This window comes from Tenacibaculum agarivorans (genome assembly GCF_001936575.1).
In the GTDB taxonomy this organism is placed as follows: domain Bacteria; phylum Bacteroidota; class Bacteroidia; order Flavobacteriales; family Flavobacteriaceae; genus Polaribacter; species Polaribacter agarivorans.
This window is the reverse complement of sequence record NZ_MSMP01000012.1, coordinates 1-115343: the sequence shown is the minus strand read 5'-3', so window position 1 is coordinate 115343 and position 115343 is coordinate 1. Positions and strand designations below refer to the sequence as shown.

General features: G+C 30.5%; 119 protein-coding genes and 1 tRNA gene (1 of these 120 running past the window's edge). 62 read left to right on the top strand and 58 right to left on the bottom strand.

Annotation, left to right across the window (positions count from 1 at the left end):
* Positions 1-1885 carry the 3' portion of a MobF family relaxase gene (mobF, locus tag BVC87_RS11330; protein WP_075342493.1) on the top strand. Its footprint begins 848 nt before the window's first position, so the window shows 1885 of its 2733 coding nt (coding positions 849-2733); its start codon lies beyond the left edge, outside the window; the stop codon is at positions 1883-1885.
* Between the two features lie 65 nt (positions 1886-1950).
* Here mobF and BVC87_RS11325 read toward each other — a convergent pair whose 3' ends face one another.
* Complete coding sequence (locus tag BVC87_RS11325; protein WP_075342492.1) at positions 1951-3042, bottom strand: hypothetical protein; 1092 nt, start codon at positions 3040-3042, stop codon at positions 1951-1953.
* A 344-nt stretch (positions 3043-3386) separates the two neighbouring features.
* On the opposite strand from BVC87_RS11325, the gene BVC87_RS11320 reads away from it, so the two are divergent.
* The 12 genes from BVC87_RS11320 (at position 3387) to BVC87_RS11265 (ending at position 11236) form a co-directional block, all read left to right on the top strand.
* Complete coding sequence (locus BVC87_RS11320) at positions 3387-4115, top strand: hypothetical protein (RefSeq protein ID WP_075342491.1); 729 nt, start codon at positions 3387-3389, stop codon at positions 4113-4115.
* Between the two features lie 73 nt (positions 4116-4188).
* Positions 4189-4614 (top strand): hypothetical protein, encoded by a 426-nt coding sequence (locus BVC87_RS11315; RefSeq protein WP_075342490.1) that lies wholly within the window; start codon positions 4189-4191, stop codon positions 4612-4614.
* Positions 4615-4626: 12 nt separating this feature from the next.
* Positions 4627-5190: a hypothetical protein gene (locus BVC87_RS11310; RefSeq protein WP_075342489.1), complete on the top strand. Its 564-nt coding sequence runs from the start codon at positions 4627-4629 to the stop codon at positions 5188-5190.
* A gap of 168 nt (positions 5191-5358) precedes the next feature.
* Positions 5359-5922, top strand: a complete 564-nt coding sequence (locus BVC87_RS11305) for a Crp/Fnr family transcriptional regulator (protein WP_075342488.1) — start codon at positions 5359-5361, stop codon at positions 5920-5922.
* A gap of 74 nt (positions 5923-5996) precedes the next feature.
* A complete protein-coding gene (locus BVC87_RS11300; protein WP_075342487.1) occupies positions 5997-6419 on the top strand; it encodes an ester cyclase in 423 nt (140 codons plus the stop codon).
* A 136-nt stretch (positions 6420-6555) separates the two neighbouring features.
* On the top strand, positions 6556-7044 hold the full coding sequence (locus tag BVC87_RS11295; protein WP_075342486.1) for a hypothetical protein: 489 nt from the start codon (positions 6556-6558) through the stop codon (positions 7042-7044).
* Between the two features lie 161 nt (positions 7045-7205).
* Entirely contained in the window at positions 7206-7790 is a 585-nt protein-coding gene (locus BVC87_RS11290; RefSeq protein ID WP_075342485.1) for a Crp/Fnr family transcriptional regulator, read from the top strand.
* Between the two features lie 75 nt (positions 7791-7865).
* Positions 7866-8303 (top strand): RDD family protein, encoded by a 438-nt coding sequence (locus BVC87_RS11285; protein WP_075342484.1) that lies wholly within the window; start codon positions 7866-7868, stop codon positions 8301-8303.
* 196 nt (positions 8304-8499) lie between these two features.
* Entirely contained in the window at positions 8500-10017 is a 1518-nt protein-coding gene (locus tag BVC87_RS11280; protein ID WP_075342483.1) for a tetratricopeptide repeat protein, read from the top strand.
* 107 nt (positions 10018-10124) lie between these two features.
* Entirely contained in the window at positions 10125-10532 is a 408-nt protein-coding gene (locus BVC87_RS11275) for a hypothetical protein (protein WP_075342482.1), read from the top strand.
* A gap of 137 nt (positions 10533-10669) precedes the next feature.
* Positions 10670-10924, top strand: coding sequence for a hypothetical protein (locus tag BVC87_RS11270; protein ID WP_075342520.1), 255 nt, complete (start codon positions 10670-10672; stop codon positions 10922-10924).
* A 3-nt stretch (positions 10925-10927) separates the two neighbouring features.
* Complete coding sequence (locus BVC87_RS11265) at positions 10928-11236, top strand: type II toxin-antitoxin system RelE/ParE family toxin (protein ID WP_075342481.1); 309 nt, start codon at positions 10928-10930, stop codon at positions 11234-11236.
* A gap of 510 nt (positions 11237-11746) precedes the next feature.
* Here the strand turns inward: BVC87_RS11265 and BVC87_RS23405 are convergent.
* Together BVC87_RS23405 and BVC87_RS11250 are read right to left on the bottom strand one after the other, a co-directional pair.
* Entirely contained in the window at positions 11747-11902 is a 156-nt protein-coding gene (locus BVC87_RS23405) for a hypothetical protein (protein ID WP_159439349.1), read from the bottom strand.
* A gap of 65 nt (positions 11903-11967) precedes the next feature.
* Positions 11968-12546 carry a site-specific integrase gene (locus BVC87_RS11250; RefSeq protein ID WP_159439348.1) on the bottom strand — a complete coding sequence of 193 codons (579 nt, stop codon included), beginning with the start codon at positions 12544-12546 and terminating at the stop codon, positions 11968-11970.
* 279 nt (positions 12547-12825) lie between these two features.
* Here BVC87_RS11250 and BVC87_RS11245 point away from each other — a divergent pair, with 279 nt between their 5' ends.
* Both BVC87_RS11245 and BVC87_RS11240 read left to right on the top strand, forming a co-directional pair.
* Complete coding sequence (locus BVC87_RS11245; protein WP_075342477.1) at positions 12826-13098, top strand: hypothetical protein; 273 nt, start codon at positions 12826-12828, stop codon at positions 13096-13098.
* A 30-nt stretch (positions 13099-13128) separates the two neighbouring features.
* Entirely contained in the window at positions 13129-13587 is a 459-nt protein-coding gene (locus BVC87_RS11240) for a hypothetical protein (protein WP_075342476.1), read from the top strand.
* Here BVC87_RS11240 and BVC87_RS11235 read toward each other — a convergent pair.
* A complete protein-coding gene (locus BVC87_RS11235; protein WP_075342475.1) occupies positions 13584-14318 on the bottom strand; it encodes a hypothetical protein in 735 nt (244 codons plus the stop codon). The genes BVC87_RS11240 and BVC87_RS11235 overlap by 4 nt on opposite strands.
* Positions 14319-14542: 224 nt before the next feature.
* Between BVC87_RS11235 and BVC87_RS11230 the strand changes: the two genes are divergently transcribed.
* From BVC87_RS11230 to BVC87_RS11210, 5 genes are all read left to right on the top strand, one after another.
* Positions 14543-14848, top strand: coding sequence for a hypothetical protein (locus BVC87_RS11230; protein ID WP_143569766.1), 306 nt, complete (start codon positions 14543-14545; stop codon positions 14846-14848).
* Positions 14849-14870: 22 nt separating this feature from the next.
* The gene (locus BVC87_RS11225; RefSeq protein WP_075342519.1) at positions 14871-15335 is read left to right on the top strand and encodes a JAB domain-containing protein; all 465 of its coding nucleotides are present in this window, start codon (positions 14871-14873) and stop codon (positions 15333-15335) included.
* 2 nt (positions 15336-15337) lie between these two features.
* On the top strand, positions 15338-16237 hold the full coding sequence (locus BVC87_RS11220; protein ID WP_075342473.1) for a DUF3991 and TOPRIM domain-containing protein: 900 nt from the start codon (positions 15338-15340) through the stop codon (positions 16235-16237).
* A 291-nt stretch (positions 16238-16528) separates the two neighbouring features.
* Positions 16529-16801: a hypothetical protein gene (locus tag BVC87_RS11215; RefSeq protein ID WP_075342472.1), complete on the top strand. Its 273-nt coding sequence runs from the start codon at positions 16529-16531 to the stop codon at positions 16799-16801.
* A 60-nt stretch (positions 16802-16861) separates the two neighbouring features.
* Positions 16862-17581, top strand: a complete 720-nt coding sequence (locus BVC87_RS11210; protein ID WP_075342471.1) for an N-6 DNA methylase — start codon at positions 16862-16864, stop codon at positions 17579-17581.
* 5 nt (positions 17582-17586) lie between these two features.
* Here the strand turns inward: BVC87_RS11210 and BVC87_RS11205 are convergent, their stop codons facing one another.
* Positions 17587-17811, bottom strand: a complete 225-nt coding sequence (locus tag BVC87_RS11205; RefSeq protein ID WP_075342470.1) for a hypothetical protein — start codon at positions 17809-17811, stop codon at positions 17587-17589.
* Between the two features lie 21 nt (positions 17812-17832).
* Positions 17833-18663, bottom strand: coding sequence for a hypothetical protein (locus BVC87_RS11200; protein WP_075342469.1), 831 nt, complete (start codon positions 18661-18663; stop codon positions 17833-17835).
* A gap of 608 nt (positions 18664-19271) precedes the next feature.
* Between BVC87_RS11200 and BVC87_RS11195 the strand changes: the two genes are divergently transcribed.
* Positions 19272-20903: a recombinase family protein gene (locus BVC87_RS11195; RefSeq protein ID WP_075342468.1), complete on the top strand. Its 1632-nt coding sequence runs from the start codon at positions 19272-19274 to the stop codon at positions 20901-20903.
* 311 nt (positions 20904-21214) lie between these two features.
* On the opposite strand, the gene BVC87_RS11190 is transcribed toward BVC87_RS11195, so the two are convergent.
* The 13 genes from BVC87_RS11190 to BVC87_RS11135 all read right to left on the bottom strand — a co-directional run bounded on the left by BVC87_RS11190 (position 21215) and on the right by BVC87_RS11135 (position 32025).
* Complete coding sequence (locus tag BVC87_RS11190; RefSeq protein WP_075342467.1) at positions 21215-21637, bottom strand: hypothetical protein; 423 nt, start codon at positions 21635-21637, stop codon at positions 21215-21217.
* Entirely contained in the window at positions 21624-21983 is a 360-nt protein-coding gene (locus BVC87_RS11185; protein WP_075342466.1) for a hypothetical protein, read from the bottom strand. The genes BVC87_RS11190 and BVC87_RS11185 overlap by 14 nt, the downstream gene beginning before the upstream one ends.
* Positions 21952-22932, bottom strand: a complete 981-nt coding sequence (locus BVC87_RS11180) for a hypothetical protein (protein WP_075342465.1) — start codon at positions 22930-22932, stop codon at positions 21952-21954. Before BVC87_RS11180 ends, BVC87_RS11185 begins: the two co-directional genes overlap by 32 nt.
* A gap of 521 nt (positions 22933-23453) precedes the next feature.
* Positions 23454-24713, bottom strand: coding sequence for a cation:proton antiporter (locus BVC87_RS11175; protein WP_083629400.1), 1260 nt, complete (start codon positions 24711-24713; stop codon positions 23454-23456).
* Between the two features lie 115 nt (positions 24714-24828).
* Positions 24829-25209, bottom strand: coding sequence for a YHS domain-containing (seleno)protein (locus BVC87_RS11170; protein ID WP_075342463.1), 381 nt, complete (start codon positions 25207-25209; stop codon positions 24829-24831).
* 13 nt (positions 25210-25222) lie between these two features.
* Positions 25223-27172, bottom strand: coding sequence for a thiamine pyrophosphate-dependent enzyme (locus tag BVC87_RS11165; RefSeq protein WP_075342462.1), 1950 nt, complete (start codon positions 27170-27172; stop codon positions 25223-25225).
* Between the two features lie 5 nt (positions 27173-27177).
* A complete protein-coding gene (locus BVC87_RS11160; RefSeq protein ID WP_075342461.1) occupies positions 27178-27558 on the bottom strand; it encodes a DUF2721 domain-containing protein in 381 nt (126 codons plus the stop codon).
* Complete coding sequence (locus BVC87_RS23400; RefSeq protein ID WP_159439347.1) at positions 27551-27727, bottom strand: hypothetical protein; 177 nt, start codon at positions 27725-27727, stop codon at positions 27551-27553. Before BVC87_RS23400 ends, BVC87_RS11160 begins: the two co-directional genes overlap by 8 nt.
* 8 nt (positions 27728-27735) lie before the next feature.
* On the bottom strand, positions 27736-28518 hold the full coding sequence (locus tag BVC87_RS11155; RefSeq protein WP_075342460.1) for a mechanosensitive ion channel family protein: 783 nt from the start codon (positions 28516-28518) through the stop codon (positions 27736-27738).
* A 19-nt stretch (positions 28519-28537) separates the two neighbouring features.
* Entirely contained in the window at positions 28538-29044 is a 507-nt protein-coding gene (locus BVC87_RS11150) for an outer membrane beta-barrel protein (protein ID WP_075342459.1), read from the bottom strand.
* Positions 29031-30638 (bottom strand): glutamate synthase-related protein, encoded by a 1608-nt coding sequence (locus BVC87_RS11145; RefSeq protein WP_075342518.1) that lies wholly within the window; start codon positions 30636-30638, stop codon positions 29031-29033. The genes BVC87_RS11150 and BVC87_RS11145 overlap by 14 nt, the downstream gene beginning before the upstream one ends.
* Before the next feature lie 53 nt (positions 30639-30691).
* Complete coding sequence (locus BVC87_RS11140; protein WP_075342458.1) at positions 30692-31378, bottom strand: Crp/Fnr family transcriptional regulator; 687 nt, start codon at positions 31376-31378, stop codon at positions 30692-30694.
* Between the two features lie 574 nt (positions 31379-31952).
* A tRNA-Met gene (locus BVC87_RS11135) sits at positions 31953-32025 on the bottom strand.
* Positions 32026-32147: 122 nt separating this feature from the next.
* Between BVC87_RS11135 and era the strand changes: the two genes are divergently transcribed.
* The 3 genes from era to der all read left to right on the top strand — a co-directional run bounded on the left by era (position 32148) and on the right by der (position 36071).
* Entirely contained in the window at positions 32148-33029 is an 882-nt protein-coding gene (gene era, locus BVC87_RS11130; RefSeq protein WP_075342457.1) for a GTPase Era, read from the top strand.
* Between the two features lie 86 nt (positions 33030-33115).
* Positions 33116-34675, top strand: a complete 1560-nt coding sequence (locus BVC87_RS11125) for a choice-of-anchor I family protein (protein ID WP_075342456.1) — start codon at positions 33116-33118, stop codon at positions 34673-34675.
* Positions 34676-34760: 85 nt separating this feature from the next.
* Positions 34761-36071, top strand: a complete 1311-nt coding sequence (gene der, locus BVC87_RS11120) for a ribosome biogenesis GTPase Der (RefSeq protein ID WP_075342455.1) — start codon at positions 34761-34763, stop codon at positions 36069-36071.
* Between the two features lie 34 nt (positions 36072-36105).
* On the opposite strand, the gene BVC87_RS11115 is transcribed toward der, so the two are convergent.
* The 3 genes from BVC87_RS11115 to BVC87_RS11105 all read right to left on the bottom strand — a co-directional run bounded on the left by BVC87_RS11115 (position 36106) and on the right by BVC87_RS11105 (position 38545).
* A complete protein-coding gene (locus tag BVC87_RS11115) occupies positions 36106-37134 on the bottom strand; it encodes an energy transducer TonB (RefSeq protein WP_075342454.1) in 1029 nt (342 codons plus the stop codon).
* Between the two features lie 184 nt (positions 37135-37318).
* Positions 37319-38158, bottom strand: a complete 840-nt coding sequence (locus BVC87_RS11110; RefSeq protein WP_083629398.1) for a type IV pili methyl-accepting chemotaxis transducer N-terminal domain-containing protein — start codon at positions 38156-38158, stop codon at positions 37319-37321.
* A gap of 27 nt (positions 38159-38185) precedes the next feature.
* A complete protein-coding gene (locus tag BVC87_RS11105; RefSeq protein ID WP_075342452.1) occupies positions 38186-38545 on the bottom strand; it encodes a hypothetical protein in 360 nt (119 codons plus the stop codon).
* Between the two features lie 216 nt (positions 38546-38761).
* Between BVC87_RS11105 and BVC87_RS11100 the strand changes: the two genes are divergently transcribed.
* Positions 38762-41155 (top strand): GAF domain-containing protein, encoded by a 2394-nt coding sequence (locus tag BVC87_RS11100; protein ID WP_075342451.1) that lies wholly within the window; start codon positions 38762-38764, stop codon positions 41153-41155.
* A 68-nt stretch (positions 41156-41223) separates the two neighbouring features.
* Here BVC87_RS11100 and BVC87_RS11095 read toward each other — a convergent pair whose 3' ends face one another.
* On the bottom strand, positions 41224-41691 hold the full coding sequence (locus BVC87_RS11095) for a hypothetical protein (RefSeq protein ID WP_075342450.1): 468 nt from the start codon (positions 41689-41691) through the stop codon (positions 41224-41226).
* A gap of 105 nt (positions 41692-41796) precedes the next feature.
* Positions 41797-43002, bottom strand: a complete 1206-nt coding sequence (locus BVC87_RS11090; protein WP_075342449.1) for a Pycsar system effector family protein — start codon at positions 43000-43002, stop codon at positions 41797-41799.
* An 87-nt stretch (positions 43003-43089) separates the two neighbouring features.
* On the opposite strand from BVC87_RS11090, the gene msrB reads away from it, so the two are divergent.
* Both msrB and msrA read left to right on the top strand, forming a co-directional pair.
* On the top strand, positions 43090-43539 hold the full coding sequence (gene msrB / locus BVC87_RS11085) for a peptide-methionine (R)-S-oxide reductase MsrB (RefSeq protein WP_075342448.1): 450 nt from the start codon (positions 43090-43092) through the stop codon (positions 43537-43539).
* Entirely contained in the window at positions 43526-44059 is a 534-nt protein-coding gene (gene msrA / locus BVC87_RS11080; protein ID WP_075342447.1) for a peptide-methionine (S)-S-oxide reductase MsrA, read from the top strand. The genes msrB and msrA overlap by 14 nt, the downstream gene beginning before the upstream one ends.
* Here msrA and BVC87_RS11075 read toward each other — a convergent pair whose 3' ends face one another.
* Genes BVC87_RS11075 through BVC87_RS11050 form a run of 6 tightly spaced genes read right to left on the bottom strand, consistent with a single transcriptional unit; the run spans position 44060 to position 49074 of the window.
* On the bottom strand, positions 44060-44665 hold the full coding sequence (locus BVC87_RS11075) for a 4Fe-4S single cluster domain-containing protein (RefSeq protein ID WP_075342446.1): 606 nt from the start codon (positions 44663-44665) through the stop codon (positions 44060-44062). It abuts the gene before it with no gap.
* The gene (locus BVC87_RS11070) at positions 44666-45673 is read right to left on the bottom strand and encodes a ComEA family DNA-binding protein (RefSeq protein WP_075342445.1); all 1008 of its coding nucleotides are present in this window, start codon (positions 45671-45673) and stop codon (positions 44666-44668) included. It abuts the gene before it with no gap.
* A gap of 9 nt (positions 45674-45682) precedes the next feature.
* Complete coding sequence (locus BVC87_RS11065) at positions 45683-46657, bottom strand: helix-hairpin-helix domain-containing protein (protein ID WP_075342444.1); 975 nt, start codon at positions 46655-46657, stop codon at positions 45683-45685.
* A gap of 16 nt (positions 46658-46673) precedes the next feature.
* Positions 46674-46880 carry a DUF2997 domain-containing protein gene (locus BVC87_RS11060; protein WP_075342443.1) on the bottom strand — a complete coding sequence of 69 codons (207 nt, stop codon included), beginning with the start codon at positions 46878-46880 and terminating at the stop codon, positions 46674-46676.
* A 7-nt stretch (positions 46881-46887) separates the two neighbouring features.
* Positions 46888-47385 (bottom strand): hypothetical protein, encoded by a 498-nt coding sequence (locus BVC87_RS11055; protein ID WP_075342442.1) that lies wholly within the window; start codon positions 47383-47385, stop codon positions 46888-46890.
* A gap of 18 nt (positions 47386-47403) precedes the next feature.
* On the bottom strand, positions 47404-49074 hold the full coding sequence (locus BVC87_RS11050) for an AAA family ATPase (protein WP_075342441.1): 1671 nt from the start codon (positions 49072-49074) through the stop codon (positions 47404-47406).
* Positions 49075-49238: 164 nt separating this feature from the next.
* On the opposite strand from BVC87_RS11050, the gene BVC87_RS11045 reads away from it, so the two are divergent.
* From BVC87_RS11045 to BVC87_RS11005, 9 genes are all read left to right on the top strand, one after another.
* A complete protein-coding gene (locus BVC87_RS11045) occupies positions 49239-50456 on the top strand; it encodes a bifunctional alpha/beta hydrolase/OsmC family protein (RefSeq protein ID WP_075342440.1) in 1218 nt (405 codons plus the stop codon).
* An 8-nt stretch (positions 50457-50464) separates the two neighbouring features.
* Positions 50465-52027 carry a protein adenylyltransferase SelO gene (locus BVC87_RS11040; protein WP_075342439.1) on the top strand — a complete coding sequence of 521 codons (1563 nt, stop codon included), beginning with the start codon at positions 50465-50467 and terminating at the stop codon, positions 52025-52027.
* Between the two features lie 93 nt (positions 52028-52120).
* Positions 52121-52900 carry an SDR family NAD(P)-dependent oxidoreductase gene (locus tag BVC87_RS11035; RefSeq protein ID WP_075342438.1) on the top strand — a complete coding sequence of 260 codons (780 nt, stop codon included), beginning with the start codon at positions 52121-52123 and terminating at the stop codon, positions 52898-52900.
* A 7-nt stretch (positions 52901-52907) separates the two neighbouring features.
* Positions 52908-53810, top strand: coding sequence for a helix-turn-helix domain-containing protein (locus tag BVC87_RS11030; protein WP_075342437.1), 903 nt, complete (start codon positions 52908-52910; stop codon positions 53808-53810).
* A 34-nt stretch (positions 53811-53844) separates the two neighbouring features.
* Positions 53845-57492, top strand: a complete 3648-nt coding sequence (locus tag BVC87_RS11025) for a metallophosphoesterase (protein ID WP_075342436.1) — start codon at positions 53845-53847, stop codon at positions 57490-57492.
* A gap of 3 nt (positions 57493-57495) precedes the next feature.
* The gene (locus BVC87_RS11020) at positions 57496-57867 is read left to right on the top strand and encodes a DUF423 domain-containing protein (protein ID WP_075342435.1); all 372 of its coding nucleotides are present in this window, start codon (positions 57496-57498) and stop codon (positions 57865-57867) included.
* Between the two features lie 146 nt (positions 57868-58013).
* Positions 58014-59633, top strand: coding sequence for a histidine kinase (locus BVC87_RS11015; protein WP_075342434.1), 1620 nt, complete (start codon positions 58014-58016; stop codon positions 59631-59633).
* A 12-nt stretch (positions 59634-59645) separates the two neighbouring features.
* Positions 59646-61310: a tetratricopeptide repeat protein gene (locus BVC87_RS11010; protein ID WP_143569765.1), complete on the top strand. Its 1665-nt coding sequence runs from the start codon at positions 59646-59648 to the stop codon at positions 61308-61310.
* A gap of 2 nt (positions 61311-61312) precedes the next feature.
* Positions 61313-62041, top strand: a complete 729-nt coding sequence (locus BVC87_RS11005; RefSeq protein ID WP_075342432.1) for a LytR/AlgR family response regulator transcription factor — start codon at positions 61313-61315, stop codon at positions 62039-62041.
* Positions 62042-62141: 100 nt separating this feature from the next.
* Here BVC87_RS11005 and BVC87_RS11000 read toward each other — a convergent pair whose 3' ends face one another.
* The gene (locus tag BVC87_RS11000; RefSeq protein WP_075342431.1) at positions 62142-62588 is read right to left on the bottom strand and encodes a DUF6896 domain-containing protein; all 447 of its coding nucleotides are present in this window, start codon (positions 62586-62588) and stop codon (positions 62142-62144) included.
* Between the two features lie 164 nt (positions 62589-62752).
* Here BVC87_RS11000 and BVC87_RS10995 point away from each other — a divergent pair, with 164 nt between their 5' ends.
* The 6 genes from BVC87_RS10995 to BVC87_RS10970 all read left to right on the top strand — a co-directional run bounded on the left by BVC87_RS10995 (position 62753) and on the right by BVC87_RS10970 (position 69370).
* On the top strand, positions 62753-63430 hold the full coding sequence (locus BVC87_RS10995; protein WP_075342430.1) for a Lipl32 family lipoprotein: 678 nt from the start codon (positions 62753-62755) through the stop codon (positions 63428-63430).
* Between the two features lie 585 nt (positions 63431-64015).
* Entirely contained in the window at positions 64016-64816 is an 801-nt protein-coding gene (locus tag BVC87_RS10990; RefSeq protein ID WP_075342429.1) for a hypothetical protein, read from the top strand.
* Between the two features lie 147 nt (positions 64817-64963).
* Positions 64964-66046: a toxin-antitoxin system YwqK family antitoxin gene (locus tag BVC87_RS10985; RefSeq protein ID WP_159439346.1), complete on the top strand. Its 1083-nt coding sequence runs from the start codon at positions 64964-64966 to the stop codon at positions 66044-66046.
* 13 nt (positions 66047-66059) lie between these two features.
* Positions 66060-67079 (top strand): SH3 domain-containing protein, encoded by a 1020-nt coding sequence (locus BVC87_RS10980; protein WP_075342427.1) that lies wholly within the window; start codon positions 66060-66062, stop codon positions 67077-67079.
* Positions 67080-67083: 4 nt separating this feature from the next.
* On the top strand, positions 67084-68541 hold the full coding sequence (locus BVC87_RS10975) for an SH3 domain-containing protein (protein ID WP_075342426.1): 1458 nt from the start codon (positions 67084-67086) through the stop codon (positions 68539-68541).
* A 10-nt stretch (positions 68542-68551) separates the two neighbouring features.
* Positions 68552-69370, top strand: a complete 819-nt coding sequence (locus BVC87_RS10970) for a hypothetical protein (protein WP_075342425.1) — start codon at positions 68552-68554, stop codon at positions 69368-69370.
* Positions 69371-69428: 58 nt separating this feature from the next.
* Here the strand turns inward: BVC87_RS10970 and BVC87_RS10965 are convergent, their stop codons facing one another.
* From BVC87_RS10965 to BVC87_RS10925, 9 genes are all read right to left on the bottom strand, one after another.
* Complete coding sequence (locus BVC87_RS10965) at positions 69429-70160, bottom strand: hypothetical protein (RefSeq protein WP_075342424.1); 732 nt, start codon at positions 70158-70160, stop codon at positions 69429-69431.
* 359 nt (positions 70161-70519) lie between these two features.
* Positions 70520-72841, bottom strand: a complete 2322-nt coding sequence (locus BVC87_RS10960; RefSeq protein WP_075342423.1) for a hypothetical protein — start codon at positions 72839-72841, stop codon at positions 70520-70522.
* Positions 72838-73830, bottom strand: coding sequence for a hypothetical protein (locus BVC87_RS10955; RefSeq protein ID WP_075342422.1), 993 nt, complete (start codon positions 73828-73830; stop codon positions 72838-72840). Before BVC87_RS10955 ends, BVC87_RS10960 begins: the two co-directional genes overlap by 4 nt.
* 39 nt (positions 73831-73869) lie before the next feature.
* Positions 73870-74559: a hypothetical protein gene (locus tag BVC87_RS10950; protein ID WP_143569764.1), complete on the bottom strand. Its 690-nt coding sequence runs from the start codon at positions 74557-74559 to the stop codon at positions 73870-73872.
* A 133-nt stretch (positions 74560-74692) separates the two neighbouring features.
* Positions 74693-75769: a hypothetical protein gene (locus tag BVC87_RS10945; protein ID WP_143569763.1), complete on the bottom strand. Its 1077-nt coding sequence runs from the start codon at positions 75767-75769 to the stop codon at positions 74693-74695.
* A 28-nt stretch (positions 75770-75797) separates the two neighbouring features.
* The gene (locus tag BVC87_RS10940; RefSeq protein WP_075342419.1) at positions 75798-78632 is read right to left on the bottom strand and encodes a toxin-antitoxin system YwqK family antitoxin; all 2835 of its coding nucleotides are present in this window, start codon (positions 78630-78632) and stop codon (positions 75798-75800) included.
* Between the two features lie 17 nt (positions 78633-78649).
* Positions 78650-79063, bottom strand: a complete 414-nt coding sequence (locus BVC87_RS10935) for a hypothetical protein (RefSeq protein WP_075342418.1) — start codon at positions 79061-79063, stop codon at positions 78650-78652.
* A 239-nt stretch (positions 79064-79302) separates the two neighbouring features.
* Complete coding sequence (locus BVC87_RS10930; RefSeq protein ID WP_075342417.1) at positions 79303-80580, bottom strand: ankyrin repeat domain-containing protein; 1278 nt, start codon at positions 80578-80580, stop codon at positions 79303-79305.
* Between the two features lie 54 nt (positions 80581-80634).
* Positions 80635-81195, bottom strand: a complete 561-nt coding sequence (locus BVC87_RS10925; protein WP_075342416.1) for a hypothetical protein — start codon at positions 81193-81195, stop codon at positions 80635-80637.
* A 390-nt stretch (positions 81196-81585) separates the two neighbouring features.
* Between BVC87_RS10925 and BVC87_RS23225 the strand changes: the two genes are divergently transcribed.
* The 3 genes from BVC87_RS23225 to BVC87_RS10915 are packed head-to-tail and all read left to right on the top strand — an operon-like array spanning position 81586 to position 83417.
* Positions 81586-81753 (top strand): Lacal_2735 family protein, encoded by a 168-nt coding sequence (locus BVC87_RS23225; protein ID WP_143569762.1) that lies wholly within the window; start codon positions 81586-81588, stop codon positions 81751-81753.
* 7 nt (positions 81754-81760) lie between these two features.
* Entirely contained in the window at positions 81761-82162 is a 402-nt protein-coding gene (locus tag BVC87_RS10920) for a DUF2452 domain-containing protein (RefSeq protein WP_075342415.1), read from the top strand.
* Positions 82163-82166: 4 nt separating this feature from the next.
* A complete protein-coding gene (locus BVC87_RS10915) occupies positions 82167-83417 on the top strand; it encodes an FAD-dependent oxidoreductase (protein ID WP_075342517.1) in 1251 nt (416 codons plus the stop codon).
* A gap of 2 nt (positions 83418-83419) precedes the next feature.
* Here the strand turns inward: BVC87_RS10915 and BVC87_RS10910 are convergent, their stop codons facing one another.
* The 11 genes from BVC87_RS10910 to BVC87_RS10860 form a co-directional block, all read right to left on the bottom strand.
* Complete coding sequence (locus BVC87_RS10910) at positions 83420-83794, bottom strand: DUF2237 family protein (protein WP_075342414.1); 375 nt, start codon at positions 83792-83794, stop codon at positions 83420-83422.
* A 6-nt stretch (positions 83795-83800) separates the two neighbouring features.
* The gene (locus tag BVC87_RS10905) at positions 83801-83980 is read right to left on the bottom strand and encodes a Lacal_2735 family protein (RefSeq protein WP_075342413.1); all 180 of its coding nucleotides are present in this window, start codon (positions 83978-83980) and stop codon (positions 83801-83803) included.
* The gene (folE, locus tag BVC87_RS10900) at positions 83973-84683 is read right to left on the bottom strand and encodes a GTP cyclohydrolase I FolE (protein ID WP_075342412.1); all 711 of its coding nucleotides are present in this window, start codon (positions 84681-84683) and stop codon (positions 83973-83975) included. Before folE ends, BVC87_RS10905 begins: the two co-directional genes overlap by 8 nt.
* A gap of 171 nt (positions 84684-84854) precedes the next feature.
* Complete coding sequence (locus BVC87_RS10895; protein ID WP_075342411.1) at positions 84855-85706, bottom strand: hypothetical protein; 852 nt, start codon at positions 85704-85706, stop codon at positions 84855-84857.
* A 64-nt stretch (positions 85707-85770) separates the two neighbouring features.
* Positions 85771-87426 carry an alkaline phosphatase D family protein gene (locus BVC87_RS10890; protein ID WP_075342410.1) on the bottom strand — a complete coding sequence of 552 codons (1656 nt, stop codon included), beginning with the start codon at positions 87424-87426 and terminating at the stop codon, positions 85771-85773.
* 348 nt (positions 87427-87774) lie between these two features.
* Positions 87775-88620: a TPM domain-containing protein gene (locus tag BVC87_RS10885; RefSeq protein ID WP_075342409.1), complete on the bottom strand. Its 846-nt coding sequence runs from the start codon at positions 88618-88620 to the stop codon at positions 87775-87777.
* Between the two features lie 54 nt (positions 88621-88674).
* A complete protein-coding gene (locus tag BVC87_RS10880; RefSeq protein ID WP_075342408.1) occupies positions 88675-89112 on the bottom strand; it encodes a TPM domain-containing protein in 438 nt (145 codons plus the stop codon).
* Positions 89113-89721 carry a LemA family protein gene (locus BVC87_RS10875; protein WP_075342407.1) on the bottom strand — a complete coding sequence of 203 codons (609 nt, stop codon included), beginning with the start codon at positions 89719-89721 and terminating at the stop codon, positions 89113-89115. It lies immediately after the preceding gene.
* A gap of 15 nt (positions 89722-89736) precedes the next feature.
* Entirely contained in the window at positions 89737-90069 is a 333-nt protein-coding gene (locus BVC87_RS10870; RefSeq protein WP_075342406.1) for a MerR family transcriptional regulator, read from the bottom strand.
* Between the two features lies 1 nt (position 90070).
* Entirely contained in the window at positions 90071-91132 is a 1062-nt protein-coding gene (locus BVC87_RS10865) for a CapA family protein (RefSeq protein ID WP_075342405.1), read from the bottom strand.
* A gap of 29 nt (positions 91133-91161) precedes the next feature.
* Positions 91162-92130 (bottom strand): M23 family metallopeptidase, encoded by a 969-nt coding sequence (locus BVC87_RS10860; protein ID WP_075342516.1) that lies wholly within the window; start codon positions 92128-92130, stop codon positions 91162-91164.
* A gap of 132 nt (positions 92131-92262) precedes the next feature.
* Here BVC87_RS10860 and alaS point away from each other — a divergent pair, with 132 nt between their 5' ends.
* Genes alaS through BVC87_RS10845 form a run of 3 tightly spaced genes read left to right on the top strand, consistent with a single transcriptional unit; the run spans position 92263 to position 96589 of the window.
* Positions 92263-94878, top strand: coding sequence for an alanine--tRNA ligase (gene alaS, locus BVC87_RS10855; protein WP_075342404.1), 2616 nt, complete (start codon positions 92263-92265; stop codon positions 94876-94878).
* Positions 94879-94895: 17 nt separating this feature from the next.
* The gene (locus tag BVC87_RS10850; protein WP_075342403.1) at positions 94896-95630 is read left to right on the top strand and encodes a hypothetical protein; all 735 of its coding nucleotides are present in this window, start codon (positions 94896-94898) and stop codon (positions 95628-95630) included.
* Positions 95631-95638: 8 nt separating this feature from the next.
* Positions 95639-96589: a GSCFA domain-containing protein gene (locus tag BVC87_RS10845; protein ID WP_075342402.1), complete on the top strand. Its 951-nt coding sequence runs from the start codon at positions 95639-95641 to the stop codon at positions 96587-96589.
* Here BVC87_RS10845 and BVC87_RS10840 read toward each other — a convergent pair.
* The 3 genes from BVC87_RS10840 to BVC87_RS10830 form a co-directional block, all read right to left on the bottom strand.
* Positions 96586-97110, bottom strand: a complete 525-nt coding sequence (locus tag BVC87_RS10840; protein ID WP_075342401.1) for a hypothetical protein — start codon at positions 97108-97110, stop codon at positions 96586-96588. The genes BVC87_RS10845 and BVC87_RS10840 overlap by 4 nt on opposite strands.
* 73 nt (positions 97111-97183) lie before the next feature.
* Positions 97184-97495, bottom strand: coding sequence for a rhodanese-like domain-containing protein (locus tag BVC87_RS10835; protein WP_317041732.1), 312 nt, complete (start codon positions 97493-97495; stop codon positions 97184-97186).
* Positions 97495-99252 carry an aromatic amino acid hydroxylase gene (locus BVC87_RS10830; RefSeq protein WP_075342400.1) on the bottom strand — a complete coding sequence of 586 codons (1758 nt, stop codon included), beginning with the start codon at positions 99250-99252 and terminating at the stop codon, positions 97495-97497. Before BVC87_RS10830 ends, BVC87_RS10835 begins: the two co-directional genes overlap by 1 nt.
* Before the next feature lie 110 nt (positions 99253-99362).
* Here BVC87_RS10830 and BVC87_RS10825 point away from each other — a divergent pair, with 110 nt between their 5' ends.
* The gene (locus tag BVC87_RS10825) at positions 99363-100145 is read left to right on the top strand and encodes a M48 family metalloprotease (RefSeq protein WP_075342399.1); all 783 of its coding nucleotides are present in this window, start codon (positions 99363-99365) and stop codon (positions 100143-100145) included.
* A 127-nt stretch (positions 100146-100272) separates the two neighbouring features.
* Here the strand turns inward: BVC87_RS10825 and BVC87_RS10820 are convergent, their stop codons facing one another.
* The gene (locus BVC87_RS10820; RefSeq protein ID WP_075342398.1) at positions 100273-100977 is read right to left on the bottom strand and encodes a hypothetical protein; all 705 of its coding nucleotides are present in this window, start codon (positions 100975-100977) and stop codon (positions 100273-100275) included.
* 428 nt (positions 100978-101405) lie between these two features.
* Between BVC87_RS10820 and BVC87_RS10815 the strand changes: the two genes are divergently transcribed.
* Complete coding sequence (locus BVC87_RS10815; RefSeq protein ID WP_075342397.1) at positions 101406-102881, top strand: hypothetical protein; 1476 nt, start codon at positions 101406-101408, stop codon at positions 102879-102881.
* A gap of 333 nt (positions 102882-103214) precedes the next feature.
* Here BVC87_RS10815 and BVC87_RS10810 read toward each other — a convergent pair whose 3' ends face one another.
* The gene (locus BVC87_RS10810) at positions 103215-104063 is read right to left on the bottom strand and encodes a coiled-coil domain-containing protein (protein WP_143569761.1); all 849 of its coding nucleotides are present in this window, start codon (positions 104061-104063) and stop codon (positions 103215-103217) included.
* 193 nt (positions 104064-104256) lie between these two features.
* Here BVC87_RS10810 and BVC87_RS10805 point away from each other — a divergent pair, with 193 nt between their 5' ends.
* Together BVC87_RS10805 and gpmI are read left to right on the top strand one after the other, a co-directional pair.
* Positions 104257-104532 carry a hypothetical protein gene (locus BVC87_RS10805; RefSeq protein ID WP_075342395.1) on the top strand — a complete coding sequence of 92 codons (276 nt, stop codon included), beginning with the start codon at positions 104257-104259 and terminating at the stop codon, positions 104530-104532.
* 47 nt (positions 104533-104579) lie between these two features.
* On the top strand, positions 104580-106097 hold the full coding sequence (gene gpmI, locus BVC87_RS10800; RefSeq protein WP_075342394.1) for a 2,3-bisphosphoglycerate-independent phosphoglycerate mutase: 1518 nt from the start codon (positions 104580-104582) through the stop codon (positions 106095-106097).
* A gap of 97 nt (positions 106098-106194) precedes the next feature.
* Here gpmI and BVC87_RS10795 read toward each other — a convergent pair whose 3' ends face one another.
* Positions 106195-106554 carry a DUF6463 family protein gene (locus tag BVC87_RS10795; RefSeq protein WP_075342393.1) on the bottom strand — a complete coding sequence of 120 codons (360 nt, stop codon included), beginning with the start codon at positions 106552-106554 and terminating at the stop codon, positions 106195-106197.
* A gap of 60 nt (positions 106555-106614) precedes the next feature.
* On the opposite strand from BVC87_RS10795, the gene BVC87_RS10790 reads away from it, so the two are divergent.
* The 6 genes from BVC87_RS10790 to BVC87_RS10765 all read left to right on the top strand — a co-directional run bounded on the left by BVC87_RS10790 (position 106615) and on the right by BVC87_RS10765 (position 111026).
* Entirely contained in the window at positions 106615-107034 is a 420-nt protein-coding gene (locus BVC87_RS10790; RefSeq protein ID WP_075342392.1) for a winged helix-turn-helix transcriptional regulator, read from the top strand.
* A gap of 2 nt (positions 107035-107036) precedes the next feature.
* On the top strand, positions 107037-107564 hold the full coding sequence (locus tag BVC87_RS10785) for a DUF4442 domain-containing protein (protein WP_075342391.1): 528 nt from the start codon (positions 107037-107039) through the stop codon (positions 107562-107564).
* Between the two features lie 98 nt (positions 107565-107662).
* On the top strand, positions 107663-108466 hold the full coding sequence (map, locus tag BVC87_RS10780; protein ID WP_075342390.1) for a type I methionyl aminopeptidase: 804 nt from the start codon (positions 107663-107665) through the stop codon (positions 108464-108466).
* A 37-nt stretch (positions 108467-108503) separates the two neighbouring features.
* Positions 108504-109790 carry an AAA family ATPase gene (locus BVC87_RS10775; RefSeq protein WP_075342389.1) on the top strand — a complete coding sequence of 429 codons (1287 nt, stop codon included), beginning with the start codon at positions 108504-108506 and terminating at the stop codon, positions 109788-109790.
* Positions 109777-110259, top strand: coding sequence for a hypothetical protein (locus tag BVC87_RS10770; RefSeq protein ID WP_075342388.1), 483 nt, complete (start codon positions 109777-109779; stop codon positions 110257-110259). The genes BVC87_RS10775 and BVC87_RS10770 overlap by 14 nt, the downstream gene beginning before the upstream one ends.
* A complete protein-coding gene (locus BVC87_RS10765; RefSeq protein WP_075342387.1) occupies positions 110256-111026 on the top strand; it encodes a class I SAM-dependent methyltransferase in 771 nt (256 codons plus the stop codon). The genes BVC87_RS10770 and BVC87_RS10765 overlap by 4 nt, the downstream gene beginning before the upstream one ends.
* Here the strand turns inward: BVC87_RS10765 and BVC87_RS10760 are convergent.
* A complete protein-coding gene (locus BVC87_RS10760; protein ID WP_075342386.1) occupies positions 111023-112000 on the bottom strand; it encodes an FAD:protein FMN transferase in 978 nt (325 codons plus the stop codon). The genes BVC87_RS10765 and BVC87_RS10760 overlap by 4 nt on opposite strands.
* 114 nt (positions 112001-112114) lie before the next feature.
* Here BVC87_RS10760 and BVC87_RS10755 point away from each other — a divergent pair, with 114 nt between their 5' ends.
* The 4 genes from BVC87_RS10755 to BVC87_RS10740 all read left to right on the top strand — a co-directional run bounded on the left by BVC87_RS10755 (position 112115) and on the right by BVC87_RS10740 (position 115332).
* Entirely contained in the window at positions 112115-112960 is an 846-nt protein-coding gene (locus BVC87_RS10755) for an OmpA/MotB family protein (protein ID WP_075342385.1), read from the top strand.
* 125 nt (positions 112961-113085) lie between these two features.
* Positions 113086-113922 carry a helix-turn-helix domain-containing protein gene (locus BVC87_RS10750; protein ID WP_083629394.1) on the top strand — a complete coding sequence of 279 codons (837 nt, stop codon included), beginning with the start codon at positions 113086-113088 and terminating at the stop codon, positions 113920-113922.
* A gap of 80 nt (positions 113923-114002) precedes the next feature.
* Positions 114003-114407 (top strand): DUF4345 domain-containing protein, encoded by a 405-nt coding sequence (locus BVC87_RS10745; RefSeq protein WP_075342384.1) that lies wholly within the window; start codon positions 114003-114005, stop codon positions 114405-114407.
* Positions 114408-114411: 4 nt separating this feature from the next.
* Positions 114412-115332: an SDR family NAD(P)-dependent oxidoreductase gene (locus tag BVC87_RS10740; protein WP_075342513.1), complete on the top strand. Its 921-nt coding sequence runs from the start codon at positions 114412-114414 to the stop codon at positions 115330-115332.
* Positions 115333-115343: the final 11 nt, after the last annotated feature.

Below are 115343 nucleotides of genomic sequence, written 5' to 3'. Positions count from 1 at the left end.
CAAACTATTACACCATTGGAAAAACCGTTTATCAGACGGAGAATTAGAGACAATACAATCCCTAAAAACAAGACCACAACAACAAGAAAAGCCAATAACAGCCAAAGAGGCTATTGACCTGGCTATCTCTCATTTTGAAGAACGACAAAGTGCGTATCAAGAAAAGCGGGTATTGGCACACGCGCTCACATTGGGCTACGGGCATTTTTTACCCGATCATGTCACGAAAGAATTAAACAACAGAGACAATATTTTAAAGGCTGAAATCGATAGTGTGACCTATATGACCACACATGAAATGGTACGTGCAGAAGATCGCATGATACGTTTGGCAGTTCATAGAAAAGGACACACAAATGCAATACATCAAAACTATAAAATCAAACAAGATTTTCTAAATAACCAACAACGTGGCGCCATTCAAAAAATCTTACAATCTTATGATGGGGTTCAGATTTTAAAGGGTGCGGCTGGTGTTGGAAAAACCTCATTATTAACCGAGGTCAATACAGCGGTACAAGAAAAAGGACAAACCCTTATCGCACTAGCTCCTTCTTCCCAAGCCGCAAAACAACTTACCCAAAAAGGCTTTGAAGCTGATACCATCGCAGGATTTCTGATCAATTCAAAAAAACATGAACGTTTAAAAAACAATGTATTGCTTATTGATGAAGCAGGCATGGTCGGTGTTAAAACCATGTCGGAACTCCTATCATTAAGTGCAGATTATAATGCAAAAGTCATTCTTTCAGGCGATACAAAACAACACAATTCCATAGAGTTTGGGGATTCATTACGTATTTTACAAGATAAAGCACAGTTGCATACGGCGCAGGTCTCAAAAATTGTTCGCCAGCAAAATGATGAGTATAAAAAAGCCGTAGAAAAACTAGCCCATGGACAAGTGATTGAAGGGTATCAAGCCCTTGAAAAAATGGATGCTATTAAAGAAATTCCAGATCATGAAAAACGCATTGATGCCATTGCCAATGACTATATACAATCGATTAAAAATAAAAAATCAGCGCTTATTATTTCCCCAACACATCATGAAGGGGATTTAATCAATAACGCTGTACGTCAAAAATTAAAACAAGAAAAAATCATTCAGGGTAAAGAGCGGGAATTTACAACCCTTAAAAATTTGTCGTTTACCGAAAGCCAAAAAAAGGACACCAAACTATATCGTGATGGGCAGGTTGTACGTTTTATCAATAATCAAAAAGGTGGTTATAAAGCAGGACAACATTATGAGGTCATGCCTCCAAAGCCTCACAAACCTATTGAAATTAAAAATACGGGGACAGGTCAAATTCTTCCTCTACCACATCAGACTCCAGAGGCGTATCAGGTGTTTGACAAAACCAAAACCAAGCTTGCCAAGGGAGACTCTATACGATTAACACAAAATTCAAAGTCACAGGAAAACACCAAAATGAATAACGGTACGATATATAAAGTAGAGGGATTTACACGTACAGGGGATTTAAAATTGAGTAATAAGAAAACCCTTTCCAAAGATAACAGGCATTTCAAACATGCCTATTCTGAAACCTCTCAATCATCCCAAGGAAAAGATGCACAGCATGTCTATATTTCAATGTCTGATTTATCTTTTGCCGCCGCATCTAAACAACAATTTTATGTAAGCGTATCTCGTGGAACACAAAAAGCACACATTTATACATCTGATAAACAAGAACTGAAAAAAGCAATTCATCGTAGTCATGAACGCATCACCGCCAAAGAAATTGCAAAAACTCACGATCATAACAAACAACTCTTACAACGACAACAACGTGAATACCATCAATCACTTAACGAAAAACAGAAGCAAAAAATACAAAACCGTGAGCGAGATTTAGGGAAAAGGCTGGAAAAATAAAATTTTTACTTTGAACTCATGCCTATTCATTATCTTTCCTATATAGACATATGCTACGCCTAGTCTTAAATCCTGTCATAGAGAATTAAAAGCCTTAGTTGATTTAAATTTTTAACTTGATTTTGGTTTAAAGAAAAAGTGTATCTATAAAGATTATTATCTATATTGGGTTTGATATTGAACTCTTTATCTTCTCCTACATTTATTACTTTAAGTGTTTTTGAAGGAAAATCATTGAATGATATATTACAGATATAGGAATGAACTGGTTGATCAAAAGATAAAACTCCTACTAGATAATCTTTACCACTGATCTTAGCTATGTTTTTTAAAAAATAACCAACTTCAATATGAAAGTCTTCTTTTGGTTTTAGTTTTTCGGGAAATTTAATTGTATAATTTTTAGAATTACTCAACTCCCTATCCTTTGATGATACTTCATAATCTATTTCTTTTATTAAATCCTTTGCATAGATATTCATATCATTCCAATCAACAGGCAAATCACCTAAAGAATCAAAATTAAAACTCTCTTTTTCATTATCGGAAGAGTTAAAACCTTTATAAGTTTTTATTACGCTTAAAGATGTTCCTTCTATTTCTACATTTAGAGTTGCTTCTTTTATTTCTACATCTGTATTAACAACTCTTTTGGCTTCTGATGCTAAAGCTGCATCAAAACCATATTCCATACATAGACTTAAAAATTTTTTAGAAATTTCAACTGTATTTTTATCCCAAGTGTAATTATTTTCAGAAGACATAAGTGGGATTTCTCTATTTACATTCAAGGTATCCATATTCCACAATCCTTTTTTTGAGATAAAATCTTCAGCAGAATTATATCCTAAATAAATAGCAAATGCATGTCTAGTTGATTTATGACCTATACTCTGTTTGTAGTAAAAAATTCTTCTAAAAGAGGTATCAACAATAGGAGTCCATTGTTTAATTTTCCCTAAAACTTCTTTATTTACTCCGCACTTTATAGCTACACTTGGCTTTTGCTTCATCTTATTATTAAGTTTTCCTCCAAAATCCTCCAAAAAATTTTCAATTTCAACTTGTCCCCAAGTATTAGGGTGACCTTTTCCATACTCTTCTTCTATTGTATTCGCAATTTCTACCCAAAATAATTTCCAATTCTTAGAACTCATTGTGTTTGTAATAATTTTTCAAAAAATATAAAAACGCAAACAATATGCAAATTTTTACAGGATGAATCAGACGATTTTTGTGTAAAGAATTAACAAAAAATAAATTATGAAGCTAGTATATGAAAAATTCGATTGGAGAATGTATCGCTATCACGGTGTATTTTTCTTAGTCATTTCTCCTGATGGAAAATGCAAATCATTCAGACATCTAAAAAAAGCTATGTTGTTTTTTCTAGATAAAAGCAAAAGCCCCTAAATATCATGACTGATTAATCAGTCATGGCAGGCTTTAAAATGTATTTCCCCTTTTTTCAATTTAATTATTAAACAAAAACAAACACGTTATGATAGAAATCAGAGAAAAAATAGAAAGTAAGGAGACTAAATTTGGTGATTTTAGAATATTGTCAGCGGCAAGGAAATCACCTGTTTGGAAGGAGTTATTTAACGATAGAGATAGAGTGTGGGATAGAATTTACCAACAATGGTTTAGGTATTTAAGAGGCATGGTTGGATGGTCGTACTGTGCAGTATTTCGTACAAAAACACCTGGCGTAAATCATACAGGTATTATTATTAGTGCCACTTCATGCTTTTTCTTAGCTTCGATAAACAGTACAGATATTTGGTGGATATTTAAGGGACTAGGTGTTTTTTATATACCTATCTCGATGCTTTGGAAAGATAGTAGTGAAATATTTCAGATGTTGATTACGAATTCACAATCAAAAATTTTACTAATCTATAATGCAATTCTTGTTATAACTTCTCTATACAGAGTTATTGCCATGTATTTTCTAGGCAGACGATATATGAATAATGACTTAAATGCTAGAGGCACATCTTGGTTATATGTAGGTATTAAAGCTTTACTGGCTAAATGGAGAGTTAGAGTAAACGAAAGGTTAGTAGAAGGTATTGAACCTTTCTTAGTAGCGGGATTAGGTGTGCTATTCTTTTCATTTGATAGATTAGCAGGAACATATTTCGTATTAATGGCAGTGAATGAAATTGCTGTTCGAGCTCTAAATTACGCCGCTACTTTAGATAAAAGAACTTTAATTGAAGCTTAAATTCACACCCAGCCTACAATTTTAGGCTGGGCTTTCCAAACCTTTAAAAACCACCTCAAAAAAATAGATTTACATGCAGTTTAAAAAACCAACATCAATTGGAGATGCTTTTGCACATGGTCATTTTGGTCATGGGCATGAGCAATGGCTGGCTGATTTTTTAAAGAGTGATGAAACGTACGCCGTTGCAAGTGACCAATCTATTATAAGGCGTTTTAGGGTGGTGTTAAAAAATGGTGATTATTACTCGATCCCCTACGCCTTTATTCCTGCTGTGATTTATTCAGGCGGTCAACTCTATATTCGATCACAGGGGTTACTGATTTCCATTTCCGGAAAAGGTTTGTCGATTATCGAGCAATATTTAAATACTGAAAATCTATTATACATCAAGGAAAGCACCACAGGGATTAATATAAATAATGACGATGTTTTTATTTCTAACATTACTGTTGAAGGGAGGAGCATATCAACAACACTGCCTAAGGAAGAATTATAAAAATGATTATTTATGAATTCAAAAAACAATACAGAAAAGGGACAAAACCTATCTCATTTCGATGCTGATAAACGTATGGAGAATATGGCGAAGCTATCTAAAGACCCTAAAGATGCCTTTGATATTGAGCGCTTGCGTCAACAACATAAAGAGGAAATCAATAAAAATGAAAAAGACAGAATCACGGCTAGGATTAATCATGCGATGGGTGAACGCTCTGGATTAAAACAAGAAGATGTTAAAGAAACCGACCAAATTTATCAAAACAAAAACCAACAAGTCACCAACAAAGCGCATAGCCAAGCAAAGGACATTTATCAGGCAAAAGGAAATACGGCTTCTAAAGTTTTTGCAAAATCGAAACTGGCTGGTTTACTAAAACATGATTTTGAGATTAATAAAAATCCACAACCAGAAAAAGATGTGATAGGGATTAGTAGAGACTTTAACCTCTCAAAAATAAAAGGAACATTACAATACCGTTTTGAGAGAAATAATTACCACGATAATTATAAGGGACAAAACAAGATCAAAGAACAAGACAACAAGGAAATAGATATGGAGAAGGAATTATAAATGGTTCATCGCATTGATTAAAATATAACTAAAAATAATCGCAGATTAACCAATTTTAAAAACTGTATTTGTTAATTTCCTTGTCTGCTTCAAAACTTTTTGTACTTTTAGCAGTAGTCAACTTATTCTTGTCTATTCTCAATTGCGACTTATAACGAACCTGTAAGAATGGAAAATTTAAAAAAATATATTGCAAGTATAACTCCTTTTTCAGAACAAAGCTGGACAGTTTTATCTAACTGTTTGACAGAGATAAAATTGGATAAAAAAGAGTATTTATTAAAACAAGGTCAAATTTGCAACTCAATTTTTTTTATCATTTCAGGTCTTTGCAAATCCTTCTATGACTTGGATGGTAAAGAAATAAACACAGCTTTTTATTTTGAAAATGATTTTGCTACCAATATTAAAAGCCTTACCACATCAACAAAGTCTAAATACTCAATTAGGGCTTGTGAAAAAACTTGGGCAATTCAGATTAATAAAGTTCAGCTTATTGAAGCATACAAAAAATCACATCAAATTGAAACTTTTGGAAGAAAAATTTTAGAATTAACCACTATCAAACAAGAAGAATATTCTGACAATTTCAAATTATTAACTCCTAAACAACGATACGACAAACTAATTGCAAATCAGCCTGATTTTTTACAAAGAATTTCACTTACTCAAACTGCTTCTTATTTAGGGATCAGTAGGGAAACTTTAAGTAGAATTCGAGCAATAAAATGAATTTTGTGATTTTTGCCACAGGTATATTTTTGATATAATCCACAACTTTGTAACTTAATTAAAATAGTTACAAAATGAACAATTCAATTTTAGTTCAAGATTTTATCAAACAAATATGGAACAATAAAATGTTCGATAAACTTGACCATTATTTGCACACTGAATTTAAGGATCATTCTTTACCTTCAACATTACCTAAAAATAAAGAGGGTACTCAAAAGTGGATTATTAACACAGGATTATCATTTGAACACAATACAGTTATTAAGCATCAAGTCACTGAAAGTAAAAGCAGTATCATAAAAGTAAGAATGAACTTAAAACATATTGGTGTGTGGCGAGACATTCAACCGACAGGAATTGAACTTTATACAACTGGTTATAGACATTTTAAATTTAAGGACGGAAAAATTATAGAACATTGGGCACTCATTGACGGACAAGCAATAGAAAATCAACTAAGACATACCTCTCATGGCTGCAAAATTCATGAATAAAAAGATGAATAATTCTCTTTTTCCAACTGATCAAATAACTCTAGTCTATTCAATAGTACCACTATTTCAAAAATAAAGCACATATAATAATTATATTTGCTTAGGGTCATCTTATGACATAAAAAAAGAAAAACAAATGAGCTCAAAAATCCCGATTGTTCGACAAATCAAATGGGTATCACTAGCATTTCAACTATTTATAATATCGCTAATAATGCTGGCCTGGTACCAATTCAATAAAACATATTTTACTCTTTTTGCGGCATTAACCTACTTAATACTATCAAAATTATTAAGAAGATTAATAACGATAGAACATAGAAAAGGAATGATAAAGGTTAAATCAGAAGATTATAATAGTACAATTATTCATTTTAAAAACAGCTATGAATTCTTCAAAAATAATAATTGGATTGATAAATATAGATTCTTGACACTCTTGAGTTCTGGAAGAATGTCTTACCGTGAAATGGCATTAAATAACATAGCATTTTGTTATGGTCAGATAGGTAATGGAAATTTATCGAAAGAATACTACGAAAAAACACTTAAAGAATTTCCGCAAAACACAATGGCCAAAGCAGGGCTAAAGTTATTGAACTCAATGATAAAAAAGAGCACGTAAATTCATCTTAGACAGAGCATCTGAACATTTTAGATACCAACTTACCAATAATTAAAAAACACTACAGTAATCTTGAATAAGGTTTTCATTAAAAAAACTTTTCAATGAGAGACAATAATCCAAGCTTTTGTATTGTGAAAATAAAATGATATTTTCACAACATGAAACAAAATATCTATGATGTTTTGCATAGACTATTCTTAATATCACCACAACAATTTGAACCATTAAAGAATATTCTTAAAACGAAAAAATATTCTAAAGGGGATATAATCCTTAACCAAGGAGAAATAGATCGTCAATATTCTTTTGTAGCATCTGGAATTGTCCATCAGTATATTATGGTTGATGATTACGTATATACTATAGACATAAAAATTTCTGGTATGTTTTTTAATGCCTTAAAAAGTTATTTAGAAGAAATCCCTTCTAATGAGGTCCAAGAAGCTGTTACTGATGTAGAGCTAATCTATTTCTACAAAGAAGATTTTGAAAAACTATTTACTCTCCCTATATTTTCACTAATCTACATAAGATCAATAGAGACCTCCTTTTTAAGAAGAGAAAATAGAAGCTTTATTTTACAACATTTAAGCGCTTCCGATAGATTTAAGTTATTCATGGAAATGGATATAAATGCCCAACGTTTTTTATTAGAAATCCCTCAAAAATTATTAGCGTCCTATTTAGCTATGACTCCTCCTACTTTTAGTAAAATTAAAAAAGAATACTTTCAACGAAACTAATTGTTTTCTTAATTCAGATTAATTTAAAATTTGTATCGGTTTCATAATTTTATCAGTACAATAAAAATTAAAAGAATGGATAACAAATTTTTTCAATTTGCAGGTTTTTGGAAAAGGTTTTTAGCTTCAATCATCGATAACGTATTAATAATCTTTTTCTCGGGCTCAATGAAATGGTATATATTTGATACTTTAAGTTTTACTGAATATAATCAAGACGCCGATAAAACTGCACATATCATTTGGATATTTTATCTCTTTTTTGTTAGGTGGAGTTATTTTTCTGGTATGGAAAGCTCTCCTTTAAAAGCAACCATAGGCAAAATAGCTGTAGGAATTTATGTAACTGATAAAAATGGAAATAGAATTAATTTAAGTAAGGCTAACAAAAGATTTTTCCTTAAAATAGTATCTGGATTAACATTTTCTATAGGGTATATTATGGCTGGTTATCCAGAAAAAAAACAGGCTCTCCATGATATGCTCAGTGATTGTCTAGTTTTAGAAAAGTAAAAATATCATCTAAATAGATATTGAAAAAATATTCCTAATAATCTTAAGCTAGACCATAAGAAATTAATACACCTGTAAGTCCTTAATTTCATAAAGAAAATTTCAATAATCTAAAAATAAATCAAAACCAATAAAAATTGGATATAACTATTTACAATTTATGAAAAGTGAAATTTTTAATCTTATTTTTTAAAAAATGTTAAAGACTATTCTTGTTAATTCTAAAACTACAATTACTGTATTTATATTACTATCAACACATCTTTGCAAAGCTCAGAATTATAAGTTAAATCATGATAAGGTTCGTGAAGATTCCGAAAAACTTCTTCTTATTATTGAGAAAACTTTTAAAAATACTCAATTTGTAAATTTTCAACTCAACTCAGATTTAGCCTCTCATAATTTAGAGTTAAAGACTTCAGACAAAAAGCATTATAAAAAACTACTTAAGAAATATAAAGCTAATCCAGATAATGAAGATATTTTAATGGAACTTGCTAGATATTATAAGGTTATAAAAAACATTGAACTATCTAAAAAAATTCACAAAAAAAGCCTTGATCTACTAACTCAAAAGAAAACTATTAATGATAGTATTAAGCACTATATAAAACTGGCTCTAGTAAAAAAGGAATTAGGATTAAATTTTGATTTTGAAGGCTATACGTTAATCAATCTAGGATTAAATTCTAGTATTGAAAACTATAAAATTTATGAAGGTTTTTTATTGGCATTATACCTGGGGTATGGCAAATATGAAATGGTAAAAGAAAAAACAAGTCTAATTTTAAATACTGTAACAACCTCAAAACCAGAAATATTTTTACTAGGGCTCGTAAGTTCACTCATCCTTGAAAAAGGGTACATGCTTGATAAAAATGACTTATTACTTATTGATACTTATTCAAAAAGATATAAGACTAATAAAAACATTCAAAATATTGCCAAGCTAACTAAATTATTACCTTTTCTGATTAATAGATCTCGGCTGGGCAGTGGCCAAGAATATTTCAACTTCACCAATTCTCAAGAAAACAAAACGATCTTAAAATCTATAGAAGACCACCTATTTAGAGCAATAACCGAAAAAAGTATCAGTACTTTTTCTTATCACTATTATTTAGGTCAGATTTATTTTTTTAAAAATGATAATAATGAATCTATTAATCATTTTAAAAAGGCAATGAAAATAGCAATCGAGGATTCACTGAAAAAAGAAGATATATTAGACATTTTCGAAACACTCATAAGCCTTTATGGCATGGTTAAAAATTATCCTCAACAGAGAAAAATTCTTGAGATTCAACTACAATTTATTAAGGATAATAATAAAATGATAGCTAATAACTTTTATAAAAAAGCTCTAATTTTCCTTCAAGAGAAAAAATACAAAGAAGCATATATCTGGACGACTAAAGCTAGGCGTAAAACCATTCCAAATGCCAATACCTTAGCCCTTAGCGCATTCTTAGAGTTTAAAAAAAACAAGCATAACCTCGCCTCAAATTTCTATATGATACAGGCTATAAAAAATATTACTCAAAATGAAAATTTATTTAAGCAATATCTTAGATTAACTATCTATTCTATGATATTACAACAAACTGAAGATGCATTTGACTGGTTTAAAAAAGCATCTAAGTTGGCAAAGGATAAAAACGATGTGAGAACACTTTATGATATTAGACAAATGTACTTTATCGAAAAAAAGTAATTTAAATTATACAAACCTTTAAGAGAACAGCAAACAAATAATGAATTGAATACTGATAATAAAGATCTTTTAGATTAAAAAGTTAAAACTCATAATTAAATATTGTTATGCATAAAGAAGAAACACTTATAAAAGAAAAAAAGTACACCAATGATTTACTTACAGCAAAACAGTTAACAGAATTATATCATTCCTTTCTATCTAAAACTGCTCCTTTGGGATTAACTTCTGTACTCATAAGCCACATCTTGGCTTTTATATTAGTAGGCTTAGAAAATTTACATTTATTAAATAAAAATCAAGCAATTAACTCTTTAGCTTTAATGATGCTAGTAGTGATAATAGTAATTACAATTTTTCTTCTAAACAGCCTTATTTTATATTGCCGGTTAATCCGAAAGCTTAGGAATATGCAGGATATGTATGACTTTAACAAAAATCATTATTTAAAAAGGAATGATATTAAAAAAAATTGGCTATGGGATATTTTAACATGGAAATTAGATCATGAGTAATCTTTAAATATTAAATAAATACGTTACTCAATGGATATGGAGCGATAAACATATCATTTTATACAAACATTCAAATGTACATTTGTACAAATTAATTATCTTTGTTATACTTATAGTATGAATAAAAGTGAATGAATATGAGCCGTTTAGTTATTGATGTTACAGGTGCACAGCACAAACAAATAAAAGCCTTGGCGGCTTTACATGGTAAAACCATCAAAGATTTTATTTTGGAGAAGTTGTTTGAAGGAAAATCAAATGATGAGGATGCCGCGTGGTCGGAATTACAAACACTTCTTAATAATCGTATCCAATCTGCCGAAGCGGGAAATCTATCTGAAAAATCAATGTTAGACATTGCAAAGTCCAAAACTAAAAATCTAGACAATTAATTTATGTCGTCTTTCGTACTAAGTTTTGAGGCAGAGCTTGATCTTGAAAATATCGTTGAATACACCATACGTAAACACGGGGAAGATCAAATACTTAAATATGTTACTCAATTACAAGAAGATACCGAACAGCTTGCCTTGGGCATGGGACACTATAAACAGTTAACAGATATTCACCCAAAATTAAGAATGGTTAAGTCAGGCAAACATTATGTTTTTGGCATAACAAGAGAAAATGATCTTATGATTGTTATTGCCATTCTGCACGAACGCATGAACCTCGTTCAAAGGCTAAAAAATAGATTGCTCTAAAAAAAGTACATATTTTTCGAAAAAACACTTGACATATTGTAAAATAATGTGGTATAATACGTTTATTCAATGGTCTTAAACAATAAATTTGATCTCATAACAATTATAAAAAGGATTAAGAGCAGAATTTGTGTGTAAAATGAATTTAGATTTTTATTCTTTATAACATTGGTTTTTAGTATATTTAAAACACTGTAAACCAAATTAAAATGTTAGAAGATATCAAATACGATTTTACTAAATGGTTTTGTTATTCAGGATTAAAATCTATTTCCAATTTTACTAGGGAAACTAAAAAGATAACTCAATACAGGATTTTTAAACTTATAGTTTATCCTTTTGATTTCTGTTTTTTTAGTTCAAAGTTTTTTGAATGTTTGGATATTTTTATTTTGGCTTTTGTTCCCGTTATTATCCCTACTAATTGAATCAATCATTAAAAGTCGCGATTGGATTAAGAAGAAGATAAAAGAGAAAATTTCATCTAACAACAATCACAAAAATGATATTTCAAGGTTTTTTCAGTAAATCCTCTGATACCATTCTCCAAAACTCATAAAACTGTTTGTTAAAACGTTCTAGCCTTTCTTCCAATTCATTGGCAACGCAAGTGTGTGCGTTCTCATCAGGTGGAAGTTTTTGTAAAGCCAACATTAACCCGTTCATCTGGATAAGCTCTTTTTCTAATTCATGCAGTTTTTTATACATCAACGAAATATCCTTCTCTTTCATCACATCACCCAAACTGTTTTTGCGATTACGCGCTCTTCAGATCCAATAATATCAAGGTAAATTGCGGTCGTTTCTAAATTGCAATGCCCCAACCATTTTTTAACCAAAGTAATCGGTACTTTTTGTACGGCATTCACGGCGTAGCCATGGCGAAGGGATTTCGAACTGCCCCGTACACAATCAATTTGAGCTTCATCCATGATGGTTTTCACATAGCGTGATGCGGTGCGCAGAGAAAAATTCCACAGCCTCCCCGAAGGATCAGAGGTTTGTAAATTTTGGGTGTATGTCTCCAAATCTTCCAATAAAAAATCGGGTAATGGGATTTCTCTAAACACGCCGCGACGTCTCTTTTTCAAAGTTTCTAGCACAACAGTTTTATTGGCAAAATCCAAACGATCAACGCTCAAATTATGAATTTCAGAAATCCGCGCGCCCGTATAAAACAGCAACTGGCAAAACAACCTTATATGTACAGGTTTATTTTTTGTGCACGCCAAAAATCGGCGAAGCTCCGCCTCATTTAAATATTTTCGTTGTCCATTCGCATCATGCAAAGAAAGCTTTGTTTTATACATCATCATCGTTTTAGTTATCAAAGTTCATTGTCCGATTATTAGATATATTCGGACAATTTTTCAAATAAAAAGATGTTTTTTTTCCGATTTTGATGAAAAAAAGGCGTTTTAACGCAAGATTTCTTCCATCCCTAGGGCTGAACACCTTCAAAATCCACTCATAATGGCAGGGTATATCTAATTTTCGGACACGTTCAGCAGATTAAGGCAAAAAGTTTTCAAAAACTTGGGCGTATACGCCGCCTTAACCCTGAAACACAATCATTAAAATTTCAAAAAATGAATGAAAAACAAAACGAAGGTGGTTTTTTCGAAAACATCTTAATGCCTATTGGCGCGATATCGGGCGCAATATTTGGATACAATAACGGCGGGGTTTTCGGGCTCATCCTTGGCGCAATCGTCCTTGGTGGAATTGGACAATTCGTAGGACAGCTCGCCGATGCCATTTTTAAACTGATTTTTATTCTTGCGATCATCCTGATTAATAACGTGATCAGGCAAGCGGTTTGGAGCTTTATCAAATCAATCTTAGAAGCCATCTTTTCTTAAAAAAATTATTCATCAAAAACAGGAGAACATATGAGATTTAAAAAACGAACCTTAGCCCTAAGCCTGATTGCCGCAAGTGTTTTTACAAACACGTACGGGCAAAATAAAAACACGTACACCGCAGACAGTTTGACCTATAAAGAGAAAATGAAAAAAGTGAATGCGGAACCAAACTTTATATTTCAAGCGGCGCGATATACAAAACTGTTTCCTGAACTGGGCATAACAGTTATTCATGGTCGAAAAAACACTGAGGATTTCAACATCTTTAAAGATCGGCTTTCAGAAAAATTAACAGAGAAAGGCATTCCTCATAAGTTCTTTACCGACATCACGGATGAAAAGACGGGATATGCTTTTGCCTATTTTGTTAACGGTCGTCAACATGGAATTTTTAATGTCGAGGAATTTGTAGCGATGTTACCAGAAGCCGTACGTGATTTTAAAAAAGCACATCCGAAGGAAAAATTACAAACATTGGAACATTAAAAGTTCAGCTTCATGTCAGATATTTTATTTGCTGAGTTTTGAATATTATGGGTGTGATCTGTTTTTACAGTATCTGCCATCTCAATTTTTTGGTTTTGATTTTCAATCCCTAATGCGGCTTCAACAAAATTGGCTTTCCCCGCCTCTGCGTTAAGTCGTGCATAGGCAGCCAAGCGGTCTTGTTCATTCAAACGTTGATCATTATGGATCGTATTGGCTTGCTCTTGTATCTTGCGATAGAAATTCTCACCCTCTTCTAATTTTACGAAGCTTTCATCCAACGTTTCAATCCGTTCCAAATCATCGGTTTTTATTTCAATTAAAATCCGATAATAATCCGCCGATGTGGCATTGTCTGAAATGGTTTTACCTGCCCCTGTAATCAATGTATTGGCGCGTGCCAGATCCAACTCACCACCATCTTTGACCTCTTGTAATAGATCATCAATATCATTTAATCGGTTGGCACGTACATCCCATTCATCACGGTTTTTCTGCATCGCCTCGTGGATGGCGTCCAAACGCTGATCAATCAAATGCATCAAATCAAAATGCGCTTGTTCCGCTTGGCTTAATAATAACTCTCGATTTTTCTCTTTTTTCTGCTCAAGCGTACGCTTGTCACGCTTCGCCATTTCACCCGCAATCGTGCCAGAGGACATACCAGAACGACTGCCCGATAATTCACCTTGGAATTTATTGAAGTCGTTTTCGCTATTTTTCTCAGACATGTATACCCCCAGAAATACCAGTCACTATCATTCTACACCTTAAGACTTAACACTTTCTAAACATAAACGAATGAGCGATTTTTTTCTAAAATTAACCTTTCCTTAATTTTTACGGCGTAGAAGCCTCAGCAATCAAAGCGTGTGCGAATGCAAATCATTCAATCATAAACACACGTACATTTTCATTCCAAAATCAAATCAACGACTTAAACAAGGAGAAACGTATGAGTCATATTTTCTATGGAACAATTGTATCTAAAATCTCTGGGCATTTTTTCGAAAACCCAGATCATATCGCCATGATCACCAACAACATGGATGGTGATAGTCATGCCATTTGGACGACCTGCACCGAAGCCTCCAAGGTATTTCACGATCTGATAGGCATTATCGATGATATCGAAATCGATTGGGAATTGGCGGTTGAAGCTTATTCCGAAGCTATCCTTAATCAACTTATTATTGGTGATCGCCCTAATAATTTGAACTTTATCGCTATCGCATCAACCGTCTTTCAGGACTGCCAATAATATGAGTGAAGGAGTAAAAAAAATGGATACAACAAAACAAGAAACCATCCCTTTGGTTGAATTGGTTTACCGGCACAAAATCAAAACCGATCAATTGCCAAAAATTCAAAAATCAAGTGATGCGTATAAAATATTGCGCCAGCATTGGAATAACGACACCATTAATTTAAAAGAAGAATTTAAAATCATGGTCATCGACCGTAATGCCGATTTGCTTGGCGTTTCAACAATTGCATCAGGCGGAATTAATGGCGTGGTGGTTGATCTAAGATTGGTATTTGCAACAGCCATACTTGCCAAAGCAAGCGGAATTATTCTCGCGCATAATCACCCAAGCGGAAATCTAAAACCCAGTAAAAGCGATATTGATTTAACCCAAAAAATTAAAGATGCCAGTGCCTTTCTTGATATTGAAATTTTGGATCACATCATTGTGACCGACACCAATTATTGCTCTCTATCCGATGAATTTTTGATGGGTGGGTGAGCATGGATGACAGTTTAAACCTACAAAATATTAAATACACCATCAATCTGATTAATTATGCCGCCAGTTTTGGATATAAAATCAACAAACGAAAATCCACCCGTAATTCGGTCGTCATGTTTAATGATGGAAAAGATAAGATTGTGGTCTCCAGAAAAAATAGTATCTGGATGTATTTCTCGGTTTTTGACCATGAGGATAACGGCACAATTATCAACTTCATCCAAAACCGTACAGGAAAATCCATTCCTGAAATCTTAGATGAATTTCAATCAAGCGGAAATACTATCTTAAATCAGAAACCCCAATATTGCCTTCAGGAAAAAAATTATGAGCCTGACAGGATCAAAAAGCTATTTTCCCAATATACCGCGGCGAAGGATCATATTTATCTGAATTACCGTGGCATCCCCAATACGGTTATAAGTTCTGAACGCTTTAAAGGATGCATTTTTAAGGATAAATACGGCAACGCAATTTTTCCGCATTTTAAGAATGGTGAAGTTTGCGGCTTAGAAATTAAAGGCGGTAATATCTCCGTCTTTGCAAATGGGAGCGAAAAAACGCTTTGGTGTTCTAATCGGTTTGAAGATGATAAGACTTTGGCAATTTCAGAAGCGCCCATTGATGCCATGAGCTATCAAATTTTGTTCTCTCTCAAACATGTATTTTATGTCGCAACAGGGGGCAGTATTTCAGGCAAACAAATGAACCTTATTCATCAAATATTATATGAGTATTCCAACCTCAAACGTGTTTTGATCATCACAGGTAACAATGGAGGTGGTGATTTAATAGCCCGTAAAATCATCTCTGAAATTAACTCTCAAAATATAAACATCAAACGACATAGCCCAAAAGATATAGATACAGATTGGAATGATGTTTTGAGTAACTCATAAACAATCATACCTCTTCATAAGCTTTGTCCCAAAGCAAAAACCCCTTAACCAGCTTATTTTAAAATCAGTAACGCCTACGGCTGTTTTTCAATGTTTGCGAAACACAAGATCATCTACGCCAGCATAGCTGACGTGATTCCCTAGCATTTCGGTACATGAAAAATTTCTGATTTCAAACGAGGTCACTACCGCAACAAGTTGCGGTTATTTCGTGACGCTCGCCGCTTGGCAAGGGTTCATGCGATGGGGTGAATACCCTAACGGTCATTTTTTTAAAAGAAAGGAAATATCATGACTGATAAAAATCAAACGACAAACACAGAAAAAAACAACAATGAAAACATGCCGAACTGGCGTCTAATTCAAGAAAAAGCCTATTACAAAACCAATCGAAATGGTCAACAAACGCGTGAAACCAAAAATATTGAACTGGCTGTGGGTTGGCAAAAAGTAAGTGAAAAAGGCACGAATTATATTTCTTGGTCGGACAGTTTTAGCCCCATTACCCCTGATGTGGATGGGCGTATCGTTACACGTGCATTTGAAATTAATTATGAGAACTAAAAAAACAACTCAGGCGGGGGAATTGTCCCCTGCCTGTATTTTTGATGGAGGTAAAATATCTTGACCAATATTTTTAATGAGTTTGCAAAACCAATTGAACATATCGGGCGTAAGCACGGAATATCAAGAGTGTTCAACGATCTTCTAATTATGGGGATTTGCTCATTCCACAGCGTGAATATTCAGAGCCAATTAACGGAAAAAGATCAAGGCAACGAAGCTTTGTACATGGAAACAATCGAACCATATTCAAAAGAAGAATTAAACGAATTTGCTAAAGTTTTGGGTGTTCTACAACTCAATATTTTAGATAAACCATATTCTGATCTACTAGGGGAGTATTTCACAATGAACATTACCAAGGGACATAATGGGCAGTTTTTTACGCCCGAACCTGTTTGTGAAATGATGGCACGTATAATACTCCCAAGTTTAAAGACAGAAGAAGGAAAACGCATTTTAGATCCCGCTTGTGGATCGGGTCGTACGCTTTTATCTGCCGCTAAAATCAATCATAAGAATTACTTTTTTGGTGCTGATAACGACCGTACGTGTGCAAAAATGGCAACGCTCAATTTCTTCCTGAATGGCTTAAAAGGTGAAATCGCATGGATGAACAGCCTTACCATGGAATGGTACGGCGGTTGGCATATCAATATGAATGGGTTAGGTATTATTTTTATCGAGAAAGAACAGTCTTTTATTTGGAAACATCCGCCGAAAATAAAATTGAAATCTGAAAATCAAGCAAGAATTACTCAGCAATTAAGTTTATTTTGACCTCATCATCCTTCAAATGCAAGTATATCAAAATTTGGATCTTCCGCTTTAGCTACTCTTACTTTTCTTGCATACTCTCTTGCTTCTTCTAAATCTTCATCAGTCCATATATAGAGATTTAAGGTGTCTGTATTTCCATTAATTGTTCTTTTTACTGGATAAAAGTCAGACTTTGGAATATGACTAGGGAATTCCAAACTTAAATCGATTTTCTCTTTTTGATTACTCATAATCTTCCCTTTATTTTAATTTTATATTTTACTGTCAGCAGATTTAACTTTTTTATTTGAAGCTCGAAAAGTAACGTATATTGTTTCTGCTATTGATTGAAGTATACTAATGTCTGTTCCTTTATTAAAGACATTTTTTTCTTCACTATCCACACATATTGTTCCTATATATTGAAAATCTGGATCATTATGTTTTTTTTCCATTAACCCTATTGGGATTACAATAGTACTTTTATAAGGTAAATTCCAGAGTTTGTTACTTGCCTCTTCTATGCTATATCCATGATCATCAACTAATTTTTTTACATTATTATGATAATCCGTTTTTTCTAGGTGAGAATGTTTATAATTTTGCTCTAAAGGTAGATTATTAGAGAAAAACCTTACATACCTACCTTTTATATTTTCATGTTTTTGTTTACCAAATATACTAAATAAATCAGTGTTATTGTTTAAAAAATCCTCAAAATCAGAATGGTATCTTTGAAAATCTTCTCTATTATATCTTTTGTTTTTAGAGTCAGTTCTGCATAAAGTCTCTATTTTTTCACCTTGTTTTATAATTTTAACAGTAAAGCAACAATCAACTCCTTTTAATTCTCTAAAAATCGACGACATTTTATTTAGTAGCTCATCTAAATTAACTATAATCGTCTTAGGAGTTGTATAGCCATTTACAAATTTAGAGACAGCCAAAATAACATCATCAAATTTTTCTGCATATTTTAATTGAGTTTCTTTTTCTTTATCCTTTTTAAGCTTTTCTATTTGGTCTTGTAGTTTTCTTTTATCTTCTTGTAACGCTAGTTTCTCATCTTTAACTTCTTTTTTTCTTTGAAAGATAAAAAACAAGCATAAAACTAGAATTAATAATAAGGCTAAGCCAACAATAATTTTCTGACTACCTGATAATTCGTAAGAGCTTGAAGTAAAAGCTATTACAGTAATAACAGGTTATAGAATAAGCCCCACTATGGAGAGTCTTTCTTTATTAATTTTCAAAATTTTAACAGTTAGGTTAGTTAGTAAATATAATAATTTTAAGATAACAGCTTAAGTATATTGTACTTATTGAAAGTTAATCTCGTTCAAATTGATATTAAAATGATCTTTTGGGATATTTCATCTTACCTTCAAAAAAAAATTCAAACTGACAGACATCACGTCTAAGAGGGTTACCTCTTAGAAATCTCATTCCTTTTTGATACGAAAACGCCCGTAACGTTTCTTAATGCTATTATTAATGGCAGGACTTTTTCTTAGTCAATAAGCACATCATTACATCCTTAACCTTTACTTTTCTAATTATTTATGACTGATAAAAGAAAACCCAATAAAAATGTGAAACAACCAACGCTTTTAACCTCGAAAGAAGGGAAAAGGATTAATGAAAAACTAAGAAAAATTGCTTACTTATTAGGTGAAAACGCGGCTATAATGATGAGTAAGGAGATGAAAAAATGAAGCGTTTTGCTATTTATGCTCGTTATTCTAGCGACCATCAAAAAGAGACATCAATTGAAGATCAAATCAGAGAATGTACACAATGGGTGAAAAATCGCAATGGAATTATTGTCAAAATATACAAAGATCAAGCCATTTCAGGTGGTCATTTGGTAAATCGTTTGGACTTGCAGAATTTAATTAGGGATTCAGAAGACAACCTTTTTGATTGCGTTATAGCCGAAGATTTATCTCGTTTTTCAAGAGATCAAGAACATAGTGCAGGACTTTTTAAACGTTTTAAATACAATGGTGTCGATATGTACACCATATCAGATAATGAAGTAACGGCATTACACATAGGATTAAAAGGAACTGTTAATCAAATCTATTTAACGGATTTAGCTGATAAAACTCGTAGAGGGCAAAAAGGAGCCGTTGAAAGGGGAAAAATTCCAGGCGGGATTTCATATGGTTATAAAAAAGTTAAAAAGTATGATGAGCATGGCGAACTAATCTCAGGGTTTCGTGAAATTAATACGAAACAAGCCATTGTTATCAGAAGAATTTTTCAAGAATATTTACTAGGTAAATCTGCCAGAGTTATTGCATCTGACCTTAATAAAGAAGGAATAAAATCTCCAAGAGGTGGAGAATGGATGGCTAGTACCATCAACGGAAATCCAGCAAGGCAAAACGGTATCTTATGCAATATGCTATATACAGGTAAAATTGTTTATAATCGTCAAAAATTTATAAAAAATCCAGATACAGGAAAACGTAGAGCCATTCTCAATCCTCAAAATGAATGGGTTATTAATGAAGTTCCTGAACTACGTATAATAGATCAAGAAGTCTGGGAAAAAGTTCAAAAAATGAAACGATCTATCGCAGGAAAGCCTAAAAATCAGCAAAAAAGAAAACGTCACTTGCTCAGTGGACTAATGAAATGCTCTGAATGTGGTGGTTCATATACAGTTGTTGCTTCTGGTCGTTATGGTTGTTCGCATCGTAGAGAAAGAGGGACTTGTTCTAATTCTCAAACCGCCAAGTTTAAAGATATAGAGAAACGCATATTGTCTGCTCTTGAAAATAATATGATTACAGATCAGCTTCTAGATGATTTTTCAAATGGATACAAAAACGCTTTAAAGAAGCAAAGGGAAACGCATAATTATAGAATAAGAGACGCTAAAAAAGAGTTGAAAGCAGTAGAGAAAAAAATTAATGGCATACTTAAAGCTATTATGGATGGTATGTACTCACCATCAATGAAAGAAGCAATGCCACCTCTTGAACATAAGAAAGAAGATTTAATAGAGGAAATTAAGCTTTTAGAAAAAGAAAATGTTATTCAAATTAAGCCGAATATGGCAACGCTTTACAAACAGCAAATACGACAATTAACAACATCTCTCTCATCAAAAGATTATTCAAGGTTAAAGGCTTTTAATGTTGTACGATCATTGATTGATGAAATTGTAGTTTCTCCTAATTACAAGAAAGGAGAATGCAATCTTTTATTAAAAGGAGACTTAGCTACTATTTTAAGTTTTGTTTCTGGTGAAGATGTTTTGTCTCCGGTGGTTGCGGGGGCAGGATTTGGTCACAAACAAAAAGATCGACAATTAATTATTGTTGAACTTTAAGTGTTTGATTTATCATTAAGAATTAAAATTTGATCTGACTAACAGTTTTGAAGCTGGTCTATTACAATTGAAAGTCAATGATAAGATTTAGTAAATAATTTTTAAACCAGTTTTAATAACTATTGAGTATGTTAAATATGAAAAAACTTTATGGATATCTATCAAAGTAAACCTTATTCAGCCTTGTTAATTCTTGTAGTATTGGAAGCACAAGTCTAGTTTTACACTTATAAGTTCGAGAAATAATAAAAATACTATTATCAAAAACTTATAGTATCAATTTGAGAGATTAACTATTAACTGAGGTGGGTTTAATAAATAACAATAAATAATGCTAAAGCTCCTCCAGCTTTTAAATATCCTTTATTAATGGGTAAATCAATATCTATAAAACCTGGTATAATACCTCCAACTGCTGCTGCAGATAATCCCATAATAATCCTAAAAATAAATATTTGAAATTGTGTTGGGTTAGGTATAAATATAGCTATCACTAAGAGTATTAAAATAAAAATTACACCAAAGAAAACAACTGCTTTAATAGACCACTCTTTGTTTTTTCTTTCTTCTGATTGCATATCATCAAATTTTTTATTTTCTATATTATATTGTTTTTTGGCCTCTTCTATAAAATCTTCCCTATATTCTGGATCAATACTTTTTGCATCTTCATAAATTGCTCTCAGCAATTCAATTTTTTCAAGATATTGATTATGATACTTAAACTTTTTCAAGATTAAAAACTGGATGGTAAACTAAATCTATATAAAAATTATCCTCACTTATTTCTCTATTTGTATGAGGATTGTATATTACTTCAGGTATCTCGTTTTCCTTCTCAAACTCTCCTAAAGGCATATCAGTTCCATTTGCAAAAACTTGATACCCTTTTCTTAGAATATCTAATGACTCTGCATTTGCTAAAATTAGTAATGCTATTGGAAAAGTAGTATTTAATCTTTTGGCAATTACATCGGCATCTAAAACATCTCCTTGTTTTAATGTTGAAATATAATCTTCTAGCTTATCGATCTCTCTACTATATTTTCTAAATTTTTCCTTTAATTTGTCTAATTTCATCGATTGCATAATTTAACTCCTGTGACAAACAATCCCTATGAAAATTGATCGCTGAATCAACCTTTGACATTCGCATAAACAAATCTCGTACTAATTTACCTTGAGATTCTTCATTAATCCAATAACCTGTCAAATTGTCAACTACCCAATTACTACCATCATTTATCTCTGCACCTTGTCTTGCTTCTAAATCTCTTATATCACCACCTACTCTTGAATATCTTTGTTTACTTCCTTGAGAAATCTTTACATTTTCATTTTCAATTCGAAATTTTTTTCTTTCTTTTTTGAGTATATAATCCATCAAATCCCCTATATAATAATCTTCTAATTTAAAGGTAACTGGAAGCATTTTCTTTAGTTCCTTTAAATAGTGCTCCTCATATAGTGAATCTTTTTTTTTCTCTTTCTCATTAATGTAACTATGCATATCCTGTGGAGTATCGTAACGAATTTGTGTAAATCCTGTTTCTACATCGATAACTACAATAACAAAAATTATTTTCTTTTTAGCTTCTATACTTTTTTTCTGATAATCAATTTCAGCTGACTCTTGTGTCTCTGACCATTTAATTTTTAATATTTGTTTTTCTTCATCTAAATAAATATAATTTAATTTAGAAGGAACATTACTAGGTAAGCTAAGTTTATCAGTTTTTGAAAAACTAACTCCTTTAGAGTTTAAATGTTTTTTAAGTTTAGATAAATCAAAATTCTTGATTAGTTTTAATTTAATTTTTTTTCCTCCATTCTCTTCTACATCAATTACAGCATCCTCTATATCTTTTAAAGAAATATCACCTTTTTTAACCCATTTAACTAAATTTTTAATAAAATTTGACTTACTGCTATGACTATGTGGTTTATCATGAGTTTTTAACCAACTGCTAATAGAAGAAATTGGTACAAGATTGACTAGTTGTTCAATTTCACTTTGTATTTCATCCATAAAATGATAAAAGTTTCTCTTTCTTTGATCAAACAAAACACTTTCAGTATTTTAACTTGATTACAAATAAATTAAAAAAACAACTATTTTTTAATTTATTATTTCTACTATGTTAATGTTGGAGTTATTCTAATAGCAATACTAAGTTATAAATCCGTTCGTTAAATTTTTTAAAAGATTAGGTGATTATAGTTTCAAATCAGTATTTAAAACTCTCTTAAACATTAATCGAAATTCTGATTTAAATTGCATTCATCAATCAATGGAATTGATAATATCTGAACTAACCATTACAAATTTTGAATACGTAAACTGTTCTAGTCAATCTACGTTTTTATAATTCAATATGACCAAAATTAGATTATTCTACATATGAAACAAATCATATCGAACCATTTTGAACAGCAAAATGTTTAACCCGAATCATAAAAAAAGACTTTCAATTTCTTGAAAGCCCTGTTAAATTTAGCATCGAAAACTGAACTCGAACCTGAAATCTTCAGGTAATGTGAATTCATAGATTACATCTTATAATGCTTTTTAGGATACATTTTTTTTACCAATTTACCAATAGTTAACCCTTGAATTAAAATAGAAAACACTACTACAATATAAGTGATATGTAATAAAAGGTTACCCGACAAATTTTCATCTAAACTTAACGCTAAAGCTAAAGAAATACCACCTCGAAGGCCTCCCCATGTTAAAATAGATATTGCTTTCATTTGATTTTCATTCTCATGTTTAAGTAGAGCATACGGTAAAAAAACAGCACTAAACCTTGCGATTAAAACAATACCAATAGTTACAATTCCTAATAACATAAAAGATGAGTTAAACGACAATAAATGAGCTGCTAGTCCCATTAATACAAACAATACTCCATTAAAAACTTCATCTAAAATTCCCCAAAATTCGGTTAATGCTTGTTGAACTTCGGTTGTATTGATATTAACATGTATTTTATTTCCAATGATAAGTCCAGCAACCACCATAGCTAAAGGTCCAGATACTCCTAATTTAGAAGCTAAAGTATAGCCTCCTAAAACAATAGCTAAACTTATAATTACAGCCAAATGTGGATTGTTTTTCAAACTATGAATACACCTATATCCTAAATACCCAAGAAGTAAGCCATATAGAATACCTCCAACAGCTTCCTCAAGAAATAACGTACCTATTTCAAACACAACTTCATTCGTATGATGTCCACTAGTTACGGATGCAATTAACAGAATACCAGTAAAAACAACAACACCAATTCCATCATTAAATAATGATTCTCCCTCTATTTTAATACTTAATTTTTCTTGAATATTTGCTTTTTTTAAAATTGCCATAACAGCAATAGGATCCGTAGGGGAAATTAATGCTCCAAATAATAAAGCATGTATAAATGGAAGCGAAATATTTAGCAATTGCGTTGCAAAATACAGCAGTCCTCCTACCACAGAAGTGGAAATTAAAACTCCTAAAGTAGCAAATAGTATAATAGAAGTTTTCTCTTTAGCTAAAGAAGATAAATTGACATGTAATGCTCCAGCAAACAATAAAAAACTTAAAATTACATCTAATAGTAACGTTTTAAAATCTGCATTGAGTACCATATCACAGAAGAAATTATAGACTGATGGTAAAGTTGTTTTACTTACACTTATTAATAATACTAATAAGATGCTCAAAATCATAAGTCCTATGGTAGTGGGTAATTTTAACCATTTATAATTTATAAAACTAAAAAAGGCTGCAATGGTAAAAATGATACTAAACGATTCAAACATAGTGATGTGTTTTTTGAGTGAAAAAACTGCCTAAAAGTATTTTCAATAGCATAACATCTTTTAAATTAGAAGTACTTTAATTGAAATTATACTCTTTAGACGGTTTTATAAATGATTATTTTCTTTTTTCCCAAGCTTTATCAGCTAAGGCTCTTTTTGCAATTGGATCTTTAACCCATTGACGTTTGGCATCTATAATACCAAAAAGCATACGCGTGAAAAAGTATAATTTTCCATCTCTAAGTTCCCAACTTTTAGGATTAGGATCTGCTTCTTTATCTTCAGACATTGCTATGGCACAAAATCCTCCGTATTGTGGAATATATTTTTCAGGATTGGCTTCAAACTTTTGCTGGTTTTGCAAAGAAGAAAATAAAAATTTTCCCTCTCCATAATTAGCAGTATAATGCTCATTACCTTTTTTAGATTTCTTGTCAAAAAAAGAGACTACATCGTACTGTTGCGCAGCTATTTTATTTTTTAAATTTAATTTCATGGTTACAATAGTTTTAAATTAATTTGGAATCTGTTATTATTTCTAACAATGCAGGACCTTCATGAGCTTTTAATTGTTCTAAAGCAGGAATTAACTCTTCTTTTTTTGTTACTCGAATTCCTAAAGCACCGCAATTTTCAGCATACTTAGCAAAACTTATATTATGCAAACTTGTTTTCCAAACGTCTAATTCTGCCGCTTTTTGTTCTTTTGAAATTTTTCCTAGTTCAGAATTGTTTAAAAGCACGTGCTTTATATTCATGTTATATTTAACGAGTGTCATCATTTCACCTAGGTATTGTCCAAAACCTCCATCTCCAGATATAGACCATATAGGTCTTTCTTTCCCTTTTGCAGCCCAAGCTCCCATAGCAGCAGGTAATGAAAATCCTATAGAGCCCAAATAACCAGACATTAAAATAGATTGATGCTTTGGTTCAAAATAGCGACCAAAAGAGTAGGTATTGTTACCTACATCTACAGCTATTACGGCATTTTCAGGAACAACGTTATTCATTGCTTCAAATACTGCAATAGAACTTAAGCCGATTTCACTTTCATCTTTTAATCTGCTTGCTTTTTCTTCCTTCCAAATAGTCCATCTTTCTGCAATTTCTTTTCTACGGTCTATAGTGCTAGTTTTTCCTAAAGTTTTTTCTTCAATTAAGGATAGCGTTTCAGAAATTTCTCCCCACAAAGCAGCATCAATTTTATGAAATTTACTCAATGCTGTTGGATCGTAATCCACTTGAATAATTGGTTTTTTAGGTGTAATACCTGTGTGATTTGAAAATGAAGCTCCTAAAACAATGAGTAAATCGCTTTCATTCATAAACCAAGATGCAATAGGCGTTCCGCTTCTCCCCAATACACCACAACCTAATTCATGTGCGTCAGAGATTAGTCCTTTACCTTTAAAAGTTGTTATTACGGGGCATTTTAATTTTTCAGCAAAAGAAATAATTGCATCCATGTGAAAACGAGCTCCATGTCCAACAATAATCGCAGGTTTTTCAGCCTCTTTAATCATGTTTACCGCTTTCTCAACCATTTGTTTGGGTGGAGAAATATTCATGGGTGTAATTCGTCCTTCTGGTGTTTGTGCTTCTTCAGATTTCGGTTTTGGTAAAAAAGCTACTTCATCAGGAAAAGTAATGTGTGAAACATTCCTATGTAATAAAGCACTTTTTATAGCTAAACTCATTAATTCACTGTGTTTAGAATTGTGGTACACAGCATGATTAAAATCTGCAACAGTTTGAAATGCTTTTACTAAATCTACTTCTTGAAATGCTCCTGTTCCCATAACCTGTGTATTCACTTGACCAGAAAATGCTAATAACGGAGTACGGTCTACTTTGGCATCCCACATTCCCGTAAACATATTGGTAGAACCAGGTCCAGCAATTCCAAAGCATACCGCAGGTTTTCCTGTAAGTTTTCCATATGCAGAAGCTGCAAAAGCAGCTGCACCTTCATGTCTAATCCCAAAGAATTGAAGCTTTCCTTTTGCTTCTTCACGCATCATGGCGTCTGCAACACCAAGATTAGAGTGACCAACCATACCGAAAACAGTATCAACTCCCCAATTTACCATAGTTTGAATCATGACATCTGAAATTGTATCCTCGTGTTCTTCTTCCACGGGTACACCTACATAAATAGCCTCTTCCTCTTCTTTAATTTCAAATGTTTTCACACCATCATCATAGCCCCCAGGCGGTAATCCTGTGCAAGGGTTAAAATCCCAGCCATGCCAAGGACAACGTAACATGCCATTTTCAATAGAACCTTCTCCTAATGGTCCTCCTTGATGTGGACATTTGTTATCTAAAGCAGAAAATTTACCTTCATAATGTGTTAAACAAATACCTTGATGTCCGGCTGTAACTGTTTGTACTCTTCCTTCTGGTAGGCTTTTTTTATTATCGAGTACTTTATACCATTTTGTTTTGGTTTTCATGAAAACTATTTTTTATGGTTTGAGTGATTTTTAAACTGATCTTGTCTTATACTAACAGCTTTATAGGAGTATTTTACTAAAAAGATTAACCCGATAAGCATTAGTATTACTCCTAAAATGCTGATATATGACCCTATTTTATGGTTAAACTCTAATCCTCCAATTAATCCTGAAGTAGCTAAACAAGCAATAGCTAGATAGAAAAAAACCATGGTTCGGTTTAAAGTTTTTAATTGTGTTAATTTTCTTTTAATAATAGCTTCAGACAGATTTTTAGTAATTAAGTTATTTATTTCGTTACTTAATGTGATCATTAAATTAGAGGTAGATAGAATAAGTAATCCTATACCTGGGACTATAGTAATGGGTAAATACCAGTTATTCATAATTGTGTTTTAAATGTAGCTCTTGTATTGGATATGGAATGGTAAGCTCATTTGCTTTCGCCATTTCATAAATTTCAGTTATGATTTTATCTTTTACTAAAATTTGATCTTCAAAATCGTTGATAAAAAACTTTAATCCATAATTGATATAAAAGTTATTGTAGGACAATGTGATAGCTACAGGAGATGTTTTTTTAAAATCCCATTTATTTTTGTGCAGGTGTCAACTAACACTTTTTTAACCTTTTTAGGATTGTTTTTGTATGAAAAGCCGATTTCAATAGATTCTGCGTGAATTTTACTTGGACGGCTTAAATTTTTAATTCGTTCTTTCCTTACAGTATTGTTAGGAATAATGATCAATTCATTAAACCTGTTGAGTATTTTTACTGATCGCCAATTCATATCTACAATTTTACCTGTATCACCTCCGATTTCTACCCAATCTCCTTTCTCGAAAGTTTTGGCTATGAGTAATGCAATACCATTAAATAAATTTCCTAAAGGTTCTAGTAGCTCTAAGCTCAATACGAAAGAACCAACTCCTAAAGCTGTTAAGAGGTGTCTTAAATCGAATTCCCAAATTGCAGAAAACACAAAAGCACTAGAAACAAGAACTAATAGAAATTGAATCATGTCTCTTCTTAATTTAGGGATGGCTTCTTTTTTAGTAAATACATTATCTTCAGAAAAAAGTAAGTGATTCATCGTTTGAATTAAAAAAGATATTCCAAAAATGATTAAAATAGTCTCTGTAATTTTAACAGGAATGTGGCTCCTTGATAACTCAAAAACAAATAGACAAATACTGTAAATAAATCCTGTTGGCAACACTAAATACCTCATTATTTTAGGTGCTACCACAGGTTTATTTTTTGCTGTTCTCTTACGTACAACAACGCCTACCAGTAAAAACAGAATTATAAAAAATCCTAAAACGATTGATAAATTAATAAACATTAGTACTAAGTTTTGTTAACTAAATAGGAATATTTACAATAGTTCCTATCGTTATAAATTCATCGTTCAAGTGTCCTATTATTCCTTTAAATTCTGTAAAAAAGAACCAATTTTGTATACGATAATGTAAACCAGCTCCGTAATTTAACCCAAACGCTTTTTCTACTTCATCTTCATGTAAAAAACGTTTAGTATCCTTGGTATAATTTAAACCTGATAATCCATACACTCCTATTTTTTCACTGAGCTCGATAATATAATGTGCATTTATATTTAGATCTAAAATTGATTGTTCTACATCTTCTTTTACTCTTTGAAAGGGTAAATAAGAAACTTCAGGTCCAAAACAAATCTTTTCATTTATTCCATAATATACTCTTGCATTAACTCCGTAGAAATTATTAGCTAATTCCAATGTAGGACCAACCCCAACAAAAATACTTGCTTCTTGATTTTCGTGTTCCTGAGCAATAACAATTTGAATACTAAAAAGTAAGAGGAGTACAATTCTTTTATACTCCAGCATAATGAATTCCTGTTAGATGATGCATGCCTCTATTAAAAGTAGATAAATCATTAAAATTGAACTTATTGATATCATCATATCCACAAGAGCGAGCCACGACTTTAATTAAATCATTAGTAGCAGTGAAATAATTGTATAATTGTTTGGCTGATGATTCTATAATTAATCGACTTCTTAATGACTCTTTTTGTGTAGCAATTCCAACAGGACAATTGTTACTTCCACAGGCTCGCATTCCTAAACAACCAATGGCTTGTAATGCTGAATTAGATACAGCAATAGCATCAGCTCCTAACATCATTGCCTTTGCAAAGTCCTCAGCAATCCTTAGTCCTCCCGTAATAATTAAGGTAACATCTTTAGCCCCAACTTTATCTAAATATTTTCTTGCTCTTGCTAATGCAGGTATTGTTGGAACATTAATATTATCTCTTAAAATAGTTGGCGCAGAACCCGTTCCACCACCTCTTCCATCAAGTATAATATAATCTGCGCCTGCATCTAAAGCAAATTGAATATCTTGTTCTACATGGCTAGCTGCTAGTTTAAACCCAATAGGAATTCCCCCTGTACGCTCTCTTACTTTGTCGGCAAAATCTCTAAAGTCTTGTACCGAATGAAAATTAGGATTTGCAGCTGGAGAGATTGCTGTTTCTCCTTCATTTAACCCTCTTACTTCAGCTATTTCTTTACTTACTTTATTTCCTGGTAAATGTCCACCGGTACCTGTTTTAGCACCTTGACCAGCTTTAAAATGAAATGCTTGAACAGCATCTAATTTATCCCAAGAGAAACCAAATTGAGCAGAGGCTAATTCATAAAAATATTTTGAATTATTTGATTGTTCTTCAGGTAGCATTCCTCCTTCCCCAGAACAAATTCCGGTTCCTGCCATCTCAGCTCCCTTAGATAAAGCTATTTTAGCTTCTCTAGACAATGCTCCAAAACTCATATCACTTACAAATAAAGGGGTGTCAAGTACCAGTGGTTTTTTGGCTTTTGGTCCTATCACCACTTTGGTAGCAACTTTATCTTCATCTAACAAAGGCCTTGTGGCTAATTGTGCGGGTAAAAATTGAATATCACTCCATTTAGGTAAGGTATTTCTATCTACTCCCATGGATCCTGAAAATCCATGATGTCCCAAATTTTTAAGTCCATTTTTAGCCAACTCTTTTATATATAAGGTATAAGGCTCTGTATCTTCAGGATGTGTATCTGCATAAGCTCCTTGATACTCATCACGGTTAAATGGTTGTGGGTTATTTTGCAAGTAAGCATTTATTTCAAACTCATCAACAAATACGTTATCTCCTTCTATTTTAGTTGAAAATTTATGTAGTACTTCTTTATTATTATATTCAGAAATTCCTGAATCTACCCTATAGTCCCAACCATGTAACCCACAAATTAAATTGTTTCCTTCTACTCTTCCATCAGACATTAAAGCACCTCTATGCAGACATCTTCCATAAAGAACAGAAATACTATCATCGAATTTTACGACAACTAAATCTAGACCATTAACTATAGCATGTGTTGGTATTTTATTTTTTAAATCGCTAACTTTTACAAGCGCTATTGGTTTCTTCATATTTGGTGTGTTTAAATTTAATTTCATTGTGTGTTTTATAGTAGTAAATGTGTTTAAGACATTTTAAATTCTTTTAAGTCTTCTTTAGTTGTAGAAATAAACTTGGTGTCGTATGTTATGATTCCTTTTTTTCTTAAACTACTCATTACATTATTAACTGTTTGTCTAGAAGTATTTGTGAGATTGGCAATATCAGAATGTGTTAGTAAGTTTTTGGCTTTTATAATGTGTTCTTCTTCATGTTCACCAAACTCTTCAAGGTAATCAAAAATAAATTCTTTAATTCTAGTATTACTGTCTTTATATAATAAATCGTTTAACCTTCTTTCTAACTTTTTTATGCGTAATCCGTAAATTTTAAGCACTCCATTTTTAAGCGATTTATGTTTTTGCATTAATACATCCATCATTTCTGATTCAATATAGCAAATAACGCAGTCCTCTAACGCATATGCTATTTCATTGGTTTTATTTCCTTCTTCATATAAAGCCAATTCACCAAAGACATTTCCCCTTTTCACAATATATTTCACATGATTATTGGCTTGATCTACAATTTTAATTGTTCCTTTTTTTAAAAAGAACACATTTTTTTTACCCCCATTATTTAATTCTATAATCCCACCTTTATCAATCTGATCCATGTCAAGAATTTCACAGATTTTCATCATGTTTACTATTCCTAATTTTTTAAAAAGATTAAATCCTTCTAAAAACCAATATTTAGTTTGATTTTTCAATTATCTATAAAGTTTGATGTAAAACTAATTAATAATTACTTTTATCCAAAGCTCTTATTTTTAAAAAGTTACTTTACGCGACACTTTAGTTTTTTTATGGTAATAGTTGCGAATAATCTTTAGATTTTTTTTAAATCTAACTACTTGATGTTAAATTGTATTTGATAAGGACGAAATATAAGGTAGAGTAAGTATTAAATTTCTTATTTTTAAGAGCTAACATCAGTTACTTTTACTTCCGTAAAGCCTAGCATCCTATTAATTTTCATAATTCAATTGAGTTTGATAAATAAGGAAATTATACCATATCTGAATAAATCGAATACTACCTAATAAATAAAAAAAGTGAAATGGTACTTAAGAGAAGGTTATAAATCTATTTTAAAAAGGCGTAAACTTAATTTTTAAAGATATGTTAATCATTTTTTCAAGCGCTTGAAATCTTATAAAACCCAATAATTATAATTCACAACAAATCATATTGAACCATGTTGAACAGCAAAATGTTTAACCATTGTTTAACCCGAGTCATAAAAAAAGGCTTTCAATTTCTTGAAAGCCTTGTCAAATCTAGTAGCGGGAGCTGGACTCGAACCAGCGACCTTCGGGTTATGAGCCCGACGAGCTGCCTACTGCTCTATCCCGCGATATCGGACGGCAAAGATACATTCTTTTTTCTCTTATATCCAAATTTAATTTCACTTTTTTTCAAAAAAGTATTTTTAGCAGTTTCTAATCTTCACGCTAAAAAACACTTACCTTTGCCTTTATGACACATAAAGCAGGATTTGTAAACATTATTGGAAACCCTAATGTTGGAAAATCAACCTTAATGAATGCTTTGGTAGGTGAAAAATTATCTATTATTACTTCCAAAGCGCAAACTACAAGGCATAGAATATTAGGAATTGTAAATGGAGAAGATTATCAAATAGTTTTTTCTGATACTCCTGGTATTATAAAACCTGCGTATGAATTACAAGATTCTATGATGGATTTTGTAAAATCTGCTTTTGATGATGCAGATGTACTTATCTATATGGTTGAGATTGGAGAAACGGAGCTGAAAAACAAAGCTTTTTTCAATAAAATTATCAATAGTAAAATTCCTGTAATCTTATTATTAAACAAAATTGACTTGTCTAGTCAAGAACAGGTTCAAGAAAAAATTGAATATTGGAGAAAAAAGGTTCCTAGCTCTTTTGTGTACGTAATTTCTGCATTAGAACGATTTAATGTCGAAACTGTTTTTTATAAAATCATTGAACTTTTACCCGACTCTCCTCCATTTTATCCAAAAGATCAACTTACAGATAAACCTGAACGTTTTTTTGTTAATGAAACGATCAGAGAACAAATCTTACAACAATACAAGAAGGAAATTCCCTATGCTGTTGAAGTAGAAACTGAAAGTTTTGTAGAAGAGGAGAATATTATTAAAATTCGTTCTGTAATTATGGTTGAACGAGAAACCCAAAAAGGTATTATTATAGGTCATAGAGGTAACGCTATAAAACGTGTGGGAACTGAAGCCAGAAAAAGTCTACAACATTTTTTTGATAAAAAAATATTTTTAGATCTCTATGTTAAAGTAAATAAGAACTGGAGATCTAATGAGAACCAGTTGAAACGTTTTGGTTACAAAAATTAAGAATTCCTAACTTAAAATTTTAAATTAAGTAACATTAAGTTTATTACTAAGGTTGACTTTTGGAAAATTATTCAATCAACAACATTATGAAACTTATAAGCTTAAAAAATTTAGGCAAAGTTCTTTTAGGAGCTTTAGTCGTGCTAACCTCATGTCAAGATGGAACCGATGGTCTTGATGGTATTAACGGAAAAGATGGTGCTGATGGGGCAAATGGTACTGACGGAACAAACGGAATGGACGTTACTTATTTCTCTACAGTGGCTAAAGTTGCTTTAGGTGACGGTGTAACCGAAATATCTGCTTACGATCCAGCAACTCAAACAATTTTCTCTACAAATTCTGATGCAAAAGAAGTAGAAGTTATAGATCTTACAGATGTTTCTTCTCCTCAAATTAAAGCTGCTATTGATGTCACTACTTTTGGTGGAAATGTAAATAGTGTTGCTACTTATAATGGTTTTTTAGCTATAGCTGTAGAAGCTGCTACTGCTACAGACAATGGAAAAGTAGTTATTTTTAAAACAGATAATTTAACTATTCCATATGCTGAAATAACTGCTGGAGCTTTACCTGATATGGTTACATTTTCTCCTGATGGAAAATATGTATTAGCTGCAAATGAAGGAGAACCTAATGATGACTACACTATCGACCCTAAAGGTTCTGTAACTTTAATAGATGTAGCCACTAAAACTGCTTCACAAATTTTCTTTGATAGTTTTAATGCACAAGAAGCAGCTCTTGAAGCTAAAGGATTTAGAGTATTTGGTTCGGGTGCTGACTTAAGTACAGACGTAGAACCTGAATACATTACTGTTTCTTCTGATTCTAAAACTGCTTTTATTGCTTTGCAAGAAAATAACGGTATTGCTAAATTAGACATTGCTTCTCAAACAATTACAGACATCTATCCTTTAGGAACTAAAGATTATTCTGAAGTTCTTTTTGATTTAAGTGATAAGGATGATACTATAGGAAATTTAAAAACATGGCCTGTTCTAAGTTTTTACCAACCTGATGCCATTGATTATTTTGAAATTAACGGTATGGGGTATATTATTACTGCTAACGAAGGAGATGCTAGAGATTATGATGGTTTTTCAGAAGAAGAAAGAGGAGATGATTTAACATTAGACCCAACTGCTTATCCTGATGCTGCAGAGTTACAAAAAGATGAAAATTTAGGTCGTTTAAAAGTAACTACGGCTAATGGAGATACTGATGGTGATGGTGATATTGATCAAATCTACGGATATGGAGCGCGTTCTTTTTCTATCTGGACTACTACAGGTGATTTATTATTCGATTCTGGAAATGAATTTACAACTAAAGCTCTATATGAATTTGGAAACTATCCAGAAAATAGATCAGACGATAAAGGAACAGAGCCTGAGTCAGTAATTACTTTTACTAAGGGAGATAATACATATGCAGTAATTGGTTTAGAAAGAAGTGGAGATGTTTTAGTCTATAATATTAGAGATATTTATAATCCTATTTTTATTCAACGATTACGAAATACTTCTCCTGAAGGCTTAACTATCGTAGATGCAGCTGATAGTCCTAATGGAAAAACACTTTTAATAGTATCAAATGAAGATGAAGATGCAAGCGGTGCAACGCTAAACATTTACTCTAAATAAGATATAAAACACTTTTTATAGAAAAACAACTATTGATTATCTAGTCAATAGTTGTTTTGTTTTATAGAAACGCTACCTTTGCAGCATGAGTAGTATTGTAGCAATCGTTGGAAGACCTAATGTAGGTAAATCAACTTTATTCAACAGATTAATTAAACGTAGAGAAGCCATTGTAGATTCTGTAAGTGGAGTAACTAGAGATCGCCATTATGGAAAGTCTGAATGGAATGGTAAAGAATTCTCTGTAATTGACACTGGTGGATATATCGTAGGTTCTGATGACATTTTTGAAGGAGAGATTAGAAAACAAGTAGAGTTAGCTTTAGACGAAGCTGATATTATTTTATTTGTTGTAGATGTAGAGCAAGGTATTACTCCTATGGATCAAACTGTAGCTAAAATCCTACGTCAGGTAGAGAAACCTTTATTTATTGCGGTAAACAAGGTAGATAATGCCATGCGAGCTGCTGATGCAGTAGAGTTTTACAATTTAGGTTTAGGTGATTACCACACTATTTCTTCTGTAAATGGAAGTGGAACAGGTGATTTACTGGATGCTATTGTAGAAAAAATACCAGAACCTTCTGATGATGAAGAACAGAAAGAAGAATTACCTCGTTTTGCTGTGGTAGGAAGACCTAATGCTGGAAAATCTTCATTTATAAATGCTTTAATAGGAGAAGACAGAAATATTGTTACTAATATTGCGGGTACTACAAGGGATTCTATTGACACAAAGTATAATCGTTTTGGTTTCGAATTTAATTTAGTAGACACTGCTGGAATTCGAAAAAAATCAAAAGTTAAAGAAGATTTAGAATTCTATTCTGTAATGAGAGCAGTTAGAGCCATTGAACATTGTGATGTAGCAATTATAATGGTAGATGCTACTCGCGGTTTTGAAGGACAAGATGAAAAGATTTTCTGGTTAGCTGAAAAGAACAGAAAAGGTGTAATTATTTTGGTAAACAAATGGGATTTAGTTGATAAAGAAACAAATACCATGCGTGATTTTGAGAATAAAATCCGAAAAACTGTAGAGCCTTTTACAGATATTCCTATTGTTTTTATTTCAGCTTTAACCAAACAAAGAATCTATAAAGCTATAGAAACTGCCGTAGAGGTATTTGAAAATAGAAAAAGAAAGATTCAAACTAGTAAGTTAAATGAAACTATGCTAGATATAATGCAGCAAACTCCTCCTCCTGCTACAAAAGGGAAGTTCATAAAAATTAAATATTGTATGCAATTACCAACGCATACACCGCAATTTGCTTTCTTTGCTAATTTACCTCAATATATAAAAGATCCATATAGGCGATTTGTAGAAAATAAATTAAGAGAACACTATAATTTTAATGGTGTACCTATTAGTATTTATTTTAGACAAAAATAATTGGAAACTATTATTTGTCTAAAATAAACACTTATTATTCATCTAACTGAAAATCAATTGGTATAAAGTATTCTACATTTACGTAGTTATCATTAACTTTTCCTGGTAAAAACTTAGGTAATAAAGTTACTAATCGTTTTGCTTCTTCTTCTAATAACTGAGCATTATCAGGACCAGAAGTAGCTATGTTTTTAACGTAACCGTCTTTATCTACAATAAATCTTACCCAAATTCTTCCTTCAATTCCTTCAGAAGCTGCATCAAACGGATAAGTTAAGTTATCTAACATATTACTTACTATAGTTTCTTTAATACACTCTTCTCTAGAAGTTCCCTGATTATCTGCACATGTAATAAAAACAGGAGCACTAGTCACTTGATCAAATCGTACATAATCACGGATAAATTCTTCGTTAGTATTAGCAGCGTTATTAGCGTTAGCATATAGCTTACTATTACTAGAAGGTAAATTAAAATTCACATAAATTTTATGCTTCACATCTGTGGTAATACCATTATGTTTTGCAGGCTTAAACTTAGGTAAGTTTGAAATAACTCGTTTTGCTTCGGTTTCTAACAAAGCATTCCCTTTAGAACTTTCTGTTTTAATATTTTTAACGGTACCGTCAACAGAAATAGTAAACGTGGTTAATACTCTATCTTCTATACCACTATTATATGCTCCTTCAGGATATCTTAAGTTTTCATCTATATGTTTTTGCATGTTTTGATTAAAACACGACAATTGATTACTACCTGAAGTACAATCTATAAATAATGGTACATTGTCTACATTATTTATTGTTAGTTTTTGCTTAGAAATGGCCGTAATATCTTTCTTAATTTTTAAAAGATTTCGAGTATTTCGCCTTCTCACTACTCTAGGCCTAGTAGAAATTTGAACAAATTCTTTGTTGTTCGATTTTTTGAATCTTTCAATAGCACATTTCCCTATGGAGTTTAAGTCTTCTACTTGATTCTTTGAGGTGCATACCTTGTTTTGAGCTGTAGATACAAAGCATGCAGTTGCAAATAAAATTGCAAGATAATTCTTTGATTTCATAATATTGGGGGGTGTGAAAATTAAATCGCAGAGTTATATCAATAAAATAAATATAAATGATATGTAGTCTTAGCTACATGACTCTCCGTGTACTTTAATGTTTTTTGTTATACATATGTGTTAATACTCTTTTTTGGGTTAAACTTCTTTTTATTTATTATTCAACTATTTTACTTTCTTATTTTTATTCTACCCTTACTTTTTCGTAAAGATTTGTAATCTTATTAAACGTTTTTGTTAATTGATTACTTAAGTTATAGATCTCTTGATCTTGATAACCTTGCTTCGTTAACTTCTCTTTATTTGTTTTTACAGATTCCCATAAAGAAGTAACATCTCCTAATGCTTCATCTATTCTATCGTTATTAAAACTAGAAATCAATAAATCATTTAAAGCATTATCTAGCTCTGTAAATACTGATTGTAATGTATTTGATGTTTTAGCATTTTTTAAACCAGGTTTGTTGGCAAAATAATATAATGCTAAACGTTGTGATAACATACGCTGTCTACCTGACTTATTAATGATTTGTTTTAATGCTGATTCCTCTTCTGCTACATATTCATCACTAGAAGCATTTCCACCTTTAGCTTCCAAAATAATAGCGTTAACTACATTATTTGCATACTTTAAAATTGTAGAATTGGTATTTATAATTTTAACTGCATTACCTTTATCAGGAGTAGACTCTATAATTTTCTTATATTTTACCCAAGTATCCCTTACTTCTTTTAATCTATTTTTGGTAAGGTTAGAACTTGTATTTTTTTCTAGAATCCCTATTTGTTTTTCAAATATTATTTTAGTTATTCTTAAATCTCTTTTAGCTTTTAAATCGTCTGGATTGTCTAACAGATAAAGATAAATTTTACCCATTCTTTGCGTTAACATACGTTGTTTACCAGATATATTTACTGCTTTATTAAATGTAAGTGCTCCATATTTTCCGCTTTGAGAAAACATAAAGTGGGTTGCTAAAAACAGAATAAATGAAAATGCTATTTTAGTTGAGTATTTTTTCATGATAAATAATTTGTTGTATTGGGTTTATTAATACTCTTTTATAGTGAACGTTGAAATTTCACCTTCTGGAGATAACTGAATAAGAAGCAGCATAGATGCATTCTCGAACTCGGTTAAATAACTTCTCTCCTTATTTTCTTCTAAAATAAGTTCATAACTTGAAAGTGTACCTTTCTCAGTATGCAAACTATCCATAGTTTTTGTAAAAGCATCTTGCTTTAATTTCCCTTTCAAGGAGGAACTAAACTTTTCGTATAAACTTGTTGCTTGTTTTTCATTAAATGCCTTTTTGACAAGGCCTAATGCATTTTGATAATCTTCTTCAGATTGTGAATGTGCTGCTACAGAAAATAGTAACAACAGTAAAGAAATGTATAAAATCTTCATAATTGGGGGTTATCAAGAGTAATTGAGGCGGCAATTTAGAACTTAATGACATATAAAACAAATTATTCATTAAAAAAAATTCAACAAACAGGAAAAACCCCTAAATAATATGGTGTAAACTACATGTTTTGTTGAATTATCTTCAAACAAAAAACAACAATAGCTTTCAAGATTTACATTTTGTATCTTTGTATGTACAAACAATGAGGTAGAAATATGACTATTAAGAGTTTTTATGATGTGCTAGATGTATCAACACCACTACAGGTTAATATCAGTTTTAAACATATATATGATGTGTTTAAGAAATATGCTAATGAAACACAAAAGTCAAACCCTTATCATGAATCGTCAAAGGTAATGGTTGAGGAAATAGAAAAAGTTCCTGAACTTATAGAAGGTTTTTCTGATTTTAGTTTATTAGAAAAACATGGTGATATTATAGATTTATTACTAGATGCTTTATTTCCTGAAGTCTTAAGCACTAATGAAATTAAAGCAGCTACCATACCTTTCTCTTTTATCTCATTTAAGTTCACCGAACGTTTCGCTAAAATATTGGAGAATGCGGGTGATGATTATGAATTTAAGGTACGAAACTTCGAACAAGATCACATGTACATTTATGCTTGTACATTAATTTTAAGTATGGTTTATGACTATCACGTAGATCTTAAGCGTCCTTTTTATTTTGATATTCCTGATGCAACAATTGGTATTACTAAACACTATAGAGTAGCTTTCAATGGTGATTTTATGGAAATTGAAGCAACTAAAGATGCTCCAAAAATTACTAAAGAAGACATTAAGTTACTGTTAGATAATTTTGACAACATAGCGCTATGGAGAGAAAAATTCCCTCCTAACTCTTATATATTTAGAGGGTTTGGTATTATGAATCTTTTTGATGTTACTGTAGATGAAACCATAACTTCTATTAGAGACAGTTTAGTGAGACGAGAAGATGAAAGTTTAAATCAAAAAATAAGAGATAATCTTAGAGATTTTTTTTCTATCAAAGATTTAGATGTAGGTTATTCAGTATTTGATATTAGTAATATTTCTCAAGGTGTAGTAAAAGTAAAAAGATCTGAGAGTATTATTTTAGAAAATGACACTCACATTACATGCAATGATTTCTTTTGTAGTCATTTGATCGGTAAAATTTTTAGAGAAACTGAAGCAATTGCAATTTCAGATACCAAAACATATCATGATAACTCTGGAGGCAATCGATTTTCTAAAAAATTAGAAAATAAAAATATTGGAAGTATTATATTAATTCCTATAAAAAATTCAACAAACAAAGACCTTATATTATTAGAGATTGCTTCTCCAAGAATTTACGAACTAAACTCGGTTAATCAGCAAAAATTAGAAGATATAATACCAGTATTTGAAGCTTTTGCTGAACGAAATTCAGAAGAATATTTAAATGTTTTAGAAGCTACCATTCAGGAATATTATACCTCTATTCATCCTTCTGTAAAGTGGCGTTTTTATGAAGCTGCTGAAAACTATCAAAATGCGGTTTTAGATCAGCAAGAAGATGCTAAAATTGAAAAAATAGCTTTCAATGATGTTTATCCTCTTTTCGGACAATCAGATATTAAAGGTTCTTCTACAGCAAGAAACACAGCAATTAAAGAAGATTTAATTACACAATTAAACTCTGCTATTAATGTATTAAAAGAGGCCTGTAAAAAAGAAACATTACCAATCTACGACGAGTTAATGTATCGTGTTGAAGACTACTTGGTAGAAGTAAAAAAAGGAATAAAAGCAGGCGATGAAGTAGCTATTGTTGATTTCTTGAAAAGAGAAATATATCCTGTATTTAATCATATTAAAGAAATTAATGATGAACTTACTCAACTTGTAGATAAATACTTGAATAAGTTAGATAATAATCTACAAGTAGTTTACGATAAAAGAAAGAAATACGAAAATAGTGTAACTAAGCTTAATGATAAGCTTGCCAAGTACATTGACAAAAAGCAAGAAGAAGCTCAAAAAATATTTCCTCACTATTTTGAACGTTATAAAACTGATGGTGTAGAATACAATATGTATATCGGACAATCGATTACAAAGGAAAGGAAATATGACTCTATTTATCTATATAATTTACGTTTGTGGCAATTGCAAACTACTTATGAAATGGAAAATGTTGCTTACAACTTAAGAAACGATTTAGATCATGATCTACGTGTTGCTTCATTGATTCTAGTGCATAGCAATCCACTTTCTATAGAGTTTCGAATGGATGAAAAACAGTTTGATGTAGATGGGGCTTATAATATTCGTTATGAAATCATAAAAAAACGAATTGACAAAGCCCATATTAAAGGAACAACAGAACGTTTAACTACTCCTGGTAAAATAGCCATTGTATATTCACAAGATAAAGATGCGCAAGAATATCTAAAATACATTAAGTTTCTACAATCTAGAAATCAATTAGGTAAAATAGAAATGTTAGAATTGGAAGATTTACAAGGGGTTTCTGGATTGAAAGCTATACGTGTAGAAGTTATTTACAATGATAAGGATACTAATGAACAAGCTAAATCTTCTTTATCCATTGATGAATTGATTAAAAAATTATAATTATATCTTATTAATAAGTAAAAGAGCCTCAGTTTGAGGCTCTTTTTTATTTTTCTCAATAGATTTTTCTAGTCTACTACTTTCCCGTCCTTATCTAAAAATCTTAACTTATAGTTTCCGTCCGTATCTTTAAAAACTTCCACTTTTTCTGTCTCTGATTTATTAAAATCTACCACATTTTTAGCAGTTACTACAAGAGTATTACACTTCTTTTCAGGTTGACACTTGTCTTTAGGTACACGAACTTCTAAACAAACCGTATACTCACCTTCTCCGACTCCCCATACAAAAGAATTTGCTCCATTACTTACTTCTTTAGAAACAGTAGTTTTTCCACTGGTAGTTTGAGTAACTTGGAAATCATAAGCATATCCTTCTACTTTGTCGGTTTCAAATTTAAGATCTAATCCTTTACTCTCTTCAATAGTAAAATTAACTTCACATGAAGGGGTATTAGTATTGTCATCATCATTGTTACATGATGTAAATGCGAATAGTGCTAAAGTGATAGCAAATAGAGTTTTGATAAATTTCATAAAATTAATTTTAAACGTTTTCCGGATATAATACAATCCAGATGAAATTTACCCTACCTAATAATTACTAATATTTTTAATTTATTATCTAGAATAGGCTTCTTCTTAAGACGCTGCTACACTCTGACTATTAAAAGCAACTGCAAAAGCTAAGACACTTATGATTATTCCAATCATAAAAACAGTATATGTAATTCGAAGTAAATTGTATTTACGATTCAATACCAAACCTAGAAAGTATAAATCTTTAGTTAAAGATCCATACAAATAATCTCTGTCTTTCATCATTTCACTCATCCCCCACTCAAACTCTTGTAAACTCATTTTATGAAAGTTACCAAAAAAGATTAGGTTGACTTTTTTATTTGCAATATCCTCTTTAGTGAATTTTCCTTGGGTTACATTTGGTCGTGTTGCCAAAATAGACAGTATCATTGATATTACTGTAAAGCTAACAAATACAATTGTAGGTATAATTAAATAATGATTTGATGGATTATCTAACTTAGGAATTAGTGTAGAAAGTGCCATTGAAATAATAATTGCATTTACAGACAGTAAAATATTCGCTTTAGTATCTGCAATATCACTCAATGTGATATGATTTCTTAACGCTACTCTAAACATGGTTTCAATTCCTCGTTCTGGCAACTCAACTTTATCTTTTTTAAATTTTAGTTCTTCTTTTTTCTGTGCTATTTTTTTTTGCTCTTGTTTAAGCTTCTTTTCCGTTTTAATTAGTTGTGCTAGATTTTTTGATTTTTGCTTTTCCCATTTCTTAATAGCTATATCTGAATAAAAACGATGCCCATTTGTTAAAAAATCTATATTCTTTTTAATCCAATCGGTATCTTTAATTTTTTCATCAGTAAGTAATTCTACTTCTTTCTGTAATAACTCAGAAAACTCATTATAATTTTTACTCCCTAAATGAGAGCAATCAGCATCTTTCAATAATTTTTCTAATTGAGTTGTAGGAATGGCATCCATTTTAGTTGCTAAAATAGCTTTTTGTACACCTTCTATGTATTCAACTCCTACTGCTTCATTTTCTAAAAACTGACTAGCTATCTTTACACTTTCATCTTCATGATTATCACTTCCTGCAGTAAATCCAGTATCATGAAACAAAGCTGCTATAACTAACTTTTCCTTTTCAGAAGGTTCTAATTTTGCTTCATCTGCCAGTTCTGTAGCTTTTTCAACTACTCTAAGCGTATGAGATATACTATGATACACTAGTTTTTTATCTAACTGCTCATTTAATAAGTTTACTACAAAACTTTCTGCTTTTTCTAAAAGAGTGCTCATAAATTCAGTAATTTAGTTCAGTAAAAGTAACTAAACTTTAGCAATTTTAATAACGTAAGTATCCACACCATTTAACGACCAATAATTATGCTTAATTGGAAAAATATTATACACTTTACCGTAAACGGAAATCCTACACCAGATACAAGAGTAGAAAAGACTGAAGATGAATGGAAAGCTTTATTATCAGCAGAAGAATATGCTATTACTCGATTAAAAGGTACTGAACGTCCTTTTAGTGGCGAGCATTGTTCATCATTTGCCTCTGGAGAATATAGATGTACTTGTTGTAATACCCCTTTATTTGATTCTACTATTAAATTTGAATCTAGTTCTGGTTGGCCAAGTTTCACACAACCTATTAAAGAAAATGCTGTAAAATATCATAAAGATACCTCTCATGGAATGATTCGAGTTGAGATTCTTTGTAATACTTGTGATGCGCATTTAGGACATGTTTTCCCTGATGGACCGGAGCCAAGTGGTTTACGCTATTGTGTTAATTCATTATCAATTCAACTCAATGATGAAGACTAAAATTGCAACAGTAGGTGGCGGATGCTTTTGGTGTACCGAAGCTATTTTTAACCAAATTAAAGGAATGGAAAAAGTAGTTTCTGGATATGCTGGAGGTAATGTGCCAGGACATCCGACATATAGAGAAGTGTGTTCTGGGTTAACTGGACATGCAGAAGTAATACAGATTACCTATGATCCTGAAGTGATTTCATTTCAAGAAATTTTAATCATTTTTATGACAACTCATGATCCTACTACTTTAAATCGTCAAGGGGCTGATGTAGGTACCCAGTATAGATCTGTAATTTATTATCAAAACGAGGAAGAAAAATTAGTTATTGAAGAAGTTATCAAGCAAGTTAAGCCTTATTTTGACAATCCTATTGTAACCGAAATAAGTGAGTTACCCACTTTTTATGCTGCAGAAGAGTATCATCAGAATTATTATGAAAATAATAAAGAACAAGGCTACTGTAATTTTGTAATTACACCCAAACTTTCAAAACTTAGAAAGTTATATGCTGATAAGCTAAAATAATTAGTAATCTGAAATTAAACCTTCTAAATACGCTATAGTATCCTTATGAGCTAAACCATTAACTACAACTTCACCTGTATTTTGTATGGTAATGGTTAGCTTATTTTCAATTTTCATTTCTTTTGCTAAATCTTTATATCGATCAGTAAAAAAGAAATAACGCTGATTACTTGATCCTACCCATGGCCTAGATAAATCATGTAATTTTTCAATATAAGGTCCATCTACAAAAATATCGCACAAATCCAAAAGTTGTTGATTCGTAATTGCTACTCTTCTTTTTAGATGTTCATAGGTATAACCACTAAAAATCATTACAGATAAGTTTGTATTCTCTTTTAGCTTCTTAATCAACTGATACAATGCTAGATGTTGATCAAAAGGTTCTCCTCCAAAAACTGTGATTCCTTCCAATTCATTTGAATAACTCATTATAATCTTATACAATTCATCTATACTAATCATATTACCCTCTTTTACATTCCAAGTATGAGGAACAAAGCAATTTTCACATTGTATACTACAGCCTTGAACCCATAAAACAAAGCGTTTACCTGGACCTTCAACTTCTGAAACAGGAATATATTTGTGTATATTTAATTGCATTTATAATTCTAATCTTCTTCCTTTATTTCTAGATTTGTTATCCTTTGATTTCCTTTTATTACTCTTTTTTTCTTTCTCTTCACAATAGAGATGATTATGAATATTTTCCTTTACACGGTCAGAAATATCATTTCTGATATAAAAATCTTCTAATGATGTATAATCTCCATTCTCTTCTCTTTCTTGAATCAAATATTTAGCTTGAACTAATGAAATGCCTTTTAATGTAGCAAACTCTTCCTCATTAATAATGTTAACATCTAATAATTCACTATCGCTAACTACATCACTTTGTAAAACTTCCAAAGTAACTTCATCAATTCCTTTGTCAAGCACATCTTCTGGTTCTAAAATAATTTCGTTTTTCGACAGTTTAGGTCTTTTCTTCTTAGGTAAGTTCTGAAATGATTCTACATAGGTATGATTTCCATTGATATAATATGAGTAAAATGCTGCTATAATACATAACACATAAATCACATCTTTTAAATATCCTAAAAAGCCTTTATTTTCGCGTTTATCTCCTAGAACTACTTTTTTATTAGGATGGTCTTTTTCATAATTCTTTAGCTGTTGTTGTTGTAAGAATTGTTTTTGATCTCTTAATGTATCTCCCTTAACATTGGTAATAACATATGAAATGTACTCACCATATTTTGCTGTCATCTTATGAATCTCCTCTTTTCCATTTTTCTTTACTGCTTTCTCATGATAACCATCTTCCAAATCTGTATCAACTAATGAATATTTAGGATGATACGTTATAAAAACATCATAACTTGAAAAGAATTCTAAATTTCTAGCATCATTTACACTGTAAAAGCTTTCTAGATACTGATTGTTTTCTTTTTTATCTAAACGTGTTACAAAAATATAAAGCACAAATAATGCTATAGTCCCTAAAATTAATTTGTAGTTTCCTGCTATGATAGAAAAAAAGATGGCTACCACAGCGTTTACATATGGTAAAAAAGCCAGAGCAATTAGTATAATTATAACTATACACATAATATCAATTTAAAAATCTAAAACTCTTCCTCTACTTTCACTCGTATCCTCAGCATCTATATCATCTTCAAGAGAAAGATTATTAATTAAGGTGTTTTGTAAGTTATCTGAAATAGAATTTCGTTCAAAAAAATTAGAAACGCTTGTATATCTTCCGTTGTCCTCACGTTCTTTTATAAAATATAGCGCTTGTACAGTTGATATCCCTTCCAATTGAGCAAACTGCGATTGATCAGCTTTATTCACATCAATCATGTCATTTACGATACTTTGAGAATCTTCTTGATTTTCTATCAAATCATCAAAACTCATTGCAATGTTCTCTTCATTTTCAATAACTGCTTCAATTTCTTTTGAAGGTTTAATATTTATTTGTGGATTTTGATTACTTGTTACCGTATCTTCTTTTCTCTTTCGTAATGTGAAGAAACAATGAAGCATAGAAATTATGATAAAAATTGGGCCTAATACTCCATAATAAGATCTATACACTGTATCTGTAAACACTACCTTTTTATCCGGATTATCTTTTTTATAGTTCGCCAGTTGCTGATCATACAATTTTTTCAATCTATCTTCTACCAAATTTCCTTCTTTGTCTAATATAAAATATGATGTATACTTACCCTGTACAACTGTGATTTTGTGGAGATATTCTTTCTCTTTTTCTGTTTTAACCTCCTCATGATAACCATCTGACAAGCTAGTTTTTATCAAACTGTATTTTGGGAATCTAAACGAAATATCTTCAAAATGAAACACTTCTAAATCGCTTCTTTTCTCTACTTCATATGTTTTTATAAGGTGTTGATTGGTTTCATAAGTATCCATTTCTAACAACACTACAGTAGCTATTAAAAATAATCCAGCATATACTGCTGCAGAATATCGTTTGATATAAATGCCATATCCTACAGCAATAATGCTATTAAAAACTGGCACAATAGATATAGCAATTAAAGGAAGAATTTTTAACTTTTTCACCTTGCGCTTACATTTTTTAGTTTTGATTATTTGACAGATGATTTTGATCCTTTACATCAACCTCTTCTTCATGAAATTCGTGGGTCAGTTCATGTTCCAAAGTTTCACCTTCAATCAACTCTTCTAATATACTTATGTATTCTAAACACCTTTTACCTTTCACTCCTTCTACTTTTGCTTTTACAGCGCCACTATTTGTGATTTCTATTATGATCTTCTTCATACCCTTATTAAAATTGATTAATATTATAGGTTAACACAATAGATTTATCCTCAGTAAGCTGTTCAGATTCTAATGTTAACCCTTTATTAGTTGCATCACTTTTTAATTTCTTGTACACTAACTCTTGAATTACATTACCGTATTCTTCTTCTATTTTAGTTACAATATTTTGTGCTTTACTCTCAGTTGCTCCAATAAAAAACATATCAATCGCCTTTCGATTTGAATTAAAAACACATTCTACTTTAACCTCATCTATTTGTCCTAAAACATGATTGTTTGAATTTACCCTTGCATCTACAGCTAAGTTTGATAATGCTGTTTTAACAATATTCATTTTTCTGAAAATTGAAGGATAAATAACAGTATTATTAACATCAGATGTTTTTGTTTCTAATTTAGATAATAACGCTTCTGCTACAGTACCTACTGCTATACTTCCTACAGAAACGCCTGCTGCTCCTAATAAAGCACTTGCGCCTCCAATAACTACTACTACACTCATATGTAAATCTTTTTCTTTTTAAAAATCTATAGTTCGTCCTCCCCTTTTAGGTTTATCTTTCGGAGAAGGATTAAATTCATCTAATTGCTCTTCTTTGGTTATGGCTACTTCAACAAATTCATTATCGTTTACTGTAGTAGCAGAAACTGCTCTAACATTAGCCCATTCTCTTATTGCCTCAATATTTTCTGATTGTGTAATTCTCAAAGGCACTGTATTTTCAATTGATTTTTCAAAATCTTCAAAAAGAAGTTTTCTACGTTTATCAAAAGCTTCAAACAAAGCACTAATTACCACCTGTTCAATTTCAGCTCCTGTAAACCCTTCTGTTTTGGCGACTAAAACATCTAAATATTTTTCCTCTGTAAAATCTGCTTCTAACAATTCTTTGTTTTTAAGTTTTTTTCGCAAATGAACTTTAAAAATTGCTGCTCTCTCTACTTGAGTGGGGAGATCGACAAAGAAAATTTCATCAAAACGTCCTTTTCGCATTAACTCTGGCGGTAATGCATCTATTTTATTCGCTGTAGCTACTACAAAAACAAATTTTTCTTTCTCTTGCATCCAACTTAAGAAGGTTCCAAAAATACGTGTAGATGTTCCACTGTCACCTGAAGAACCAATACCTGTAAAACCTTTCTCTATTTCATCTATCCAAAGTACACAAGGGGCTATGGCTTCAGCAGTTTGAATCACCTTTCGCATATTGGCTTCACTACTTCCTACAATCCCTCCAAAAACACTACCAACATCGAACCTCAATAATGGTAAATTCCATTCAGAGCTTAACGACTTTGCAATGAGTGATTTTCCACAACCAGGCACTCCTGTTATCAACACACCTTTCGGTGATGGTAAATTGTATTGTTTCGCTAAATTCCCCCATGAATTCGATCGCTTATAAATCCAATTTTTAATATTATTTAAACCTCCAACACTTCCCATATCAATTTTTGGAGATAAAAACTCTAGGATTCCTGACCTTTTTATGAGTTGTTTCTTCTCTTCTTTTATCGCTTCAATATCACTAATACTTAGTGTACCATCTCTTGTAATGGCTAAAGCTAATGCATTCTCTGCTTCATGTAGTGTTAAACCAGAAGCAGCATCACTTAATTTTTTCAAATCCTCATCATCTACTTCAAGCTTAAGCTTTTCATTATCTTTATTCGCATCTATAATATTCTTGTACACTTTTTGAATTTCCTCATTATTAGGCAATTCAAAATCCATTAAACAAATTTGTTTCGATAAATCATCTGGCACAAAAACATCATGTCCTACGATTACAATGGTTTTAGAATATTCTGATAGTTTTAAATTATAGACTAAATCTTTAATTTTTCGTATTAAGATTTGATTTGGGTGATTTTCACAACATCTTTTTAAATCAAAATAAAGATCTTTTAAAATGAAAATTGCATCATCTTTATACTCTTCAATATATTCCAGTATACTAATCGCGTTTTTAAGATCTGCTTTAACTACTTTATTTTTCTTTTCTAAACCTTTAGTTACGCTCCACTGAAATACTTCTTTTTTAAATTTAAAGTAATCTCCATCATCTGCCATTTGTCCAATTAATTCAATTAATCGTTCTTCTTCCCAAGTGGTGATATAAATAATTGGAAAACGAGCTTTAATATGATTGGCTAAAGACTTTTCAAACTTAAGGTATTGTGATTTCATTAGAATTTTTTTGATTTAGGGATAAAGCTAACTAATAAGTTGTAATTTTTGAAACGAAAAACCAAAAAAATCATCTTACTTACATTCTTTAACTTCGTAAGAAATTAGAAATTTATTCGACATAAAAGCTGTATTTACACTAAACCAATTAATACCATCTCTTTATGAAAAGATCTAAGCTTAACATCCCTAATGAAAAAGGGCAAATTCTAAATGCCTTTTTAGAACTTCCTGCTAATCAAAAGCCAGATTTCTATGCAATTTTCGCACACTGTTTTACCTGTACTAGCTCTTTAAGTGCGGTTAAAAATATAAGCAGAACATTAACTCAACATGGCTTTGGTGTGGTACGTTTTGATTTTACAGGTTTAGGAAAAAGTGAAGGTGAATTTCATGATAGCCATTTTTCTGCAAATGTCTCAGACTTAATTGCTGTTAGTAATTATATGGTAACCAATTTTGAAGCTCCTTCATTACTTGTTGGCCATTCTTTAGGAGGAGCTGCTGTGATTACAGCTGCTTCTGTATTAGACAGTGTAAAAGCTGTAGCGACTATTGGTGCTCCTGCCGATGTAGAGCATGTTACACATTTGTTTTCACATGGTATAGATGAAGTTAAAGAAAAAGGAGAGGTTACTGTAAATATTGGCGGTAGACCATTCCATATTAATCAAGAATTTGTTGACAATTTTACTAAAACTGATTTACCTAGTATTGTGCAGCAACTCAGAAAGCCAATTTTAATTTTACATTCTCCAATTGATACTATTGTAGGCATAAAAAATGCTGAAAAAATTTATCATAATGCACATCACCCAAAAAGTTTTGTTACCTTAGATAAAGCGGACCATTTGTTAACTAATCCAGAAGACAGTATTTATGCCGGTAATGTTATTGGTTCTTGGGTACAACGCTATTTTCCAAAAAAAGTAATTTCTAAATTAGATACCAAACAAGAACAAGCTGTTGGACATTTAAATTTAGTAGACGACAACTTTACAACCAAGATTCAAGTTGGGAATCATAATTTAATTGCTGACGAACCCCTATCTGTAGGAGGTGACGATTTTGGTCCTTCTCCTTATGATTATTTAAACGCAGGGTTGATAGCATGTACCACCATGACATTAAAAATGTATGCTAATCGTAAAAAATGGGACTTAAGAGAGGTTTTTGTTTATGTTTCACATGAAAAAAAATCTAACAAAGAGTTATCTAATGAAAAAACAGGGTTGGTTGACGTATTTACAAAGAAAATCAAATTAATTGGCGATTTAGATGAAAAACAAAAACAACGATTGTATCAAATTTCCGCGAAATGTCCTGTACATAAAACCTTAGCAAATAATGCTTATTTTGAGACTGAATTGATTGAAAACTGAGACAACTAATGAATTTTACAATTTCAAATACATTTACGAACGAATTACCTGCTGATGTAAATTTAGAAAACTCTAGAAGGCAAGTATTTAATGCTTGTTTCTCTTATGTTACCCCAAAGCAAACAGCAAAACCTTCTTTAATTCACGTATCCGAAGAATTTTCAAATGAAATTGGATTAACTAAAGAAGAATTGTCATCTGAAGAATTTTTAGCTGTTTTTTCTGGCAATAAAGTGTTAGAAAATACACATCCATATGCGATGTGCTACGGAGGATATCAATTTGGAAATTGGGCAGGTCAATTAGGTGATGGAAGAGCTATAAATTTATTTGAAATTGACCACAATAATAAACATTGGTCATTACAACTTAAAGGAGCTGGAGAAACTCCATATTCAAGAAGAGCTGATGGATTAGCCGTGTTACGTTCATCCATAAGAGAACATTTATGTAGTGAAGCCATGTATCATTTAGGCGTCCCTACAACTCGGTCATTATCCTTAAGTTTAACTGGTGATCGCGTATTGCGAGATGTCATGTATAATGGTAATGCTGCCTATGAAAAAGGTGCTGTAGTTTGTAGGGTTGCCCCTAGTTTTATACGTTTTGGAAATTTTGAAATTTTTGCTTCAAGACAGGATCATGAAACACTAAAACAACTAACAGATTATACTATTTCTCATTTTTATCCTGAAATTATTTCAACAGGAAAACAGAAATATATCGACTTTTTAATCGAAGTTCGTAATCGAACAATTGAAATGATTGTACACTGGCAACGTGTTGGTTTTGTACACGGGGTAATGAATACCGACAACATGTCTATTCTAGGTTTAACTATCGATTATGGTCCATATGGCTGGTTAGAAGGATTTGATTATGAATGGACTCCTAATACTACCGATGCACAACATAGAAGATATCGCTTTGGCAATCAAGGTTACATCGGTATGTGGAACTTGTACAAATTAGCCAATGCTTTATATCCTTTAGTAGAAGATGTAGATGCATTACAAACTATTTTAGATGCCTACGAAAGTTTGTACGTCACTCAATATGATCTGATGATGAAAAAGAAATTGGGCTTACCTATTGAAAACGATTATTCCTCTCTTATTGCTGATTTAGAAAAAACATTACAGCTAGCTGAAACAGATTATACTATATTCTTTAGAAAGCTTGCTTCTGTATCTAAAAATGATACATCCTCTAGTGCTTTCATTACAGTTTCAGACGCTTTTTACGCACTGGATGAACTTCAGAAATCTAGTAAAGAACAGTGGATTACTTGGTTTGATCGATACATCAACATACTCCAAAAAGTAAATCAATCAGATCAGGAAAGAGCACAATACATGAATACAGTTAACCCTAAATATGTACTTCGAAACTACATGGCGCAACTTGCCATTGATGAAGCTGACAAAGGAAGCTACGAACTCATTGATGAATTATACCAATTATTAAAATTTCCTTACGACGAACAACCTCAACAGGAAAAATGGTTTGCTAAACGACCTGAATGGGCTCGCCATAAAATTGGTTGCTCTATGTTGTCTTGTAGTTCATAATAAGTAATCCATATACATTATTCAGTAAAATATATACTTTTAGGAAACACCTAGCTGATAATTTTGTAGTATATTAATTTTAAAACAATTACAATGAATAATGTTGCATTAATTACTGGTGCTAGTAGCGGTTTAGGAAAAGAATTTGCCTTACTTCATGCTGAAAGAAATGGAGATGTTATTATAGTAGCGCGTAGAGAAAATAAGTTACAAGAGTTAAAATCTGAAATTGAGAGTACATACCATACTCAAGTAAAGATTATAGTAAAAGATCTTACAAAACCTAATGCTGCGCAAGAAATATATGATGAAGTTTCAAAAGAAAACATTACTGTAAACTTTTTAATCAATAATGCTGGATTTGGTGGTGTTGGTAAATTTCATGAAAGAGCATTAGCACAAGATATTACCATGATTAACTTAAATGTCATTGCATTAACAACACTAACTCGTCTTTTTTCACCTGACTTTGTAAATAGGAATCAAGGGAAAATACTTAATGTTTCTTCTACTGCTAGTTTACTACCTGGACCTTTGCAAGCAGTGTATTATGCCACTAAAGCTTATGTTACTTCATTTAGTAATGCTATAGCACAAGAATTAAGTGACACTAATGTTACGGTAACCAATTTAATGCCTGGAGCTACTGCTACAGAATTTGGTTCGACTTCTGGCATGGATAAAACTAATTTATTTGATAAACCTGCAAGTGCTCGTTCTGTTGCGGAAGCTGGATACAAAGGAATGCTTTCAGGTAAATTAGATGTCATCTCTGGATTAACATTTTCTCAATCATTACTGTTAAAAATGCTACCTTTTACTCCTAAAAAGATGTTATTGAAACAAATTCACGATATGCAAAAAATCAAATAACTTTATTATGATCATACACATTAGTTCCATAGAAGAATTACACGACACATTGCAGTTACCTCCTCCTAAACATCCTTTAATATCCATTATTAAAGTATCTGATCTTCCTCAAAATGGAGAGTTTAATACAGATAAATGTACCTTAAATTTGTACATGATTTCTTTGAAAGATGCAAAATCTTGTTCTCTACATTATGGCAGAAATTCGTATGATTTTTCTACTGGTACTATGATTTTTTGCAAACCAGATCAAGTATTATCACACACAACTGATCCTAATATACAAGAATTAAAAGGTTGGTTGCTCTTTTTTCATCCTGATTTGATCAGGAAATCTACACTTAGTACAAACATTAACTCTTATTCTTTTTTTGATTATGAAGTACATGAAGCACTACATCTTTCTGAAGAGGAAGAAGATACTATCACAGAGATTGTTTTAAAAATTGAAAAAGAGTACAATCAGAATATCGATAAGCATAGTCAAAAGTTGATTATTTCGAACCTTGAACTTCTGCTCGATTATTGTAATCGTTATTACGATAGACAATTTTATGTAAGAACTAATTTGCATCAAGATCATATATCTGATTTTGAAAAGTTATTACAAGATTATTTTACTTCAGAAAAACCTTCAGAATTAGGAATACCCTCTGTTAAGTATTGCGGCGAACAGCTAAACATGTCACCAAACTACTTAAGTGATCTTCTCAAAAAAGAGACAGGTAAAAGTGCTAAAGATCACATCCATGCTTTTATAGTTAACAAAGCTAAGAACAAATTATTAGGAAGTACGAATTCTATAAGTGAGATTGCTTATGAATTAGGTTTCGAGTATCCGCAACATTTCAGCACCTTGTTCAAGAAAAAAACAGGATATACTCCGGCAAAGTATCGTTCTGTGAACTAATTTGTATTTTTGTTTTATATCAACGTCACCACTTATGAATAGAAGTTATCTTGTAGTTACAATTTTAGTGTTTTTGTATGGATGTGCAAGCTATAATGCTAAGTATACCGATCCTAGTACCTCAAAAAAAATAGAACGTTCTTCTCAACCCACATATTCTTTTTACTTAATTGGTGATGCGGGTAATGCAAAAATGGGAGAAAGTATTGTTTCGTTAGATTTTTTCTCAAAAGAACTTGCAAAAGCTCCAGAAAATAGTACTACCGTTTTTTTAGGTGATAATATTTATCCTGTAGGTATGTATCCTAAAAAACATAAAGATTATAAACTGGCAAAACATCGACTTCAAACTCAACTTGATGCCATAAAAAATTATAAAGGTTCTCCTATTTTTATTCCAGGAAATCACGACTGGTATAATGGTGTTGATGGATTAAAAAGACAAGAAAAGCTAGTAGAAAAAGCTTTGGGAAAGGGTTCTTTTTTACCTGAGAATGGCTGTGGACTGGATAAAGTTGATATTAATAACAATCTAACTTTGATTACTATTGATAGTAGATGGTTTATCATGAATTGGAATGAAGAACCTAAAATAAACGACAATTGTGATATTAAAACACGTGAACGTTTTATTGAAGAGTTGTGGAGTTTATTTAAAAAGAATCGCTACAAGAATGTTGTTGTTGCTTTACATCATCCTCTATATTCTAATGGACCTCATGGAGGAAGCTTTTCTTTTAAAGATCATATGAAACCTGTTCCTGTTTTAGGTACGTTAAAAAATATGCTTCGTTCACATGTTGGTATACAAACTGATAACTTCCATCAACAATATCAGGATTTTGTTCGCCAAGTTGAAACTATTGCCAACGATTTTAAAAACAATATTGTATTTGTAAGTGGACACGATCATAATTTACAATACATAGAAAACAATGGATTTAAGCAAATAATTAGTGGATCAGGCTCAAAGCAATCACCAGCATTAGTGGGGTACGGTGCTCAATTTACCTATGGAAATTATGGATATGCTAAACTAAATTTTTATGAAGACGGATCTGCAATTGTAGAATATTATGCTGCTAATGATAAAGATCAAAATAAATTATTATTTAGTAAGCAAATTATAGATCCTGTTCAACGAAAAACAGATTTTGATTTTTCGGAATATAATCAACATAAAAAAGAAATCACAACATCTTTATATTCTAAAGAAGCTATTGAGGTTGGTAGATTCCATAAATTCATGTGGGGAGATTTAAATCGTGAAAAATACGGTAAAGATGTTACTGTACCTGTACTAGAATTAGATAAAGTGCATGGAGGTTTAACTCCTATTCGTCGTGGTGGAGGAAACCAAACAAACTCTTTGCGTTTGGAAAATCCTGATGGTAAACAATATGTACTTCGTTCTATGTACAAAGACGGAAGTAGAATTATGGGAGGTGTTTTAAAAGGAACTTTCCTTGTAGATGTAGTACAAGATATCTTTACTATGTCGCACCCTTATGCTGCTTTTGTAATTCCAGATATGGCTGAAGCTGCTGGAATTTATCATACCAATCCGAAACTATACTATATGCCTAAACAACCAAGTTTAGGGGTTTACAATGATATATTTGGAGGTGGTTTATATTTATTAGAAGAACGCCCAGCAGGAGATAGAGACGATGTGGCTACTTTTGGAAATTCGAAAAAAATTATTAGTACTTATGATGTTTTAGAAAAAATCAGAAAGAATGGTAAACATAGTATTGATCAGAAATTCACTGTTCGTTCTCGACTTTTTGATATGGTAATTGGTGACTGGGATAGGCATGAAGACCAATGGAGGTTTGCTTCATTTAAAACCGAAAAAGGTACTACATATTACAGACCAATACCAAGAGATAGGGATCAACCCTTTTCTAAATTTGATGGTGTTTTAATTCCTCTATTTAAATTTTACACCCCCATTGTAAAGAATATGCAATCTATGGATTATGATATTCAAAACATGAAATGGTATAACAATTATCCTCGTTTTTTTGATGCTGAATTTTTAAATCAATTAACATTACAAGATTGGCTTGCTGAAGTTGATTATATCCAGAAAAATCTGACTGATGAAGTTATTGAAAAATCGATTCAACAGTTTCCAAAAAGTATTTATGATATAGATGGTAAAGAATTAATTGCAAAAATTAAATCAAGGCGAAATAAACTGAAAGACATTGCAAAAAGATATTATGAAAGACAAGCTAAAAAAGTTCAAATAGTTGGAACTGATAAAGACGACAAGTTCATTATTAAACGTTTAAATGATAATGAAACGAGTGTAGAAATCTTTAGAAAAGACCATAAAATATACTCACGAACTTTTTTAACTAAAGAAACCAAAGAAGTACAATTGTATGGATTAAATGGAGAAGATGAATTCTATATTTCTGGTGATGTAGATGATGGTATTTTAATTCGATTGATTGGTGGTCATAATCATGATACATATGAGGACACTTCTTCTGTATCTGGCTGGAGTAAAAAAACTAAAGTTTATGATTATGTATCAAAGAAAAATACTGTTAAAGGAGGAAAAGAGCTTGCTGACTTACGACAAGACAATTACGATAAAAACACCTATAACCATAGAGATATTGAAAATAACACCACTTTAGTATTTCCTAGTTTCGGAGGAAATCCTGATGATGGTTTAGCTCTTGGCGTTTCCATTACACATACTCGTCAAGGTTTCAAAAAAAGACCTTTTGACAATCAGCATACCTTAACTGCTAACTATTTTTCTGCTACTGAAGGCTTTGAAGTGAGCTACACAGGTGAGTTTACTGAATTTATACAACAATGGAGCTTAGAATTGAACGCTAGAGTTACGAGTAGCAATTATGCATTTAACTTTTTCGGTTTTGGTAATGAAACGGTATTTGATCAAAATTTAGATTTAGACTTTTACCGTGTAAAAAGAGAAGAATTTTCTTTCATGCCATCTTTAGTAAGACGCTATATCTGGGGAAGTACATTAAAATTAACTGGAAGCTTTGAAGCGATTAAAGTTGAAAACACACCCGGTAGAAATATTACAGATTTTAGCAATGGAGTTACCAATATCTTCGATAGAAATTTCTTTGTAGGTGGTGAAATTAACTTTAATCACACAAGAGTTGACAATCAGAGCTTTCCTTCTAAAGGAATGAATTTTGATTTGACTATGGGAGCTAAAATGAATGCTGATAATACTGACAGACATTTTGGATATTTAAAAACATCTCTAGCTATTTATCAAAATTTAGTTCCTAATAGAAGTTTAGTATATGCTACTGAAATAGGAAGCCATCTTAACTTTAAAAATAGATTTGAAATTTATCATGCTGTAAGTTTAGGAGGAAACAGAACATTACGTGGCTACAATGTAAATAGATTTACAGGTACAGAAAACTTCTATCATACTAACGATTTACGCTTACGCCTAGGTAGCTTTAAAGCTTTTATTCCTATGCGAGTTGGGGTAACTGGAGGATTTGACTATGGTAAAGTATGGAGTCCATTTGCTAATGCATCTAATGTTTGGAATTCAAGCTACGGTGGTTCTTTTTGGCTTAGTGGTTTAGATATGTTTACCGCTAACCTTGCTTTATTCAATGGTGATGATGGAAGTCGATTTTCTTTTAGTTTAGGTTTTAATTTTTAAGAGATGAATCAACAAATTACAATACTTATCGCAGGTTCATTTGGTTTTTTATCTATCCTATTAGGCGCTTTTGGTGCGCACGCCTTAAAAAAGAAATTAACGCATGAACAACTCACCAGTTTTGAAACTGGTGTAAAATATCAGATGTATCATGCTATTGTTTTACTAGTACTAGGATTGAACTTTAATCCTTCATTTTCAAGTGCTATCCTCCTATTTTCTATAGGCGTTATTCTTTTTTCTTTTAGTATTTATGGATTGGTTTTATCTGATGCTTTCGGTAAGAAAATGAAATTTTTAGGTCCAGTGACACCTTTAGGCGGATTATGTTTGCTTATAGCTTGGGGATTATTAATAATGAATACTGTGATATAACCACAGCCTTTGCAAAAATAATTTGATCTGCTACAAATATAAAGTGAGTACATCTAGTTTAAATTTTCTGATGTATTTTTAGCTTTATATATTTTAATAATTTGCATTTAAAATCAAAGAATATTATAACCCTTTGGCTTGTTTTTTTGACAACAAGCTTATTTTCCTACAACTCAAATATTCAAGAAACCATTGATGCTAAAGCATATGGTATCGATAGTATTACACCTGTAAATGAAAAAATTTCATTAGCAAAGACCTATACAGACAGAAAACAGCACTTCAAAAGTTTAGCACTCATAAATGAACTCATTAAATCATTACAAGAAACTAATGATATTAAAAACTTGGCTGTAGCTTATAATATTAAAGCGAAAAATTTAATCGATGCTGATCAAGTTAAAACAGGAGTTGAATTTTGCCTCAATACACTACCAAAAATGGAATATGATAAGGCTCCTTATTATCAAGAAATGTGTCTTAATTGCGGTATCCTTTTTAATCGTAATAATCAATTTAAAAAAGCTTATGAGCTATTTAGTAAAATAGAAAATCCTAATATTCTAAAAACACCTGTTTTTATTTACAATTATGGTTTGGTTTTAATGAGTAATAAACATTATGATAAGGCGTTACATTATTTTAAAGAAGCGTTATTCTTGAGTAAGAAAAAAAATCGCTTAGACTTCACTAATGTTATCCATAATAAAATTGCAACGCTACACGTTTTAAAAAAAGAGTGGAAGAACGCCTCTGTGTATTTAGATTCTGCTTACCGCATGCTTAAACATTCAACAAGCATACTAGACAAAAAAGAGATACTACAAACACAATACCATTATTTTTCAGACCAGCACTTACTATCAGAAGCAAGCACAACAGTAGGACTAATTGAAAATCTCAATAATGCCGTATATGATTACAAGATTCAACAAAAAACTAAAGAACTTTCTACCTTAAATAATAGAAAAAACAAGTTGGTTAAAAGAGTATCTATCATTAATAAAGAATTAAAAAACACCAATGAAAGAAAATTAATTATATACATTATATTATTATCTATTTGCATGGTAATGACTTCGCTTACTTTATTAAATATTTACGCTAATACTAAATTAAAGTATAGCAAAATAGTAAACGAACAAAAGTTACTTTCGTCTCAAATGACTCCTCATTTTATCTTTAACGCTTTATCTATTTTACAAGGTATGGTATTAAATGATGAAAGTAACAAGGCTTCAAATTATTTGTCTAAATTTCAAAACATAATGGCATCTTTAGTACATAAAAAACCTAATACTTTTGTTTCGCTAAAAGAAGAAGTAAAACTATTGGAAGATTATGTCGATTTACAAAATTTAAGTACTCAAAAGAATATTTTATTGTCTATTAATTTTGACAACATTGAGAATAAAGAAATTACGATACCTACCATGATTTTACAACCTTTTGTTGAAAATTCGATTATCCATGGTTTTAAAAAAGAAATAGAACATCCTACTATTAACATCACTTTTAAAGGTGTAGAAAAGCACATTTTATGTATCATTACCGATAACGGTGTTGGTTTAACACCTAATAAAGAAAAGCCAGCAAAGAAAGATGGAAAATCCTCTTTAGCTACAGAAATTGTTAAAGAACGACTTTCTATTTTATCCCAGAAAATGAAAGGGAATTTTAACATCAATATTAAAGATTTAAAAAATCAAGGTAAACAAGGAGTTCAAATTATCATTAGTCTACCTTATTTCTCTAACTCGAATTAAATTATTATCCCTTTGAAATCCCTTTATAACATCATTTTTCTCTTTCTATTCCTTACCAGAGGGTTTTTCTTGACCTATGCTCAAGAAAATATTGAAGAATTATTTTCTAATCGTGAATATGATAAGATCATTGAGCTTTTAACCGCAAAGCAATCTTCTGAAGAACTTACGTTCAATGAGTATTATATACTTTCAAGATCTTATGGAAGAACAAAAAGATTTGGAAATGGTTATGTTTTAGCTAATGAATTTGTAAAAAAAGCCAATGCTGCAAAAGATACTCTTCACCTTCTAAAGGCTTTTAATGTTAAAGCTGAGCATTTAACAGATCTACTTAAAGTTGAAGAGGGCGCAAAATTTTGTGATTCTATTACCCCTTTTTTTAGAGAAAAAGATTCCGTTCAATTTATGAGTTTGTGTTTTAAATGTGGGGTCCTTTATAATTATAATGGACAACCTAAAAAAGCATATGCTGCCTATAAAAAAATTACAAGACCTGCATATCAAAAACTCAACCTATACACTAATAATTTCGCTATAATACTTCAAAAACTAGGAAGACATAAAGAAGCAATAGTATACTTAAAACAAAGTTTAGCGCATAATAAAAAAAAGACTCCTTTTCAAAACCCTAGTATTAATATACAATATAGCAACATTGGGCTTAGTTATTTAAATACAGGAAATTATGAAAAGTCTAAAATATACTTAGATTCTGCCTACAATTCTTTAACTCCTTTTAGTGAATTACATAATAAAAAAAGTATTTTCAATAATTACTATTTATTATATGCCCAAAAAAACAATACAACTTTAATGCGACAATATTTAGATAGTGTGCTTGCCATTAATGAACAAAATTTAAAAAATCAAATTGACGAACAAATTCTTTCTATTACCTCAGCGAATAAAAAAGAAATGGTATTAACTAAACGAGTAAAGTTAGTCAATACAGAACTTAATCAAACAAAAGAAAATATACTTAAAATGATTAGTGTTTCACTAACTATTATATTAATTTCAATAATTGTTTTCTTCATTTTTAGGTATAGAAATATTCAAAGTACATATAAAAACCTTTTAATAGATCAACGGTTGAACTGGATCAAATTAAAACCTGATTATATTTCAAACTCTTTAGCATCCATGCAAGAAATGATAGCTAATAAGGATCCAAAAAGTGTTCGATATCTTTCTAAATTTTCTAAGTTGTTACGTGCTATTCTAGAACATTCTAGACAACCTTTGATTGAAATTTCTGATGAAATACAAACCATTATCTTTTTCTTAGAAACACATCAACTCAAAGAAGATAGATCCTTCACATTTGAAGTAAAATCGGGTAATAATCTACAAGATGTTGAAATAGATATTCCTCCAATGTTAATTCAACCATTACTTGATATTGCTATTAAAAATTGCGAATCTAATGAAATAACGGCTCCTAAAATTACTATAGAAATCACGTTTAAAGAACACGTTTTGTCTTGTATCATATTAGATAACGGTTTACCACTTGATGCCAGTAAAAAGGACATTCGAGCAGAAATAAAAAAAGTTAAAGACTTACTGTATTTCTTTTTAAAGTTACTGAATTCCAATACTAATTTGTCTTTTAAATACGAAGATAATCACAATAAAACAACTATACTATTACCATATAAAATAGCAACTTAATTATGATAAAAGCTTTAATAATAGAAGATGAACTATACATCAGAAAAGGGTTAAAATCAATGATTGATCTATTAGATAAAGACATTGATATTGTTGGTGAATGCGAATCTGTACAAGAAGCAATTACAGTAACCAAAGCCTGTAAACCTGAGCTTATTTTTTTAGACATCAATTTAAAAGATGGTATTGCTTTTGATTTTTTAGATGAAGTAAAAGATCTTAATTTTAAAGTAATTTTTATCACTGCTTACGATCAGTATGCTTTACAAGCTATTAAAAATGGTGCTATTGATTATATATTAAAACCTGTTGATATTGATGAGCTTAGCAATGCTATTGATAAGATTAAAGATATTCCTTTAGAAAACAAAGAACATTTGGCGATTGTACAACAGCAATTGGTGCATAAAAAGAAGGAGCATCTTGTGCTTCGCTTACAGGAAGGCTATCAAATTATTAGATTTGATGCATTAATGTACTGTAAATCAGACAAAGGATACACTACATTTTATACCAGCGATAACAAATCGTATTTAGCATCTAAACCTATAAAAGATTTTGAAGATCAATTACCTGATGAATTGTTTATTCGTACACATCAGTCTTATGTGGTAAATCTTAAGTTTGTGGACAAATACGATAAAACAGGATACATATTTTTAAATTCTGGTGTAAAAGTTCCGGTATCTACTAGAAAAAAAGAAGAGTTTGTTTCTAGGTTATTGTCGTAGTATAGTAGTTATATTGAGGAATTGAGATAGTTAAAAACTATAGGGGTTTAATTAGTTAGTAGATTATTATAGTAAAAAATTAAGTAAACATATCAATAAATTAATCATTACCCATGATCAATTTATTGATATACTCTTTCTTAACTTCAAAAAGTCCTGTATCTCTATCACCAATATAAAAATTGATTATGCTACCACTTTCTAATAATGCATTTATATTTTCTTTTACTTCTTCTTGACTTAAGGGATTGAGATCAGGGTTAGTTTCTATAAATTTAAAAAACTTCCATAATGAAAAAAGTATACTACTATCTTTTTTAAAAAAACTATCATATTCACAAGTAATCTCGTCTTTAAAAACACCACACCCTATACCATGAAATTTATAATTGTAACTTTTAAATGATCCTTTTTTAGGTAACTCTTCACCCAAATATTCACATATTGAACCTGTTAAATTATGTTCTTTTAATAATTCCGATTCGAAAGTTTTTATAAATCCTATGTAACTATCTAACTCTCTTGATGTATACAATGTAATCAACATCTTTTTAATTAAATTTTAATCAAAATAATGTAAAAAACACATTCTTCAAAAAAAATCAAAAAAACATAAAACTACTTCGAATATATACTCAATCGTATCACTTCTTTTTTAGGCCATTACAGCAGACTTATCCTCTATTAACTTAGCCTAAAAATAAAAAACCAATGAAAACATTACAACGTATTGCGCTATTAACTGTAGCTTTATTTACTTTTGGAAACGTACATGCACAAAAGCTAAAATCTTTCGGAAGTTCTATTGAGAAAAAAATAGGATTTGTAAAAAAGAAAGTACCTTATACCGATGTAGTAAGTTATTTAGGATATGCAGCCCCTAACACTGAAGACGAAGTTAAAAACGGTAAAAAATTCTATTACATTTATGTATGGGTTCCTGTAGTAGCTCCTGAATTAGGATTACGAATGATGTCTCCTGCTAAAAAAGTAAAAGCTAAAAATCCAATTAAAGGAAAAAATTACGATGCTAACGCTTCTTCTGATGATTTTTTTGATACCTATATTACTTTAGAAAGATCGGATGTTATTACTAAAAAAGGTATTAAAAATGCAGCAGACGCTAATTGGACTGTATTAGCTAGAAATGACGATAGTAGTGAAATGCCTAAGCAACCTAGCGGAAGCAGTTACAATTCTTTATTACGATATAAAAGTAAAACTGGTAGTCCTACCAAGGCATTAACAAGAGGTTTATACAGAGTAGGTTTCACCACTTTTAAAAGAGGAGAAGTTAAAGGAACATTTATTGCTCAAATCGGTTCTCCTGTAAAACTACCAGGTGTAGTAATGGCTAAAACTGTTGATGAGTTAATAGCACATATGTAATAATATCTTTGATTGGATGTTTATTTAATGATGAGTTCTTATCATTAATTCAATTCTAGGGATGTCTTTTAGATATCCTTAGTTTTTGATTATGCCTCTTAAATAAAAAAGAAAAGGTTACCTGAGTATAAATAATATGAAGAAAAATCTTAGAAAAGTCAACAATTACAATGGTAAAACATCTATTCTTATTACTTATAAGAACAGTACTAATTTCAACGATAGTATCGATACTTATGTTGTATTTCTTCATTGAACGTTCATTCGCTAATCAACCTGTAGAAAGGCACTGTGATATGTCTGGAGTTTTGTATGTTCTTCTAATCGCACACCATTTCATACTTGTATTACTATCAATTCCTATATTCTTAAATCTAAAAAGAAAAATCAATCAAAATTATAGGTATTCTTTTTTAAGTTTTTTCGGTTTACATATACTCTATTTTACATCTTTCTTTCTATTTTCAAAGGCTGGAAATGAAACTCCTTTTATGTTTTTCTTGATGAGCATTCCTTTTTTCATCATTTACACTTTAGAGTTTATTCGATTTAGAAAGAAACTCTCAACCCCTGAATTTACAACTCATGAAAACAACTGAAATTGAAAAAAATGAGATTTCACAACCAGGTTGTGCAAATAACTTTTTCATATTCTTAATTTTAATAGCCTATATCTGTTCATTAATTGCCTGTGTCATGCTTCCTTATTTCGCATTTTTCGAAGGCGAAAACTCGACCTCAGAAAGAACAACTATATGCATTATAAGTATCATAGCTTTTGGTATTAATATATTTTCGATTAAAGCCTTATCTATTGTAAATGGTGGTGCTTTACCCGAAACTAAAAAATATCTCAAAAAACAGACAACCAAACCTTTAGTAACTTGGCATTATAATTATCAAGAATGGGTAAATTTCTATCAAAAACAATTCAAATCAATACAAACTACAGCAATTATTGTCCTATTAGTCTACTTAACTATATGGATAGTGATATATATAGCTAACGAATATCATAATGCTGTGCTCTACTTTTTCACACTCATTACTTCATACAGTAGTGTCGTTTTCTATCTCTTTGCAAAAGATAACTTTATTAAAAAATGGAAAAACATCTTGTTAGCTTCACAAAGAAAGATTGAGATATACAAACAAGGTATTTTAATTAATGATGAATTTATGATACCTCTTACTGGACATTATGTAAGATTATTAGATGTAGAAATAGCCTTGGAAAAGAAAAGCTATTATCTAACTTTTACCATAAATACTATTGCTGGTGAATATCCTGAAAGTAATATTCATAAAAGGAAAATACTCATCCCTGAAGGACAATTGGAAGCCGCTAAAAAAATAATTTCTCGATTTACACTTTACAAACGCTAATAATGTATCAAATATAGATTTACGGATAGCAAATATCAATTGTCATCTCTTAAATATCTAAAGACACAATACTTTAGCTACTATAAGTAATTATAAATAAATCATAGTATGTGTTTAAAAAACTGTAACGTATTTCTATTCTTTTTAATGATAACGACACACTCTTTAATTGCTCAGGTATACACTTCTTGGGATAATGTAGTAACTAAACGTTTTGGTAAAGAAACTATTTTTACCTCTAGAGAAGATAAGAAACCATTAAATGGAGCTTATAAAATTTCTGAAAGTAGTGGAGCTTATGCAGATATTACTTTTAAAAATGGAAAAATAGATGGTACATATACCAGTTATGATTTTTCAGGAAATAAATCTTCTGAAGCAAATTATGTTAATGGAAAAATAGAAGGGAAACAAATTTCATACTTCCAGAACGGAAAAGTTCAAGAAGAAACTAATTATAAAAATGGTCTTAAAGACGGTACCTGGGTAACTTATGATAGAAAAGGAACTATTATTAGAACTGAAAAGTATAAGCAAGATAAAAAAGATGGAAAATGGACAAAAAGGTTAAAGAATCCAGCAGAAAACACCATTATATTGGTTACTGAATATTATAAAAATGGAGATCCAACTGGACATTGGTTAGAAAAATTAGATGATGGAAAACTAAGACAAGAAACGATATACAGCAACCCTACAGATTATGTAAAGAAAAGTTATCATTTAAACGGAAAAATTGCCGAAGAGCTACAAGTTAAAGAACGAAAAAAGAACGGTATTGCTTCTTATTTTACTCCGGAAGGTATTTTACAATTCAAAGTAAATTATGATAATGATTATATCGTCTACAAAGAAGAGTACTTTGATAATGGTACTTTAAAAAGTAAAATAGCATATCAATATGGTAGAATTAATGGCCCATGTGAAAAATACAATGAAGATGGAATTAAAATTGAACAAGGACAATACGTAGATACTTATAAAAGTGGTGTATGGAAAACGTATGAAGGCAAAAAAGGAAGACAGATTTCAGCATTGACTTACAAAAATGGAAAACTAAATGGTGTAGGTAAGTTTTACGATACTAAATCTAAAACTGTTGAAATGGAAGGGAATTACTTAAGCGGAAAAAAACATGGTATTTGGAAACATTATGATCCAGCAGGTGAATTAATTAAAGAAGAGGAATACAACAAAGGGAAACAAATCTCTGAAAAAACATATAATTAATTATGTTTACATTATGAGGGGTTACTTTTCTATACTTTTTATACTCTTTACAACGTACTTTGGTTTTTCACAATCAACATCTCAAAAGGAACATACAATTATTGAGTCTATAGATCCATCAGAGGAGTCGTATTACTACGTAACTGCAAAAAACGGACTCAATGTACGTAAGAACCCTAGGTTATCCTCTACAAAAAAGACAAAACTCCCCTTTGGTTTACTTGTAGAAAAAATAGCGAATACCAATGCGAAACTCACAGTAAAGGAAAGGAATAAAGAAGTACATGGTAAATGGGTAAAGATTAAGTATAATAACTATACCTATTTAATTTCTGATAGAAAAGACACCTACGAAGAAGAAGGTTATGTTTTTGATGGATATCTAAAAAATTTATACCATGATAATGTACTTAACATTCAAAAAATAGAGCGTGAAAAATATACAACGTTACTAAAAAAAGCACATAAAGAAACACCAAAACTTGTAAAAATAGGCACATTAGATGCTGTAAAAACAACACTAAGAAACCGAATAGATTGGGTTACCGAATTTAAAGATAGCACCTATGCCAGAGAAGATGTTATAAAAAGTATTACACTACATAACGGAAAAAAATTATTAGTAAATAATTTATCTGATGAAATTGGTTTCGCTGAAGGTTGGTCTGGATACTATCCTGAATTTGATATCCTTTTACTAGAAGGAGGTCACGCTAGCGATGTAAGCTTTAATATAAGGACAGGAGAGACAACATTAACTACTGGGAATCCTGAATATATTGTATACTCTCCAAAAAAGAAATATCGCTTAAACGGGTATCATAGTGGTCAAGAATGTATCTCTTTCTTTTTACAAATACGAAAAGGAAACACCTATGAATATGTAACCAAATTTAATGACAATCTTGAACTTTGTACATATGAGGAATTTTTCTGGATTAATGATCAAGAATTTATTTATCAGATAAAAAATTATACTAACGATAGTATTCATGGCATAAAAGAATACTATATCGGAAAAATTAAATTATAAAGAAATGAATAGCTATATAAACTCTTTTTTAAGATATACACTCACTACTTGTTTTCTTTTCTTATTAGCCCCAAATGCAAATGCCCAAATACAGTACATTGTTAGAGCAAAAAGCGGATTAATTGTTCGAGAAAAACCTTCAGTAATAAGCGAACGTATTGGAAAATTTGAATTTAATGACACTATTACCATTAAAAAAAGAATACTTAAAAGATTAGACACTATTCAAGATCATGAATTTAAGATTTCTGGAAACTGGATAACTGTACAAACTAAAGAAAATGATAAAGGTTATGTTTTTGATGGCTTTTTAAAACAAGTAGCTAAAGGAGGTAGAAAGAAGAAGGATCAACAGCTCTTAGGAAATGTAAAATCTGTTTTAGACCATACTACTAGATATCACTATTATAAATCTAAGGATAGTTTATATCAAGGGAAAGAAAATTTCGGAAAAAAGTATGTTTTTAACACGCAAGGATATTGTACTGAAGTGTACAATACCTATAACAGTAAAGATACTTTAGTTTTAGATTATAAATACGAGTATAATACTAAAAACCAATTAGTAAAGCACACCAACTTCCACGGAAAAAAAGTATATAGCATAGAAAGTTATCTTTATGATAAAAAAGGGCAAAAAACAGAAAAAAGTAAAATTTCTGAAGGAAAACCAAATTACAAATGGATGTATTCTTACGATAAACATGGAAATCAGATTGAGGAAGAAAATTATTATTATGATAAAATGAGGAGTAAACGTTGGGTATCTACTTATGACAAAAACAATAAAAAGTTAAAAACAGACTTTTACAATGACCACCAAGAACACGAAATAACATTCAATTATACCTATAATAAAGATCAACTTATAAAAAGATCTAAAACTATAATTAGCTCAAATACTACGTTACCTATTGAAGAATTTATTGTTGAAGAGTTTGCTGATTATAATCAAAACAAACACTTAGAATATAATGATAGAGGATTATTAAAAAGAACAAAAATAAAGCGATATACTAAAAATGGCATACTAATTAGATTCGAAGTGAGTGAGAAGAAAGGAAGAGAAGACAGCATCGATTCTTTTTTTAGTGGTCCTATCCACAATGACAATAGAACTATAGTAACCTATGATGCTACAACTGGTGAACCTATAAAATCTCAATTTTTAATTACTGAAAATACTAAAGAACGTATAACTAGCTACAATACATTTAAGCATAATTTTAAAGAATATATCAGGTTAAATGCAGACAATACAATTGATGATCGAACCACTTACTTTTATGACTATAAAGGAAATCTAATCAAACAGGTAAAATACACCAATAATGGAAAGAAAATATATGACATTACTACATACGAATATATCTTTGACAAACGTGGAAATTGGATCGAGAAAAAAGAATTTGATGATGGTATTTTAGAAGAAATAACGACTCGAGAATTCACCTACCATTAATTAATTTGAAATGAATAAGATATTTACAATTATAGTTTTGACACTTTTAAGTTGTAATGCGCAGCATAAAAACCAAGAAATCATAGAAATTTCAGATCAAACTACTAGAAAGGTGGAAAGAACTAAACTTACTAAAGAGTTATGGTCCAAATACGGATTTTTTAATATTGAAACCTTTAATCCTGAATTTGAATATTATATATCAGATAAAACTGATGATTTAAAAGTTATTGAGCGTGTATACGAACATGAAAACTATATTTGGTTATGTTTTATAAATCAGCATCATTTTTATAAGGATCATGCTGAAGTTGCTTATGATAATGCTGAAGGCTTTTTAACTGTTCGTTCTGAAATTACAGATGATACTATAATCATTAAAACGTGGAATGATTTTTCTGAAATAAAAAGCACTATAGATACTGTCCGCATAGTCAAAAAAACATTTAGAAATAAAACAAAAGAAAATAAGGTTGTGGGTACCTGGATAAATAAGACCTCAAACCTTAGCTTTACACTAACATTAAAAGACAAAAAACTTTATTACACATTTACTTCTCCTAAACGAAGCTTTACAAACACAGCCTATATCACGCATAATAATCTAATTGTTTTTAATGGATTTGAATGGAGTGAATATGCTGGTGGCACCATTGATGATGAAGGAACTGAAAAACATGAAGCCCCTCCTCTACCCAAAGAAATTGGTTGTGCTATTGATTTTGAGAATAATAAATTTATAATTCAGAATTACGGGAATGCCATGAATTATTTTGTCATTATAGAAGAAGCCGAGGAAAAATATGTGCAGTTTGTAAAACAATTATAAAGATGTTTCTCTGATGTTACAAACCGTAAAAAAATCAGAGCGATTGTACATTAAATTTCTATTTGTATTGGTTTTGATCTTGTAAAACTTCTGATAATTGATGAATTTCTACAACTCCAGTAATCTCACCATTTTCTAGAATAAAAATATCTTCACATAGCATTTCATGTTCTTCATTTTCTTGCAAAACCATAGCTGTATGCATATTTAAAAAGTGCTTATGATCTTCTTTATTTAATTCTCTATCTGAAATAAAAATAATATCTCTTCTAGGAATAGAAACCATGAGTTCTTTTGCATTTAAAATTTTGTGTGCTTCTAACATATGTTTTTGACTCAAGATTAACTCAGAAGTAAAAAATGTAATTGGAGCTGAAAGTACTCTGTAGGGTAAGTTCATATCTACAGGATTCCAATCTAGAAATGAAATATCTAATTTCTCTATATTTTTTTCAGCATGCGCTAAAAATGTTAGAAATGCTTCTTGTTCTAGTGGTTTTACCTGAAATACCTCATCTTCCCCTTCTTTATCTAGATTCTGGTAATCAAAAGAAACTAATGCCAATAAAATGCGATTAAAACTATTTTCTCTACTGTGAAAAACTGAAGTAATTTGATCTTCTAAATCTACTACTTGAGTTCTTTCGGTGACTAGAGTAGGAAATATATTTCCTTCATTGATAAAATCGGTTGAAATCTCTTCTCTTTTCATCTGAGAAGTCTGTTTTCTCGGCTGAATATTCACTGGATCTTTAGGTCCTAAACCTAAAATTTTTCTTATAAAATTCATTATATATTCTCGATTACAAATCTAGCGCTAAAATAGAACTACCTGTAAGTAACATCAATAAGCAACTTATATTTGTAATGAGTTAGGTTATATTTGATATCCTAATTAATGTGAGTTCGATGTAATTTTACCTTGAACTCCTTATAAATAAGAAAGTCTTTGCGAATGAATCCTGAACGTTTCCTGAGGTTCTCGAAGGAAAGAGAAGGGGAAATGAAGCAATCTTTGTCTTTAAAATGAGATTTTCATTATTAAATTAATAGATTACTTCTTCACTTCACTACGTTTCGCTCATCACAATCACGCAATTTATTGATATACAATTAAAAAAACATATTCTTATATCAAACTCACTTTAATTAATAACCATCATATTGCCTAAAAAAGTTACACCTACTTTCTATTCTTTCATAAAAATTTGTATTCCTGTACTTTGTTTTTAAGGCTTCAAATCCTGAATTTTCAAACTCACCGAATGCACTTCCATCGTATCCTGAATATCTTCCTTTATACCCATTATTATAATACGCATTCAATTCACATTTTGCAATCATATAAGCACATCGAGCGTTTAATTCGTTATCCCTAGATAACGCTATAGTTTCTTCGTAATAGTATTTTGCTTTATTAGCTAACCCATTATACGTATTTCCGTATCCATAACTAGGAAAACTATATGTAGACTTTTTATTAATAATATCGTCTAGTTTTAAAGGAGCACCTCCAAAATCATAATTATAATAAGTACTTCGTCCTGGATATACAATGGTTCTGTAATACCCCGTATTAGAAACATTAAAAAAGTAGTTTCCTAATAAGTAGTATGCTAGTTTGCGCTTCCATTCTTTTATACTTTCATCTTCAGTCATACGCTCTAATTCTTGTAGATTAGACAATAAATCGTAGGTATTCATTTTAGTATTTAGAAAACTATACGCACTTGCTTTAAATACTTCATCTTCCATGACAAAAAGTGGATCACAATCAAAACATTCAACAACATTATTACTAAAAACTGCGGGAGGTATGTTTTTTTCTTCTGATGGACTAAAGTAAGATATTGCTTTATTAATATCTCCACTTCTAAAATACATCAATCCCTTAGCTTTGCGTATTGTTGCAATTACATTACTATTTTGTAATCCGTTTTTAGCTGAATGCTTTAACATGAGCTTTTCAAACACATTCTTATTCTTTTTCTCTGCAAATGCTAATAAGCCATCTGCCAATTCATGTGAAGATATATCGTTGATATAAGATAAATTATTATGCAACAAAAAAGACTTAACAACCTGATGCTCTTTTAAATACAAATGACTTAATTGCTCAACAATAACACTTTTAAAATTACATTTTATTCTTTTATGATCGTTTCCACTATTACAAATACCTAGCATAGAAGTTCCATCTTTTTCTATAGTGAAAATTTCACCTAGCCACTCTTCCCTTTCAGACGTAACTTTATCCCAAGAAAAAACTTCTAAAACATGTGATAAACGTTCTTTTTGATCTTTAAATTTTTGAGTAGTTATTGATTTTAATTTTTCAGTTGCTTGCTCAAAATTTTCATACAAAAAAGAAATATAAACATCCACTAACTTCCAAAAATCGATATTGGAAGGATTACTTTTTATTTTTGTATCTACAAAAAGATCTAACTCATTCAATTCTTCTGATGTACTTTCTTCTTTATTGAAAATAGGCTTTTTGAAATTAATATCTAAAATAGAACGTTCTAAATTATTTATAATTCGCATAACTAGTAATTCTTGCTTATCTTCTGATACACCTAGATAAGAAATATCATTTAAATCTTGCATGGTATCTGAGAACTTTCGAATTGCTGTAATAAAAATCTGATTGGCTTTGTCTTCATCAGTTTTAAACAACAATTTCCCTTCAGCATTTTTATAGGTACAGAATTTATAACTTGTAAACGCAGACTGTTTTTTGTCTATACTTTTATCAAATACTTTTAAAAATAAATATGCCGCTTTTTCGTAATCTTTTAGTTTGTAATAACAACCTGCTATTTGATCTAAAATGTAATAATAGATTTCATTTTTAGTAGCAATTGAACTTACTTCATTGTTAAAAAAATCAAGCGCTTCATTAAACCAATGACTATATCTGTACAAACGAATTAATTGATATGCATATCTTAATTTTATAGTTTTCTCTTTTTCTTTTTGATATAATACTCTTGCTTCGGTAATTAATTTTGGAGCTTTATTTTGTCTCTTTTTTACTAACGCTTTATAATCCCAACCCCAATAATAGTATGGTTCGTCACTCAACGTAACTTGTTCGCATTTTTTTGCAAATTCTAGGTACCTTTTTGCACTAACTACTTTTGCATTTGAACTTTTTAATTTGGATAACTCTTCTTGTTTACCAAAAACTATTTTTACTAGATTTTCTTTTGTGTAACGTTGATCAAAATAAGCATACCATTCTTGAATATTTTGTAAATATTCTTTGGGCATGCTTTCATAGAAAACATCTTCATTTGTTCGTAAAAAAGGATAAAATGCTTTTTGAGAGATATTCTCTTGATTAAACAAATTGTAAAAAAAGGCATCTTGATCATAGTAACCTCCACAAAAGTAAGCAGGTGCTTTAGCAAAAAGGGTATTTGAAAATAAGCTTAAAAATACTAGAAGAAGTATGGTTCGTTTCATCGTAATGCTTTTATAAGTTTTTTAAATTCTTGTTGTTCAATTTCATCAGTGTCTAGATGATATAAAATTGTATTTCTGATATTCAACTTACTATTGTTCACTATAGCATAGCTTGCAAGAATCTCATCTACACTTGTTTTTTCTAATTTTAAGGTAAAACCTTTGTATAAATAATGACCTTTATATAACTTCTTTTTTATAACCCTATACACATTCTCACTTTCCTTTTTAAAATGTAAAGAATCCTTTATAAAATCATCTTCAAAAACAGTAGTAATCAATCGTAATCTATTTTCATTATTTTTTATAACTACTTGTGAAAATAAAGGTAATGCGATATCTAATTCTAATGGATATTTAGTTGTTTCTTTGATATATTGTTTGACTATATCTTTACTTAAAATAGAGTTTTTGGCAAAATTTGCTAAATCGCCAACATTGTATAACATTAAAGCTCCATAATCTACAGGAGGAATACCAGTTTGTTTTTTTAGTTTTATTTGGTGTAGGCGTATAGTGGCGCTTATTTTTACTTTTCTTTTTAGTAATTTCAAAAACTCAAAGTACTTTTCTTTTGTGGAATTGGTCCAATCACAATCAATTTGAATTTCTGATGCTTTTTTATTGAAGTAAGTTTCATGAATTTGTTGAACCAATTTTTCTGTTTGCTCTGCCAACTTTTCTATTGAAACTTCTTGTTTTTTTAATATAGAATTTTTGATGAACACTATAGGAACTACGTCTAAAGTTTTAAAAAAAGGATCTATATTTTGAATTACAGCTTCAGGATAAGGCATCCCATTAGTCAATACAACATCAAAATAGTGAATGTATGCTTTTTTTCCTTTCGTAAATCGAACTGCCTCTTTTTCTACCAAAGATAATGATGCATCCGATTTCCAATGATAAAATTGGATTTCTGAAGTTTTGTTTTTAGATCTACATGAAAAAACAAGTAATAATAACAAAATCCATAGTACGTTTTTCATAACAGGCTTAAAAGAAAAATTTAGCACAAAAATAACTGTTTATCTTGAATGATCTCTGCATGAACCTCCCATATCTTGTATAAACTGTTGATAGGTGTAGTCTTTATCCTCTGACTCTTCTCTCTGTTTGATATAATCTTTCCAACAATAAAAAGGTCTGCCAGAAAACACAAAATCATCATCTGAGTTTAGTATACTTTTTGGCGCTACTAAAAGGCGTAATTCTCTTATATTTTCTTCTCCCCAGTTTATATATTTTAAGAGATAAAAGATCTTGCTCTCTTTATTCTCCCATACAACACCTTCAACATCATCATAACCTTCAACATCACCATATACTGAATTATTAAAATACCTGTATTGTGGCTTACCCATTCTCTTTTCCAATTCTTTGAGTACTACCCTTGGTTTGTCTTTTTTAGTATAATACACCAACTGATAATTTTTAATTTTATTTATGATGGTATCATATTCAAACCAAACATGATTTTGCCTTGTAGAATCTTGAACTTGATCTTTCAATACCACCCCATTCATTCTTACGATATCTTCTGAAGAAGTAACTTTATATAACTTACCATCCATTTTATAGCTCTTATATTTTACTCCTTGAATAACGTCATTAACGTTAGTAGTATTTAAATCTACATCCATTAAATCAAAACTAGGTTTGCAAGAACACAGTATCATACAAACAATTAGAGGACTTATAATATGTTTTATTTTCATTTTTACTTTTAGTTAATTCGACTTTAATGCCTTTTTCCTTTCATTCTCTAAATTCTCTTGATATTCTGGAAATTATTCAGTAAAATATCACTTTATAAAACGTGTATATATGTTTATTATTCTTTAACAAACATTACTCTGTATCTCCTGAAAAGGAAACTTTATAGATTTCAAGTTCAGCATCGATATGAATAACTAAGCCCAACCTTTTATATTTTTTTGTAAAAGATTTGTCTTTACCATCGTCTTTTTTAACGTCAGTAAGTAATTTAACGTTTAGGGAATTCAAATTTTTATTTAAAATATAGTTTTTCACATTAATAAAATTGGTCTGTATAAGTTGATTTGGTGTGTTTCTCTTTTTCTTTAGATGTACTGAAAATCGTTTAATCGTTGTATCTTCAAGTTCTATAGTTAATGGGATATTTTTGTATTGTAGTATTCGATATTGTCGATTATTTTCTTTTTGCATTTCAGTATACTGCGTTCCAAAAATTTTCTCAATATCTTTTAATTTCTGATTTGTCCGTAATGACTTACCATTATATCTAAACTTCTCATCAATAAACTCAAATTGATGCCTTTCTTCTTTAAATTTCTTTAGTTCTTGGGTTTGTATCTGCTTTTCTTCTTTTTCTATTTCAGAAAAATAAATAGTGTTGAATGCTACAATGAATTTTTCTAATGGACTAGTTTTCGTTGTATCAACCCCTATGTTATGTTTTAGTGTATTAATCCTATCAAAAAGGGTTTTAGATTTTGGTTCTATATTAAAAAATGCTTTACCGAAACTCACCTTTTTTTTGTCTAGATTTAATTCGTTTTCACCTTGCTTTTTAAACAACTCAACTAAAGGGTTTTCGTTAGAAAAAATAGATTTATAATTAAAATTCCCATATTCAAAAACTCCTTTATGTAATTCTCTTAACTCATTGTTTACTAAACTTTTTAATTCACTTAAAAAATCAACAGTATTTGAAGTAATACTATATCTATCTCTTTCTAATTTTTTAGCATTAATTAATTTTTTGTCTAGATTTTCAATTATTTGATTCGTTATATCATCTACTATATATAGAGATTGATTTGTTCTTTTTACTATTAATTTAGGGTTTAAAATACTTTCAACTCTAGTTATATACTCCCTTTTTTCTTGTGCTGTAATGAATGTGTGATACAGTATAAATACAATTAAAATACTTTTATTCATTTTCATGTTTCATTTCATTCTACTTTTACTATAACCTTTCTGTTGTAACAAGTTTTCCATTGTCATATACTTCCTTTTTATAAGGCTTAAGATCATTATTTCTGTATATCCAATCTCCAACTTTCTTACCTTCATCATAATTTCCGTTAATTTCTAACAAACCATACTTGCTTAACTTTTCGTATTTACCATGTCTTACCAACGAATCTCCCAACTGCATATATTCTTGTTTTAATTGAGGCAATCCATAGACTCCATTATACTCTGTAAATTCCATTGCATTGGTTTCCTTATTATACAACCAAGTTTGATACAAATCGAAATTATCATAAAAAATATACTTATCAGAAGTCAACTTAGTCTCGTTAATAAATTCTACCACAAATTGAAATGAAATATCTTTATAAAAACTTTTGTAATCATATCGCTTTATTCTTTCATCTTCATAACGTTGAATTCCAAAAGGTTTTCCATCTTTCATTTGCGAATATTCTCTTAGGTAACCCCAATAACTTTTACCCTTAATAATATTATAATCTTTATATTTTTTGTCTTTAAAATCGACATCTACTTTATAAAGTAATCCTTTTTTTTCTTGGATTGTAAACGTTAACGTTCCCTGTCGTTTTTTACCATTTTCATCATAAAACTGACTTCCTTCTAACGTTGGCTTATAATCTCGGTAGTTAATTTCACTTTCCAATTGCCCATTCGGATAATAAAAAGATACTTTACCATTTTTATATCGATAGTGCTCTCTATGCTCCATGAGTGTACCCTCTAAATAATAAAGACTCAAACTCCCAGTTTGTTTTCCGTTTTTATAGTGTTCTTTTTTACGTAAAATTCCGTTAGGATAATAATAAATCCATTCTCCTTCTTTTTTCTCGTTAAGAATATTCCCTTCTTCTACAAGTGTTTTTGCGTTCTTTTTATCTAAAATATACTTACGTGCTTTTCCATTCAAAATACTGTTTTTAAATGTGAGTTCTTGGATTACTTGTAACGAATCATATTTTGAATTTACTACCTCCCAAACTCCTTCTAATTTCCCATTTTTAATTTCTCCGTAGGCATTTCTCATAAAGTTAAAGTGCATATCGGTAAAATAATTACAATCACCACATAATGTACTTGGATCTAAATCATTGGTAGGTAAACTATACTTTCCGTCTTTTACTATTTTAGATTTATATAGGACATTTTTTTCCTTATCATATCTAATATCTCTAGCGATATAATCTACCTTATTAAATGTTCTTCTATTATGTTTTGTTAGTGTAGCATCTGATAAATAATCGTTAACTATATAACTATCTTTATCTAAGAAAATCCAATCTGAAACAGGTCCATCAGGACTGAACTCTACAAAACCTATGTTAGAAACGAGTTGTGTATTATGAAAACTTATTCTATGCGAATGTGAACTTTCATAATCTACCATGTATGATGAATCTTTAGATATATTATTTTTAATTTTAGAATTATCAAAATAAATTTGTACCCTTTCACTAGTATTAATAATAGGCTTACTAATTTTATTTTCTTCAACTAAAGCTCTATTTATATACATATACGTGGAATTTTTGTTATTAATAAAGCCATTAGAAAATGTATTATTTTTTATAATTACATTATCTAACACTAAAGAATTATCTACATCTTTGTTGTATCCTGTACCCAAAAAGAAAGTAAAATCATTATTGTAAACTAAACTATTTTTTATTTCAACTCTACTGTTATTATTGTCTTCTTCATTAAAAGAAGTTATACTATTCTTATTTTTAAAAAAGTAAACATGATTAAGACTTACTGTTGAATTCTTACTATATAAAATACCATCTGTAGCATTTTGAATACTTGTGTTTTGTAATACTATGTCTTTACTATTTTTTGCGTTAATAGCTAATGAATTGTACGCATTTATAATACCATTACTAAAATGAATCGCTTCTGAATTTTGTATTTCAAGTATTGAAAGATAATCTCCTTCATCGTATTGTAATTCTTTATGAATATTTTTCCCCTCAAAGTAAATATTATCAAAATAAACATGCTTACAATTGGTTATTTGAAACTGATTATCTTGATCTACAATTCTTTTAATTTTCACTGGATTATTATACCCTTTAATGATAAGGTTCTCGTAACCATGAAACACAAACTCTTTAATATCGTACTCCTTATGTTTTATGTAATAGCCCTGTAATCCTCTTAATTCTTCAGGATTATTATTCAGTTTTTTGTAATACGTATTGTAATCTATAAACGGGATTTCTTTAGTATTCTTTAAATGTTCACTGATATTTAATTCTTTAGCATCTATATAAATTACCCGATTAGAACCTAAAGCTTTTAAAAACTCTTTTTCATTTTTAATGACCAAGGTATCTCTACTATTTTCATTTTCAACAATTTCTTTATTGAAATAAAATTTTTCGTTTAATATAAATCCATGCACATCATTAGTATTGATTTCAATCCATTCTTTTGGATTATCATCTAAACTATACTCATAAAAATGAGTAAGTTTAGCTTCTGTTACTATAGCATAAGGTTTTAAATTACCTATAATTTCACTCGCCAGATTAGGTTTGCTGTATATTGATACTTCTTTTTTCCCATAGTAATAATTTTGAAAATCTATGATTTTTCCATCTTGCTTAGGTGGATCAATTACAATATCATTTACCTCTTCTCGAGAAATTATTATTTCTTTATGTTCTATACTTTTATCTTTTTTCTCTTCCTTCTCATCACAACTGAAAAACAATGCAAAAAAAGGTATATATAAAATAAGCTTTACTCTTTTAATGGATAAAAAAACTAGTAAAAAGTATGAAAGCAATACAACAATTAACATATCAGTATTCTATTAATTTATTTCAAAACTACACCTCTACCTCCATAAAGATGTACTCCTAAGGCATTAAATTCTTCTTGAACTATTTCTTTTTTAATATTATGTCGTTTTGTAATTTCAAGGAGACCTTTTTTAATTTCAGCATTTTTAATCATTGCTATAATAGCTATTACAATAACTACTCCTACTAAAATCCCTACTATAGAAAGTTCTATTGTTTTAATACTTTCATACGTACTATAATCATAACTTTTCCCTGCAATAAATACATTGTGTATTAAAACCATCACTCCACAAAGCAAAAACGGTATTTTCACATAAGCTTCCATTGATGTAGATTCACTGTAAAGCTTTAAAAGGCTCTGAATTTTCTCGTTAGGTACTTTTTCAACAATTTCAAATTTATTTTCTTCTGATGTACTGTTTTCCATGTTATTTATTTTTAAATATTTTTTATTATTCCAAAAGTAAAAACATAGTAAACCCTTTAAAATATTGAATCTATAAGCGCTAGAGTTTAGTTTATTTATGAGAATAGTTTTTACACTTAGTTACATTTTCATCAAAATATATAACAACACCAAAAATCCATACACTTAAATGTCTCATGGATTTTTGGTGATATTGTATGAAATACGATTTTTATTTCTAGACTAATTTTAGTCACAATTTATTTACTAAATAGTCTTCCATATTTAGAAGTTTTACTCTCTGTAAATTTCCTCGTTTCTTTCACTCCTATTTCCTTAAGATAGTTTGCTACATCTATATTATTTGAAGCTTCTGCATAATACAATACATTAGAATCAAATCGATCTTTAAAATTGACATTGGCCTTTTTAGATATCAAAAACTTAACGGTTTCTAAACTGTTTTCTTTTGTTTTGTCTTTACTATTCGCAAAAAAATCTAAAGCTGATTGTGTTAATCCAATTCCTAATGGAGCTCCTTTTTTATTTATACTATTAAAATTTTCATATAACTGTGCTGCATGCATTAGAACAGACATACTTTTGTCTTTAGATAATTGATTGATATTAGCTCCTTTCTTGATTAAAAATTGCAACATAGGAACATTACCTCTCACTGCCGCGTAATGAATAGCACCATATTTATATTTTGAATGTAAATGATGTATACTAGCTCCTTTATTCAAAAGCTTTTGTACTACAATAGTGTCTTCGGCAAATACTAATGCATCTCCTAGTACTTTTTTCGACACCCAATTCTCTTTTAATAATGTATCTAAAAAAGCTGTATTTATACTTTTTCTAGACACATTTACAAATAATTCTTTTTTATCTTCAGTAGACATTTTCGCATAATACAATTGTTTGAAATAGTTGTCCTTAGATTTAATAGCTAAATCTACTACGGTCTTATCATTTACATCTTTTATCGTGTCTGAAGCATACTCAAACAAAGTACGCGCAATTTCTGTATGTCCTTTTTCAATAGCCAAATGCATTGGTGTAGACTTCATTATTGAAGTAGTTTGAATATTCGCGTCTGCATTCTTCTTCAGTAACTTTTTAACTAACTCTAGCTGGTTATTATAAATTGCATAATGTAATGCTGAATAACCATTATAATCTTCAATAACATTTACTTCTGCATTCTTAGCTAATAATTTATCTATCAATTCAGTGTTGGGATTTGAATCTTGTATTAATGCTAAAAGTGCAGTGTATCCTAAAGAATCTTTATCATTTAATAAAAATTCTTCTTCAATTAATTGGTTTGAAATTGCATTTGCATTGGATTGAATTGCAAAGTGCAATGCTGTTCCTTGTAGGTCAAATTGTAATGTATCTACATTAATCTTTTCACGTAGTGATTGAAACTTTTTCAGATTATCACTTTGTATGGCTAATACAACATCTTTTTTAGTAGGTTTAGCGCAAGAAACTATTAAAATTATTGAAAGTAATACTATTTTTTTTACCATATTAAATAAATTAAAAGGATGTAAAAACATGATTCTACATCCTTTTGTTAAAGATTAGTAATCAGATTTTAGTAACGTGCTGTCCATTTTATAATGAAAATCAAAACCAGTCCCCCCATTTTTAGGCTTGATTATAATATAGTACTCCATAGTACTAAAATCTCCATTATTAGGCGCGTTTATAAAAATACTTTCCACGATTACGTCATCTATCTTTTTCTCCTCAATTATTTTCTGCTTAGATTGTTCAACTAATTTTCCTAGTACATCAAATTTTACAATACTTTCATCCAATTGAAACATGAAATCTTCTGCCTTAGCACCTTCACTTAGTTCTAATGTAATTTCTGAACTTTGTGTCCATTTACCATCTAAGTATGCCCAATCTTCCATTTGTAATGAAGAAGGATCTTTAGTTTGTGTTACACTTAATAAATCACCTGATGATGTTCTTGAGTTAGACAACGATATGCTTGTATAAAAAGCTTCTTCTCCGAACTTATTTGTTAAAACTTTTTTTAATTTTTCCAATGAACTTGCATTTTCCGTGAAACTTTTCTTCTTTCCACAAGAAATAAAAGCAACTAGAGCTAGTGTGTAAATAATATTTTTCATTTGATGTTGATACTATGTTTTATACACATCAAAACTAATACGCTTATATTCCAAAAAAATCATCTAAGTAATTTTCGTAAGTAATAAAAGTATATTTGATAAAATTGAGGGCTTCTAAGAAGATTAATGTATAAAAACAGAAGTTTTACTTTGAATTGATATCATTGATTGATAAGCACCAAAATAAATAACAATACTACAGCTACATATAATGCAACTGGGAATACAACAAAACGATATTTTTTAACTGCTTTTAACATAGTATTACCATTTACTATATAACAATTGAATCCACAAAAACCCTACGGATTGAACTTAAAAAACATTTTGTTTATCTTTAATTAAAAAAAATTAAACATTTTGTATCTTTGTTGATATAATTATAAGGTTATGTTTGGACTATTCAAGAAAAAATCAAAGCTAGAAAAGCTGCAAAAACAATACAAAAAATTATTACAAGAAGCGCATCAACTATCTACAATTAATAGAAAACTTAGTGATGAAAAAGTTTTTGAAGCTGAAGAAATTATGAAACAAATAGAAGCGCTACTTAAATAATTAAAATATGTCAAAAGAAAAAAAACCTGATGCTGTAGTTTATAATACTAAAACAGAAACCTACGATGCCGCTTTGAAACCTTACGCAACTTCTGTAGGTGCACCTGTTATTACCCCTACCGATACTACAGCTTGGAAAAACAGAAGTATAAATAAGGTAAATCATAAAATTAAAACAAAGTATTTAGAGCTAAAAGCTGCTTATGAAGCAATGATGGATGAATTTGAATACAACAACCTTATTTTAAATGCTGACTTTTCTTTTGAACCAATCATAGGTGAAACCTACCACTTATATTTACACAAAAAAGGTAATCATTTCTTATCCTTAATTGCGCCTGAACAATGTAACTTTAATTTTGTTGGGAGTTATATGTTAAATGCAGACCAAATTTGGGAAAAAGTATAGTGCTATGACTAAACAGAAAAACACAAAAATCCATATCATTGGTGCTGGAATTAGTGGTTTAATCACTGCATTAGTTTTAGAAGAAAACGGATATTCTCCTACTATAATTGAAGCTTCTAATACTGTAGGTGGGAGAGTGAAAACCGATATAATAAATGGTTATCAATTAGATCATGGTTTTCAAGTTTTATTAACTTCTTATCCTGCAGCACAAAAATATTTAGATTATACTACTCTTGAATTACAAAAATTTCTACCTGGTGCGGTAATTTATAAGGATGGTAAAGCAAGTAAATTAGGAGATCCTTTAAGAGATATCTCTTTTCTTATCTCAACTATTTTTTCTGACAAAGTAACTATATCAGATAAATTAAAAATTAATGAACTTAATTCATCGCTTAAAAACAAATCGTTAGAAGCCATTTTTTCCGAGAAGGAACAATCAACTTTAGCCTATTTAAAAGCCTATGGTTTTTCAAAAAAAGCAATTGATAATTTTTTTATTCCGTTTTTCACTGGTATTTTCTTAGAAACTGAATTAGCGACATCTAGTAGAATGTTTGAGTTTGTGTATAAAATGTTTGGAGAAGGATATGCAGCGCTTCCTAAAAACGGCATTGGAGAAATTCCTAAACAGTTAACAAATAAATTAACCACTACTAAGTTCCGTTTTAACTCAGCAGTAAAAAGTATACATGACACTACAATACAATTAGAAAATGGAGAAATAATTGATAGTAATTTCATTATCATAGCTACTGACCCTAGTCAAATTATAAACTTCTCTTCAACAAAGAAAAATAAGTGGAAAAACTGTCAAACTTTGTATTTTGAAACTACTAGACGACAAATTCAACAACCTTTAATTGGTTTAGTTGCAAATGAATCTTCTTTAATCAACAATATTTTCTATACAACCGCATTAGAAACTCAAAATATATCAAAAAAGGAAGTACTATCAGTAACAGTAGTAAAGAAACATAACTTACATGAAAAATTATTGGTAAAAGAAGTGATTAAAGAACTAGAAGAATTATGCCAAATAAAAGATGTAAAATTTCTGAAATTATATGACATTCAAAAAGCTTTACCTGAGAAAGAAAGTCTCACCTATATTCCTACAGAAAAGGAAATAAAAATCAATGATCATACAATTTTAGCTGGAGATTATTTAAGTAATGGATCATTAAATGCAGCTATGTTATCAGGTGAATTCGCTGCTAAAACTGCTATAAAATATATAGACAGCAAGTAAAATTAGTTTGTATTTATTGGCTTATACTCATAAGCTTTTAATTTTTCAAGCGTAGTGTATTGCAATGCTTTTTTATCTGTAGCTTCTAAAATAACGTGAGGAGCTTTACCGTACTGTTCTGCTTCTAACCATCTAGAAATACACAAACACCATTTAGAACCTGATTTTAATCCAGGGAAATTCCAATGTGGAATTGGAGTTGTTAAATCATTACCTCTTTTTTTAGTGAATTCTAAAAATTCATCGGTCACTACTGCACAAACTATATGAGTCCCATAATCTGAACTCGCAGTACGGCATAAACCATCTCTAAAATACCCCGTTGCGGGACTGTTGCAACAACTTTGTAAAGGAGTGCCTAAAACATTAAGCTCCATATAGTACTAGTATGCGTTTTTAAGGCTTTCTATTTTATTCAAAATACGTTGTGCTTCATTGAATTTTATACGACTTTCATTTCCGTCAAAATCTTGTAATTGATTTCTTTCTGACATTAGTTTTTCGTACTCACTCAATAATTGATCTTCTAATGATTTTTTCTTAAATAGATTGAGGTTAAACATGATCGGTTCTTAAATAGTTCTGTAGTTCTTGAATTTTAGCAGGATTATTAAAGGCTCCACCGTAATAGGTTGTTACTGTTGCTGATGTATCGTCTTTAATTCCTCTAGATGACACGCAAAGGTGCTTAGCATCTATAATTACTGCTACATCTTCGGTAACTAATGTAGTTCGAAGTTCATTGGCTATTTGATTTGTTAATCGCTCTTGAACTTGGGGTCTTTTCGCATAATATTGTACTATTCTATTCAATTTTGATAAGCCGATTACTTTACCTGAAGAAATATAGGCTACATGCGCTTTTCCTATGATAGGTACAAAGTGATGTTCACAGTTTGAATAGAACGTAATATTCTTTTCTACCAACATTTGATTGTATTGGTACTTATTATCAAATAAGGCTACTTTCGGTTTATTAGCTGGATTTAATCCTGAGAAAATTTCATCGATATACATTTTAGCTACTCGATTTGGTGTACCACGTAAGCTATCATCAGTAAGGTCTAATCCCATTACATTCATGATCTCTTTGAATAATACCGCTATTTTCTCTTTTTTCTCCTGATCAGATAATTCAAATGCATCAGGACGCATAGGAGTTTCTAAACCAGTATAGATATGATCGTCACCTATTTCTTCTTCAGTAAAACCGTTTAACTTTCTCTTCTTGATAGTTTCTTTTATTAATATATCTGGATTTTTCATGAATTGCTAATTGTTTAAAATTTGGGGTTCATTTTGTAAAAATAAATTGAATCAAATTTTGTTTAACACATAACAAATATAATTAAACAAAATTAATTTTCCTATTAATTCAATCTTCGATTTATAAATAATCAAAAAAAGTACCAAACTCGTATTTAGTTATTTATCTGTTTAAAGTGGTAGTTTCAGCTCATATAACTTTCCTCCTTTTCCCCTAGCTTTTTCATCTGTGATATAGAGTGTTGAGTTATCTTTAAAGTCTAAAGCTTCTTTTTGAGATGAAAAGCCTAAATCGATTTCTGTCAATTTGCCTTTGAAAAAATCTTCTCCTGTAAAATCTGTGAATAGTAATACTGAATTTGAAGTTAATAAAGCTACTTTTTTATCATCTTGAGAAATTGATGCTGCAGTTATCCAACAATGAGATGATGAACAATTTTCGAACGAAGAAATGAATTGTGCTTCATATGTTCCTGCTACAGCTGGAATTTTATATAAACTTGTTTTTCCATATGCTTTTTTAACTCTACTCTTTGTTAGGATATACAAGAAACCATTATGATAAAAAAGGCTCTCAGCATCGAAAAAACGCGCTTTCTTTTTGGGTGGGAACTTGGTTTGCTCTGGATATTTAAATTTTATTTTTTCAACTTCTACTGATTTAGAACTGGATATTTCTTTCTTATCAATTTTTAAAACCACTAAATCTTTTCTTGTATTATTATTATTTCCGAAATCACCTATATAAATAGTTCCTTCTTCATCAGAAGTAATATCCTCCCAATCTTTGTTTTTAGCATTAATGATTACCTCTTTTTTTATTTTTCCTTCAGAATTCACCAAATATAGTTTGCTTTTATTACCTCCATCATTATGCATCCATAACAAATCACTTTTTGCTGTTACTTCAACTCCAGAAACTTCTTTTAACTGTTTAGGTAAATCTACTACTGTATTAAACTGACTATAATTTGTACAACCTAAACACAGTGAAATTATACACAAGAAAAAATTTTTATTCATATAAATAAAGATAAACAAAAAAAGCTCCTGAGGTCAGGAGCTTCTATAATTTGTAAAACTAGTTTTATACCGTTAATGTATTTTTTACTACAACGCTAAAATTCGTATCTGTAATGGTATCAACGTAAGTCCAATCAGTTTTTACTGCTCCAGCGGTAACAGTCAACTTCATAAATCCTCTATCAACTAAGTTTGCAAAGTTTAAATCATCAATTAATAATTGTAATGCTCCAGCTAATTGTTCAGCACCTTGAGCTCCAACAAAAGATTCAAATCCGGGTGAAGATACCGAACTTGTAGCTACTTCAGTTCCTACTTTCTCACCACTAGCTGTTTTAAGATCACTTTGCCATGCATTGTGTGTATCTCCTGCTAATACTACCACTTTTTTATCTTTAAATGTAGCTAGTACTTCTTCTCTTTCTGCGAAATATCCATCCCAAGCATCTAAATTATAAGGTACAACTGTCTTAACCCTAGCTATTTCTTCTGGTGTTAAAGTAGGGTCATTTTGTAATAATCTTCCTTTTATTTGTGTTAATTCTCCTAAAGCTACTGCAAATTCTGGTCTACCAAAAAGTGCTAATAATTCTGCAGGAATTAACATTTTACCCATTAATATTTGTTGTCCAATGATTTGCCAAGCAGAAGAACTACTCGTCATTTCATTTTTAAACCACGTTTTTTGATTACTTCCTAATAAGGTTCTATTAGGATCTAACCAAGCCTGCTGAAAAGCAGCTGCATCTATAGCTCCAGTAGCACTGGTAAAATCAGCATAAGCCAACTGTTTATCTCTACCTACAATTCTAGTATCTAACATAATTAGGTCTATTAAATTTCCTAATTGTAATTTTCTATAGATAATAGCATCGTTTTGTAAATTGGTAGTATTTGGTAAATACTCTCTATATACTTGCAATGCACTAGCTTTTCTAACTCCGTAATCTCCTTCGTCTTTTTGGTGATTTTCTGCTCCATCAATATATGCATCATTTGTTACTTCATGATCATCCCATACACAAATAAATGGTTTCTTTCTATGTAGTTCTTGTAATGGTTTTTCTGATCTATATTGACGGTAACGCTTTCTATAATCATCTGTAGTTATAATTTCACCTTTAGGTTCTGGATCTCTAAATGTACCATATATATTTTCTCCGTACTCATAGATATAATCTCCTAAATGTACAACAACATCAGCATCTGATTGATTCATTGCATCATATACATTAAAATATCCTGCTGCATAATTAGAGCATGACGCCACTGCTAATTTAATTTCGGAAAGATCTGTTCCAAAGGTTAAGGTTTCTCCAACAGGAGAAGTAGCTTTATCTTCTACATTTACAAACCTGTAATACAATTTTAAATTCTGAGCTAAGTCTTTTACCTCTATTGCAACAGTATAATCACGAGTTGCATCTGTTTCTACTTGCCCTTGACGTACTATATTTTTGAAATTTGCATCTTTTGCTAATTGCCAAATTAATTTTGTAGAAACTTCTTGAGTTGAGTAACGTGTCCAAATAATTACTTGTGAATTAGTAGGATCAAAACTTGCTACACCTAGATCAAAGTTTTTTTCTGTAGTATTATCAGGAATATCAAAGATATCATCATCATCTTTACAACTGATAAAGTTTGGTGCTAATACAATCCCACTAGCTACCAATAGGGAATTTCGCAGAAAGTTTCTACGTTTTAAGTTAGATGCCATTATTTTGTTAGTTTTAAATTATGGCATAATTAAAATGTATAGTTTTCTTAAACGTTATCTAAAGATTATAGTAAAACTCGATTGTTGACTTCCTTTTCTAATAACATAAAATTTTATTTACACTTAGTTAAAGCTAGCTTATCATAACGTACAAGATTTAGAGATTCCTAACGATGTAGCTATAAATTTACAGTAAGCTAAACTCCTTATTCTACAGTACTTTTAAAACCACAAAAACTACTGTCTTACTATTGTTATACGTAAATTTATTGTTAACTACTTTTTCAGGTATTGAATAGCTTTCAATTTTGAAAGCTTAAGAAAAAATGCACTCTACTAACTCATAAATTACCAACTACCTCCAGCTCCACCTCCACTAAAACCACCGCCGCCGAAGCCACCTCCAAAGCCGCCTCCACCAAAGCCACCTGAAGATCCTCCTCCAAAACCACCGCCACTGCTATAGCCACCACTAGATCTGTAGCCACCTCTACCGGCATTGCTTAAAATGATAGTTTCAAAAATATCTCTCGAATCGGTATTTCTATAATTTCTTCCACCTCCTCTTCCTCCTCGATTCGAACGAGAAATGATGATGATTAGAATGAAAATAAAAATGATAAAAATAAAGAGTCCAAAGCCTGATCCATCATTTTTGGAAGCTTGACGTGTTCCTTTGTATTCTCCTTTAAGAATTTGAAAAATAGCATCAGTACCTTTGTCTAGTCCGGCATAGTAATCTCCTTTTTTAAATTCTGGGATAATTATGTTCCGAGTTAGTTGTCCTGTAATACCAGCTGTTAATTTATGTTCTACTCCATAACCCGGAGAAATCCATATTTTTCGGTCATCTTTAGCTAATAGAATAAAAACTCCATTATCTTCTTTTGCCTGACCAATACCCCATTTATGGGCCCATCTTGGAGTTAAAATCCCAATACTTTCTCCTTGAGTACTATTGATTATGGCAACTACAATTTGAGTAGAAGTAGTATCTGAATATCGTATTAATTTATTTTCTAATGTTGTTTTTTGATATTTGGAAAGTAATCCTCTATTTCCATTTTTCTGATAATAATCATAAACACTAGTTTGGTCTTTTTCTTTCGTAGGCTTTTGAGGAATTTCAAACTGAGAGTATCCCAACTGAATTCCTACAGAAAAATAAAGTAATGCGAATAAAACCTTTTTCATTTATTTATTTTTTGATTTCTAAATGTTAAAAATTGAATACATTCAGGAATTCATTTAGCCTTTAGATAGTTCATTAGGCAATTCATCTACATCATCACTATCCCAAGGAAAGTGTGCTTGTAATTCGTCACCTGCTTTTAATACCCCTTGCACTATACCTTCTTTAAAGTTGCCTTCTTTAAAATGTTGCTGTATGGTATCTCTCGTGCTTTCCCAGAAATTTTCAGGTACAACTTCATTAATACCTTTATCACCGTAAATCACAAACTGATGGTCATCTACAGCAATGTAGATCAACACTGCATTTTGAGCTTTGGTATTAGACATTTCAAGCTGTTGAAATACTTCTAATGCACGATCGAAATGAGGAACTGTAGTAGTTCTCTCAATATGAACACGAATTTCACCAGAAGTATTTCGCTCTGCTTGTATTATAGCCTGAACAATTGCTTGTTCTTCATCAAGTGTTAGAAAATTTTCTACGCTAGACATTTACTTTTTATTTCCAAAATCAAAGTTTACATCAGGAGCTTTTTCAGCACCAGGCTCAGCATCAAAATAAGGTTTCCCTTCAAAGCCAAACCACCCCGCAAAAAAATTATTTGGAAACTTCTTTACATGATTATTATAGGGCTTTATAGCTTCATTAAATCTTGTTCTAGCCGTTAGTATTTGATTTTCTGTACTTGCCAACTCATCCTGTAATTTTAAAAAGTTTTGATTGGTTTTTAAATCTGGATAACGTTCTACAGTAACTAATAAGCTTTTTAAGGCGCCACTCAATCCTCCTTGAACTTGATTAAATTGTGCTAATTGCTCTGGTGTAACCTTAGAAGGATCTATATTGATTGAAGTAGCCTTAGCTCTTGCGTTAATTACTGCTTCTAAAGTACTTTTTTCAAAGTCAGCTGCTCCTTGTACTGTTTTTACTAAGTTACCTATTAAATCGTTTCTTCTTTGGTATGCCGTTTGTACATTTCCCCATGATTCAGAAACATTTTCATTTAATTGTACTGCTGTATTATAGAATCCTTTTCCTGAGCTAAATGCATATAATACTACAGCTCCAACTACTAATAGTGGTACTAACCATTTCTTCATAATTTTGATTTTTTGTTATTCTATTTGATTTTTGATTTTTATTAATTCAGCCTTAACTGCTTCCAATCTACTAATTATTTCCTGATTTTGAACTATTTTAGTTGGGTTTTGCTTTAGTTTTTGCTTTGCTCCCTCTAAAGTAAAACCTCTCTCTTTCACTAAGTTATAAATCAGTTTAAAATTTTCAATGTCTTCAGGTGTGAACAATCGATTTCCTTTAGCATTTTTTTTAGGTTTAATAATATCAAACTCACCTTCCCAAAAACGGATCAGAGATGTATTAACATCAAATGCTTTGGCCACTTCTCCAATTTTATAGTATCGTTTTTCAGGTAGATCGATGTGCATATTACTGTAATCCTATTTTTCCTTCTTTACCAAATTTAATCTTATTTTCTGGGAAGTCTTGTAAAGTCAGTTTTTTTATTTCTTTATATGCTTTTTCTTCAGAATCTATAAAAGGATATCTTGTTTTTGTTTGAATAGCAGAATGAATTTTCCCCTCTATAAAATCACCATTCTTAGCTAATTTTAATTCAAAAATTGGTGAATATGCTTTAGAACCACTCATACTAAAACGTTTGTAAGTCGCAAAATTCCCCATACTATAGGCTATAAATTTACCTTTATATACTTCTATGGCTCTTGGTACATGAGGTCCATGACCTAAAACTATTCCTGCTCCTGCATCTATCATTTTATGTGCAAAAGCATAAACATTACCTCTGTTTTCACCATAAAAATATTCCGTTTTTCTAGGTACATTTTTATGTTTAGTTCCTTCAGCTCCTCCATGAAAAGAAACGATGACTATATCTACTTTTTTAGCTAAGTTCTTCACCATTTGTGTTCCCTTAGTTACAAAATTTAACTTTAAACAGTCTTTATTTGGCGCAAAAGCTATTAGTCCGTATTTCACTCCATCTCTTTCAAAAGTAGTGGTTGGTTTAGACAATACTCCAGCACTAGCAATACCTAAATTATCAAGTGTTTTTAATGTATTTTTTATCCCAATTCCTCCAAAATCTCCAATATGATTATTGGCAATACTTACTACATCAAATCCAGCTTTTTCAAAATGCTTTCCAAAAGATTCAGGGCTTTTAAATGAATAACATTTTGAGGGATCTTTACATCTTTTTGCATTTTTTCCTGTGTCAGTTAATGTTCCTTCTAAATTTCCAAATAAAACATCTGCTGTATTAAAAACACTTTGTACATCTTTAAATGGATAGGTGCCTTTAGGTGGTAAATACGATGCATTAGGAAATGTAGTTCCTAACATCATGTCTCCAACCGCCATAAAAGTTATTTCTTTATCCACTACTTTAGTACTGTCAAGTTCTTGAGCTGTAGCCTGGATAAAACCTATAGTAATTAATACTAAAGAAAGTGTTCTTTTTATCATCATAGTGTTCTTAATTTGGGGTATTTTATATATTAATCAAATGATTGGCCTTCATCTTCAGATGCCTTTTGCATCGCTAAGAATTCTTCTGGAGTTAAATCTCCGTAATAGTAATAAATCGGATTTACAGCTCTACCGTTTCGATGCACTTCATAATGCAAATGAGCAGATACCGATCTTCCTGTATTACCTACATAACCAATAATATCTCCTCGTTTCACCGTTTGTCCTTTTTTCACTCCTATTTTACTCATATGAGCATAAATGGTTTTATAACCATATCCATGTTCAATGTAAACCACTTTACCAAAAGTAGCACTTCTGTTTGCTCTAGAAACTGTTCCATTTCCTGAAGCATAGATTGGTGTTCCTTTAGGTGCTGTAAAATCCATTCCTTTATGCATTTTACGAATCTTTAAAATCGGATGCATTCGCATTCCGTAACCCGAGGCCATTCGTGTTAAATCTTCAGCTTTTAAAGGCTGAATTGCTGGTATAGAAGCTAACATTTTTTCTTTTTCTTTAGCTAAATTTACGATTTCGTCTAACGATTTAGACTGCACTACTAATTGTTTAGACAACACATCTAGCTTTTTCGTCACATCTTTAATCATTTCAGAGTTATTAAAACCTTCTAGATTCTTGTAACGATTTACCCCTCCAAAACCTGCTTTACGCTGCTCATCAGGAATAGGGTTTGCTTCAAAATACGATCTATAAATATAATTATCACGCTCTTGTAAATCGGATAATACCTCCGATGTTTCTTGCATTCTTTTACTTAATAGCTCATAATGTAATTTCATATTTTCTAATTCTCTCTTCTGTGCTCTTTCAGAAGGAGACTCTAGAAATTGACTCAATACCATAAACCCCAAAAAAGCGGTTAATCCTATACCCAATACGACTATAACGCTATTTTTGAACTTATCTCGTTTTCTCAGCGATATTTGCTGATACGACAAGGTATCTGGATCGTAATAATATTTTACTTTTGCCATATGACCAAATGTAGTACTTTTGTGTCCTTTTAAGGGACAGCTTTTATATAAGTTAGACATGCAAATTTATAAAATGTTTCAAAACTTAGCGTTTTCCCTTTTTTTATTAGAATTTTTTTAACGAAATAACCCATGAAATCTCAAGAAATTAGAACTAAGTTTTTGGACTTTTTCAATTCAAAACAACACGAAATTGTTCCTTCTGCTCCTATGGTCTTAAAAAATGACCCAACCCTAATGTTTACTAATTCGGGTATGGCGCCATTCAAAGAGTTTTTCTTGGGCAACAACACTCCTAAAAGTACTAGAATAGCTGATAGTCAGAAGTGTTTACGTGTTTCTGGAAAACATAATGACTTAGAAGAAGTAGGTTATGACACCTATCATCACACCATGTTTGAAATGCTAGGAAACTGGAGTTTTGGTGATTATTTTAAGAAAGAAGCTATCGCATGGGCATGGGAACTACTAACTGAAGTCTATAAAATTCCTAAAGATATTTTATACGTTACCGTTTTTGAAGGTGATAAAGAAGATGGCACAAAAATGGACCAGGAAGCTTACGATTTATGGAAACAACATATTTCTGAAGATCGTATCTTAATGGGAAATAAAAAAGATAACTTCTGGGAAATGGGAGATCAAGGACCATGCGGACCTTGTTCTGAAATTCATGTTGACATTCGTTCGGCTGAGGAAAAAGCTAAAATTGATGGAAAATCTTTAGTAAATGAAGATCATCCTCAAGTTGTTGAAATATGGAACTTAGTTTTCATGCAATACAATAGAAAAGCTAATAAATCTCTAGAAGAATTACCTGCAAAACATATTGATACAGGTATGGGATTCGAGCGTTTGTGTATGGTTTTACAAGACGTACAATCAAATTACGATACTGATGTATTTACTCCATTAATTCGAGAAATTGAGACAATCACTTGTGTAAACTATGGAAATGATGAAAAAATAGACGTTGCTATTCGTGTAATTGCTGATCACGTTAGAGCCGTTTCTTTTGCTATTGCAGACGGCCAATTACCTAGTAATAATGGAGCCGGATATGTAATTCGTAGAATCTTAAGACGTGCTATTCGTTACGGATTTACTTTCTTAAATCAGAAAGAAGCTTTTATTTATAAACTATCAGAAACTTTATCTCATCAAATGGGAGAAGCTTTCCCTGAAATAAAAAAACAAGCTACTTTAGTTCATAATGTAATTAAAGAAGAAGAACAATCGTTTTTAAAAACTTTAGAACAAGGACTTCTTTTATTAGACACTGTTATTCAAAATAGTTCTTCTAAGGAAATTTCTGGACGTAAAGTATTTGAATTAAAAGATACTTATGGGTTCCCAGAAGATCTTACAGGTTTAATTTTATCTGAAAGAGGATTTTCTTATAACAAATCTGAATATAAAATTGCATTAAAAGAGCAACAAGAAAGAGGTAGGCAAGCTACTGCACTTGCAACAGATGACTGGGTTACTTTAATTGAAGATGAAGTTGAAGAATTTGTTGGTTACGATACTTTAAGCGTAGATGTAAAGTTAACTCGCTATAGAAAAGTTACCACTAAAAAAGATGGTGACCAATATCAATTAGTATTCAACATGACACCTTTTTATCCTGAAGGAGGAGGACAAGTTGGAGATAAAGGTTTCTTAGAAGATGCGCATGGTGATGTTGTTTATATTTTAGATACTAAAAAAGAGAATAATGTTATTATTCACTACGCTAAGAATTTACCAAAGCATTTAAACGAATCATTTAAAGCTGTAGTTAATGATGAGTATAGAAGATTATCTGCAAGCAATCATACAGCAACGCATTTATTACACCAAGCATTACGTACTATTTTAGGAACACACGTAGAGCAAAAAGGTTCTTTAGTGAGCCCTAAACATTTACGTTTTGATTTTTCTCATTTTTCTAAAGTTGATGCTGATCAGTTAAGAGAAATTGAAGAGTTTGTTAATGCTCGTATTCGTGAGAACCTTCCATTAGAGGAAAAACGAAATATTCCAATGCAACAAGCTATAGACGAAGGTGCAATTGCATTATTTGGTGAAAAGTATGGTGATAGTGTAAGAGCTATTAAATTTGGTCAATCGATGGAACTATGTGGAGGAACACACGTACAACAAACAGGAGATGTATGGTATTTCAAAATCAAATCTGAAGGTGCAGTTGCAGCTGGAATTCGTCGTATTGAAGCTATTACTAATATGGCTGTTGGAGAATATTTTGAGGATGTTGAAACTAAATTTAATGCTGTAAAAGAAGTATTAAAAAATCCTAAAGATTTAGCTAAAGCAGTTACTACTTTACAAGATGAAAATACTACGTTAAAGAAACAAATAGAACAACTTCTAAAAGATAAGGCTAAGAATATGAAAGGTGATTTAAAAAATCAAATCACTGAAATAAATGGTGTAAACTTCTTAGCTACACAAGTTGACTTAGATCCAGGTAGTATTAAAAATTTACTATTTGAATTAGGTGGTGAAATCGATAATTTATTTGTCTTATTTGCAACAGCACCATCTAAAGAAAAAGCCATGTTGACTTGTTATATTTCTAAAGATTTAGCGAATGAAAAAGGTTACGATGCTGGTAAAGTTGTTAGAGAGTTAGGAAAATTAATCCACGGTGGTGGTGGTGGACAAAATTTCTTTGCTACTGCTGGAGGTAAAAACCCTGGTGGAATTCCTAAAGCTTTAGAACGTGCTAAAGAGTATGTAAGCTAGAAGTTGGAAGTTGGAAGTTGGAAGTTGGAAGTTGGAAGTTGGAAGTTGGAAGTTGGAATAATATTAAAATTAAAAAATCTAAGGTTATCATAGCTTTAGATTTTTTTATTTTTACAAATATGAAAGAGAAATTATCACACTATTGGGAACAATTTGGTTTTTGGATCTATTTTATTGTATACAAAGTAATAGAATATTTCTACGGAGATACAATTTCATTTTATTATGAAAAAATTCCTAAACCTGTTATTACTTCCGCTTTACTTTTACTACTAATCTATTTTATCTACAAGGCATTTACCCCAACAAAAGAAAAGCCTGAAGTACTATTCATTCCTTCTGAAGATGATTATGATTCTAAAGATGGAAGTCTAGGCATTTCAGTATTTTTAATTATTGGATTTATCATATATGCTTCAATATTCGATACGTTCAATATAAATTATATTATACTTTTCTTAATTGTTTTAGTTAACACCATGGGGGGAATTTTTTTAAAAAAGACAGCTTCATTCCAAATTAAAGAGGGACAAATCACTTTTAAGAACGGTAAAGAAGAACGAATTTTTAAAGCTTCAGAAATTACGTCTATGGAAATTTATCCGAATCAAATTCATCTTCACAAGGAAGATTCAAAGGAAGTGTTACTATTCTTATCCTTAGACAAAATTGATTTCCAAAATATCAAAACGTACTTTAATAAAAGAGTCCCAGAAATTTCAGCTACATTAGCATCTCCTGTAGTGAACTAAATTGATCCATGGATTTACAAACTAAAATACGATTACAAAAACAACCTCATCATCAAATTGATTATCATTCAAAATTACTGCTTTTAGGATCTTGTTTCTCTGAAAATATTGGAAATAAACTTTCATATTATAAGTTTCAATCAGCTCAAAATCCATTAGGAATTTTGTTTCATCCAAAGGCTATTGAACATTTAGTTTTAAACTCAATTAATGCTAAAGAATATACTGAAGACGATATTTTTGAATTGAACGAACGTTGGCATTGTTTTGATGCACATTCTCAATTAAGCAACAACGTTAAAGAAGAACTGCTTCAAAACTTAAATGAAGCTATAAAAATAACTAAGCAACAAATTACCAACTCAACGCACATTATAATCACCTTAGGAACAGCTTGGGTCTATCGTTTTATTACTTCAGATACTATTGTTGCTAATTGTCATAAAGTTCCTCAAAAACAGTTCTTAAAAGAATTATTAACTGTAGAGGAAATTAAAGCTATTTTAGAGAATATTTGCGCTTTAATTACAACTGTAAATTCAAAAGCATCCATCATTTTCACTGTTTCTCCTGTCCGTCACTTAAAAGATGGTTTTATTGAAAACCAAAGAAGTAAAGCACATTTACTTGCTGGAATTCATGAAGTAGTAAATCCTAGAAAACAACAGTATTATTTCCCTTCCTATGAGATTTTAATGGATGAACTCCGTGATTATCGATTTTATAAAGAAGATATGATCCACCCCAACCAAACGGCTATTCATTATATCTGGGAAAAGTTTTCCGAAACTTGGTTTAGTGAAAATACGATGCAAACCATAACCAAAGTAGAAGAAATTCAAAAAGGTTTGGCACATAAACCCTTTAACCCAAATTCTGAGGCACATCAAAAATTTCTAAAAAAGTTAAAAGAAAAAAAGGAAACGCTTGTAAAAATATTTCCTTTTATGGAGTTTTAATATGTTTTAAGGTTTAAAAACCTAACCGATTCATGATCTAAAAACTCAAGATCTAAATAAAATATTTTTTTTGTTTTTGTAGCACTCTTCTGAATTTGTTCCTTTTCTATAAATATCTTGCCCCTTTTTTGCTGTAAAAAGCTCATTCGCAAAGTAACTTCATCTAAAGGAATTTTTCCTGATAATTTATATGATTTTTCTTCAAAATTAAAATCTAGTTTCAAAGTTGAGTAAAACTTTGTAATCTCTTTATCCTTATGAAATTTATTACTTAACTGATAAGGGTTTGAATAATCGGTATACTTTTTATCATCTATTTTATTGTCATAGACATCTACCGCGACATGTTCACTATAATGAAAACCTTCTACTATTATGTCTTCTAAGTCTATTTCTTGGCATTCTTCTTCTCTAATTAAAGACTCTAACTTATATAGTTTACGTTGTTTAATTTGAGCTGAAACTTTCTTTACCAAAAATAGGATGAGTAATACTCCGAAAATTAAAAAATATATGTCCATAGCAACTTGGAATACAATAACAGTTTAATGACAAAATTAGTCGTCATTAAACTGTAAAATATTGTTCTTATTTTTATAAATATTGATCAACGTCTCCCCAAGGTCCACCGTTGATTATATCTATTCCTTGACCTTGTAAAAACTCTGTTGCTCTTCCACTTCTCGCTCCACTTCTACATACTGCAATCACTGGTTTATCCCATGATTTAATTTCTTCTACATGATCAGGAATCGTATCTAAAATAATGTGCTTAGCTCCTTCACTATGTCCTTCATTCCATTCTGCTAAAGTTCTTACATCTAATACAACTGCACCTTTTTCTAAGTACTCTTGAATTTCGTTTGCCATATTTTTCTTTCTAAATAAATTAAATAATTTCATCATTACACTACGTGTTCATCAAGAAGTAAAGATAATCCATCTTCTATTAATGTTGCATACCCTTCATTAACTTTTAATGCCTCTAGATAGTCTTTAATTGATTTTTGAACATCATAATTTTTTTCCACAGCTAATTCATACAATTCTAATGCCAATAACCAATCTTCATTAAATTGTTCTTCTAGTATATGAAATATCCCTAAAATTTTAGCTTCAGAAATAGTATTTCCTACTCTCATTTGTCGTACTTCCTCATACAAACCATACAATTCTCTATCAGAAGTAGAATAATTTATTTTGTGTGTTTTGGTTTCGGATACTTTTCCTAGATCTTCAAAAGAATTTACATCTGCAGGACCTGCATAAGCTGAAATTATCTCTACTCCTACAGCCATATCATAAATTCCCCAATCTGGATGAAAAAGAATCGTATCAAAATGCGTAACTGTACAGTTTTTAAATGAAATTAATTGAATTCTTCCCCTCAAATCTCTAGTTCCAGTGATCACTTCTCCCTCTACTTTAACGCCTCCTTCAAATTCTAAACTTACTGTTTTACCTTCATAAATACCATAAGCCTCTAAATCTCTAGGGCTCATATTTTCAATAGCAATATTGATCCCTTTCAATTTACCTATTGGGCTTCCAAAACCTTCAGCATGGTAATGCGTTCCATGACCAATTAATTCTTTGTCTCTATTGGCTAAAGCAGTTCCACCTGTAGTTTGAATATAGATAGGTTTATTATTTGTGTCTACTATGACATTTGTGAAAACTCCGGAAACTTGAATTCCAGTACTCAATTCTATAGTTCCTAAATTTTTAGAATCTATTAATTTAGTGATTCCACTTAAACCACCTTTTCTTATTCCCATCGTATTTGCATACTGCTCCAACACTAAACTTAAATATGCAAAGTCAGGTGTAACAAACAACTGTGGTTGTGGTTTTGTAATATCAAAAGAAACATTAGATGCTTCTAAAGTATATGGGAGTTTTTTAACTGCATCTTGCATACACCACTTGCTTTCTCCTATAGAAGAAAGTAAACCTGCTCCATAGATTTTAGGGTTTTCAACAGTTCCTATTAGGCCATATTCTACTGTCCACCAGTGTAAATTTCGAATTTGAGCCATTTCTGATAACTCTCCCATATTATTCTGTAACCACTCAACCTTTTCTTGTGCTTCTTTAATTTCTTTTTGAGATGAGTTTGGATTTTCTTTTAAAATAGAAAGCAATCGAATAGCTTCGTACATTTCATAATCTCTTGAGGAAGAAATTGCTTTTGCTCCTATTTCTCCAAAACGTCTTAAATATTCTGCATATTCTGGATTCGCTATAATAGGGGCATGTCCTGCAGCTTCATGAATAATATCTGGTGCAGGTGTATATTTGATATGATCTATAGTTCTCATATCAGAAGCTATTACCAAAACATTGTATGCTTGGAATTCCATAAAAGCATTAGGCGGAATAAACCCATCAACAGACACAGCTGCCCAACCTATTTCTTTTAATATTCTATTCATACCTGCCATTCTTGGAATAGTATCTATAGAAATTCCTGTTTTGTCTAATCCATTTAAATAAGATTCATGAGCAACCTTACCTAAATAATCTACATTCATTCGCATTACATAACGCCAAACAGCTTGGTTTTGGGCAGTATATTCATCATAAGGTTGTTTTACCACAAACTTATGTAAATGTTTAGGCAATTTTTTAGTTACTTCATTTAACTCAAAGTGACTTGTCATAAGTTTAAAATCTTGTTTTAATCAGCATATAAAAATACTGATTTCGTAATTAATAGCCTGAAAATATTCAAATTTTGTATCTTTATACATAACACAAAAAATCAAAGAAAATGAGGAGAGGAGGATTAAAATTCCGTTTATTGATTGGTCTTGTTATAGTAGCTTTTGCCTATTTAAGAAAATGTAGTCAACGACAGGAAAACCCTTATACCGGTAAAATACAAACTATAAGTTTAAGTCCCGATCAAGAAATCGCTATTGGCATACAACAAGCACCTGCCATGGCTAATCAACATGGCGGCTTATACCCTAACAATGAATACCAAACATACATTGATAGAATTGGTCAGAAATTAGTAGATAATTCTATAGCAAAACGATCTGCCTATAAATACGAGTTTCATTTATTAAGAGACGATAGAGCTATTAACGCTTTTGCGTTACCTGGAGGCCAAATCTTTATCACTTATGCATTATTTGGCAGACTTGTAGATAATGCTGGTAGAATTAATGAAGACATGGTGGCTGGTGTATTGGGTCATGAAATAGGACATGTTTTAGGAAAACATTCTAACGAACGCATTAGCGAAGCTAATTTTTGGAAATTAATAACCATGGGAGCTTCTGTTGGTGCTGATATGGGAAATTTAGCAAATAGTATTGGACAAAACACACTACTTAAAAATGGTAGGGAAGACGAGCTTGAAAGCGATGAAATTGGCGTGAAATTAATGATTGATTCTGGTTATGACCCACGTTACTTAATTAATGTTATGGAAATTCTTAAAGCTGCAGCTGGCCCCAACAGAGTACCAGAATTTCAAAGCACACATCCTGATCCAAAAAATAGAATTTTAAAAATAAAAGAAGCTATTAGGAAGTATTCCCGATAGTTTGACTCCAATTTTTATCCTACAAAATTACAATTCTGAAGAAATCTTAATAATTCGTAACATTTAAAATTATAAGATTACTTCATTTATTTTGATAAGATATTTTCTTCTAATTTTATATTGATATTTAAGATTTGATATTTTTCAATCTTTGTTTTAGCTTCTTATTCTCAATCTCAATTTTATGTAACCAGTTTTCTGATTTCTTAATTTCTTTCGCCATTTGAGAAATACTGGAACTTAGATTCCCTGAATCCATTGCTTTCTTCATCTTTTCCTTTTTATTCTTTAATTCTAATTTTCCAATAGAAAGAATCCTTTGATTCAATTTAATTTTTTTCATCAAACCACTTGATTCCTTTTTTATTTTAATATGGTTGCGTAATCTTTTATTTGTTCTTGTTGATGAAGCAACAACAACATTTCCCTCTTTATGTGTAGAATTCTTTTTATGATTCACAGCAACAACTTCTACGTCATTTTTTTGTTCTGTAATTTCTTTTATCCCAGCAATTGCTTGAGGTGAAGTTTTTAATTTCTTTAGATTTTCTTTCTTTTTTGTAATACTATTATCCAACCTTATTAACTTATTTTCAAGAGTTTCAATTTTTGCTTCTCTTCTATTTATTTCTTCTAAAGATATTATCCCTTTCTCCTTCTCTTCATTTAATTGATCTGTAATATTTTGTAAATTTTCGAAGCCCTTGACTAATTCCTCTAAATTAGTTTTAATTTCTGCCTCTTGTTCTTGAATAGATTGACTGGTACTCTGAGAATACCCCCCTTGGTTTAACACTATTATTAAAAAAATAGCAATTCTAAATACTTTCATTTGATAAAACATTTAACGTTTACATACTTATAATTTGATATGTGTTTTTAGACAACTAGTTTTTAGATTGGTAACCTATTTATAAAAACTATAAATACTGACCAATCATTCCTATTTATCACTTGGGGGAAAGAATAAACTAATTGTTGGGGGAAGTAGAATTATTATCCTTTACGTGGGGGAAGAAAAACTAATGACATGCTACACTTAGCACCTGTAGATCATTAGAAACAAGACAATTAACTCTGATATAAAGGTAATAAAAAAAATTAACTCAATCATTTTTTACAAAATCACAGATAATTGTCTTAAAAACTGAATATATCAATAGATAATTTTTTAACATTTATACCGTTCACTATGTATCACCTATAAATCAAGCTACTACATAAAGAAAATAGTAGCCTCTTTATGTATTTTATTCTATCATGACTAAAACTGAGGAAGAAGATTTACCTATTTTGGTAACTGGATTGAGCTCTAAAATATATAATGCATTTAGAAGAAAACTAATTGCAAATAATTCAGATCAGTTTAAATTAAAACTGCTTGAAGTAACTAGAAAAAATGCAGACTTCAATAAAAATAACTTTATAAAAAAAAACAACCTTGATTCTAAACGATTTAATTCTACAAAATTTGAACTTTTTCAAGATTTAATTCATCACTTAAAAATTTCTGAGCATCAGTTTTCTGAAATAAATCTGTTTAATGAACTTATTGAATTAGAAATCCTTCTAGAAAATGCATTATACATTAAAGCAAAAAGAAAACTCAATAAAATTAAAAAGATAGCTTACGAACAATGTGATTTCGATTTATGCTGTAAAATTCAAAGAAAAGCTATAGAACATCGTTTTTTCAACTATGAAAAAGGAGAAAATAGTTTTAATGAAGGAATAGATGAACTTAAAGAGTATATCTCTCTGGCACAAAACCTAAATTCTTACAAAGTTCTTTCAGAACAAATAGCTGAATTACATTATCAATTTTTAGATAAGAGAGTTGAGGATAGTATTGTTTTATTGAACTTTAACACTCATCCTTTATTACAAGATGTTAATGACGCAAAATCTGTGTTAGCTGTGTATTATTATTACAGGGCAAAATCATTAATCCATCTTGGAAATAATGATTTTCATGAGGTGAAAAAATATTCCATGCTAGCTTACAGGCATTTAAATGAAAATAAATCAATATATAGAGATGATTTTGTTTTAAAATTTAAGGCGCTAAACAACTACTTAGATTCTAGTATGAATTTAATGGAGACTGAACCTTTTGAAAGAATACATCCTATCATAGAAGATCTTATTAAAAAAAACAAGCATAAATTCAGTAGTTTTAATGATGCCTTCATAACTCAAGCAAACAATTGCTTAGTTTTAAATTACCTATGGATCAAAAAAGATTTTACACGATTTTCTGAAATTGTGAATTATATTCTAATTACTTATAAAGATCATAAAACTATGATTAGTCCTAATTTTAGAATAGAGATCCTTTTATGTATCGCTCGAATGTATTTTATTAATGGAGATTTAAAAGAAGCTAATTATTATTGTAAAATATTAACTGATGAAAAAACGAATCCTACTTCTTTAATCATGTCTTGTGGTAATATATTAAGAGTAATGATTCAACACGATTTGGGAGATTTTCAACTTATTTCACACCTCATAAGCACGAGTAAATATTTCTTAAAAAATAACGAACGTTTATTTAATCTAGAACGTACTTTTTTAAATGGATTACAAAAAATAAAACCTTATTTATCAGACTCTGAAAAATATTTATTGTTTAAAGAACTACATAATAAAATGAAAACTAAGATTGAAGTTACTGCTGACTCAATATTGGATAAAAAAATTGGAATTTTAGATTGGATCGAGTCTAAAACATAAATAATCAACCACTTAATTTTCTTTACTTAAAAAATTTAACACAACCAAAATACTAGTTAAGACACTAAAAATCAGTACACTAAACCTAGAAGTATTTATTTAAACCATAAAAAAAGGAAAATATACATGTAAAAAGTTTTTTTATAAAACTTAAAATAGAGTGCATCTTTGAAAATACAACTGACTTATTACAAGACTTAGTTGATTTTAGATAACTATGTAAGTTTTCCTAACGAAGAGTGAAGTTAATAAGCTTCACTCTTTATTATTTTAATATACCACATAAAAAAAGCGATGCTATAAAACATCACTTCTTATGAATCTAAAGTAATCTTAAGATTCTTTTAATTTTTGTAATTCTTCCTTCTTAGATTTGATTTCACTTTCTAATGTATTCAACCTTTTCTCTATTCTATTGATTATCGATTCTTTTCTAGCAATATCCTCTTCTGTTAACTTACCTTCTTTTTTTGCTGTTTCTAATTCTGTTTTCTTCTTTTGTACTCCTTCTCTTCCACTTGTTAACATTTCTTCATTTACACTAATATCATCTTCATACTCCATCATTTTTATTCTTTTCTCTTCAGATATTTTGTCATCAATAGCCTGTTGTTCCGCTTTCAGCTTGTTATCAAGCTGCGCCAATTTTTCGTTCTTTATACGAAGTGCTTCTAATTGTTTGTTATAAGCCTCTTTACTTTCTTGAATCTCTTGTTCTAATTTTTGTCTAGCTTGTTCTAATTCTTCTTCTCTTTTCATTAAGTCATCAGCATTCCTTTTTTCTATTCTTGCTACTTTTACAACCTCTTTTATTGATTCAGAACTTTGTACTTCTTCTTTTACTCCATATACAGACGCTTTAAACTCTTTAAGTTCTTTCTTTTGCCCTATAATTTTCTGATCTAATTTACTCAGTCTTCTTTCTACATTTAGAATAATATTTTCTTTTCTAGCAATTTCTTCTTTAGAAGCCCTTCCTTTTTGTTTATCCTTAGCTAATCGAGATTTAATTCTTTCTAGACCTTCTACTCCACTAAGTAAAATTTCTTCATTTACACGAATTTCTTGTTCCTTACTTTTTATCGTTCTTTTATCTTCTCTAGAAATATTTTGAGTAAAAGCAGTTTGAATATGTAACCCCATAAAAACTACGAAAAGGATTACAGTTTTTAGTACCTTCATGCTATATCTATATTATAAAAATTCAACATTATATCATGTTAGATCCATTTTGACCCAAAAAGTCACTAACAATCTGTTTTTAAGGCTGCAAATTTACTAATAATAACGACCAAAAGATATTACCTATGTTTACTGATGATGTAACATTTCAATATATTTAGCTACAAATAAGTAAACATTAAATTATTTTGCTATGGGATATGGAGGAGCTGTATCAGCTATGATTACTAGTCTAAAAAACAATAAACGATCTCGTAAAAGTGCTATTAAAAAACTAAAAGAACGCGGATATTTAGGTCATAAAATTTCAAATCAGTTGCACTTCACAAAAGAAGCTACACCAAAACAACTTGAACAAATTCGAAATAGAATTCGTAAAGAAAACCAGAAGAAATTGTTAGTACACCTATCTGTGATCGTTACCTTTTCTTTAATCGCCTTACTCGCAATCGGTTTCGTTAAATTTTAGGTACAGATTCTAAATCTTTAGTACTTTTACGTATCAAACGTTACCAAATGAACAAGAAAGTTATTTTAATGATTTTGGATGGTTGGGGAATATCTCCTAATCCAGAAATTTCAGCTGTAGATAAAGCCAATACCTCTTTTATTGATTCTTTATATGAGAAGTTTCCTCATTCTGAATTACGAACAGACGGTGAATTTGTTGGACTTCCAGAAGGACAAATGGGAAATTCTGAAGTAGGACATATTAACTTAGGCGCAGGTAGAATTGTGTACCAAAATTTAGCCAAGATTAATAAAGCTGTTAAAGAAAACACCTTAGCTAACGAAGAAGAATTGGTTAAGGCTTTTAAATATGCTAAAGAGAATAACAAAAATGTTCATTTGTTAGGCTTAATTTCTGATGGAGGAATCCATTCTCACATTGATCATGTAAAAGGATTACTAAAATCAGCTGATGAATTTGGTTTAGACAACATCTACTTACATGCTTTTACTGACGGAAGAGATACTGATCCTAAATCTGGTAAGGGTTTTATTGAAGATATTGAAAAGTACATGGCTGAATCTACGGGTTCTTTAGCTTCTATTACAGGGCGCTATTATGCCATGGATAGAGATAATCGTTGGGAACGCGTTGCTTTAGCTTACAATGCTATTGTTAATGGTGAAGGAACAACTTCAACAAATGCAACGGAAAGCATTGCAACAAGTTATGCGCAAGATGTAACTGATGAGTTTATAAAACCTATCATTATGGTTGATGAAAATAATCAACCTAAGGCTACCATTTCAGAAGATGATGTTGTGATCTTTTTCAACTTTAGAACTGATAGAGGACGACAGTTAACACAAGCATTGAATCAACAAGATTTCCCTGAACAAAATCTTAAGAAATTACCATTATACTTTGTGACTATGACAAATTATGATGCTACTTTTGATGGAATTCATGTGATTTACGACAATAAAAATATCGAAAATACTTTAGGAGAAGTATTAGCTAATGCCAATAAAAAACAAATTCGAATTGCAGAAACTGAAAAGTATCCGCATGTTACATTCTTCTTTTCTGGAGGTAGAGAAAAAGAATTTGATGGTGAAAAGAGAATTTTATGTCCATCTCCAAAAGTAGCTACATATGATCTTCAACCTGAAATGAGTGCTTTTGAAATTAAAGACGCTATTATTCCTGAATTAGAAAAAGGAGAAACGGACTTTGTATGTTTAAATTTTGCTAATGGAGATATGGTAGGACATACTGGAGATTTTGAGGCAGCTGTTAAAGCTTGTGAAGCCGTAGATACTTGTGTAAATCAAGTTGTAACTAGTGCATTAGAAAACGGATATACAACTTTACTCATTGCTGATCATGGAAATTGTGAGACTATGATGAATGCAGATGGATCTCCTAATACTGCGCATACTACAAATCCTGTTCCTTTAATTGTAATCGATAAAGAGTTAACTTCAGTAAAAAATGGAATTCTAGGTGATATAGCTCCTACAGTATTACATTTAATTGGTGTTGAAAAGCCTCAAGAAATGACACAGAATTCATTAGTCTAAAGTAAAAAACGACAAGAATATAAAAACATTAAGCAATCGATGAATAGAAACTTATCATTATAGGTTTCTATTCATCGATTTTTTTTGACTTTACAAATTAACTTTTAACTCTATTTTCATGAGAAAAAATAATTAAAATACTTGGCAAAAGTAATATCCAAAAACCTGATTTAGGGATTATTACACCTCCAAAAATTGCCAAATAAAAAATTATCCAACCGATTGTTTTCGGAATTTTTAATTTCTGTTTTTCAATAAATTTAAAGGCTAATCCTAAAATAATAAACACTACTCCTGTAGTAAAAAACCAAATAGCCCAACCTCTATCTGCTCCTGTTCCTGAATTGAACAAACCCTCAAAAAACATTTCTTTAAACACCCTAAAGAACTTAATTGCACCAAGCAAAACGTGCAAAACACCTATTATTAAAACAATAAATCCTACTCTATTTTTCATTCTAAATTATTTTTTTATTTTTACTTTCAATTCGAAAGCAAAAATAAAATAACTTTCCAAATGAAAGTAAAAAAAGAAGCATCTAATTTCAGATCTAACTGCCCTTTAAGTTTAGGCCTAGATTTATTTGGAGACAAATGGAGCTTACTAATTGTTCGTGATTTATTATATTATAAAGAGAGAACATTTAAAGATTTTTCTTTAGCTAAAGAAAAAATTTCTTCCGCAAGGCTAGCTAATAGATTATCAAAATTGGAAGATTTAGGTATACTCACTAAATCTAATCATCCAACAAATAAAAAAGTTTTTATTTACAGACTTACACAAAAAGGTGTAGACTTAGCTCCTATTATAGCAGAATGTATGAGTTGGTCTTATACTTATTTCAACGAATATCTTTCCGACGAGATAAAAACAATTATAAAAGCCTATAAAGAAAACCCAAAACAAGTTTTACAGCAATTTAAATCAAATAAATAATTATGTCAGTTTATCAAAAAATCGCAAAAATTGGAGGCAAAATATTTGCTCAAAAAACGTTATTTAAATATGGTTTTAATCTATCTCCCATGTATAGAAGAAGCACAGCTAAAGTAATCTTCGTTTCGGATGATTTATTCAATGTTAAGATAAAACTACCTCTTAATTATAAAAATAAAAATTATGTAAACTCTATTTTTGGAGGTAGTATGTTTTCTGCTGTTGATCCAATTCCAATGGTTCAATTAATTAATATTATCGGAGATGATTATGTAGTTTGGGATAAATCTGCCGAAATATTTTTTAAAAAACCTGCTAAAGAAAATTTATACGCAAGCTTTTCCTATACCAAGGAAGAAATTGAAGAGATTAAACAAAAAGTAAGTAGAGAAAATGAAATAGAAATTACTAAAACTACCAAACTGGTAGATTACAATACAACTACAACATACTGCGAAGTAATTAAGACCATTTATATTGCTGACAAAAAATATTATAAACAAAAAAGAAAATTAGCTCGTAAAAAATAATACCCCACTACATGTTATATGGAATGAATCATCCACAATTTAAACACCAAATGTTTCTACGAATGCAGTATATTTGCACTTAGTTTATTTTGTAAAACATGATTATACCTAAAACTAGAGAAGAAATAGAAATCATGCGTGAGAGCGCATTAATAGTTTCTAAAACATTAGGAATGTTAGCCAAAGAGGTTAAGCCTGGTGTTACTACTTTATATCTTGACAAGCTTGCAGAAGAGTTTATTAGAGATCATGGAGCTATTCCTGGATTTTTAGGTTTATATGATTTTCCAAATACTTTATGTATGAGTCCAAATACTCAAGTAGTACATGGGATTCCTAATGACACTCCACTAGTAGAAGGTGATATTATTTCTATTGATTGCGGTGCATTAAAAAATGAATATTATGGAGATCATGCGTACACTTTCGCCGTTGGAGAAGTTACTCCTGAAACTCAACGGTTATTAGATATCACAAAAGAGAGTTTATATGTAGGTATTCGTCAATTTAAAACAGGAAATAGAGTTGGTGATGTTGGTTATGCCATTCAACAATTTACAGAAAAACACGGTTATGGTGTAGTTCGTGAATTAGTTGGCCATGGTCTAGGTAAAAAAATGCATGAAGATCCTGAAATGCCAAACTATGGTCGTAGAGGAAGAGGGAAAAAGTTTGTTGAAGGTATGGTTGTAGCCATTGAACCTATGACCAATATGGGAACGCATAAAATAAAATTCCATAAAGACGGTTGGACTGTTACTACTTTAGACAACAAACCTTCAGCTCACTTTGAGCATAATGTTGCAATTATAGACGGAAAACCTGAGTTATTATCTACTTTCCAATATATTTATGAAGCTTTGGGTATTGAGAGCGATGAAGAAAACGAGTTTAGACAATAACAACTATCTTTACGTATAGATTAATTAATATTTCCAAATGAAGCTTTCACTTCAAAATATAGGTATTTTATCTTCTGCTGACATTAGTTTAGATGGTATAACAGTGATTACTGGAGAAAATGACTCTGGAAAGAGTACCGTAGGTAAAGTACTATACGCCATTGTTAGATCTTTTAACAATCTCGAAGAAAGTTTCAACAACTCTAAACTTCAATACATTGGTAATAAATTTGAAGATTTAACAAATTTAATGTTAAGATTAGAGTCTTCTGATATTGATAATTTTAAATTATTAGCCAAAGTATTTAGCGATAGTATATTTTCTAGTTATAAACTATTAAGAAAGGGTAACGATGTAGATGAAATTACAAACAGTTTAAATAAATTAAAAAACGAACTTAGCGTAATTAAAAACAGTTCAATAAAGAATAACATTTTATCTACTATAGATGAAATAACTGAAAATCAAAATATAGATTTAGATTCTATTAAACTTTTAAATTTTGAATTATCAGAATATTTTAAAAATGAGATAGGTAATCAGTTTACCAACAAATTTTCAAAAAACAAAAAAGCATCTATTGAATTTGAAACTTCAATAGACAATGTAGCTTTTAAGACAGAAGAAAATAGCGTAAGCGTAAATAAATCACCACAAAACTTCCCTTTTAAGGACGTTATTTTTATAGAATCTCCATTATTTTTAAAAAGAAAAAGTAAGGAATTTAACTTTGCTTCTCTTAGAGATAAAAACAATTACTTAAATTATAAAATCAATCAAAAAAACAGTTCAAAAACCATATTCTCTGATAACTCAAAGAAAATCAATCTTTTAAATACAATTATAAAGGATATTATTTCTGGAGAATTTACATTCAATTCAGATGATGAATTAGTTTTTACTAAAAATGAGCAAAATTTTTCTCTTAATAGTGTTGCTACTGGACTAAAAACTTTTGGGGCAATTCAACTACTCATTGAAAATGGAACGTTGAATTCAAATACATTATTAATCATTGATGAACCAGAAGTACATTTACACCCAACATGGCAAGTTAAATTTGCTGAAATTTTAGTTCGTTTATCCAAAGATTTCGCAATTCCTATTGTATTAACTTCTCATAGTCCTTATTTTATTGAAGCTATTGAAGCATACACTATAAAACACGAATACAAAGAGGAAACAAACTTTTATTTTGCAAAAAAAGATAAAAAAGGAGAAAGTTCTACAATTACCAATATTAATGACAACTTAAATATTGCTCTTAATTCTATTTCTGAGGCCTATTATACATTACAAGAAATAAGAGATGAGTTATACTGATATAGAGCAACACTTTTCTAATAACATACCGAGAAAGCCTTATTCAGAATTATCTCTTGATGATGATACCCAAACTTCTCTTGTTAGTTCTGCAAAAACCTCATATGATTTTGATGAGGTTAGCAATGAAATAAAAACATCGGATACGATTATATTCAATCAAAATAAAATTTCATTAGTTGAATTTAAAAATGGAAATAAGGTAAAAGAAATTGAAATCAGACTGAAATGTTCGGAATCTATAATAAGTTTAACTAATTATATTTTAGAAAAAGGTGTTGTAAACTCCTTCTGTTTTCCTAACCAACTAATTCAATTCTACTTAGTTTTTAATAAAGAAAAAATTACAGGTACACAACTCATGAATTTTAGTAATATTCAAAGAAAACTTCAAAGAGAATATGCTAATTTCTATATCAAACTAGTTATCTTAAATCAAGATCAATTTAAAAAAGTCTTTAAAATATGAAACTTTTTAAAACTATTTTAAATACTATTCCAAGACCAATTTTAATCAAAGCGAGTTATCTAGTTCGTCCTTTTATGAGTTGGTGGTTGAAGGGAAGTAATTTTACTGATCCTATTGATGGAAAATCATTCAAAAAAATGTTGCCTTATGGATATGAAGTACAACGTGAAAATGTGCTATCTCCATCTACTCTTTCTTTAGAAAGACATCGTTTACTTTGGTTGTATTTACAAAATGAAACAGATTTTTTTACTTCAACAGAAAAGAAAAAACTATTGCATATTGCACCAGAGCAATGCTTTTTAAAACAGTTCAGAAATCAGAAGAATTTAGACTATATAACTTCCGATTTAGAATCGCCTATTGCTGATGTTAAAGCAGATATTTGTGATTTACCTTTTGAAAATGCTTCTTTTGACATGATCTTCTGTAATCATGTATTAGAGCATATTCCTAATGACACTAAAGCTATGCAGGAGCTCTTTAGAGTATTAAAACCTGGTGGTTGGGGAATATTTCAAATTCCTCAAGATTTAAATCGTGAAATTACTTTTGAAGACGATTCTATAACTGATCCAAAAGAAAGAGCAACAATCTTTGGACAATACGATCATGTTCGTGTGTATGGAAGAGATTACTTCAACAAACTACGTTCTATTGGTTTTAAAGTAGAGGAAGTAGATTATACAAAAAAAATCTCAGCTGAATTGGCTAAAAAATATGCATTAGCCCAAGGAGAGATTCTTCCTGTTTGCTTTAAAAATTAGTTTGAGAACTCTTTTATTTCACCCTCAGTATTTGTAAAAAGTAGTACTACTTTTAGTTCTGGATGACTTTCTAAAAAGTTTTTTGTTTTCTCTAATCCCATTGCCATAAATGCTGTAGCATAAGCGTCTACGTCAGCGCAATCTCCTTTCAATAATACTGAGGCACTTAATAAGTTATTTTCTTGTGCTAATCCTGTTTTTGGATTCACAGTATGGACTATTTTTTCTCCCTTACTATTTACCTTAAACTTTCTGTAATTACCTGAAGTTGCCATTGACTGATTGTCTAACTCTATAGTTCTAGATTGGCTACGAGATCCATCCGTGTTCGGATCGTCAATAGCTACTTTCCACAATGAATTTCTTGGACTATTTCCTCTTGCCCTAATTTCTCCACCAATTTCCACTAGATAATCGGTAATATTTTTTCCTTCTAAAAAGCGTCCAACCACATCAATACCTGAACCTTTAGCAAAAGCGTTTACATTGAACTCAATTTCAGGTTGTTTGATGATTTTTCTATCTTTTAATTTAATTTTTTCAAATCCAGTAATATTCATCAACACTTCAATTTCTTCAGCAGTCAAATTCTTTTTTTCTTTTCCCGATCCAAATCCATAAGCATTGATCAACTTCCCAATTGTTGGATCAAAATATCCATCCGTTTCTTTATAAATTCTCTTAGCTTTATGAAAAGCTTCCACAAAATAATCATCAACTACAACTGTGCTATCGTTCTGATTAACCTTAGATATAATAGAATTAGGAATATAGGTTGATAGCGAATTATTAAAAGCCTCAAAGATTTCATCAATTGGAGCTTGATAGTTTACAGTACTCTTATAAATAATATTATAAGTAGTTCCGAATACATTTCCTTGCAACTTAGTGTACTCTTCTTTTTTTTTCTCAGTTTGACAGCTAAATAGCACTACTGTTAAAAAAAATAGCACTATCTTCAATTGTTTTTGCATAGTTAATTTATAATTATTTAACAAAAATAGACTAATCTATACTAAAATAGCGTTAACATAACCTGTAATAACATCATTTTTTTAAATTTGTCACTTATACTAACTAATATTACGATGAAAAAAATAGCATTATTCCTATCTGTAGCTTTCTTATTAGCATCATGTGCCTCTAGTAAAGAACTAGAAGCTTTAAAAGCAAAACATGAACAAACTAAAGATGAGTTAGCTACTGTAAAAACAAACTTAACAAAGTGCTTAGTAGAAAAAGAAAAGTACGAAAGTAGATCTAAAGATTTAGAATCTAGAGTGGATGAGCTAAAAAAAGATAAAGAAAACACCATTCAACAAGTTGAAAACTTGACTGTACTTACTAAAGGTGCTAATGACAACATTAAAGAAACATTATCACAATTAAGTAAAAAAGACAAGTATATCAACAAAATTAGAGCTGCCGCTTCTAAAAAGGATTCCTTAAACCTTGTAGTTGCTTTTCACTTAAAGAAAGAATTACAAGCAGGTATTGATGATGAAGACATCGAAGTAAATGTTGAAAAAACAGTAGTATTTATTTCTATTTCTGATAAATTATTATTCAAAAGTGGAAGCTATACTATAACTGATAAAGCATCTAAAGTTTTAGCAAAAGTTGCTACTGTAGTTAACGCTCAGCCTGAAATGGATGTAATGATCGAAGGGCATACTGATGATACTCCAATGAGTACTGCTGCTGTAAAAGATAACTGGGATTTAAGTGTAAAAAGATCAACTGCTATTGTTAGAGAACTACAAGATAAGTACGAAGTTGCTCCTCAGCGTTTAATTGCAGCTGGTAGAAGTAGTTTTGTTCCTTTAGTACCTAATGATTCTCCAGCAAATAAAGCAAAGAATAGACGTACAAAAATTATCATTTTACCACGTTTAAATCAGTTCTTTGATTTATTAGACCAAAAAGTAGAATAAATAGCCCCATATAAAATCATAAAAACCACCTTAATTAAGGTGGTTTTTTTATGAGCTTTAGAAAAAAGTAGTACTTTAGATCTAAGCATATACATTTATCAACATTTAAAATTTTTAATGATATAATGGAATTCGAAGAAAAAGTAATTACCTATAAAGATCGAATTGTTTTTATAAAGTTATCTATGCCTTTTTTCAACAGAACATTAAAAAATTATGTTGAAGAAGAAGCTTGTTTTATGTTTGTTAATAAAGGAGAGGTTAACGTAAGAACTCCAGAAAAATATCTTACCCTTAATAAAAATACAGCTATGATTGCGAAATGCTTGAACTATTTTTTTGAGCCTAGCAATAACAAAGAAAGTTGTAAAGACGGTATTGAATCCATTGGTGTTTTTTTATATCCATCATTAGTAAAAGACCTATTTGACTTAGATGTTACTACCTCAAATTATAGAGTAGATTATAACGTAAAACAGGTACAGGTTGATTTAATGTTAGAAAACTTCAAACAAAGTATTGCTATTTTATTAGAAAATCCAGAACTCGTAGACGATGGCATTATAAAAACCAAGTTAAAAGAATTCATACAATTGGTTATCAAATCTCAAAATGCTCCTTCTCAATTAGATTTTTTAGCAGCCTTATTTCAACCAAATCAAACGGAATTTAAAAAAGTAATTCAACAAAATTTATATGCAAATCTTACTATTAAAGAACTTGCATTATTAACCCATTTAAGCGAATCTTCTTTCAAAAGAAAATTTAAGGAAGTTTTTCAAGAAAGTCCTAAAAAATATTTAGTTAGAAAAAAGTTAGAACAAGCCGCTGAGTTGTTGAAATCAAGTAATAATCGAATTTCAGAAATAGCTTATGATGTTGGTTTTGAATCCGCTTCGACTTTTAATCGAAATTTTCAAATGCATTTTGGTAAATCGCCTTCTGCATATCGTTTGAACTAAATTGAGCAATCTTTGACCTAAACTAAAAAGTTTTCCTTTTAAAACATCTGGACCTTTGTATTGAACTAAAATCAAAGGTTATGAACAGTTTAAAATTCTTAAAAATCTATTTATTCGTATCAGGATTATTACTATCTATTATTGGTACACTTACCGCTTTTAACCCTGTAAAAATCAAAGCTAATGAAGGTATTGAAATAGCGGGGAATGCTAGCGCTTTAAATGATGTCCGTTCTTTTGGAATATTATTAATAGCTACAGCTATTTTAGCTTTTTCAGGGGCTTTAAAAACTTTTTTCACAAAAACTGCCTCTATAGCTATACCTCTATTGTTTATTGCTTTAGGTGTAGGAAGAATAATCAGTATAATCCTAGACGGAATGCCTTCTGATGGCATGGCAAAAGCCACTGTATTAGAAATCATTTTAGGGACTATAGGAATAGCACTCTACTCAATTAATAAAAATAAATACCTTGAAAATTAAAGATATGAATACTTCAATAATGATTACTGGAGCGAATGCTGGAATTGGTAAAGAAACTGCCAGACAATTAGCACTCGACAAAAACACAGAACTTATTTACTTAGCTTGTAGAAATTTAGAAAAAGCTAAAGCTGCTCAAAAAGAATTGACACAAGCTACGGGAAGAGATATTTTTAAAATCATAATTATGGATATTTCAAAACTCACAACAGTAAAACAAGCAATTTCTACGTTATCTGAATCAATAGATGCTCTAATTATGAATGCTGGTGGCACAGGGGGAAAAACTCCTGAAAAACTCACAAAAGATGGTGTTACGGAAATAACAGCTGGAAATCTTTTAGGTCATGTGGTATTAGTTGATGAATTAATAAAACACCAAAAGCTAAATAATGTTGCTCTTTTTGCGAGTTCTGAAGCAGCAAGAGGAGTTAAACAAACAGGAATGAAACGTCCTAATTTAGAAAGTAACTCAGTAGAAGAGTTTATTTCAATTTTTAATGGCACAAAATTCAAGGATAATTTTGATGCTATGCAAGTTTATGGATGGATTAAATATGGTGGAACTTTATGGATGAGTAGTATGGCTAGAAAAAATCCAGACATCAAATTCATCAGTATGAGCCCAGGAGGCACTAGAGGAACTCAAGGAATGGATGATTTACCTTTTGTAAAGAGGGTACTTCTTAAGCATATTGGAATGAAATTGATAATGCCTTTACTGGGACTATCTCACTCTGTTCAAGAAGGAGCAAAACGTTTTGTGGAAGGGATTAATAATCCTGAATTTGAAAGTGGAACATTTTATGCTAGTAAAGAAAATTTACTCACTGGAAAAGTAATTAATCAAAGTACTATCTGGGAAAATTTTGACAATCCTTCTTTCCAAACAAACGCAGATAAAGCAATTCATAGTTTTGTATAAAAATGATAACA

Coding starts and splice junctions, on each gene's coding strand:
- BVC87_RS11325 (WP_075342492.1), bottom strand. CDS start 3,042: ATGAGTTCTAAGAATTGGAAATTATTTTGGGTAGAAATTGCGAATACA.
- BVC87_RS11320 (WP_075342491.1), top strand. CDS start 3,387: ATGATAGAAATCAGAGAAAAAATAGAAAGTAAGGAGACTAAATTTGGT.
- BVC87_RS11315 (WP_075342490.1), top strand. CDS start 4,189: ATGCAGTTTAAAAAACCAACATCAATTGGAGATGCTTTTGCACATGGT.
- BVC87_RS11310 (WP_075342489.1), top strand. CDS start 4,627: ATGAATTCAAAAAACAATACAGAAAAGGGACAAAACCTATCTCATTTC.
- BVC87_RS11305 (WP_075342488.1), top strand. CDS start 5,359: ATGGAAAATTTAAAAAAATATATTGCAAGTATAACTCCTTTTTCAGAA.
- BVC87_RS11300 (WP_075342487.1), top strand. CDS start 5,997: ATGAACAATTCAATTTTAGTTCAAGATTTTATCAAACAAATATGGAAC.
- BVC87_RS11295 (WP_075342486.1), top strand. CDS start 6,556: ATGAGCTCAAAAATCCCGATTGTTCGACAAATCAAATGGGTATCACTA.
- BVC87_RS11290 (WP_075342485.1), top strand. CDS start 7,206: ATGAAACAAAATATCTATGATGTTTTGCATAGACTATTCTTAATATCA.
- BVC87_RS11285 (WP_075342484.1), top strand. CDS start 7,866: ATGGATAACAAATTTTTTCAATTTGCAGGTTTTTGGAAAAGGTTTTTA.
- BVC87_RS11280 (WP_075342483.1), top strand. CDS start 8,500: ATGTTAAAGACTATTCTTGTTAATTCTAAAACTACAATTACTGTATTT.
- BVC87_RS11275 (WP_075342482.1), top strand. CDS start 10,125: ATGCATAAAGAAGAAACACTTATAAAAGAAAAAAAGTACACCAATGAT.
- BVC87_RS11270 (WP_075342520.1), top strand. CDS start 10,670: ATGAGCCGTTTAGTTATTGATGTTACAGGTGCACAGCACAAACAAATA.
- BVC87_RS11265 (WP_075342481.1), top strand. CDS start 10,928: ATGTCGTCTTTCGTACTAAGTTTTGAGGCAGAGCTTGATCTTGAAAAT.
- BVC87_RS23405 (WP_159439349.1), bottom strand. CDS start 11,902: ATGAACGGGTTAATGTTGGCTTTACAAAAACTTCCACCTGATGAGAAC.
- BVC87_RS11250 (WP_159439348.1), bottom strand. CDS start 12,546: ATGTATAAAACAAAGCTTTCTTTGCATGATGCGAATGGACAACGAAAA.
- BVC87_RS11245 (WP_075342477.1), top strand. CDS start 12,826: ATGAATGAAAAACAAAACGAAGGTGGTTTTTTCGAAAACATCTTAATG.
- BVC87_RS11240 (WP_075342476.1), top strand. CDS start 13,129: ATGAGATTTAAAAAACGAACCTTAGCCCTAAGCCTGATTGCCGCAAGT.
- BVC87_RS11235 (WP_075342475.1), bottom strand. CDS start 14,318: ATGTCTGAGAAAAATAGCGAAAACGACTTCAATAAATTCCAAGGTGAA.
- BVC87_RS11230 (WP_143569766.1), top strand. CDS start 14,543: ATGAGTCATATTTTCTATGGAACAATTGTATCTAAAATCTCTGGGCAT.
- BVC87_RS11225 (WP_075342519.1), top strand. CDS start 14,871: ATGGATACAACAAAACAAGAAACCATCCCTTTGGTTGAATTGGTTTAC.
- BVC87_RS11220 (WP_075342473.1), top strand. CDS start 15,338: ATGGATGACAGTTTAAACCTACAAAATATTAAATACACCATCAATCTG.
- BVC87_RS11215 (WP_075342472.1), top strand. CDS start 16,529: ATGACTGATAAAAATCAAACGACAAACACAGAAAAAAACAACAATGAA.
- BVC87_RS11205 (WP_075342470.1), bottom strand. CDS start 17,811: ATGAGTAATCAAAAAGAGAAAATCGATTTAAGTTTGGAATTCCCTAGT.
- BVC87_RS11195 (WP_075342468.1), top strand. CDS start 19,272: ATGAAGCGTTTTGCTATTTATGCTCGTTATTCTAGCGACCATCAAAAA.
- BVC87_RS11185 (WP_075342466.1), bottom strand. CDS start 21,983: ATGAAATTAGACAAATTAAAGGAAAAATTTAGAAAATATAGTAGAGAG.
- BVC87_RS11180 (WP_075342465.1), bottom strand. CDS start 22,932: ATGGATGAAATACAAAGTGAAATTGAACAACTAGTCAATCTTGTACCA.
- BVC87_RS11175 (WP_083629400.1), bottom strand. CDS start 24,713: ATGTTTGAATCGTTTAGTATCATTTTTACCATTGCAGCCTTTTTTAGT.
- BVC87_RS11170 (WP_075342463.1), bottom strand. CDS start 25,209: ATGAAATTAAATTTAAAAAATAAAATAGCTGCGCAACAGTACGATGTA.
- BVC87_RS11165 (WP_075342462.1), bottom strand. CDS start 27,172: ATGAAAACCAAAACAAAATGGTATAAAGTACTCGATAATAAAAAAAGC.
- BVC87_RS11160 (WP_075342461.1), bottom strand. CDS start 27,558: ATGAATAACTGGTATTTACCCATTACTATAGTCCCAGGTATAGGATTA.
- BVC87_RS11155 (WP_075342460.1), bottom strand. CDS start 28,518: ATGTTTATTAATTTATCAATCGTTTTAGGATTTTTTATAATTCTGTTT.
- BVC87_RS11150 (WP_075342459.1), bottom strand. CDS start 29,044: ATGCTGGAGTATAAAAGAATTGTACTCCTCTTACTTTTTAGTATTCAA.
- BVC87_RS11145 (WP_075342518.1), bottom strand. CDS start 30,638: ATGAAGAAACCAATAGCGCTTGTAAAAGTTAGCGATTTAAAAAATAAA.
- era (WP_075342457.1), top strand. CDS start 32,148: ATGACACATAAAGCAGGATTTGTAAACATTATTGGAAACCCTAATGTT.
- BVC87_RS11125 (WP_075342456.1), top strand. CDS start 33,116: ATGAAACTTATAAGCTTAAAAAATTTAGGCAAAGTTCTTTTAGGAGCT.
- der (WP_075342455.1), top strand. CDS start 34,761: ATGAGTAGTATTGTAGCAATCGTTGGAAGACCTAATGTAGGTAAATCA.
- BVC87_RS11115 (WP_075342454.1), bottom strand. CDS start 37,134: ATGAAATCAAAGAATTATCTTGCAATTTTATTTGCAACTGCATGCTTT.
- BVC87_RS11110 (WP_083629398.1), bottom strand. CDS start 38,158: ATGAAAAAATACTCAACTAAAATAGCATTTTCATTTATTCTGTTTTTA.
- BVC87_RS11105 (WP_075342452.1), bottom strand. CDS start 38,545: ATGAAGATTTTATACATTTCTTTACTGTTGTTACTATTTTCTGTAGCA.
- BVC87_RS11100 (WP_075342451.1), top strand. CDS start 38,762: ATGACTATTAAGAGTTTTTATGATGTGCTAGATGTATCAACACCACTA.
- BVC87_RS11095 (WP_075342450.1), bottom strand. CDS start 41,691: ATGAAATTTATCAAAACTCTATTTGCTATCACTTTAGCACTATTCGCA.
- BVC87_RS11090 (WP_075342449.1), bottom strand. CDS start 43,002: ATGAGCACTCTTTTAGAAAAAGCAGAAAGTTTTGTAGTAAACTTATTA.
- msrB (WP_075342448.1), top strand. CDS start 43,090: ATGCTTAATTGGAAAAATATTATACACTTTACCGTAAACGGAAATCCT.
- msrA (WP_075342447.1), top strand. CDS start 43,526: ATGATGAAGACTAAAATTGCAACAGTAGGTGGCGGATGCTTTTGGTGT.
- BVC87_RS11075 (WP_075342446.1), bottom strand. CDS start 44,665: ATGCAATTAAATATACACAAATATATTCCTGTTTCAGAAGTTGAAGGT.
- BVC87_RS11070 (WP_075342445.1), bottom strand. CDS start 45,673: ATGTGTATAGTTATAATTATACTAATTGCTCTGGCTTTTTTACCATAT.
- BVC87_RS11060 (WP_075342443.1), bottom strand. CDS start 46,880: ATGAAGAAGATCATAATAGAAATCACAAATAGTGGCGCTGTAAAAGCA.
- BVC87_RS11055 (WP_075342442.1), bottom strand. CDS start 47,385: ATGAGTGTAGTAGTAGTTATTGGAGGCGCAAGTGCTTTATTAGGAGCA.
- BVC87_RS11050 (WP_075342441.1), bottom strand. CDS start 49,074: ATGAAATCACAATACCTTAAGTTTGAAAAGTCTTTAGCCAATCATATT.
- BVC87_RS11045 (WP_075342440.1), top strand. CDS start 49,239: ATGAAAAGATCTAAGCTTAACATCCCTAATGAAAAAGGGCAAATTCTA.
- BVC87_RS11040 (WP_075342439.1), top strand. CDS start 50,465: ATGAATTTTACAATTTCAAATACATTTACGAACGAATTACCTGCTGAT.
- BVC87_RS11035 (WP_075342438.1), top strand. CDS start 52,121: ATGAATAATGTTGCATTAATTACTGGTGCTAGTAGCGGTTTAGGAAAA.
- BVC87_RS11030 (WP_075342437.1), top strand. CDS start 52,908: ATGATCATACACATTAGTTCCATAGAAGAATTACACGACACATTGCAG.
- BVC87_RS11025 (WP_075342436.1), top strand. CDS start 53,845: ATGAATAGAAGTTATCTTGTAGTTACAATTTTAGTGTTTTTGTATGGA.
- BVC87_RS11020 (WP_075342435.1), top strand. CDS start 57,496: ATGAATCAACAAATTACAATACTTATCGCAGGTTCATTTGGTTTTTTA.
- BVC87_RS11005 (WP_075342432.1), top strand. CDS start 61,313: ATGATAAAAGCTTTAATAATAGAAGATGAACTATACATCAGAAAAGGG.
- BVC87_RS11000 (WP_075342431.1), bottom strand. CDS start 62,588: ATGTTGATTACATTGTATACATCAAGAGAGTTAGATAGTTACATAGGA.
- BVC87_RS10995 (WP_075342430.1), top strand. CDS start 62,753: ATGAAAACATTACAACGTATTGCGCTATTAACTGTAGCTTTATTTACT.
- BVC87_RS10990 (WP_075342429.1), top strand. CDS start 64,016: ATGAAAACAACTGAAATTGAAAAAAATGAGATTTCACAACCAGGTTGT.
- BVC87_RS10985 (WP_159439346.1), top strand. CDS start 64,964: ATGATAACGACACACTCTTTAATTGCTCAGGTATACACTTCTTGGGAT.
- BVC87_RS10980 (WP_075342427.1), top strand. CDS start 66,060: ATGAGGGGTTACTTTTCTATACTTTTTATACTCTTTACAACGTACTTT.
- BVC87_RS10975 (WP_075342426.1), top strand. CDS start 67,084: ATGAATAGCTATATAAACTCTTTTTTAAGATATACACTCACTACTTGT.
- BVC87_RS10970 (WP_075342425.1), top strand. CDS start 68,552: ATGAATAAGATATTTACAATTATAGTTTTGACACTTTTAAGTTGTAAT.
- BVC87_RS10965 (WP_075342424.1), bottom strand. CDS start 70,160: ATGAATTTTATAAGAAAAATTTTAGGTTTAGGACCTAAAGATCCAGTG.
- BVC87_RS10960 (WP_075342423.1), bottom strand. CDS start 72,841: ATGAAACGAACCATACTTCTTCTAGTATTTTTAAGCTTATTTTCAAAT.
- BVC87_RS10955 (WP_075342422.1), bottom strand. CDS start 73,830: ATGAAAAACGTACTATGGATTTTGTTATTATTACTTGTTTTTTCATGT.
- BVC87_RS10950 (WP_143569764.1), bottom strand. CDS start 74,559: ATGAAAATAAAACATATTATAAGTCCTCTAATTGTTTGTATGATACTG.
- BVC87_RS10945 (WP_143569763.1), bottom strand. CDS start 75,769: ATGAATAAAAGTATTTTAATTGTATTTATACTGTATCACACATTCATT.
- BVC87_RS10940 (WP_075342419.1), bottom strand. CDS start 78,632: ATGTTAATTGTTGTATTGCTTTCATACTTTTTACTAGTTTTTTTATCC.
- BVC87_RS10935 (WP_075342418.1), bottom strand. CDS start 79,063: ATGGAAAACAGTACATCAGAAGAAAATAAATTTGAAATTGTTGAAAAA.
- BVC87_RS10930 (WP_075342417.1), bottom strand. CDS start 80,580: ATGGTAAAAAAAATAGTATTACTTTCAATAATTTTAATAGTTTCTTGC.
- BVC87_RS10925 (WP_075342416.1), bottom strand. CDS start 81,195: ATGAAAAATATTATTTACACACTAGCTCTAGTTGCTTTTATTTCTTGT.
- BVC87_RS23225 (WP_143569762.1), top strand. CDS start 81,586: ATGTTTGGACTATTCAAGAAAAAATCAAAGCTAGAAAAGCTGCAAAAA.
- BVC87_RS10920 (WP_075342415.1), top strand. CDS start 81,761: ATGTCAAAAGAAAAAAAACCTGATGCTGTAGTTTATAATACTAAAACA.
- BVC87_RS10915 (WP_075342517.1), top strand. CDS start 82,167: ATGACTAAACAGAAAAACACAAAAATCCATATCATTGGTGCTGGAATT.
- BVC87_RS10910 (WP_075342414.1), bottom strand. CDS start 83,794: ATGGAGCTTAATGTTTTAGGCACTCCTTTACAAAGTTGTTGCAACAGT.
- BVC87_RS10905 (WP_075342413.1), bottom strand. CDS start 83,980: ATGTTTAACCTCAATCTATTTAAGAAAAAATCATTAGAAGATCAATTA.
- folE (WP_075342412.1), bottom strand. CDS start 84,683: ATGAAAAATCCAGATATATTAATAAAAGAAACTATCAAGAAGAGAAAG.
- BVC87_RS10895 (WP_075342411.1), bottom strand. CDS start 85,706: ATGAATAAAAATTTTTTCTTGTGTATAATTTCACTGTGTTTAGGTTGT.
- BVC87_RS10890 (WP_075342410.1), bottom strand. CDS start 87,426: ATGGCATCTAACTTAAAACGTAGAAACTTTCTGCGAAATTCCCTATTG.
- BVC87_RS10885 (WP_075342409.1), bottom strand. CDS start 88,620: ATGAAAAAGGTTTTATTCGCATTACTTTATTTTTCTGTAGGAATTCAG.
- BVC87_RS10880 (WP_075342408.1), bottom strand. CDS start 89,112: ATGTCTAGCGTAGAAAATTTTCTAACACTTGATGAAGAACAAGCAATT.
- BVC87_RS10875 (WP_075342407.1), bottom strand. CDS start 89,721: ATGAAGAAATGGTTAGTACCACTATTAGTAGTTGGAGCTGTAGTATTA.
- BVC87_RS10870 (WP_075342406.1), bottom strand. CDS start 90,069: ATGCACATCGATCTACCTGAAAAACGATACTATAAAATTGGAGAAGTG.
- BVC87_RS10865 (WP_075342405.1), bottom strand. CDS start 91,132: ATGATGATAAAAAGAACACTTTCTTTAGTATTAATTACTATAGGTTTT.
- BVC87_RS10860 (WP_075342516.1), bottom strand. CDS start 92,130: ATGGCAAAAGTAAAATATTATTACGATCCAGATACCTTGTCGTATCAG.
- alaS (WP_075342404.1), top strand. CDS start 92,263: ATGAAATCTCAAGAAATTAGAACTAAGTTTTTGGACTTTTTCAATTCA.
- BVC87_RS10845 (WP_075342402.1), top strand. CDS start 95,639: ATGGATTTACAAACTAAAATACGATTACAAAAACAACCTCATCATCAA.
- BVC87_RS10840 (WP_075342401.1), bottom strand. CDS start 97,110: ATGGACATATATTTTTTAATTTTCGGAGTATTACTCATCCTATTTTTG.
- BVC87_RS10835 (WP_317041732.1), bottom strand. CDS start 97,495: ATGATGAAATTATTTAATTTATTTAGAAAGAAAAATATGGCAAACGAA.
- BVC87_RS10830 (WP_075342400.1), bottom strand. CDS start 99,252: ATGACAAGTCACTTTGAGTTAAATGAAGTAACTAAAAAATTGCCTAAA.
- BVC87_RS10825 (WP_075342399.1), top strand. CDS start 99,363: ATGAGGAGAGGAGGATTAAAATTCCGTTTATTGATTGGTCTTGTTATA.
- BVC87_RS10820 (WP_075342398.1), bottom strand. CDS start 100,977: ATGAAAGTATTTAGAATTGCTATTTTTTTAATAATAGTGTTAAACCAA.
- BVC87_RS10815 (WP_075342397.1), top strand. CDS start 101,406: ATGACTAAAACTGAGGAAGAAGATTTACCTATTTTGGTAACTGGATTG.
- BVC87_RS10810 (WP_143569761.1), bottom strand. CDS start 104,063: ATGAAGGTACTAAAAACTGTAATCCTTTTCGTAGTTTTTATGGGGTTA.
- BVC87_RS10805 (WP_075342395.1), top strand. CDS start 104,257: ATGGGATATGGAGGAGCTGTATCAGCTATGATTACTAGTCTAAAAAAC.
- gpmI (WP_075342394.1), top strand. CDS start 104,580: ATGAACAAGAAAGTTATTTTAATGATTTTGGATGGTTGGGGAATATCT.
- BVC87_RS10795 (WP_075342393.1), bottom strand. CDS start 106,554: ATGAAAAATAGAGTAGGATTTATTGTTTTAATAATAGGTGTTTTGCAC.
- BVC87_RS10790 (WP_075342392.1), top strand. CDS start 106,615: ATGAAAGTAAAAAAAGAAGCATCTAATTTCAGATCTAACTGCCCTTTA.
- BVC87_RS10785 (WP_075342391.1), top strand. CDS start 107,037: ATGTCAGTTTATCAAAAAATCGCAAAAATTGGAGGCAAAATATTTGCT.
- map (WP_075342390.1), top strand. CDS start 107,663: ATGATTATACCTAAAACTAGAGAAGAAATAGAAATCATGCGTGAGAGC.
- BVC87_RS10775 (WP_075342389.1), top strand. CDS start 108,504: ATGAAGCTTTCACTTCAAAATATAGGTATTTTATCTTCTGCTGACATT.
- BVC87_RS10770 (WP_075342388.1), top strand. CDS start 109,777: ATGAGTTATACTGATATAGAGCAACACTTTTCTAATAACATACCGAGA.
- BVC87_RS10765 (WP_075342387.1), top strand. CDS start 110,256: ATGAAACTTTTTAAAACTATTTTAAATACTATTCCAAGACCAATTTTA.
- BVC87_RS10760 (WP_075342386.1), bottom strand. CDS start 112,000: ATGCAAAAACAATTGAAGATAGTGCTATTTTTTTTAACAGTAGTGCTA.
- BVC87_RS10755 (WP_075342385.1), top strand. CDS start 112,115: ATGAAAAAAATAGCATTATTCCTATCTGTAGCTTTCTTATTAGCATCA.
- BVC87_RS10750 (WP_083629394.1), top strand. CDS start 113,086: ATGGAATTCGAAGAAAAAGTAATTACCTATAAAGATCGAATTGTTTTT.
- BVC87_RS10745 (WP_075342384.1), top strand. CDS start 114,003: ATGAACAGTTTAAAATTCTTAAAAATCTATTTATTCGTATCAGGATTA.
- BVC87_RS10740 (WP_075342513.1), top strand. CDS start 114,412: ATGAATACTTCAATAATGATTACTGGAGCGAATGCTGGAATTGGTAAA.